This window comes from Hominimerdicola aceti, from assembly GCF_025567495.1.
In the GTDB taxonomy this organism is placed as follows: Bacteria; Bacillota; Clostridia; order Oscillospirales; family Ruminococcaceae; genus Hominimerdicola; species Hominimerdicola aceti.
The window spans coordinates 115,344-230,686 of sequence record NZ_JAOQJZ010000001.1; the positions used below are offsets into that span (position 1 = coordinate 115,344).

The window sequence follows — 115,343 nt, forward strand, 5'->3', positions numbered from 1 at the left end:
TAACAGTTGAGGCAGGCGGTTCAGTGATTTTCAAAAACAGCAATGACAACTATCACATACCAGTGCCAAGCGAAGAAGAATACATCGTCAAACTGTCAGAGATAGGAGGTACAACATGACAGAGCTACAAGAAGAAATGCTGAAAGCCGCAGGGCTGACGGAAGACAATTTTCGCAAGCCCAAAGTCACCGAGATAGACAGAATAAAGGCAAACGTTGATTTTCTGGCTATGCTGAACGGTGTTGAGTTGGAGGTGGGCGGCGATGAGTAAAAACTATGCAAAGGTCAAGAGATACTATGACAGCCGTTTGTGGTCGGTTGCTATGGTGCACGCCGCCGTCGGCAAGTGGATCACGGCTGAGGAGTATGAGATGATAACAAAGGAGGTATACCATGAAGCAGAAGTTAGCGAAACTCATTGATGTAAAGTCCATTGTAACGCTGTTCTTGACAGCGGTGTTTTGCGTGCTGGCACTTCGACGCACGATCTCAGCAGAGCAGTTCATCACGGTGTTTACGGTGGTGATCTCGTTCTACTTTGGCACGCAGAGCGCCAAAAGAAAGTCAGGTGATGACGAGTGACGGAAGCGATAATAGTTGCACTGATAACAGCTGCTTCGGCGGTAGTGTGTCAGCTCGTTATAGCATCTAACAGCCGTAAGACTATGCAGCAGGCACAGTACGACAGCCAAAAGCTGATAGAGTACAAGATAGACAAGCTGTCTGAGCGTGTGGATAAGCACAATTCCGTTATTGCTCGGACTTACAAGCTTGAACAAGATTATGCTTTGATCGACGAGAAAATCAAGGTGGCTAATCACAGGATTGATGATTTAGAAAGGAAGTAATTTTATGGCAAAGACATTCAAGGGTATTGACGTTTCACAGTATCAGCAGAACATTGACTTCAAAAAAGTAAAAGCGGCTGGTATCGACTATGTTATCATTCGTGCAGGCTTCGGCAAGTACGCACATCAGAAAGACCCATATTTTGAAAAAAACTACAAGGCGGCTAAAGCGGCAGGGCTAAAGGTCGGTGCTTACTGGTACAGCTATGCGGCAACTGTCGCTGACGCAAAGGCAGAGGCTCAAACTTGTATCAACGCTATCAAGGGCAAGACGTTTGAGTATCCGATATACTTCGATCTCGAGGAGCGTTCACAGTTCGCAAAGGGCAGAGCATTTTGCAACAGCCTTGTCAAGACTTTCTGCAATGCACTTGAACACGCAGGCTATTGGGCAGGACTGTATATCAGCCGTTCGCCTTTACAGCAGTACATATCTGCCTACGTCGCTAAGAGATATGCTCTTTGGGTCGCTGAGTACGGCTCACGTTGCAACTACGGCAGAACATATGGTATGTGGCAGTACAGCTCCACAGGCAGAGTCAGCGGTATCAGCGGCAATGTTGATATGGACATCTGCTATGTGGACTATCCTGCGAAGATCAAGGCGGCAGGGCTGAACGGCTTCAAGAAGCAGGCTATCAGACCGACTAGCAAGCCGTCTGCAAGCCACGCCAAGAAGACAGTGACTTATACTGTGAAGCGTGGTGACACACTCTCGGGCATCGCACGGCGTTACAAGACCACTGTTGCGAAGCTTGTCAAGAACAATGGTATCAAGAACCCGAACATTATTTATGCAGGGCAGAAAATAAAGATTAAGTAGGTAGTAAGACAGCCGTCTCGGACTTTTATGGGTCTGAGGCGGCTGTTTTTTTGTTCTTAAGGAATAAATGCCATTATTTTTTTCATATTATTTTAATAAAACCTATTGACAAACGATTCAACCAATGATATTATATATAATATCATATTGAGCTTTTGAGGCGGTGCTTGTAATTTGTCAAAAATTGATAAGGCAATGAAAAAGTTTTATAATAAACCTATACCTAATGATATAACGTTCGATGAAGTAGTTAGTGTAATGACGCATTTCGGTTGTATTTTAGATAGTGGTGGAAATCATCCCAAAATTGTTTATCCTAAATTAGGTTATGTAATACCCGTTCCAAAACACGGAAAATGTGTTGGCGAGGTTTACATAAAGCAGTTGAAGGATTTGCTTGATATGATAAGGGAGGAATTAACATGAGATATGGATTTGATGTTCAAAAAATGGAAGTTGAGGGGCACGAGTTCTATTGTATTAAGAGTAAATGCTTAAAAGGTTGCGTGGCTCAAGGCGAAACTGTAGATGAAGCATTAAAGCTTTTTGAAGAATTGGAGCAGGAGTGCATTAAAACTTCAAAAAAGTATGGCATACCAATTCCAGAAGAAATCGTTACTAAAAATATTGAATATAGCGGCAAAATTTTACTGAGAATACCAAAGTCTTTGCATCGTGAAATTGCTGAACTTTCAATTATTGAGGGCGTTAGCATTAACCAATGTATCAACTTGGCTCTTAGTAAATTTGTAGGAAAAGCAAGCGGATTTAGTGAGTGTTTAAAAATGTATTCTCCGGTACTTTCCGTAGGTTGTAAGGCCGCCAATATAGAAAGAGCTTTTGAAAAAGTTAACACAAGTAGATCAATGGTTGGTCATAGAACTTTTTTGTCATATAACGGAGGTGTATTTAATGGTTTTACAGGAAATTATAAGCAATCCGCAGCTGTCTCTCAAAAAAATTGAATATAAGTCCTTACCAACAGATACTGAAAATGATGAATTAAATGTTGATGTAGCAGATAATTTTCATTCTAAACTCAGTAAATCAGGTGATAAATTATTAGTTGTATTTTCCAGAAATATTTCAATGAATCCACCGCAGCTTTTTGCTATTACAGTTGAATATTTAGTTTCATGGGATATTAAAGAAGAAAATTTTCCGCAATTAGTTGAAAAAATCGATAATTGGAATAACGATGAAATTAATACTTTATGTTTTACTTCAATCGCAGAATCTGTTTTTGTTATTTCACAATTAACGAAAGCGGCATTTATGCCACCGCTACTAACACCATGTGAATTTGTTGATTCGACTGATGTTACGGATGATGAAGCTTGATCAAAGCCGACAGAGAATAATAACTCTGTCGGCTGTTTTTTTTGCTATACAATTCTTGCACGAAAAAAGCTTTGACATCATAATCTATGTTCCACTACATAGTCCCTTATCGTAAATTTTCAAGGAATATCACAGAACATCACACAAAACAAAAACAGCTATCAAACCACGCATTTACGCAATTTAATAGCTGTTTTGCTGGAGCTGCTAACCGGGCTTGAACCGGTGACCTCGTCCTTACCAAGGACGTGCTCTACCTACTGAGCCATAGCAGCAAACCAATTACAGTAATATATTATACACTATCTCTGCCGCTTTGTCAAGCCCTTTTCACAACTTTTTTACTCTATTCCCTCATCATCACCGTCATCTGCCTGAACGCTTGGGTCGTAATCATCATATGTGTCCATAAAATTGTACTTCTTGCCTTTGTATTCGTATTGTATCACAGTACGCAGATTGACGTTATAAACGCTCTTGAAGATATTGTTTTCGATGTTGGGATTGGTGGCACGAAACTTTGCTATAAGCTCCTTCATTTCCTGCCGCTTTGATACCTCACCCTTTTTCTCTGAACCCTCGTAGCTCTCAGTGAAACGGCAGGCACAGCGGATAAAATGCAGATCGTTCTGCTCCACCCAGCGGATAATGTCCGCCTCTTTCACCATGTACAGTGGTCTGATAAGCTCCATGCCTGCGTAGTTCCTCGAGTGTAGCTTCGGCATCATAGTCTGAATCTGTCCTCCGTATACCATGCTCATGAGTATGGTTTCTATAACATCATCAAAATGATGTCCCAAAGCTATCTTGTTGCACCCAAGATCCTGCGCAAATTTGTAAAGCCAGCCACGTCTCATTCTTGCACAAAGATAGCATGGGTTGCGTTTTGTGTTGTATGCAATGTCAAAAACTTTCGTCTCAAACATCTTTATGGGTATTCCCATAAGTGCCGCATTGTCGATTATTCTCTGTCTGTTGGCGTCACTGTAACCGGGGTTCATTACAATAAACTCCAGCCCTATGTCCATGCCTTGATATTTCTGCAAATGCTGCATACACTTAGCAAGAAGCATTGAGTCCTTTCCGCCTGATATGCACACCGCTATTTTGTCCCCCGGCTTTATCATATCGTAACGCTCATATCCCATTACGAATTTATTCCATATATCTCTGCGAAAATCAGTAACGATGCTCCGCTCTATCTTCTGCTGTGGAGTCAATATTCTTGACATCTCAAACTCTCCTTAAAATCATATACTTAAATTCTACTATTTTTATGGGAATTTGTCAACCATATTCATGTTGACATTGTATTGTGATATTGTTATAATATAATAAAGTATTAAAGCAGGAGGATATCATGAACGAAAATATAGAGCGTGAGATAAAAATTTCTCTCACAAAAGAACAATATAACACCGCTGAAAAGCTTTTTCAGTGGAACAAAATAATAGAGCAGACCAATTTTTATTATATTCCACAGCAGGATACGGGCATGACAAGTATCAGGGTAAGACAAATAGGGGATAAGTATTTTTTGCAGCTTAAAGCACCTATCTCCGAAAACGGTGCACTTCATGTGAAAAAAGAGTATGAACAACAGCTTGACAGCCTGCCAGAAAAGCTCACCGCACAGGAGCTTTCACAGCTTGTGGGGAGAGATTTCCCTGCCGCTGACCTTGCAGGCTCTTTGCATACTCAGCGCAAGCTCTGCACCGATTTCGACCATGTTGAGATATGCCTTGACAAAAGCGAATATCTCGGCTTGACAGACTATGAGTTGGAACTTGAATATACAGCCGACTATCCCGAAAAGCCTTTGGAGATACTGAAAAATGCAGGTATCACACAGGGAGAAGCGGTAATAGGCAAGTATGCAAGATTCATGGAAAGAGCCAAAAAGCTTGGTAAGTGCTGATTTTCGCCTATCTGCGGTCATTTTCTATGAAAAAGCACCCACAGCCTGCAAAGGTTTGGGCAATAATGATAATTGACAGTGACGTTATAATATGTTATTATATTAAAGTGTTAAAACGTATGAAATGGTATTTTGAAGATACCCGAAAGGAAGTTAATAATGAAAAGATCTATTTTTAAGACTATCGCATCACTTTCCGCTGCTGCCATGATGCTTTTGGCTGTAGGCTGCGGAAGCACATCTGATTCTTCATCAGCAGCAGGCACAAACAGCACAGCCGCTGCAACAGGCGAAGATAACTCACTTCAGAAAGTTCTTGATTCAGGCAAGCTTGTGCTTGGTCTTGACCCAACATTCAAGCCAATGGGCTACACAGACGAGAACGACAACATCGTAGGCTTTGATATCGACGTTGCAAAGGAAGTTTGCTCAAGACTTGGTGTAGAGCTTGAAACTTACTCTGTAAACTGGGATACAAAGGAGCAGGACCTTAATGCAGGCACAATAGATTGTATCTGGAATGGTCTTTCTGTCAGCGATGAGAGAAAGAAAGTAATGCTCATGAGCGAGCCTTACATGAAGAATGAAATGGTGTTCGTTGTAAACGGCTCAAGCGACGTTGCTTCACAGGCTGATCTTGCAGGCAAGAACATTGCCGTACAGAACGGCTCAACAGCACAGGAAACACTTCTTGCATCTGACGTTGTAGCAAATGGTGCGACAACAACAGAGCTTGCAACAAATGTTGAAGCCCTCCAGCAGTTGGAGCTTAACATGGTAGACGCAGCGTTCCTTGACTCAGTAGTTGCAAACTACGAGATATCCACATCAGGCAAGGATTACAAGGTGCTTCCTGACGGCCTTGACCCAGAGGAGTACGCTATCGGCTTCAGACTTGGTGATCAGGCACTTTGCGACAAGATCGAGGAGATCCTTCACGAAATGAAGCAGGACGGCAAGCTCGCTGAGATATCAACAACTTGGTTCGGAAGCGACATCACGACCATAGAATAATCACAAAAACATTCAATCGGACAGTCTTCGGGCTGTCCGATTTTTTTTGCTTATTAAGTTTTTTTCGTGTCATATCTTTAGAAAATAAAAAAGTCTCGCAAACAACGTGTTTACGAGATTTTTTGGCGGAGAAGGAGGGATTCGAACCCTCGATGAGCTATTAACCCATACACGAGTTCCAGTCGTGCGCCATAAACCGGGCTAGGCGACTTCTCCAGTTTATCATTTTTTTATATGTGTCACACTATCTAAGCGACTTTAATATTATACCATATGATCTTTTACTTGTCAAGACATTTTTGAAACTTTTTTTGTTCTTTTCTTATTCAGAAGTACTGTGTAAAAAAAGTTTTCTCTGCGATGCTTTATTAACAATATTCTGAAAAGTTTTCATTTTATTTTCTATATGAACATGTTACCGAAAGTTTTCGCAACTTCGAAAACGATTAAGCAAATTGTTTAGTTGATTTATAACAAATTTAATCAAATATATGTATTGGTAATATTGAAAACAGCTTAATAATTTTACCACTAAAATAAAAAAGTCGTTAAAAAGTTTACGAAAATTCACAAAATGCCTTTGACAACTCGTGGCAAATGTGGTATAATATTTGAATGACTGTAGGGTGCAGTGCGTCTAAATGCAACATTATAGAGAAGGTGAGACATTTTGGGAAGAAAACGCATTGGAGTGATATTGTCTGAGGCAGAAAGCTATTATCAGGAAAGATTGCTGAAAGGCGTAATGACAAAGGCTTTTCAGCTTGACTATGATGTGCTTATCTTCACAAGCTTTGTCAAAGTGTCATTCTTAAAAGCAGTGTCTGTTGGAGAAATGCAGATATATGACGCTATAAATTATGATAAGCTCGATGGCGTTATCGTTTTGGCAGATACATTAAAAATGCCTGGGCTTTTTGACAAAATATGCAGGGATATAGATGAGAAATGTCATGTTCCTGTGGTTTTTATAGATGGAAGCTATAAGGACTATGAAAGTATTTATACCCGTGACGAAATACCCTTTATGCAATTGACAGAACATCTTATCGAGGTCCATGGATGCAGGAAGATACTTTTTTTGAGCGGTGCGCTGGAGACTGCCACCACTCGTGAACGGCTTGCGGGATATAAGCGTGCCCTTGAAAAGCATGGCATAGAGTATGATCCGGACTTTGTCTGCTTTGACGGAGGCTTCTGGTATGATAAAGCGGCAGAGGTGGCAAATAATATCATCTATGGCAGACGTAAAAAGCCTGACGCTATCGTTTGCTGTGGAGATTATATGGCCATAGGCGTTGTACATGAATATCAGAAAAACGGTTTGAGCGTGCCTGAGGATATGATAGTTGCAGGTTATGACGCAATAGACGAGGCTATCCATTGCGTGCCAGCTATAACCTCTTGCTCACCGCCGATCTTTGAAACTGGCGTGAACGCAGTAATGACCATTGAAGCAAGGATCAAAGGCGTTGAACCGCAGGGACTTATGGAGGACGGCGGCAAGGTGGAGATAGGTGCTTCCTGCGGCTGTCATGAGGATTATAGCTATACAAAGCGTGATCTTTTATCATCTCAGAACAAGATGAATTATCATGACTTTTTGGACAGCAATATGACCGATATAATGGCTTGCTCTAAAGATCCCGATGATCTGATGGCCAGGATACAATATTTTCTCTATCTTATCATTGGTCATGAGAGGTATTATCTCTGCCTTAATGAGGATTGCCTCGGAGAGCATGAGATAGTCGGTGAGATCTCCACTGTTCCAAAGGAATATACAGAAAATATGGTGCTTTATATAAGAAACGTTGACGGCAAAAGCAGAACTCTTCATGATCCTTTTGAACTCAAAGAGATATTTCCTGATCTGGATGAAGAACGAGAAAGCCCTTGTGCATTCTTTATCACCCCGGTACATTTTATAGATCGGTGCTATGGCTATGCTGTATTGTCTTACGGTGACGAAATAAAATCGATAGATATCACTTATCGTAATTGGACAAATCATGTAAGCAATGCTCTGGAATCAATGCGGATACGAAACTCCATAGCTAATCTTGCAGTCCGTGACGCTATGACAGGTGTTTATTCGAGAATAGGCATTGAGAAAAATATCCAGTTTGTTGTTGACAGAATGTCAAATCCGAAAAATAAGGCTTTTATCGCTGTCTGCGATCTGGACTGCCTTAAAAAGATAAATGATAATTTTGGCCATAACTGCGGTGATATTGCAATAAAAGCGATCGCAGACGCAGTTTTGGCATCGACAAAAAATAACGAGATATGTGCAAGGGTAGGCGGCGATGAGTTTGTGGTGATAGGCTGTAACGACTATAACGACAACTATCCTGAACGATTTTCTGCAAGGGTCAACGACCGTCTTAGGGTATATAACAAGTTTGCAGGTAACGAGTTTGAGGTCAGCGTTAGTATAGGCGGTATCTGTAAACATATAACAGATGTCCACGAGCTTGAAGATATGTTTACACAGGCGGATAAGATAATGTACGCAAGTAAATTGGAAAGACATAAAAACAGGAAATAGCAATAGATAAAATATCAGTGCATTACAACGGACGGTCAGTGATCGTCCGTTTTTGCGTGTGAGAGACACATATCCACTTGACTTATAGGCTCAAATGTAGTATAATGTAAAAGTTAAGGCGGTTTTCTGCCTGTTAGTAAGACGATTTTTTCGGAAAGGAAATGGATAATAAAATGGCTAAAGCTAAAAAAATAACGGCTGCTCTTACTGCCGCATTGCTTTGTACTGCGAGCCTTACCTCTTGCTCGGACACAAGCTATGTAATGACAGTAGGTGACAGCAAGATAAACGCAGGTATCTACATTTATAATGAGCTTACAGAAATGTCATATCAAATGACGATGATGTATTATCAGAAAGGCATCAAAAAGGACTATTTCAATCAGAAGGTAGACGGAAAGGCATTTGACGAGTATCTTTCAGATTATGCTCTCACTGCAACTAAGGAGTATGCGGCTGTAGTTGACAAGTTCAACGAGCTTGGACTTACTCTTTCAGATGAAGATATAAAGTCCATTAATGACAGCATAAGCAGCACATGGGATTCTCAGGGCGAGTTTTACGAGTCAGAGGGTATCTCAAAGGAATCTGTAAAGCTTGCACTCAAAGGCTCGAAAATGAGGGAAGAGCTTTTTGATCACTACTATGCAGAGGGCGGCGAGGAAGCTGTTTCAGACGATGAAATGGTGAAGTATCTTGATGATAACTACCTGAGATATAAATCCATTTCCTTTGCAAAAACTAAAGCATCAACTGATTCTTCATCATCAGCCACCGATTCTTCTACAGACTCAGCAGACGCTGCAAATGAGGAAGCCAAGGCAAAAAGAGATGAGTTCCTTGAAAAGGCTCAGGGCGTTTCGTTTGACGATTTTGACAGCATTATAGACGAATACAATGATTATGTTGCATCAAAGAAAGCCTCAGATTCAAGCTCCGCCGCTGACAGCGATTCATCAGCCTCAGACAGTTCAACAGCGTCAGATGACACTTCTTCTGTAGCAGAGAGTGACACAAGCTCCATAGCAAGCGATGACACATCTTCAGTTTCTGACAGCACAGCAGATTCAAGCACAGTAGCGTCGGACACAGATTCTTCCACAGACAGTTCTTCTTCTGCACCTGACCCGTATGCAAATGAAAAGATGATGAATTACGGCACAATGGACGATTCACAGAAAGACACAACAAACGGCAAGATACTCAAAGAAGTAAGCGGTATGAGCACAGACGTTGCAACAGCTTATGAGGACGATAACGCATATTACATTCTTATCAAGGGCGATGTTAAGGGCAGAGATACAGAATATGCCAAGGACAATCATGAAGATCTTCTGAAAGAAATGAAGAGCGATGAATTTCAGAAGAAATTAACAAGCTGGGTAGAAAAGCTTGACATCAAGGTAAACAACAAGGCCATAAAGCGTTACACACCGAAAGTGGTCTACGATAAGCAGACAGAGTATTACAGCAAGAACAATAATTCATAGCAGATAAAATTACCGCCGCAACCGAGTTTGGTTGCGGCGGTTTTGTCATGTTGGCAAATCCTTCGGTTTCCTCCTTGCCCAATTGTAGCACATAAGGAGAAAATCCCCAAATGTGAACACATTCACATTTTATCAACAGAAGCCCATTTTATGTATTATTTTTTTGCGAGCACAATGCCCAACATATTATGACTTTATAAAACAAAGAGCTGCGCTTCTTTAATGAAACGCAGCTCTTATGCTTATATTTTTATTATAAAAACGAAATGCACTGTGAATATGCCCCAATATTTAGTCAACAACACATTCCACAACAGCACAAGGCGGAATATTCAGCTTTAACACATTGTCCTTGATGACTGCCGTATGCTCGGTAATGCTCACTCTGTCGGGACAGTCGAAGTCGTTATAGCTGTGCGCCTCGTTTGTAAGTATCCTGCAAGAAACTGATGATGCTTTAAATCCGAAAATGCTGCATTCAACAGCAGCCTCTTCCGTAAGCGAACAGTTTGCGGCGGTAACGGTCATACTCTTTTCGTTCACCGATGCGGAAACCGAGATCATCGGAGCATTTTTACCTTCCGACATATTTTCGTTCTGCGTATAGCAGTAAACTGCCTCGTTGTTTTGGTGTGTTTTAAAAAGGTCGAAAACGTGATATGTAGGCGTTTTTATCATCTTATCGCCCTCTGTAAGAATGACCGATTGGAGAACATTCACCGCCTGCGCAAGGTTTGCCATTACAACACGGTCGCTGTGTCTGTTAAAAACATTCAGCTCTATTGCAGCAACGATAGCATCACGCATTGTATTCTGCTGATATAAAAATCCCGGGTTCGTACCCTCTTCTACCTTATGCCAGCAGCCCCACTCTCCTATTACAAGTCCTATTTTCTTTTCAGGATCATAGCGGTTCATTATCTCCGAATGTCTTGTGATAAGCTCATCGGAAAAGTTCGCTGCAGCGATAGTTTTATAATAAAGCTCATCGTCAAAATCGGTGGCAGACTCCATTTCGGGCCATACTGGCATCGTATAATAATGCAGGTCGATAGCATCAACATTATTGCTGTCAAGATTTTTCATCATGACTTCTGTCCAGTTATAGTCGGCAGAGCTTGAACCGCAGGCTATTCTGTAAAGTCTGTTTCCCGAATAATTGCGGCAGAATGTCTGATACCTTTTATAAACGTCGGCGTAATATTCGGGACGCATATTTCCTCCACAGCCCCAGTTTTCATTGCCGATACCGAGGTATTCGAGTTTCCACGGCTCGGCTCTGCCGTTCTTCTTTCTCTGCTCTGTGAGAGGTGATTCCGCATCTGAGGTCATATATTCTATCCATTCGGATAATTCACGAACACTGCCGCTGCCAACATTGCCGTTTATATAAGGCTTGCAGCCAACAAGCTCACAGAAGCGCATAAATTCGTGCGTGCCAAAAGAATTATCCTCCGTAACTCCGCCCCAGTTCGTGTTCACGATCTTTCGGCGCAGAGATTTTTCGCCGATACCGTCCTGCCATTGATATTCTTCTGCAAAGCAGCCGCCGGGCCAGCGGAAAACGGGAGCTTTTATATTTCTGAGCGCCTCGATGATATCATTCCTTATTCCGTCTGTATTCGGAATAGGTGAATTTTCACCCACATATATACCATTGTAGATACATCTTCCGAGATGCTCGGAAAAATGTCCGTATATCTCGGGAGAGATATGTCCGAGCCTGTCGTCTGCATTTATTACCATTGATATTTTTTTCATGTTATACCTCCGCAGCATGCTGAATTATAATATTATAATACTAAGTCAAGAAATCCTCATATTTCAATTACAGATGATTCTATGGACAGCAAAAGCTGTGCATACAAGCTGAACGATATTTTTATCAGCCGTTTTAAGCTTGTCCTTGAAATTATCAATGCCAATGATTTTTTGACCAGCAAGACCGAAAGTGAGCTGTTTGAACTTTACAATAAGATGCTCGATCTTGATGTTCATCACTACATGACAGTCACAAAGTGCGGTTTTGTCATATCCGAAATTCACTTATGATACCTAGTATTAGCACTTATCTGAAATGCCCTGTAAACCTGCTCCAAAAGCATTATCCTTGCAAGCTGGTGTGGGAACGTCATCTCCGACATTGATAAGCGCAGGTCAGCTTTCGCCTTTATCTCAGGGGCAATGCCGAATGAAGAGCCTATTATGAAATTCACTGTGCTGAATCCGTTCAGACCGCATTCGCTGAGCTTTTTGGACAGCTTTTCACTTGAAAGCTGCTTGCCCTCAATGCACATTGCAATATTGTATGCGCCCTTGATGTCAGTGTAGCCTTTCATGGCTTTTGCCTCGTTTTCAAGCGCCGCCGCTATCTCCTTTTCGGAGGGGTTGTCAGATAACCTCGACTCGTTCAGTTCAACTATTTCAAGCTTGCAGAACGCCCCCAGCCGCTTTGAGTATTCCGCCGCAGCATCACGCCAGTATTTTTCTTTCAGCTTTCCAACTGTAATAAGATTTATCCTTATCAAAATGCCACCGCCATTCCGCTGCCCTCAGGCTTTGCTATATGTAAAATATAGTCGCTGTTGCGCTCGTAATCCCCAAGTGCTCCCACAGCCGAGTTTTCAGCCTGAAAAGGCGTGTTGTTTTCCTGACTTAAATGCCCTAAAATAAATTTATATGTACCTGCTGTCATAAGCTTTTTTAGCTGTTCTCCGCAGGCAGAGTTTGAAAGGTGTCCGTGGTCTGAAGCGATGCGCCTTTTCAGCTCGTATGGATAAGGTCCATTCTTTAGCATTGACTCATCATAATTTGACTCCAGCAAAACAAGGTCAGAACCGCTCAGGTGCATATCCACCTCATTTGTAACAGTGCCAAGGTCGGTGCATACGCACACCTGCTTGCCGTCAGGGGTCTTTATCTGATATCCACAGCTTGCAGGGGTATCATGAAATGTGGCAAAACCTTTTACGGCATAATCTCCTATGCACACTTCATTGCCGTCCACCTCGTTGACATCACAGGCTGGGTCTATTTTGCCGTCAGATACAAGTATCTCAAGATTGGTCTTTTGGGCAAATACAGGGATATGATATTTCTTCGTGAGAACTTTAAGCCCAGAAACATGGTCTGAATGTGTGTGTGTGATAAAAATTCCCTGTATCACAGCAGGGTCGATCTCGTTAGCTTTCAAAGCCTCACAAAGACGTTTGCAGGATACTCCTGCGTCAACAAGTATCCCGCCGTCACTGTTGCCGATAAAAGAGCTGTTGCCCTTGCTTGATGAAAAAAGTGGATATATCCTTGCCATAACTAATTCCTTTCAAAAGTTTTCAGAAGATACTCTGCAACGCCGTTCTCCTCATTTGTGCCTGTCACCTGGTCGCAGCCTTCAAGCACCTCTTTGCAGGCGTTTTTTACTGCCACTCTTTTATCAGCCGCCTTGAACATAGGCAGATCGTTGGTGTTGTCGCCAAAAGCCGTGACAAAGTCAAAGCCGTAATTCTCACGAAGATACCTCACGCCTTGCTCCTTAGAAGCCGCCGAAGAGAACACTTCAAGATACCAAAGCTTGGGGTCATAAACATCATAATAGTATGTGATGTTCAGCTTTTCATTTTCTTTAAGAGCGTCATACAGCGGTACAAGTTTTTCTTTTTCTGCAATAAATGTGAAGTATATCACATTGTCGATGTACTGAGAAAGGTCACTGACCTGCGTGAAAGACTTGTAATATTTCTCTCTGCGTTCGTTGTAAAAGCTCTTCATTGCAGGAGAAATAAGCCTCTCATATCTTGTGGAAAGCTGGTTATCTGAAACCGAGTACATAAAAGGCTCTAAACCAAGTCCTTTTGAAAGACTTATGATAAGACCGCAAAGCTTCCTGGAAAGGCTGTTTATCTTGACGTATTTTTTCTCCGCCATATCATAAATAAGCACGCCGTTCATAAGTATAACGGGAAGCTTCAGGTCAAGCCCCGAAAGTATTTTTCCTGCGGAAGCAAGCGTCCTTGCAGTGGCGGCAGTGAAGTTAAGTCCCTTTGCCATGAGCCTGTTCAAAGTGTCTCTTGTGAACTTCGTCACCTCTGCATTGCCGTTAAGCAGCGTTCCGTCAAGGTCGGAAATAAAAAGCTCCATATCATGTCCTCTCAAATGCTGTAAAAAACGGCGGCAAATAATATGCCGCCGCAGTGTTATCGATATTTATCAGCCGCTAAGCTCCATTTCGTTAGCGTCAGGCTTGTAAACACGCTGAATGTCAGCTCCAAGCCCTCTGAGCTTCTCATCTATCTTTTCATATCCTCTTTCGATGTAGAAAATATTGTCTATCTCAGTTGTTCCCTCAGCCGCAAGACCGGCAATGACCATTGCCGCACCTGCTCTCAGGTCAGTTGCCACAACAGGAGCACCTTTGAGCTTGCCAACGCCCTGTATAACAGCCACCTTGCCGTCAACAGAAATGTCAGCGCCCATTCTTCTAAGCTCAGCCACATATCTGAATCTGTTGTCAAAAATATCGTCTGTAACGATGCTCGTACCCTCTGCAAGCGTCAGCAGTGTTGAGAACTGCGGCTGCATATCAGTAGGGAAGCCAGGGTGCGGCATAGTTTTTATAGAAGTTTTCACGAGCGGACCGTCCACCCATACATGAACGCTCTCGTCGCTTTCCTCAACGTTTACACCTACCTTGCGTAGCTTTGCCGTGATAGACTCAAGGTGTTTAGGGATAACATTTGCGATAACAACGTCGCCCTTTGTGGCAGCCGCCGCTACCATATAAGTGCCTGCCTCTATCTGGTCAGGGATAGTCGCATAGGTAACGCCTTTGAGGTAATCAACGCCTCTTATCTTGATAACGTCTGTACCTGCGCCTCTGATATCAGCACCCATTGAGTTAAGGAAGTTCGCAAGGTCAACGATATGAGGCTCTTTCGCCGCATTTTCGATTATAGTAAGCCCCTTTGCCTTTACAGCGGCAAATATTGCATTCATAGTTGCACCAACTGTAACAAAGTCAAAGTATATCTGATTGCCCACAAGCTCGTCTGCTGTGACATGATTAGCTCCGTTCACTATCTCGTCAGACGCACCAAGCGCCTTGAAAGCTTTCAAATGCTGATCTATAGGTCTGTCGCCAAGGTCACAGCCGCCCGGCATCGGAACAAAAGCCTCGTGAAATCTTCCAAGCAGTGTTCCAAGAAAATAGCATGACGCTCTCATGGTTCTTGCAAGCTCATATGGCACTTCAGGCTTTTCAATGCCCTTTGTGTCAAAATATATAGTATTTTTATCTAAAAGTCTGACCTCTGCGCCCATTTCACGCAGGATCTTCATGCACTTAGTTATATCGCTTATCTCAGGCACGTTCTCAAGAACGCACGGCTCGTCGCACAGGATAGTTGCCGCAACCAATGCAACAGCAGCGTTTTTTGCACCGCTTATCTGCACTGTACCATGCAGCGGCTTACCTCCATGTATAACAAACTTCTCCAAGTTTACACACTCCTTAACGAGATTGTCGGCTTCTCTCTCTGCCGACGCTCAGATTATTATACCACAGCCACAGGCAAAATAAAAGCAAAAAGCAAGAATTTCAACGATTTGGTTAAAATCATTTAACATACACCCAAGCAATCGTTAAATCTGCCCATATAATGCAGGCTATGGCGGTCTATAAAAAGAACAAATGTTCACGTACTCTTAACAATAGAATATCCAACTCTTATATTTTAACACACCCCATTCAAAAAATCAATAGTGAATAAGGATATTTTGATAAATTTTCGACAATTTTTTCGGCTTTTTCGGTGAAAATTACAGCAATGTTACAACTGTACGAAATCTTGTACCTTATTGTAACCTTGCTGTAATATTTAAGTACAAAAAATCAGACACTTGCCGTTTGTCTTGACGAAAAAGAACGGCTGTGGTATACTCATAACAACAGATATACTGTAAAAAGGGGAGTGCGGCAGTGGTAAAAAGAAAGAATCTCATATGGGCGGCAGTTTTTGCGGCTGTTATCGCTGCGTGTCTGATATTTATTTTCCTCACAGGTGGAAAGAGCGGAGAAAAATCTGCCGAGATATATGAAAACGGCAAGCTCATAAAGACTATTTCTGACCTTTCCCCCGATAAGGAGTATTCCTTTGATATAAAAACAGAAAACGGCACTAATACCATAACCGTTGGAGAGGGAAGCATTTGGGTGTCTGTCGCAGATTGCTCGAACCAGACCTGTGTTCATGCAGGAAAGATATCCCACGCAGGACAGACCGTCATTTGTGCACCGCACAAGCTTGTGATAAAAATAGTCGGTGAGACATCTGCTGACGCTGTGATATAGGGGTGGAAGCATGAAGATATCAGTACAAAAAATCGCCCTTATAGGAATTTTTACCGCCTTGTCACTTATCATTTTCATGGTTGAAGCACAGTTTCCTGTTATGCCCATAGGCGGCATGAAGCTTGGGCTTGCCAATATCGTCACAATGGCAGCAATGCTTTTTGTCGGCAGAAAAGAGGCAGGCTTGGTGCTGCTTTTGAGGATAGTCCTTGCGGCAGGGCTTTACGGAACTGTGGTGAGCTTTGCGTTTTCACTCACAGGCGGAATTTTAGCGTATCTTGCCATGTGCATTGCGGTTTCGAGAGTTGGTGAAAACCAGCTTTGGGTGACATCAGCTTTTGGCGGTTTTTTTCATAACATAGGTCAACTTTGTGCGGCGGCAGTGATATCAGGCACATGGGCGGTGTTCAGCCTTTTGCCTTATCTCATAATAAGCGGCATTCTCACAGGTACGCTCAATGGTCTTATCCTCCAAAGATTGTGGAAGTCGCCACTTAGAAAATATAGCATAAAAAGATAACAGCGGCGTCAGGGGCATACCTGATGACCGCTGTTTTGTTCTATAGTCAGTTTAGCCAAAAACAGACTTTTCACAAAGTGGCATTTCTACATTTTCGCCTTGTGAGAAATAGGTGAAAACTCAGCGTTTTGCTTGCATTTGACCGAAAAATATGGTATAATTAGTTGTTATAATAGGGTCATTATAGGATAGCGTTGAAATTGAACGGAGGAGTGGATTTGAGAATACTTGGTATCGACCCGGGCTACGCCATTGTGGGATTCGGAGTGCTTGAATACAACAGCGGAAAATTCACTGTTGTTGACTACGGTGCAATAACCACTTCTTCGGATATGGATTTCAACAGACGGCTGAAAGTCATCTATGATGATATGACCGAGATAATAACTACCTATAAGCCTGATGAAATGGGAATAGAAAAGCTGTTTTTCAATACCAATGAAAAGACCGCCATTGACGTTGCACAGGCAAGGGGAGTGACCCTGCTTCCTGCCATAATAAGAAATATTCCAATCTATGAATATACGCCTTTGCAGGTGAAATGCTCCATAGTCGGCTATGGACGTGCCGAGAAAAAGCAGGTGCAGGAAATGACAAAGACCATGCTTCATCTTAAAGCTATCCCAAAGCCTGACGATACAGCGGACGCAGTGGCTATCGCTATAACTCACGGACTTTCGGTGAACACAAGGCGTGTTATGAAAAATTTTGAGGAGAAATAATATGATATATTCACTTAGCGGAAAGCTCGTTCATACCGAGAGCGACCTTGCCGTAATAGAATGTGCAGGCGTTGGCTATGCCTGCAAAACAACATTTTCTACCTTACAGCAGATAGCAGGAAAAAGCGAGGTAAAGCTTTACACTCACCTCTCCGTAAGGGAGGACGCGGTGGAGCTTTTCGGCTTTGCAACTAAGGAGGAGCTTAAAAGCTTCCGTATGCTCATATCTGTCAGCGGAGTAGGCCCGAAGGCAGGTCTTGCCATACTTTCAGCCTGCACTCCGTCACAGTTTGCGCTTGCGGTTGCAACGGGGGATTCAAAGGCTTTCACAAAGATAAAGGGTATCGGTACAAAGATAGCACAAAGGATAGTCCTCGAGCTTAAGGATAAGGTGGCAAAAGAGAATACCATATCCGTCAGAGGAAATGCGGCTCAGGGCTTTGCGGCTGTTCCAAGCGGAGCTGTCGAAGAAGCTGTCACAGCCCTTGTGGTGCTTGGATATACCGAGGGCGAAGCAATGTCAGTGATATCAAAGCTTGACCCGAATTTGAGCGTTGAAGAGCTTATAAAGAAAGCCCTTATCGGACTTGCGAAATTTTGAGAGGAGAACTCCATAAATGATCGAAAAAGGAGATTTTGATATAGACAGGATAGTCACCCCGAAAGAAACTCAGGCGGAAACAACTGACGATTTCGAGGTGAGCCTTAGACCTAAAACACTTGACGAGTATATCGGTCAGGAAAAGGTCAAGGAGAACCTGAAAATATATATACAAGCGGCAAAAAACAGGGGCGACAGCCTTGACCATGTTCTGCTTTACGGCCCGCCTGGTCTGGGCAAGACCACTCTTTCTGCCATAATCGCTCACGAAATGGGAGTGAATATCAGGATAACATCAGGACCTGCCATTGAAAAGCCGGGAGACCTTGCGGCTTTGCTCACAAACCTTGAAAAAGGCGACGTGCTTTTTATAGACGAGATACACCGCCTTTCAAGACAGGTGGAGGAAGTTCTTTATCCTGCCCTTGAAGATTATGCCTTGGATATAATCATGGGCAAAGGTCCTGCGGCAAGGTCTATAAGGATCGAGCTTAACAAGTTCACTCTTATAGGCGCGACCACCAGAGCAGGCTCGCTTTCTGCACCGCTGAGAGATCGTTTTGGCGTTATCCAGCGTTTGGAGCTTTACAATACCGAACAGCTTTCCGATATCGTAAAGCGTTCTGCAGTTTTGCTTGGCGTGGCTTGTGATGATGACGGTGCAGAGGAGATAGCGAAGCGTTCAAGAGGAACTCCGAGAATAGCAAATCGCTTTTTAAGGCGTGTGCGTGATTTTGCCGAAGTCATGGGCGACGGCAGGATAACCGCAGACATTGCTAAGATAGCCCTCAACAGAATGGACGTTGACAAGCTGGGACTTGACTCTCTCGACAAACGTCTGCTGACTATGATAATAAAAGGCTATGACGGCGGCCCAGTGGGACTTGAAACCCTTGCGGCGGCTATCGGCGAGGAGTCAGTCACCATTGAGGACGTTTGCGAGCCGTATCTTATGCAGCTAGGTTTCCTCTCAAAGACCCCCAGGGGACGTGTGGCGACACAGCTTGCTTACGATCATTTGGGCTTTCTCAAGGACGGACAAACGCACCTTTGATTTAGTGAGGAATGCTTAATGAGGAATGAGGAGTGAGGAATGAGGAATGAGGAATTATGGTATCGCCTAGCGGCGATGAATTTTTCATTCTGTAGGGGCGAACAGTGTTCGCCTGCCACTGCACTTTTTATCTTTGGAAAATTTTATTATCGGATAAATTTAATATGTGTGTTAATATAGAGTTTACATAAATAAAAAATAATATATATAGAGGTATGACCTCGAAAAGGAGCTAATTATTATGGGAAGATTATTTGGAACTGACGGCGCAAGAGGAGTAGCTATCACAGAGCTTACCTGTGAGCTTGCTATGCAGATAGGCAGAGCTGCCGCAATGGTACTCACGAAGGAAACAAACCACAAGGCTAAGATAATCATAGGCAAGGATACCCGTATCTCAGGCGACATTCTGGAGTCTGCACTGGTCGCAGGTATCTGCTCAGTTGGTGCAGACGCTCATATACTCGGTGTTGTTCCTACCCCTGCCGTTGCAATGCTTGTAAAGAAATACAACGCAGACGCAGGCGTTATGATATCCGCTTCACACAATTCTGTTGAGTTTAATGGCATAAAGCTTTTCTCTGGCACAGGCTTCAAGCTTTCTGACGAGATAGAAAACGAGATAGAAGCACTTATCCTGGACACACCTGAAAGGATAGAGCTTAAGGACGGCTGTGATATAGGTCACGTTTATTACGAAAAGGACGCAGCTTGGGATTATATCCGCTACGTTATGAAAACAGTTCAGACTGATTTCAATGGTATCCGTGTGGCGCTTGACTGTGCAAATGGCTCAGCTTCCGTGTGCGCACAGAGAATTTTCGAGGGACTTGGTGCAAAGTGCATAATGCTCAACGATAAGCCGGACGGAACGAATATAAATAAGGATTGCGGCTCAACACATATCGAGGGCCTGCAAAAGGCAGTTGTTGATAATCATTGCGATATAGGTCTTGCCTTTGACGGCGACGCCGACAGATGTCTTGCAGTTGACGAAAAGGGCGAGCTTATCGACGGTGACAAGATACTTGCTATTTTCTCAAAATATATGAAGAACATGGGTATTCTCAAAAACAACACCTGCGTTGTTACAGTTATGACAAACCTCGGCTTCTTCAAGTATGCAAAGGCAAACGGCATCGTTGCCGCTACCACAAAGGTGGGAGACAGATACGTTCTTGAAGAAATGCTCAAGGGCGGTTATAATATCGGCGGTGAGCAGTCAGGTCATATCATTCTTCTTGACTATGCAAACACAGGCGACGGTGAGCTGACAGGTACAAAGCTTCTGACAGTCCTCAAATGTACAGGCGAAAAGGCAAGCGAGCTTGCTTCCTGCATGGAGTGCTATCCGCAGGTACTTGTGAACGTTAAGATAACAGCAGACAAAAAGGGTATGTGGGATAAAGTCCTTGAGATAACAGACGCTATAAAGATGTATTCCGAAAAGCTTGGTGACGAGGGCAGGATACTTGTCCGTGAGTCAGGCACAGAGCCTCTTGTTCGTGTTATGATAGAGGGCAAGAGAACAGGCATAATCACAGAATATGCACACAAGATAGCGGAGCTTATCGAAAAAATGTAAGGTGATATTTTGAAAATAGCTTTGATAAACGGTCAAAACCATAAAGGCTCTACATATCATATAGGCAAAATGTTAGCCGATAAACTTGGCGGCGAGGTGACAGAGTTCTTCCTGCCGAGAGATTTCGGCGAGTTCTGCTGTGGCTGTACCAATTGCTTTATGAAAGGCGAAGAAAAGTGTCCTCACTATGAGAAGCTTGAGCCTATCACCAAAGCGGTGGACGAAGCAGACGTGCTGATACTTACTTCCCCTGTGTATGTCTACCACTGCACGGGCTCGATGAAAGCATGGCTCGACCATTACGGCTGGCGTTGGATAGTCCACCGCCCTGAGGAGAAAATGTTCTCAAAGCGTGCCGTTGTAATATCCACCGCCGCAGGTGCAGGCATGAACAGCACTAATAAAGATATGGCGGATAGCTTGTCATTCTGGGGAGTGCCTAAGATATATAAGATAGGCTTCGGCATACACGCAACGAGCTGGAGCATGGTTTCAGACAAAATGCTTGCAAAGATAAGGAAAAAGACCGACAGCATTGCCGCAAAGCTTAAAAGCGACAGCTTTGAGCCAAAGGTCAGCCTTAAAGGCAGAATGTATTTCACTATTTTTCACTTTGCAAACAAAAAGGGCTGGAATCCTGCTGACAGTGCATATTGGAAGGCAAAGGGCTGGACGGAAAATAAAAGGCCGTGGAAAAAGTAAATTTTATATAAGGATAAAAAATATGAGAATTGCAGAAAACTGGAAAGACTATAAGATAATAGATACTTCAAGTGGCGATAAGCTTGAAAGCTGGGGCGGAAAGGTGCTTGTAAGACCTGATCCTCAGATAATCTGGAAGTCCCCGAAGCGTTCTGACCTGTGGACAAAGGCAGACGGCATATATCACCGTTCCTCAAAGGGCGGCGGCGAATGGGAATACAGAAAGCGCCTGCCTGAAAGTTGGAACATCGGCTATAAGAATTTGAAGTTTATAATCAGACCAACGGGCTTCAAGCACACAGGTCTTTTCCCTGAACAGGCTGTGAACTGGGACTTCATGGCTGATAAAATAAGAAACGCAGACAGAGAGATAAAGGTGTTAAACCTCTTTGCATACACAGGCGGAGCTACCCTTGCCTGTGCCGAAGCAGGTGCAAGCGTTTCACACGTTGACGCATCAAAGGGCATGGTGCAGTGGGCAAGAGAGAACGCCGCTGTGTCAGGGCTTTCCGATAAGCCTATTCGCTGGCTTGTGGACGATTGCGAAAAGTTCGTTCAGCGTGAGATACGCCGTGGCAAGACCTATGACGCTATCGTTATGGATCCTCCGTCCTACGGCAGAGGACCTGGCGGAGAGATATGGAAGCTTGAAGATTGTATCTATGACCTTGTAAAGACCTGCTCAGGCGTTTTGAGCGACGAGCCGCTTTTCTTCCTGCTCAACAGCTATACCACAGGACTTTCACCCTCAGTTATGGCATATATCCTGAGAGATGTCCTCGGAACGAGGTTTGGCGGAAACGTCACGGCTGATGAGATAGGATTGCCTGTGGAGGCAACAGGCGGTGTGCTTCCATGCGGTTCAACGGCAATTTGGCAGAAATAGCTTTGCTATAGTAAGGAATGGTGTTCACATGAAATATACTGAGAATTATGTTTATATGTACGGTCAAGTGATCTCCACCTGTTCGTTCCTTCTTGACGGTGATTTTCCAAAGGCAGACGGCACGGCAGAGATAAAGGAAAAATATCACCTTGTCGGTGGTGAGACCGGAACAGCGGCGGCTGTTCTTTGCAGTCTGAATGTGCCTGTAAAGCTTGGCGGTACTCACCTTGGAAGCGGTAATGAAAAGCTTATAAAGGATTATTTTGCAGACAAGACCGCTGACCTTTCGGAGCTTGTAACAGAGGGATTCGAGGGCGTGACCGACTATGTTATCATAGATAAAAATACACGCACCTGTTTTGGTGAGTGGGATAAGCTTTATTCACGTCCAACGCCTTTTTATGAACAGCCTTCGGAGGAGTCAGTGAAAAATTCAGCTTGCGTTGCGGCTGACCCTTATTTTGGTGATAAGATAGCCGAGTATTGCGTAAAATATGGCAAGAAATACGTTACGATAGATTGTGCCTATGACAGCTATATACATAAGCATTGTGCAGTAAATTGCATATCTCATCAGCACCTTGATGAATATTATCCAGATAAAAGCTATGACGAGCTTTTCAGGCTTTATACAGATAATACAGACGGGCTTGTGATATTTACCCTTGGTGAAAAGGGTGCGATGTATGGCAGAAAGGGTGTTGAGCCAAAGATGTGCCCTGCATTTAAAGTAGACGTAGTGTCAACACTTGGCGCAGGGGACAGCTTTAAGGCGGGCGCTGTATATGGGCTTTATAAAGGTCTTGATGACGATACATTGGTGAAAACAGCCTGTGCTGTGGCAGGTGCGGCGGTGGAAAAGTTCCCTATCGCACTTTATCCGCCAACAGTAAAAGATATTGAAAAGCTTATGGGCAATATGTAGGGACGAACAGCGTTCGCATACCCATATATTATAATAAGGTATAAACCGAAATTTCAGACAGGAGGAAAGGTTATGTCTTTTGATTTTGATGAACTTAAACACAAGGCAGGAAATATGCTTGAAAAGGGTAAGGAAAAAGCCCATGAAGCCGCCGAAAGTGAAAAGGGGCAGAAGATAAAGAGCAAAGCAGGAGAGCTGTTTGAAAAGGGAAAGGAAAAAGCCCACGAGTTCGCAGAGAGCGAAACGGGCAAAAAGGTAAAGAACAAGGCTGAAAAGCTCCTTGATAAAGGAATAGACAAAGCCGAAAATGTTTACGAAAAGCATAAGGAAAGAAAGGCTGAACAGAAAGAACAGCCTGAAGATAAGGAATAAACTAAATTTGGTAAGGAAAGTAAAATGAGCAGTTTTATTGAAATAAAGGATCTGCACTTTTCCTATGTGAACGACCTTGAAGAGCCACCTGTTAAAACGGAGGTGCTTAAAGGCATAAATCTGAACATAGAAAAAGGCGAGTTTGTGGCAGTGCTTGGACATAACGGCTCAGGCAAATCTACACTTGCAAAGTGCATAAACGCTATAAATCTTCCTGAGTCGGGGGCTGTCTATGTGAACGGCATGGACACTTTGGACGAAAATAACCTCTTGCCTATAAGAGAAAAGGTGGGCATGGTATTCCAAAACCCTGATAATCAGATAGTTGCAACTATCGTGGAGGAGGACGTGGCTTTCGCCCTTGAAAATATGGGCGTTGAGCCGAATGAGATACGCAGACGTGTTGACGAGGCTCTTAAAACCGTCGGTATGTATGAATACAGACTTCATGCACCCCATAAGCTTTCAGGCGGACAGAAACAGCGTGTGGCTATTGCAGGCATAATCGCAATGAAGCCTGATTGTATACTTCTTGACGAGCCTACCGCCATGCTCGATCCTCACGGCAGGGACGAGGTAATGAAAACTGTCAAAATGCTCAACGAGCAGGGCGTTACTATCGTGCTTATCACCCATTATATGGAGGAAGCCGCACAGGCACAGCGTGTTGTTGTAATAGACGGTGGCGAGGTCATAATGGATAACGTTCCGAAGAAGATATTCTCAAATGTGGAAACCATGAAAAATCTTGGACTTGACGTGCCGCAGGTGACAGAGCTTTGCTGGGAGCTTAAAAGAGCAGGCTATGACATCTCCACCGAGATAATCCACGAGGACGAGTGCGTTCAGAAGCTTTATGAAATGCTTAAGTGATAGGGAGTAACAATGGCAGTAATTAAAACGGAAAACTTGACTTATGTTTACGGCGAGGGTACGCCCTTTCGCAAAACAGCCGTAGACAATGTTAATATAGAGATAAATGACGGCGAAATGGTGGGTATAATAGGACATACAGGCTCAGGCAAATCTACCCTTATCCAGCATTTCAACGGCCTTTTGAAGCCCACGAGCGGAAGCGTCTATATAGACGGAGAAAGGCTGTGGGACGATAAATCAAGGCTTCGCCCTATAAGATTTAAGGTGGGTCTTGTGTTTCAGTATCCTGAGTATCAGCTCTTTGAGGAGACCTGTTATAAGGATATCGCATTTGGACCTAAGAATATGGGCGTCAAAGAAGAGCTGATAGATAAGTATGTGAAAGAGGCCGCAAGAATGGTAGGGCTAAGCCCTGAGATACTTGACAAATCGCCTTTTGAACTTTCAGGCGGACAGAAAAGGCGTGTGGCTATAGCAGGAGTTATGGCAATGAACCCAAAGGTGCTTATACTTGACGAACCTGCTTCGGGTCTTGACCCAAAGGGCAGAGAGCAGATACTTGGTCTTATAAGAGAGTATCATGAGCAGATGAAAAATACTGTTTTGCTAGTATCCCACTCTATGGAAGATATCGCAAAGAACGTTTCAAAGATACTCGTCATGAACGAATCGAAGCTTTTCTGCTATGACGATACAGTAAAGGTATTCCACCGCGCTGAGGAGCTTGTGTCAATGGGACTTGCAGTGCCGCAGATAACAAGAGTTATAAACAGGCTCAAAGCTATGGGCATAGATATTAAGGACGATGTGTATACAGTTGGCTATGCGAAAAAGGTCATCCTTGAAATGCTGGAGCAGAAAAAGAACAAGTAAGCAGCGGACTGCCTTTGACCCATATGAGCAGAGAGCAGGACTGTGTAAGTTGAGATAGAAAATTGGAGGAATATACCTTGATAAAGGATATTACTATAGGACAGTATTTTCCCGGAAATTCTGTCATTCACCGAATGGACGCACGAATAAAGATAATAATGACGGCGGTTTTCATAGTAATGCTTTTCGCCGCAAACAGCGTGTGGGGACTTCTTGTGGGCATAGCTTTTACTATTCTCACTTTTATCATATCGAAAATACCCGGTAAACTAATGCTAAAAAGCTTGAAGCCTATCGTGCCGATAATAATATTCACGGCGATACTCAATCTGCTTTTTATCAGAACGGGCAAAGCCTATTTTGAGTGGAAATTTCTCAAGATAACCGATGAAGGCGTTGACACGGCAGTGTTCATGATGATAAGGATAATCTGCCTTATTGTCGGCACTTCGCTTCTTACCTACACCACCTCGCCTATCGACCTGACAGACGCTATCGAAAGATTGCTTTCACCGCTGAAAAAGATAAAAGTGCCTGTCCATGAGCTTGCAATGATGATGACTATTGCCCTGAGATTTATCCCTACCCTTATCGAGGAAACAGACAAGATAATGTCGGCACAGAAAGCAAGAGGAGCGGATATGGAAACAGGCTCGCTGATACAGAAAGCTAAAGCCCTTATCCCAGTGCTGATACCGCTTTTTGTGGCATCGTTCAGACACGCTGAGGAGCTTGCTCTCGCTATGGAGTGCCGCTGTTATCACGGCGGAGAGGGCAGAACAAGAATGAAACAGCTCCATATGAGCATAGTCGATCTCTATGGCTCTATATTCTGCGTGCTGTTCCTTGCAGGCGTTATTGTCATAAATATAGTCGTTTAGGAGGGGTATTATGAGCAGTGTTTTTAAAGATATGGACCAAGATGACAGACTTGACACTTTGGAAAGAAAAGTCAAGAAACTTGAGAGAAATGCAAATGGGGGAAGTAAAATGTCAGGCATTATAAAAGAACTTATCGGCAGAGAATGTACCATTGACGGCGACGGGATTTATGGTCATAGCTGTACTATTCTTGACGCAGACGACGAGTGGGTAAAGCTTATCGTTCACGAAAAGAAAAGCGACAGCACCATGATAGTAAGACTTGACAATATAGATTCCATAACACTCGATTAAAGAAACGGGATATACTCATGACAAATTTCAGGATAATACTTGCCTATAACGGCACAGCCTATCATGGGTGGCAAAGGCAGAACAACGCCCTTGCCGTTCAGCAGGTGCTTGAAGAAGCTATCCTCTCGCTGACGGGACAGACAGTCACAGTGAACGGCTGTTCACGAACAGATGCAGGAGTGCACGCAAGAAGATTTTGTGCAAGCTTTCTCATAGAGTCCACAATAACCTGCCGTGGCATAGTTTTCGGACTTAATTCAAAGCTGCCGGACGATATCTCAGTGCTGGAGTGCGAAAAAGTCCCCCTTGATTTTCACGCAAGATATATGTGCAGCGGCAAGGAGTATGAGTATATTATACATAACAGCGAGATAAAAAATCCTTTTTATAAAGATACAGCCTACCGCAGTTGGTTTCCAATAGACGAAAAAAAGCTTGATAAAGCCGCACAGGATTTTGTGGGAACGCACGATTTCAAAGCCATGTGTTCCACCGATTGCACAAAGGAGAATACAGTTAGGACTATATTCTCTTTCCATGTAAGACGTGAGGGCGAGCTTGTGATATTCACAGTTTCGGGAGACGGCTTTCTGTACAATATGGTAAGGATAATGGTAGGCACGCTTATTTTTATAAATGAGGGCAAGATAGGAGAAACTCAAATACCCGATATACTTGCGTCAAAGGACAGAACAAGAGGCGGAAAGACCGTTCCGCCGCAGGGATTGTATCTTAACGAAGTATATTATGATAAAGATAAAGGATCTGAACAAGGTGAATGATAAAAGATCAAAGAGCAGGCGGAGAAAGAAAAATCCGCCTACCAAAGAAGAAAAAACAATAAGAATAACCAAGCAGACGGATTTTGTTCAGCGTGACGAGTTTCACGGTGCAGAAGAGCCTATGCCGAACGTTACTTTCAGAGAGATAAAGCGTCAGAAAAAGGCGGCTCAGAAAGCGGCGGAACGTGAGCAGGAAGAACAGCTCCGAAAAGAAGCGGAAGAAGCCGAGGAGTCACGAAGCAGAATAGAGCTGACGAACACCGAGGATAAAGCTGAGGAGGAAAAGCCTGAAAAAGCTGATGAAAGCAAGATAACAGTATCATGCGGTGAAAATAAAGAGCAGGCTTCAGAAAGCAAAGAGGAAAAATCCGAGCATAAAAGCAGAAAAGAGAAAAAGGCTGAGAAAGCTGAGAAAGCAGAGAGGTCTGACGAGGAAATATCCAACGTCACCGATATAAGAGCGGCAAGAAAGAAAGAGAAAAACAAAAAGCTCTATAAAAAGATAGCCGCCATAGCAGTGGTGGTCGCTTTCGGAGTTGGCGTTTACGCTTCAAGAGGAGTGTGGGTGCCGAAGCTTGAGGGCATTTTGGACAGACCTCATGCCACTATAGTAAACGACGGCAAAAAGCAAAGCGGAAATTTCCCGCTGACCTTTGATGAAAGCTCAGTAAATGTTATAAAACAGCTTTCCGACGGTATAGTTCGAGTTGACGACAGGAACATTGCTTTTTATGACGAGTCTGGCAATAAGATATCGGATAATTCTCACAACTTTGCAAACCCTGTTGTAAGAACATCTGGAAAGCGTGTGCTTGTTTACGATAACGGTGGAAATTCTTTCAGAGTGCTGAATAAAAAGGGCGAGCTGCTTTCAAAGGATATAGACCAGTCTATACTTTTGGCGGAGATAGCCCCTGACAGCACAGTTGCAGTGGTCACCCAGACTGAGAAATATGCCGCAGTGCTGACAGTTTATGACTCCTCGGGAGCAGAGATATATCAGTGGTCAAGCTCACGAAGAATACTTGATATAAGCTTTGATAAGGACGGAAGCGGCTGTTGTATCTCAACATTTTCCAGCAGTGGCGGAGCGTTGCGCTCGGTCATCTATTATGTGACCTTTGACAGCACAGAGGAGAAGATGAAGAGCGAACAGCTTGAAACTCTCGCAGTTGCCGTTCAGCGAAACGATAACGGCGATTATTGGGTAGTGGGCGATACCTGCTTCTATAAGCTTGACAGCAATGGTAAAATACTTATGCAGTATGAATATCCTGAGGAGCTTTCAGACTATGCCCTGACAGATACCACTGCCGCAGTAGCATTCGATGGCATACAGCGTAAAACAGGAACTCTTGCGGTGTTCCGTTCGGACTCTGACGGAGATAAGCCTGATAGCGTTGTTTATACTCAAAGCGGCAAGCCTAAGAAAATGGTCGCAGAGAACAAGAAGGTGATCCTTCTCGGCGAGGATAATATAGAAGCCTATGACAGTGCAGGAAATCTACTTGCAACAGCGGCAGTGTCCTCTGAGTATCTTGACTTTGTTTACATCAACGACAGCGTTTATTTCCTAGGTCTGCATGAGATAAACAAAATAGCTTTCGAGACCTGACGAAAGGCAGGAAAATATGGCATATTTTTTTGACGGAGCAGTTATAATGATCCTTATCGTGACCGCTCTGACAGGATACTGTAAGGGCTTTGTGAGATATGTCATCACAATGCTCGGAACAGTGGCAGCCGTTCTTGTGGCTTTTCTTATAGCCAATATGTCGGCTGAAAATGTATATAACAAATATTTCAAAACGCAGCTTATAACGAGCCTTGAAAACGCTGCTGAACAGACGGATCTTTCAAAGCTTGTGAGCAATGAACTGAAAAACGAGGGCGTTGATATCGACCTTTCAGATGAGGAGATAAAAAACGTCCTGTCAGGGGCAGGCACTCTTGCGGAGAATACCGAAAAGCTGCTTGTTTCAAAGGGAACAGACCTTGATACTGCTCAGCAAAAGGGCGAGGAGCTTTCAGAGTATATCCACAGCGTTATGCCCCAAAAGCTCAGCGAAAAGCTGGAGGGTAATAAGCTTGGAAAAAGTCTGTCTAAGGCGGTGAAGTTCACTACCGAGCAGATAGACGAAGCCGTCAAGGCTCTCTCTGAGGGTGGCAGAACTGGTGCTGAGTATCTGGAAAAGAACATTTTCCGACCGATCGCCCTGACTTTTATAAGGCTTTGCGTGTTCATGACGGTGTATGTGCTTATGGAGATAGTCATAAGGCTTATCCTGCGTCTGTCGGGAGTTTTTACCCGAATGGCAGGTCTGACAGCGGCAAACCGTTTTGCAGGCATGGCGCTTGGTCTTTGCAAAGGCGGTCTGTATCTGGTGTTGATAGCCTTTATGGTCTGCACTGTGATAAATGCTACCGAGAACAAGCTTCCCAAGTTCAACAGCGCTGTTTTTGAAAATACCTATCTGTTCAGTTACTTCTTTGATATTCTGTATAAATGATTACCGTAAGGTGTATCAGTAAGGAAAGGAGCAAATAAAAATGTTAATGTGTTCAAGATGTAAAAAGCGTCCTGCTGTGGTGTTCATCTCACAGATGAACGCCAAGGACCCTCAGCACAAGAAGAACGAGGGACTTTGCCTTGTTTGTGCCAAGGAGCTTGGCATTTCGCAGGTGGACGATTATATGAAGGCAATGGGCATCTCAGACGATGACCTTGAAGCAATGTCAAATCAGCTTATGGAGGCTTCCGACGGGGACGATTTTGAGCCGGGCGGAACGAACTTCCTGAGCAATCTTTTCGGCGGTGACGCAGCCAATCTTTTCAGCAACCTCGCAGGAGGTATGCCTAAAGCCACCGATGAGGGCGGAGAGAACAAGCCAAAGGATAAAAAGAAAAAGCTTAAATTTCTCAACAACTATTGCACAAATCTTACTCAGAAAGCAAGAGAGGGCAAGCTTGATAACGTTGTGGGTAGAGATAAGGAGATATCAAGAGTTATCCATATCCTGTCAAGACGTCAGAAGAACAACCCATGCCTTATAGGCGAACCTGGCGTTGGTAAAACAGCCATTGCCGAGGGTATCGCACAGAGGATAGTTGCCGGAGATGTGCCTTTCCATATCAAGGATAAGGAGCTTTACCTCCTTGACCTTACCGCACTCGTTGCAGGCACTCAGTTCAGAGGACAGTTCGAGAGCCGTTGTAAAGGACTTGTAGAGGAAGTAAAAGAGCAGGGCAATGTTATCCTCTTTATAGACGAGGTGCATACCCTTGTTGGCACAGGCGACAATGAGGGAACGATGAACGCCGCTAATATTCTGAAACCGTCCCTTTCAAGAGGCGAGATACAGGTAATAGGCGCAACGACTTTCAAGGAGTACAGAAAGTATATCGAAAAGGACTCTGCACTTGAAAGACGTTTCCAGCCTGTAACAGTTTCCGAGCCGACAGTTGAGGACACAATCACAGTTCTCAAAGGCATAAAGCAGTATTACGAAAATTTCCATAGAGTAAAGATATCAGACGATATGCTCAGAGAGTGTGCAGTGCTTTCTGAAAGATATATCAACGACAGATTTCTCCCTGACAAGGCGATAGATCTTCTTGACGAAGCCTGCGCCTGCACAAGTATCAGAACACCTGAAATAGAAGAGTTCGACGCACTTAACGAGGAACTAAAAAAGCATGAAAAGCTCGTTGAGGATTACGAGCAGAAGTCAGACCCTGACTATGAGATAATCGCAAAGGAAAAGGGCGAGATACTGAGAATACAGAACAGGCTCAAAGAAGTTGAGGAGACCCTCAAAAACGTTCAGGTAACAGAGGAAGATATCTCAAAGGTAATAGAGCTTTGGACAGGTATCCCTGCCAATAAAATAGCTCAGACCGAGTATGACAAGATAAAGCATCTGAAAGAAGCCCTTTCAAAGCGTGTTATCGGCCAGGACGAAGCCGTTGATAAGGTCGCAAAGGCAATAAAGCGTACAAGGGTTCAGCTTTCAAAACGTCGCAGACCGGCTTCATTTATTTTCGTCGGCCCAACAGGCGTTGGAAAAACAGAGCTTGTGAAAGTCCTTGGAGAAGAGCTTTTTGACGCCACCGAACCGCTTATCAGAGTTGACATGACCGAGTATATGGAGAAGCACTCAGTATCAAAGCTTATCGGCTCACCTCCGGGATATGTTGGCTTTGACGAAGCAGGTCAGCTTACCGAAAAGGTGCGCCGCAGACCATATTCAGTGGTACTTTTTGACGAAATAGAAAAGGCTCACCCTGACGTTATGAACATACTTCTCCAGATACTTGACGAGGGACGTATCAACGATTCACAGGGCAGAAGCGTTTCATTTGAGAACACAGTTATCGTCATGACATCAAACGCAGGTTCGACTGATAGAGATACAGGTGTGGGCTTCAATAAGACCGACAGTGATATCGCCAAGGATAAAGCAATGAAAGCCCTGAGAGATTTCCTGAGACCTGAGTTTCTTGGAAGAATTGACGAGATAGTTGTGTTCAATCCGCTCACAGAGGAGAATTACGCTGGCATAGCAGGCCTTATGCTGGACGAGATGAAATCACCGCTGGAGGAGAAACATATCAGCCTGAGATATACAGATAAAGCTCTGAAAACTATTGCACATAAGGCATACGGTCAGAAGCTTGGTGCAAGAGATATCCGCCGTGTCATAAGAAACGAGGTGGAGGATAAGATAGCCGAACTGCTTATAGACAAGGGCGAGGGAGCAGTGTCCGCCGTGGCAATATCCGCTGACAACGGAGAGATAAAGGTGGACGCACTTTAAAAGCCTAAAGTTATAAAATCAGGGTAAAAATTATAAAAAAATACTTGATTTTTATGGCGGTATGTTATATAATAAAGGTAAGGTTGTTAGTTTTTTAACAACGTGAATTAAAAAATTTAATTGAGAGGTGTCTTTAAAATGGCAGGTTTAAACAAAGTTACTGTTGATGACATTAATGTAAAGGGCAAAAAGGTACTCGTAAGAGTTGACTTTAACGTTCCTCTTAAGGACGGCGTTATTACAAACGATAACAGAATAACAGCTGCTCTCCCAACTATCAAGAAGCTGGTAGCTGACGGCGGCAAGGTAGTTCTGTGTTCACATCTTGGCAAGCCAAAGAACGGCCCAGAGGCTAAGTTCTCACTTGCTCCTGCTGCTGCAAGACTTGCAGAGCTTCTTCCTGAAACAAAGGTAACATTCGCTGCTGACGATACAGTAGTTGGCGACAACGCTAAGAAGGCAGTTGCTGAAATGGCTGACGGTGATATCGTTGTTCTTGAGAACACAAGATTCAGAGGCGCAGAGGAAACAAAGAACGGTGAAGCTTTCGCTAAGGAACTTGCTGACCTCGTTGACGACGAAGTATTCGTAATGGACGCTTTCGGTTCAGCTCACAGAGCTCATGCTTCTACAGCTGGCGTTACAAAGTTCGTTAAGGAAACAGCAGTTGGTTACCTCATGCAGAAAGAGATCAACTATCTCGGAAATGCAGTTGAAACACCTGTTAGACCATTCGTTGCTATTCTCGGCGGCGCAAAGGTAGCAGATAAGCTCAACGTTATCTCAAACCTCCTCGAGAAGTGCGATACACTTATCATCGGCGGCGGTATGGCATATACATTCCTTAAGGCACAGGGCAAGGAAGTTGGTCTTTCCCTCGTTGACGATACAAAGATCGACTACTGCAAGGAAATGATGGCAAAGGCTGAAAAGCTCGGCAAGAAGCTTCTTCTTCCTATCGACACAACAGTTGCAGCAGGTTTCCCTGATCCAATCGACGCTCCTATCGATGTAGAAGTTGTTGATTCTGATAAGATCCCAGCTGACAAGGAAGGCCTTGATATAGGCACAAAGACACAGGCTCTCTTCGGCGAGGCTGTTAAGTCTGCAAAGACAGTTGTTTGGAATGGTCCTATGGGCGTGTTCGAGAACCCAACACTTGCAAAGGGTACAATCGCAGTTGCAAAGGCACTTGCTGAAACAGACGCTACAACTATCATCGGCGGCGGCGACTCAGCAGCAGCAGTTATCCAGCTTGGCTTTGCTGATAAGATGTCACACATCTCAACAGGCGGCGGAGCTTCACTTGAATACCTCGAGGGCAAGGTACTCCCAGGTATCGACGTAATCGCTGACAAGTAATATATTTTACTAAGCTATAAGCTAGGGGCAGGCAGGTTTTGCCTGTCCCTTTTTTATGCAGAAATCGAGGTAGTAAAAATGAATGAAATAACACTACTTGCAAAAAGCGGATTAGGCTGGCAGGGCATAGGTGGAATAATTCTTCTGCTCACAGGCATTGGACTTATCTATTTCGGTATAAAAGCCTTGCAGGGCTATCGCTTTTTCCCTGAGCAGGAATATAATATCCCTGAGGAGGATCACTACGAACCAACTCAGGCAAAAGCCTTGCAGAAAGTCAAGACCACAATGCCTGACTTCAACGGCGGTGAGGACAGAGTTTTTACCGAGTGGAAAATAGGCTATACCATTGACGGCGAAAAGTATACCCAGATAGTCACAGACAACGGCTATGAAAAGGGCGACATGATAGACATAAAGTATAACCCAGAAAACCCACAGGAATTTTACCTTGACGATGAAAAATCAAAGGTAGAAGTCACTGAGGAGGAAAAGGAAGCCGAGGAAAAAGAGGAGAAAACGCCTTTCGGCTATGCGGCTATCGCTATCGGTGTCCTGCTTGGCGTTTTCGGTGTCGTTATGCTTATAGATAAGCTGTAATAAACAGATAAAATAAGTCCAAGCCTTTGTTAATTAGTTGACAAATACGAGGGAATGTTGTATAATAGACTTGGAAAACTAGCAGGAGCAGTTTTTCTGTTCCCTATAAAAAATAAAGGAGTTTTTTATCATGAAAAAAGCTGTAAGAAAAGCAATTATTGCAGGAAACTGGAAAATGAACAAGACAAGACCTGAGGCTAAGGAGCTTCTCGAAGCTATCAAGCCACTTGTTGCAAACGCTGAGGGCAAGGTAGAAGTTATCGCTTGCGTACCTTTCACAAACCTTGAAACTGCTATCAACGCAACAGCAGGTTCAAACGTAAAGATCGGTGCAGAGAACGTTCACTTTGAGAAGAGCGGTGCTTTCACAGGCGAGATCTCAGCAGATATGCTCGTTGAGCTTGGCGTTGAGTACGTTGTTATCGGTCACTCTGAGAGAAGACAGTATTTCGGTGAAACAGACGAAACAGTAAACAAGAGAACAAAGGCAGCTCTTGCAGCAGGTCTTAAGCCTATCGTTTGCGTTGGCGAGCTTCTCTGGGAGCGTGAGTGCAACATCACAGAGGAAGTTATCGCAAGACAGGTAAAGCTTGATTTCTTCGGCGTATCAGCAGAGGACGTTAAGAAGTCCGTTATCGCTTACGAGCCAGTTTGGGCTATCGGCACAGGCAAGACAGCTACAGCAGATCAGGCAGAGGAAGTTTGCGCATTCATCAGAGCAACACTTGCTAAGATCTATGACGAGGCTACAGCAGAGGCAGTTACAATTCAGTACGGCGGCTCAATGAACGCTAAGAACTGCGCAGAGCTTCTTTCTAAGGAGAACGTAGACGGCGGTCTTATCGGCGGCGCTTCACTGAAGGCTGCTGACTTCAACACTATCGTTCAGGCTGCTGTTGAGGGCTAATTAACAGACGGATATCTAGGGGCAAAATATCATTCGTCACAAGAACAAACAAATAAAAAGTTCCGCAGGGGACGGCTGCGGCTGTCCTCTGCTTTTTTTGAACAGGGGGACGCAACTGTGAAAAAAATAATATTTGCAGCATTAGTATTATCCATGTGTATGTCATTTGCAGCTTGCGGAAGCGTTGACGAAAGCAGCGCACCGGCGGCAGAAAACTCTCAGACAACATCTGAAGCTAAGCTTGAAAATGTAACTATCAAAATGGACTCTAGTAAGCTCCTTAGCGGCGTTGAGTTCACAGACAGCGAGCTGCTTGACAAGATAACAGAGTTCCGCACGAAAGTCATGGAAAACGCAGAGGAGAAAGAGCCGGATTCAAAGGAGTACGTTGTTGGCGGCGATTGGCTGGATATAAAATGTTCAGAAGGTCCAGCTATCTACTATGAAGCAGGAGAGAGCAACTATGTCCGTATCGGCGCAAAGACCTATTACACAAGCGACGATACTGCCAAGGAATTTAAGGAATATGTCCTGAGCTTTCTTGAAAAGGGCGGTTATTGGGGATAATACGAATATAAATGATGTTGAAAGGACTAAGAAATATGTCAAAGAAACCCATAGCACTTATCATTATGGACGGCTTCGGCTATAATCACAAGGATTACGGCAACGCTATCAGAGCTGCCAAAACACCTAATATCGACAGACTTCTTGCCAACTATCCGCACACTCTTATCGGTGCAAGCGGCATGGACGTTGGACTTCCTGAGGGACAAATGGGTAACTCAGAGGTAGGCCATACAAATATCGGCGCAGGAAGAATAGTTTATCAGGAGCTTACAAGAATTACAAAGTCTATCAAGGACGGCGAATTCTTCTCAAACGAAGCTTTCACAGCAGCCGTTGAGAACTGCAAGAAGAATGACAGCGCACTTCACCTGTTCGGACTTCTTTCAAACGGCGGCGTTCATTCACATAATTCACACCTCTATGGTCTTTTGGAGCTTGCTAAGAAAGCAGGTCTTACAAAGGTTTACGTTCATTGCTTCATGGACGGCAGAGATGTTCCTCCTACAAGCGGTGCTGACTTCGTAGCTGAGCTTGAAGAAAAGCTCAAGGAAATTGGTGTCGGCAAGATAGCAACAGTAATGGGACGTTACTATGCAATGGACAGAGATAACCGTTGGGAGCGTGTAGGCAAGGCTTATGACGCTATGGTATACGGCGAGGGCAATAAGGCTGATAACGCAGTTGACGCTATCAAGGCTTCCTATGCCGCTGACGTTACAGACGAGTTCGTTGTTCCTACAGTTATCGATGAGAACGGCAAGATATCCGCAAACGACAGCGTTATCTTCTTCAACTTCCGTCCTGACAGAGCAAGAGAGATAACAAGAACTCTCGTTGACGATGATTTCACAGGCTTTGAGAGAAGAAATGGCAGATTCCCACTTTACTATGTATGCATGACACAGTATGACGCAACAATGCCAAACGTTGACGTTGCATTCAAGCCAGCAAGCCTTGAAAATACTTTCGGCGAGTATATCGCAAAGAAGGGTCTTTCACAGCTTAGAATCGCTGAAACAGAGAAGTATGCTCACGTTACATTCTTCTTCAACGGCGGCGTAGAAGCTCCTTTTGAGAACGAGGACAGAGCCCTCATCAATTCACCAAAGGTAGCAACTTATGACCTCCAGCCTGAAATGAGCGCATATCTTGTTTGCGACGAAGTTCTCAAGAGAATAGAGTCTGACAAGTATGACGCAATTATCCTCAACTATGCAAACTGCGATATGGTAGGTCACACAGGCGTGTTCGACGCAGCCGTAGCAGCAGTAGAAGCAGTTGACGAGTGCGTAGGCAAAACGGTTGACGCAGTTCTTGCAAAGGGCGGCATAGCACTTATCACAGCAGACCACGGCAACGCAGATAAGATGATGGAAGAGGACGGCTCTCCATTCACAGCACACACAACCAACCTTGTACCTCTTATTATCGCAGGCGCAGGCAATGTTCTTATTAGAGAGGGCGGCGTGCTTGCTGACCTTTCACCAACAATGCTCAAACTCATGGGTCTTGAGCAGCCAAAGGAAATGACAGGTAAGTCTATCATCAAGGACTAATTTCCATAAAATAATCAAGGCAGTACCGAGAAAATCGGCACTGCCTTTTTTGTATCCCATCTATTCACTTGCTCTGTATATTGCCCAAACCCTATTTCAGCGGGTCAAGCCCTTTAGCCATTATGCAGTAGGTACTGCCGTATGGGTTCGGTATGGGTGGCATTCTGCTCACATGGAACTCTTTCGGCAAACCACGGCTGTCACATGGGAAACTCATGGTCACACAAGTGCCTTTGCCGATCTCGCTGCGATAACTTAGTTCACCGTCAAAACGGTCGCAAAAGCATTTTGCCAGAGCAAGCCCCAACGCCTCGCTGCTACTGTATTTCTGGAATGTGCCAAATGGCGTGATAGCCGCCTGCCATACATCGTCTGTCATGCCGTTGCCGTTATCACTTACTGACAGTATTATCCTGTCGCCCTCAGTTTTTAGGATAAGCTCCACCTGCCGTTGTTCCTTGTCATTGTACATATATGCGTTCACAAGCAGATTTACAAGCACATTTTTAATAAGGCTTTTGTTTGTTTCAAAATAAATGCACGGGTCAATGGAGTATCTGAAAATACAGCCGTCCTCCTCAAGTAAATTGCCTTCTTCGTCGCATACCTCACCGCATATGTCTGACAGGCTCTGATATTCAGTTGTGAAATTGCCACTGAAATATTTTGCAAGTTCTGTCATGTTCACCGTTGCGGAAAATGTCTTCAGTATACGAAGCCTTGCCTCATGGTCAAAATGCTCATATTCAGTGCCGGCTTTTGAAGAGAAGGATTCCTTTTGGCTGTCAAGCATCGCTAACATTTTAGAAAGCTCCATTCTTATGTTGCCGAGAAAATTCGATTTGAAGCGTAAATATCCAGACTTGTCAGAAAGACGTTCTATGTCCATGCAAGAGTAATAGTGTATGAGATAATTCGTTATAATGCCATTATCTCTCAGTGGTTCAAACCGCATTGCCGCCGAGTCTGCAAACCTGCCCTTATATTCAAAGGTAGCTGTCTTTTCAACAGGCAGAATGAAAGCGTTTTCCGGAGTATCGCATAAAGCAGAAATATCTATAACATCAGGCAGATCGCCATGATTTTTCCAAATGACATTAAGCTCAGCGTCAGTGAGGATAATGTTTTCCTCAGACTGAGCATATATCTCTTTCACAGAAGATGTCAGTTCCACTTTGTTAGCCTGCCTTTCATAAAGATCTCATGTAAATATTATAACCTAAACTGTCGGGGTAGTCAATAAAAAATCATCAATATTTGATCATATTTTAAAGAATTTAGCAGTGCTTTGACGGATCAAGACACAGATAGCTTTACGGTGAAGTTTTAAGGCAACACCGCACAAAGCCCGCCTGACGGCTTTGCACGCCATCTGCTTGCAGATTTTCCGCCATATCACACAAAAATCCCTTGACATACGACAGTATGCCTGCGGAATTTTTATGTGACCTGACGAAAAAATCTGACTACGCATCTGACGCACAATCTTTGTGCGGTATTGCCTTAAAGAAAAAAAGTTCTAAGTTTTTTGTAAAAACACTTGCAATGTATAGAAAAATGTAGTATAATAAATACAGAAAAATTTTTAGGAGGTAAATTAATTATGGCAGTTAAAGTCGCAATTAATGGTTTTGGACGTATTGGACGTCTTGCATTCAGACAGATGTTTGGCGCAGAGGGCTACGAGGTAGTTGCAATCAACGACCTGACAAAGCCTTCAATGCTCGCTGATCTTCTTAAGTATGATACAGCTCAGGGCGGTTACTGTGGTAAGATCGGTGAGAACCTTCACACAGTATCAGCAGACGATGAGGCTAATACTATCACTGTTGACGGCAAGACTCTTCAGATTTATGCAGAAAAGGACGCTAAGGATTGTCCTTGGGGCAAGCTTGGTGTAGACGTAGTTCTCGAGTGCACAGGCTTCTATACATCAAAGGCTAAGAGCCAGGCTCACCTCGATGCTGGTGCTAAGAAGGTAGTTATCTCAGCTCCTGCTGGTAACGACCTCAAGACTATCGTTTACTCAGTAAACGAGAAGACACTTACAGCTGACGATACAATCATTTCAGCTGCATCTTGCACAACAAACTGTCTTGCTCCTATGGCTAATGCTCTTAACAAGTATGCTCCTATCCAGAGCGGTATCATGAGCACTATCCATGCTTACACAGGCGACCAGATGATCCTTGACGGTCCTCACAGAAAGGGTGACCTGAGAAGAGCAAGAGCTGGTGCTGCAAACATCGTTCCTAACTCAACAGGTGCTGCAAAGGCTATCGGCCTTGTAATCCCAGAGCTTAACGGCAAGCTCATCGGTTCTGCACAGAGAGTTCCAGTTCCAACAGGTTCAACAACAATCCTTACAGCAGTTGTAAAGGGTGCTGACGTAACAGTTGAAGGCATCAACGCTGCTATGAAGGCTGCATCTTCTGAGTCATTTGGCTACAACGAGGATCCAATCGTTTCTTCTGACGTTATCGGCATGAGATTTGGTTCACTCTTCGATGCTACTCAGACAATGGTATCTAAGATCGCTGATGACCTCTATGAGGTACAGGTAGTTTCTTGGTACGACAACGAGAACTCTTACACATCACAGATGGTAAGAACAATCAAGTACTTTGCTGAGCTTGCATAATCTGCACAGCCAAAACTAAATTGCTTACTAAAGACCGCTTCTTCGTGATGCGGTCTTTTTTTTGCGTATGTATACAACAAAGGTGAGCAAATATGGGTAAACACTGTTAGTCCCTACGATTTATATTACACAAATGTAGGGGACGGCGCCCTCGACGTCCCGCATATTATGAACGATAAACCAGCCAAATAAAAAAGGACGAACCCCGAGTTCGTCCTTTTGTCGTTCATATCAGAAACCACGTCCTCCGCCATGACCTCTGCCAAAGCTCATTCCCGTGGAATTAGAAGTAACAATGCCGTCAATAGTCACGGTTTCCGACTGCGACCCTGCCGTAATGGTGTATGTTTCGCCTTCCTTCAGGTCAGCGCTTGTGAATACAACGCTCTGCCAAGCCTTTGTAGGGGTAAAGCTTAAGATCTCCTTGCCGTCACTGTCAGTGATAGTCAGTTTTTCGTTTGCTGAAACTGTCGAACCAAGATCGTGCAGAACACTGTATTGTGTGGAGTTGTCACCGAAGCCTTCTTCCATTCCAACTGCACCACAGGCGATGAGCGTTCCACCTGTTACAGTTGCAGTGCCGTTGTAGTCAAGTGCACCGTTGCCACCGTTAGTAGGTCCGCAAACGTAAACTGTACCGCCTGCCATTGTGAAGTTGCCATTTGAGTCAAGTCCGTCGCCGTCAGCGTCAATGGTTACAGTTCCTCCGTTGATGTTAAGTTCAACACCGCCCTGTGATGAGAATTGGTCAGTACCCATTCTGTCTGTTGATCCAGTGTCGCTTCCGCCTGCGCAGTTTATTCCGTCATCGCTTGCTACCACTGATATGGTGCCACCGTCTATTGTCACAATAGATCCCTCGATACCCTCATAGCTCTTTGTGATGTCTACAGTGCCGTCGGATATGGTCAGATTTCCGTCAGCGTGCATTCCGTTGTCACCCGACGCCACAGAAATGTTTCCCCCTGTTATAACAATGTTTCCGTTGCTGTGTACTGAATCGTCTGCCGAATCTATCTTGATCTCGCCGCCGCTTATGTTCACCTCGCTGCCTGCCTTTAAAGCCTTTGCAGATGTTGAAGTGTTGTCAGATGTGTCCGTACTGTCGCTGTCTGTAGTAGTGTTAGCCGCAGTTTCTATGGTAAGCCCCGTGTCGTCAGCCGTAGGCATTGCAGGCGGGTCGCCTCCCATGCCGTTTCCGTTATCGTCAGGTCTGCCCATTCCGTTCGGACCACCACCACCGTTGCCCATGTTGTTCTGCCAATCGCTGTTTGGTGTGCCGTCAGACTTCATAGAAGCGTTTGCACTTCCACCGCCTGTGGTGATGTTAAAGCTTCCGCCCTCGATAGAAAGCACAGTTTCCGCCTCGAATGCGTCATTGTTTGCGACTACTGTGAAGCTTCCCCCTGTCACGCTTATAAAGCCTTTGTCAGAAGTCTCTGTGTTAGTGGATTTTATGCCGTTCGTGCCTGCGGAAATGTTGAATGTTCCGCCAGATATCTTAACGCTGTCCTTGCCCTCCATGGCGGTTGAAGCCGAGGTCACATTGATATTGCCGTCAGTGATAACAAGATCGTCCTTTGAAACTATGCCGTGCTTGTAGTTCGCATTCACAGTAAGTGTACCGCTGCCGTTTATAGTAAGGTCGGCTTTGGAGAAAATAGCACCGTCTGTGTTGCTGTCATCTTCTCCTAAAGAGTAGCTTGCACTGTCCGTCAAAACGTTCTCTGTGCCGTCCTCCAGCACGATATAAACTTTTTTTGCTTTGCTCACGAGCAGGGGAGCGTTGTCAGCACAAGTTATGTCAACTCCATTGAAAATAAGCTTTATTTCAGCCGTCTTGTCCGCTGAAACGATTATCCTGCCGTTGGTCGCCGTGCCTGAAAGAATGTAAGTGCCTGCCTGCGAAATGGTAACAGTTTCCCCTTCTGAGGTCGCACCCTCACCGTCTATAGCCGCACTGCCATCAGCAAATCTGATCCCTACTGAGCTTTCCTCGTCATATCCAACGTCAATGTCCTCTGCCGCAATGCTTGCGTCAATGTCAGACTTTGTCGCCTGAGAAATACTGCTTGTGGTCTGTGAAGAATTTGCACTCTCTGAACAGCCTGAAAAAGCCGTGACTGTGATAAAAAACGCCGCCGTGATAGCTGCCAGCTTTTTAGTGTCCGAAATTTTCATGAAAAATACCCCCTTGTATGGTAAAAAAGGTTGAAAAAAGCCGCACAAGACCGCTTTTGTCTTGTGCGGTTTTGCTTATGGATACTTTTGTTATTTTGTCAGAATGATTGTTCCTCAATGTCTGCTGCCACTGCACACATTATCTCAAGGTTGCCGTTTCTGCATCTAAGTTCGTCAATAAGCTTCTTTTCGTTAGCATCACCCTTTAGCTCTATGCGATATCTCAACTTGAAAAGGCTTCCCATATTTGTGGTCTTTACCGAAACAAGCTCACATTCTGAAAGATACTTTTCAAATATATCGTCAAATACCTCCGTGTAATCAAGGCTTTCAGGGATAGTGATACTAAGATCCTTGTGACCCGACTTCTTTTTGCCAATAGGCAGAAGAGTGTAAATAATGTTCAGCAGGCTCACGCACACCGCAAGCATAAGAGCAAGTGCCAAGTGATTTGTTCCCGTTGCAAGACCCACCGCCATTGAAAGGAAGATAGCACAAATGTCCATGGCACTTCCCGGTACAGAACGGAATCTTACCAAGCTGAATGCACCCATAACAGCCACACCAGTACCGATGTTTCCGTTTACAAGCATTATCACTACCTGTACTATCACAGGCAGCAAAGCAAGCGTCATCATAAAGCTCTTTGTTTTTTTCTGCCTGAAGTTGAAAGCAAACGCTATTATAAGACCAAGCACCAACGAAGCCGCAGTGCAGAAAACAAATTCGTTTGTAGTTATCGCCGCCACGGTCGTTTCAGTGGTGGTCACAGTAGTAGCCGCAAGAGTAGTTGAATTAAGCACAGCTTATCACCTTACCTTTATGTATTTTTTCAGAAAATTCGTTAAAATACGCAGTTCCGTATTTTGAGAATGACGCAGGATATATCTCCAGTTCATCAAGTATAGCCGATAACCAAAGAGGCATAGCGTTCGGTATCTTTATCTCCATTACCCTCATGCCAGCAGGCAGAAGCTCTTTTCCCCAAATGCCCTTGTCAAGCTCCTTTTGCTCCTCACGGTAAAGAATGTGCGTGTCAAAGGTCAGCCTAAGGGACGGGTCTTCCGCACCGCAGTAAGCAAGTCTGTCATAACTCAGATACATTGCAGGAGCAATGCCCTCATAGAATTTGAGAAAATATTTCAGCTCGTTCTCTATCTGTGGATTATCATGAGGCACATCTTTGCCTGCAAAGAAATCACGGGTCTGTGCAAGGGTCATTTCAATACGTCTCTTGTAGACCACACCCTTGTATTTCTTTTTAAGCTCCACAAAGACCATGTCTTCATCATTAGGTACGCCGTAGCTCCTCACTCTCAGCTTTTCCTTGTAAACAGGCTTTTCAATGGAGTTTCTCACAAGCTGATGACTTGGTGTGTCATAATATATGTTGCAGATAGTGCTTTTGTAATATCTGTCTTTGACAAAATGCCCATCGAGCTTTTTTATAAGCTTTTCATAAGTCGGTTCATCAACGATATATTTTTTCTCTATCCGTCTGAACACTTCCTGATTGCCATTCATATCCACGCCTCTTTTCGTGTTTTTTTCGTATGCTTCGTGTAAACTTTCCTTTGATTAAAAGTATATATGAATAACTTTAAATATAGCTAAACCTTATATGTATTTTGTGTGAATGTTTATGAATATTGCAAAAAGCCTTATATATATACAAAAAACGGGTGAACTTCTGTCCACCCGTGGAAATTATTTTGTACTATATTATTCCGCAATAGCCTTGTGGAAAACCTTCTTGCCCTTCTTGATAACAACAGGCTCAGAGAGATCAACAAGACCCTTAGGGTCAGTGAATTTCTCGCCATTCACCGCAATGCCGTTCTGAGTAACAAGACGTCTAGCCTCGCCATTTGAAGGACAAAGTCCGCACTTAACAAGAAGCGTAAGAATACCTATCTTGCCGTCAGTAAGATCAGCCGCCGCAATAGTCGTGCTAGGCATATCGTCGCTGTTTCCGCCGCCTGCAAAAATAGCCTTTGCCGCAGCGTCAGCCTTGTCAGCCTCTTCTTTGCCGTGAACAAGCTTTGTCAGCTCGTAAGCCAAAAGCTCCTTAGCCTTGTTGTATTCGGCACCCTCCATGTGTTTCTCCATTTCCTCTATCTCCTCGATAGGAACGAATGTGAGCATCTTCAGGCACTTGATAACATCAGCGTCACCAACGTTTCTCCAATACTGATAGAACTCGTATGGAGAAGTCTTTTCAGGGTCGAGCCATACAGCACCCTTTTCTGTCTTGCCCATTTTCTTGCCCTCAGAGTTGAGCAGGAGAGTGATAGTCATTGCATAAGCGTCCTTGCCAAGTTTCTTTCTGATAAGCTCAGTGCCGCCCAGCATATTAGCCCACTGATCGTCACCGCCGAACTGCATATTACAGCCGTAATCCTGGAAAAGTCTGTAGAAGTCGTATGACTGCATTATCATGTAGTTAAATTCAAGGAAAGTAAGACCCCTTTCCATTCTCTGCTTGTAGCACTCGAATGTAAGCATCTTGTTTACAGAGAAGCAAGCACCAACGTCACGAAGTACATCAACATAATTAAGGTCGAGAAGCCAATCGCCATTGTTTACGATAATAGCCTTGTCATCAGAAAAATCAATGAAGTGTGACATCTGCTTTTTGAAACATTCAACATTGTGGTTGATAGTTTCCTTTGTCATCATTTTTCTCATATCAGTCTTGCCTGACGGGTCGCCTATCATAGCCGTACCGCCTCCGATAAGAACGATAGGCTTGTTGCCTGCCATTTGCAAACGCTTCATAAGGCAAAGTGCCATAAAGTGACCAACGTGGAGTGAATCAGCAGTTGGGTCAAAACCAATGTAGAAAGTCGCTTTACCTGCGTTGATAAGCTCCTTTATCTCCTCCTCATCAGTAAGCTGAGCAAGAAGACCTCTTCTTTTCAGTTCTTCAAATACTGTCATTTTTCATACCTCCGTATTATTTTTTTGCGGTACATAAATAAAAAATCCCCTGACAGAATATCTGTCAGAGGACGAATTATCGTGGTACCACCTCAGTTTATCGGGAAACTCCCGACCTTACAGGCTCAGCAGAAAGCGAAGCCACAGCACTGTAACGTGTGCAAACCGTTTCGCCTTACGCAAAAGCTTTCTCAGCGAACAGCTCAGGAATGTATTCACACTTTGTAGAAATGCTTTCTCTCACCGACCGAAAGCTCTCTGAAATTTCGCAAAAGGCTACTTATTTCCGTCATAGCATTTAAACCTATTGATATGACTATAGCACACTTTCACCCTTTTGTCAACCCCCTTTTTTAGGAGTGAGGAATGAGGAGTGAGAAATGAGGAATGAAGGTATCGCCTGCGGCGATGATTATTGTAGGGGACGACGCCCTCGGCGTCCCGCTCGGAGGTGCGAGGCTTGAATCATCACAAACTATGCCGGTGTATAAAGACGTGCAAATTTTTTGCCCCTGCATTATCCCCCACTTTTTTAAAGAATTAACTTATTCGTCTACAAATGTACAAAAACATATGATATAATAAAATTTATATGATTTTATTTAGTTGGGAGAAAGAAAAATGCTGAAGCTTTTTAGGTATCTGAAAAACTATAAAAAAGAAAGCATAATCGGTCCGCTGTTTAAGCTTATCGAAGCCTGCTTCGAGCTTGCAGTGCCACTTGTTATGGCTAATATCATCGACGTGGGTATAAAAAATCAAGATAAACCCTATATCTATAAAATGGGTGGCGTGCTTGTTCTCCTCGCCTTCTGTGGTCTGGCTTGTGCGCTGACTGCTCAGTATTTCGCCGCAAAAGCGTCCCTAGGCTTTGGAACAGCCCTCCGACGTGACCTCTTCAAGCATATCAATTCACTGTCCTATGCGGAGATAGACAGCGTTGGAAGCCATACCCTCGTCACACGAATGACAGCGGATATCAATACCGCTCAGCAGGGCGTGAATATCCTCCTTCGTCTGTTTCTTCGTTCGCCTTTTATCGTTTTAGGCTCAATCATAATGGCATTCTCTATCTCAGTGAAGCTTACCCTTATCTTCCTGATAATCGCACCTTGCCTTGCCTATGTTATCTACCTTATAATGCACATCACTATCCCGCAGTATAAGAATATCCAGAAAAAGCTGGATAAAACTAACCTTATGACAAGCGAAACTCTCACAGGTGCAAGAGTTATCAGAGCATTTTCCCGTCAGAAAGACGAGGAAAAAGAGTTCGCTGATAATACCGAAGAGCTCAAACGTCAGCAGATTATCGCAGGAAGAATTTCCGCCCTTATGAACCCTGCCACCTATGTTATCGTAAACTTCGCTATCATCGCTATCATTTGGTTTGGCGGCAAAACAGTTTATTCAGGCTCTATCTCACAGGGCGAAGTGATAGCCCTTGTAAACTATATGAACCAGATACTCTTGGCACTCCTTGCTATGGCGATACTCGTTACAAATATCACCAAAATGCAGGCTTCCGCTATTAGAATAAACGACGTTTTCGCTGTGGAGCCAAGTGTATCCGATAAGGATAATAAGCCTGTCGCAACTGACGGTAATGCCCCATGCGTAGAGTTTAGGAACTGTTTCTTCTCGTACGCATCAGCAGAAGCCGACTCCCTTTCGGGTATAAGCTTCAAAGCCATGAAAGGCGAAACTATCGGTATAATCGGTGGTACAGGCTCGGGTAAAACCTCTCTTATCAACCTTATACCAAGATTTTATGACGTCCGTCAGGGCGAAGTCCTCGTTGACGGCGTTGACGTAAAAGAGTACCCATTCTCACAGCTCAGAGGTATGATAGGCATTGTTCCTCAGAAAGCTGTCCTCTTTAAGGGTACTATAAGACACAATATGCAGTGGCGTGATAAAAACGCCACGGACGAGGATATCTGGAACGCTCTTGACATTGCTCAGGCAAAAGACTTTGTAGAGAAAAAGCCTGATAAGCTTGACGAAATGATCTTGCAGGAGGGCAAAAACCTCTCAGGCGGTCAGCGTCAAAGACTTACCATTGCAAGAGCATTGGTTGGTGATCCTGAGATACTCATTCTTGACGACTCAGCCTCTGCCCTTGACCTTGCCACAGATGCAAGACTAAGAAAAGCTATCCACGAAAAAACAAGCGGTATGACCGTTTTCATAGTTTCACAGAGAATCTCATCTATAAAAAGTGCCGATAAGATAATCGTTCTTGACGATGGCAAAATAGCAGGTATCGGCACTCATTCAGAGCTTTATAAGGGCTGCGAGGTATATAAAGAAATATGCCTTTCACAGCTTTCAGAAAAGGAGGCGCAGGCAAATGGCTAAGCAAAGCACAAAAAACAAGCTTGATACCTCAGCTCTCAGACCGCTTCTCAAATACGCAAAACCGCATATGTGGCTGTTCGTCCTGTCCATGGTCTTTGCGGTCATAGCAGTTGCCACCACACTTTATGCACCTATCCTTGTCGGCAATGCTGTTGACCTTATCATAGCCAAGGGACTTGTAGATTTTGACGGAATTATCAATATCATCATCAAGCTTGGCGTAACAGTCACCGTAACAGGCATTGCCCAGTGGCTTATGTCACTTTGTACAAATAAGATAACCTATTGCGTGGTAAGAGATATCCGAAACGATGCTTTCGCAAAGCTCCAAAAGCTACCCCTTTCTTATATCGACTCCCACCCTCACGGTGATATAATCAGCCGTATAATCTCCGACTTGGAGCAGGTGTCAGACGGACTTCTCATGGGCTTTTCACAGCTTTTCACAGGCGTATGTACAATTTTTGGTACACTTGGATTCATGCTCTCCATAAACGTGAAAATAACCCTTATCGTGGTTATCCTCACTCCGCTTTCCCTATTTGTCGCAAGATTTATCGCCAAGAACACATTCAAGCTTTTCCACCAGCAATCAGTTGCAAGAGGCGACATGACCAGCCTTGTTGAGGAAATGACAGGCAATCAGAAGGTAGTAACAGCATTCGGCTATCAGGAAGAAGCTGAGGAGCAGTTTGAAGAAGTGAACCTGAAACTCCAGAAAGTTGGACTTAACGCCACATTCTTCTCCTCACTCACCAACCCATGCACACGTTTTGTAAACAACCTCGTCTACATGGCTGTCGGTATCGTGGGCGCACTCTCCGTAATAAAAGGCGTGGGCTTTACAGTTGGTAACCTTAGCTGTTTCCTCACCTATGCAAATCAGTATACAAAGCCTTTCAATGAAATATCAGGCGTTATCACCGAGCTTCAAAGTGCATTCGCTTCTGCAAAGCGTGTTTTTGAGGTCATAGACGAAACAGAGGAGATACCTGACAGCTCTAACGCTACTGTCCTTACCTCCGTTGACGGCACATTGGACGTTGACAACGTGTCATTTAGCTATGTGCCTGATGTGAAGCTTATCGAGAATTTTAACCTCCATGTAAAGAGCGGTCAGCGTACAGCTATCGTAGGACCAACAGGCTGCGGCAAGACCACCATGATAAACCTCCTTATGAGGTTCTATGATACCGACAGCGGCGAGATACGCATAAGCGGCGAGCCTATAAAGGATTGTACACGTGATTCCATGAGAAGTATGTACGGCATGGTCCTGCAGGAAACGTGGCTGAAAACAGGCACCATAAGAGAGAACCTCTGCTACGGCAAGCCTGACGCCACCGAGGAAGAAATGATAGCCGCCGCCAAGTCAGCCCATTGTCATGGCTTTATAAAGCGTCTGCCAAAGGGCTATGATACCGTTATTTCAGACAGCTACAGCACTATCTCCGCAGGACAGAAACAGCTTCTCTGTATCGCACGAGTAATGCTCTCGTTGCCGCCAATGCTCATTCTGGACGAAGCTACATCGTCTATAGATACCCGTACGGAGATATTGGTACAGCGTGCCTTTGAGAAAATGATGCAGGGCAGAACGAGCTTTATAATCGCCCATAGACTTTCTACTATCAAGAACGCAGATACTATCATAGTAATGGATTCGGGACACATAGTAGAGCAGGGAAGTCATGATGAGCTTATGGCAAAGAACGGCTTCTATGCCGATCTCTATAACTCACAGTTTGCTGTGACGTGACGTAGGGGCGAACAGCGTTCGCCCGTCTTGTTACCGCACAAATTAATTGATTTACGTTTTACAATGTAACATTATAAAATTGTAAGGGCGACCCAAGGTCGCCCTTTTGTACTCTGCCACCCTTATTTTTATCATAAAAATTATTGACTTTTATCTTAAAATTGTTGTATAATGTTATATATTTCACGGGATATACACAATCGTGTTTTATAATGTATAGTAACGAAAACCTAAGGAGTGCCTATGTTCGGATATGTCCGCCCTTTCAAACCCTATATGCGAATGTTTGAATATGATATCTATAAAGCTGTCTACTGCGGACTTTGTAAGGATATGGGCAGACGCTATGGCTTTGTGACACGCTTTACCCTTAGCTACGATTTCGCATTTCTCTCCCTTATGGATCTCTCTGTGAGGGGAGTGAAGCTTGACGCAGAAAAGCAACGCTGTATCGCACACCCTCTTAAAAAGACCATGTGCGCAAAGTGTACCTGCAATCTTAAATATACGTCCTCAGCCGCCGTGATACTCACATATCATAAGCTCCGTGACGATATAGCCGATAAAGGGCTAAAAGGCAAGCTTGCCGCATTTGCACTTCTGCCTTTTTTCAAAAAGCCCTATAAGAAAGCGGCTCGCCTTTATCCGGATCTTGCACCTGCCGTTGAAAACGCAATGGAATTGCAAAATAAAATAGAGCGTGAAAAAACAGCAGGCATAGACCTTGCCTGCGAGCCTACCGCACTTATGATGCAAGCCGTTGCAGGCGGACTTACAAGCAAGCATGACCAACGCCGACCGCTCCTTGAACGATTCGGCTACCTTCTCGGCAGATTTATCTATATCTGCGACGCTCTTGACGACCTGCCCGACGACCACGAGAGTGAAAGCTACAATCCGCTCCTTGCAAAATTTCCACCCACCGAGGGCATAAATGCTGACTATCTGAAACAAGTCCACGCCTTTTGCGATGACAGCATAAACTTCACACTGGGCGAAATGGCAGATATCTATGTGAAGCTCAATCTTAAAAGATATCGTGATATACTTGATAATATCGTGTATCTTGGACTTAAGAATGTCTATACTCAAATAAGAAGCGGAAAATTCCGCAATAACAGGAAAGGAAATAACGATCAATGATCTCCAAAGACCCTTATAAAATTTTAGGCGTATCCCCAACAGCTTCAGACGCTGAAATAAAATCAGCTTATAAAGAGCTTGTGAAAAAATATCACCCCGATCAGTATCAGGATAACCCCCTAGCTGACGTAGCTGAGGAGAAAATGTCCGAGATAAACGCCGCCTACGATCAGATCATGACTTCAAGACGTGGGGGAGGATACCAGTCCGCAGAAAGCGGCTATGACGGCTATGCCTCTTCGCAGGGCTTTGACTCAGGCTATATCAGAAGCCTTATCCAAAGCGGAAGCTATACTCAGGCAGATCAGATACTTGATAATGTGTCCTCCTCGGAAAGAAATGCCGAGTGGTATTTCCTTAAAGGCACTATCTGCCACCGCAGAGGCTGGCTCAATGAGGCTTATAACAACTTCACAAGAGCCGTCCAGCTCGACCCTAATAACATGGAGTATCAAAGCGTGTTAGCCCAGATGAACAGACAGCGAAGCGGCTATATGAGCGGCAACCCAACTCAGGGCTACCAAGCAGGCGGCATGAGCGGCCCTGACTGCTGTTCCTCCCTTTGCTGTGCAGACTGCTGCTGTGAAATGATGGGCGGCGACCTTATACCGTGCTGCTAAATAATCATGAGAAATAAAATAGCTTTTCGAGTGGCACTTGGCGGCATATGCTCTGCTGTCTGCCTGCTTTTGATGTTTTCAAGCAGCTTTTTGCCCATGCTCGATTATACTATCCCGACCTTCGCCGGCTTCATGATGGTTGTGATGATAGTGGAGGTGGATAAAAACTGGGCGATAGCCACCTATTGTGCAGTGAGCCTGCTGAGCATTTTCGTAACCCCAAATTATGAAGCAACCCTGCTTTTCATATTGTTCATGGGGTATTATCCAATACTTAAATATTATCTCGACCAAAAGAAAAACCGCCTATTGGTGTGGGCAATAAAGCTTGCAGTGTTCAATGTGGCGATAGTCATCTTCTTTTTGGCATTTCAGTATATCTTTACTTCGGTGGATATGCTCGAGGGCATGGAGATGTTTGGCAAGTATGCCGTGCTTGTTCTGTGGGCGGCGGCGAACCTGTTTTTCTTTATTTATGACTATGCCCTCACACAGTTGACAGATATGTACATAAATTGGTTTAGGAAAAAAATACTCAGAAGAAAATGACGGTGACGTTTTTATGAACGAAGAACAAGAGAAAGAAATATTAAACGAGGCGAAAATACAAACTGCAAGGCACAAGAAAAAAATACAGATAATAAGCCTTGTTGCAATAATAGCGGTCATAGCAATGGCTGCAGTGGCGTGTATACCTCTTATAAAAGCGCTTCACAGCAAGGCAGGCATTGCAGCCTTGGAGCGTAAGCTTGATAACTACAGTGGCATTGTGGGAGTGCTTATCTTTACTTTTATACAAGCTCTTCAAGTGGTCATAGCGGTCATACCGCCTATACAAGTGGTGGGTGGAGTGCTGTTCGGCTGGTTCTGGGGCGGGTTGCTATCATTCATAGGTACGCTCCTTGGCACAATGGCAATATTCGTGCTTGTGAAAAAATTTGGCAGACCGATAGTGGAAGCCTTTGTTGACGAGAAACAGCTAAAAAAATTCAAATTCCTGCAAAATGAGAAAAAGCTAACCGTTATCCTTATAATCCTCTATCTCATACCGGGAATACCCAAGGACGTTATCTCATATATCGTCCCACTGACTCCCATAAGCAAGAAGGATTTTTTCTATTATGTCATGCCTTGCAGACTTCCAGCAATAATGCTCTCCACGATTTTGGGGAGCAATGTAAAAAGCGGCAACTTCACAGTTGCACTTGTGGTGCTTGGAGTAGCTCTCGTAGCAGGTATCGTTGGCTTTTTGTTCAAAGATGTTATAGTGAATAAAATGAAACAACATAAGAAGAACAAATAAGTAAAGTTGCACAAAGTTGAGTTTAGATGAAAAAAATATAAAAAAGTGCTTGACAAAAGGCTCTTGTAGTGGTATAATAAATATCGTTGATTGAGCGGTAAGCTTGAAAGACCACCAAAAACGCCTGGTCAGGCAGTATGCGGGTGTAGTTCAGTGGTAGAACTCCAGCCTTCCAAGCTGGTCATGTGGGTTCGATTCCCATCACCCGCTCCAATATATCTTGAACTTTTATCCGAGTTTGAGATATCAATGAGTACAGTATGCGTCATTAGCTCAGTTGGATAGAGCAACCGCCTTCTAAGCGGTAGGTCACTGGTTCGAATCCAGTATGGCGTACCATTAAACTCGTTCCAGATGAAAATCTGCTGCGAGTATTTTCTTCTAATATGTATGGTGGGTATAGCGTAGCTGGCCTAACGCGTCAGTTTGTGGCACTGAAGACCGTGAGTTCGAATCTCACTACCCACCCCACTGAATACGTTCTGTGTTATGCAGAGCGTATTTTTTTGTTTACATATCGTAGGGCGACCTTTGGTCGCTCGTTTTTTATGTACCTCCGACAATGACCTATATCCTACCGACTTGGATTATTATATCCCACCTGTAAATAGACAGAAAAAGGGCGGCAACTTAAATGCTGCCGCCCCGATCCAGAGGTTATATATTTTATAAAGCGAAATTTTTGTTGTAAACAGCCTCGGCTATCCTGAATGTTTCGTCATCAAGTGCAGGAGCAGCGTCAGCAGTGATCAAGGCGGCACCTCTCTCAAAAGCGTCCTCCGCAATGCCATCGGCACCATGCTGAATAACAACGCTTCGTAACTCAGAGCAATCCACGAAAGCCTTTGCGCCAAGCTTCTTCACAGATGATGGGATAACAACTTCTCTCAAAGCCTTACAGCCACGGAAAGCCTCGCTTCCAACATAAGCGATCTTGCCTGATATCCTCACCGTCTTAACTACAGTATTCTGAGCAAACGCTCTCTTGCCTATCCTGCTAACGGAATCAGGAAGATAAACGCTCTCGAGCTTCTCACAAAGTGCAAATGCACACTCGCCTATCTTTCTTACAGATCCTGCGAACTCAACCTTTTTCAGAGCAGAGCAGCCGAAGAATGCGTAGTCGCCAACAACCTCGATCCCAAATGGTATAGAGATCGCTTCCAGACCTGAGCAAAATGTGAAAGCATTCTCTGCGATCTCGATCATTGTTGACGGTATCTCAAGCTCTCTCAGAGAAATGCAGTTCTGGAAAGCTCCGTTTCCTATGGAAACTATATTTTCATTAAGATAAATTTCTTTCATTGAAGAGCAGAAACCGAATGCAGACTCACCGATCTCTCTTACGCTCTCAGGCAGGTCAGCTCTCTCCAAACTGTCGCAATTGTAGAATGTGAAAGGCAGTATCATTTCAACACCATCAGGTATAGTCGCAAATCTCAGAGATTCACAACCGCAGAATGCCATCTCACCAATAAATCTTACGCTCTCAGGTATAGTCACATTCACCAGTGAACAGCATTTGTAAAATGCCTTTCTTCCGATGATAACAACGTCCTTTGAGATAACAGCACATTTAAGGTCGTAAAGATGTGCGAAAGCACCGCCTGCAACAGCTATGACCTTTTTGCCACGAAGCTCAAAAGGAAGCTCCAGCACTTCGATATGGCTGTCACCGCAGTATCCAGTGATAATACACATATCGTCAGCCGTAACATATTTAAAACAGCCCGAGATCTTCTCGCTGCTGATACTGCTGCTTGCAGTTACACCAACGCTCTCAAGTGCTTTTTTGAAACCATTGTCGCCCATAAAATTAATGCTTTTCATCAGCGTGACCTCCATTATACCCACTATAAATATATACCTCGTAACTGAACTTAAACGTTTTCTGTATTTTCTAATGAAATTATACTACAGTATACTATGTTTGTCAATGGTATTCGCAATATTTTATTTATAAAAAATTAATTTTCAGAACTTTTTCACTGATTGTGAACGGCTTTTTTGTCACTTTTCACAATTAATTTACGCAAAATAATTTTAGTTTTCACATATCGTTCTCAATCTATGAGAACACTGTAATTTTATGGTAGCAAACGTTTTCGCAAATGACGCAAAAGACTAATACCAATTTATAGAATTCGCTTGATTAAATCGACCAAACCATAAGATGATGTATTTCTTATATTTGTAAGATTGTCATAAATTATGTTTATATAATATTAATAAAGAATGATATACCGTTCATGATAATGCAAGAAAGCACCAGTAACTGCATTAAAATAGGAGATTAACATACTAATAATAAGCAAAAATGTATAATACTATCATAAAGGTTTACAAAATAGAAACTTAATTATTACAGATTGTAATAATTAATGATGTATAATAATATAAATGAAATCGTATAAGTACACAAATACAAAAACCGGAAAGGACTGATCCGTTATCAACATAATAAGAAAAATAACAGCAGTGATAATTTCATCAGTTATAATGATAAGCTTTGTGGCATTTGCACCGCAGGAATCCGCTAAGACTTATGTGAATGTTATAACAGCTTCTGCTGCTGACTCGATGAAAAAACCTGTTTTGATAAAAAGGCAAGCGTATTCAAACAAAATAGAAGCAGGAGTAAAAAATCTCACCAGCTTTTCATCAAAGACTACATTTGAGGTCTATGTAAACGGACGCTATGTAAGAAAATATACATGGCAGGCACTTAAAAAGGATAACTATATAAATATAACCGATGACGGCAAGCTTTATCTTAAAGCTTCCACAAAATATAAAGTCACCGTCAAAGCGGTAAACGGCAGTGCCAAGTCAGAATCATCGGTCCTCAACGTAAAGACAGCAGCAAAAACATACTATTATATAGATAAAAACGTTCAGCTTTATAGCTTTAAAAACGGTAAGTTCAAGAAATCTTCAAAAACAAAAGCCTCTGTGGCTGTGTCGGGTACTCTCACTACCGATAAAAATAAGCGTGTGGCAGGTCAGAATAAGAATATCGGCGGAGCAAATTATGTCCTTATCAATGAAGGTGATCATAAGGGTAAGTACGTCAAGGTAGGAAAAGGTGTGAAGCGTACACCTGAGAGAAAAGCAAGAATAAAAACAGCCGTTGATTATGCCGCAAGCATGAACGGCGGAAGATATGTCTGGGGCGGAACAAAGTATAAGGCAACGGATTGCTGTGGATTGACAATGCAAGCCTATAGAAAAGCCGGTGTGAATATGTATAACAGCGTATATTCGCAGGCGAAAATGGGAAAAGCAGTGTCTTTGAAGAATATAGAGGCAGGCGACCTGATAATCTGCAATAACTATGGCCACGTAGCGATGTATATAGGCGGTGGAAAAATAGTCCATGCCATGAGTACATATTATGGGATCAGAATACAGCCTCTTGCGAATATCAAGTATTGCGGAAAGATAAACACTATCAGGAGAATACTGTAAAGCGAAGCGATTTTGCGGCATAACAAACTGTCGAATAACTGTAGGGGNTTTGGTCGCCCGCTTGGTTTCATAGCACTGTATCGGCAAATTTTCAAATGTAAATGTAGGGGCTGTCGCCCTCGACAGCCCGATTTTGTTTGCTCGATAATACTTGCGATATCTGCACAATTTTTCCTTGACAATCTCGCTGACCGGTGTTATAATAAGAAAGCAGAAAACTGCGAAAAATCGAATAAAGTTTGCAGGGGGACCCAAGCAAAAAGCTGGGTTGAGAAGGTAAAACCTGACCCTTTGAACCTGTTGGTCAATACCAGTGTAGGAAGCAAGTTTTGTGTAAATTTACCTCCTGCATGGTCAGGAGGTTTTTTTGTTTCCCCTTTTCCATAAGAAAGGAATAAAGTATGTTAAAATGTTTGTCAGTGGCAGGCTCGGATTGCTCCGGCGGCGCAGGTATACAAGCCGACCTTAAAGCTTTCAGCGCTAATGAAACTTTCGGCATGAGCGTTATTACCTCTGTCGTCGCTGAAAATACTACCCGTGTGCTGTCTGTTTTCAACGTACCCGTTGAGGAGATACAAAAACAGATAGACGCTGTGTTTGAGGATATCCACGTCGATGCCGTAAAACTCGGTATGCTCCCAACTGCCGAAATTATTTCAGCAGTTGCGGATAAGCTTAATGAGTATAAACCAAGTATTATCGTCTGCGATCCCGTCATGGTCGCTACAAGCGGCGATGCTCTCTCTGAGGGCGGAACTGTTTCCACCATGAGGGAAAAGCTCTTTCCTATAGTTACGCTCCTTACACCGAATATCCCCGAAGCCGAAGCTATCTCAGGCTTGGAGATAAAGAATGAAAACCATATGGAAAAAGCCGCAAGGATAATAATGGATATGGGCGTAAAAAACGTCCTCGTCAAAGGCGGTCATCTCACTGGCGACGCTGTGGATTATCTCTGTACCCCAGAGGGCGTTCATAAGCTTGCCTGCAAGCGTGTTGATTCGCCTAATACCCATGGCACTGGCTGTACTTTGTCATCTGCCATAACTGCAAACCTTGCCCACGGTATGGATATGCTCTCCGCTGTAACAAAGGCGAAAAACTATATCACCGAGGCAATAGAAAAATCATTCACAGTGGGCAAAGGACATAGCCCCGTTAATCACTTTTATGACTATTACGATTTGAAAGGAACTGTTCTATGAGAAATTATAAAACTCAAATGGAAGCCGCTAAAAAGGGTATCGTTACCCCTGAAATGGAAACAGTGGCTAAGAAAGAAAATATGGACGTAAACGAGCTTATGGCTCTTGTTGCGGCAGGTCAGGTGGCGATCCCTGCCAACGTAAACCATACTGCTCTCTCTGCCGAGGGTATCGGTAAAGGTCTTAAAACTAAGATAAATGTAAACCTCGGTATCTCAGGGGACGCTAAGAATTATGACATTGAGATGCAGAAAGTGGATATGGCTATCAAGTTCGGCGCTGAAGCTATCATGGATCTGTCAAACTACGGCAAGACCAATACTTTCAGAAAAGAGCTAGTAGCAAAGTCGCCTGCCATGATAGGCACTGTTCCTATGTATGACGCTATCGGCTACCTCGATAAAGACCTCCTTGAGATATCAGCTCAGGACTTTCTTAAGGTAGTAAAAGCCCATGCAGAAGAGGGCGTTGACTTTATGACTATCCACGCAGGTATCAACAGACGTGCAGTAGAGGCTTTCAGACGTGAGGGAAGAAAAATGAATATCGTTTCCCGTGGCGGTTCACTGCTCTTCGCATGGATGATGATGACAGGCAATGAAAACCCATTCTTCGAGTATTATGACGAGGTGCTTGAAATACTCAGAGAGTATGACGTTACTATCTCACTTGGCGACGCACTCCGTCCGGGATGTCTTGCAGACGCTTCCGACGCCGCTCAGATCTCCGAGCTTATCGAGCTTGGCAACCTCACAAAGAGAGCGTGGGAAAAGGACGTTCAGGTAATGGTAGAGGGTCCGGGTCATATGGCAATGAACGAGATCGCCGCAAATATGATAATGGAAAAGAAGATATGCCACGGCGCACCTTTCTATGTCCTTGGACCTCTGGTAACAGATATCGCCCCTGGCTATGACCATATCACATCAGCCATCGGCGGAGCTATCGCCGCAGCAAGCGGTGCAGACTTCCTCTGCTATGTTACTCCTGCCGAGCATCTCAGACTTCCTGATGTTGACGACGTTAAGGAAGGCATAATCGCCAGCAAGATAGCAGCCCATGCCGCCGATATCGCAAAGGGCGTAAAGGGTGCAAGAGATATCGACGATAAAATGGCAGCGGCACGTCACAAAATGGATTGGGACGAAATGTTCGAAATAGCACTTGACGGTGAAAAGGCAAGAAGATTCTTTGAGCAGACCCCACCTGCCGACAGACATACCTGCTCAATGTGCGGCAAGATGTGTGCCGTTAGAACAACAAACATGATACTCGAGGGCAAAGAGGTAAAGTTCTGCTCAGAGAAGTAGAAAACTCGATGTATGGGCGAACAGCGTTCGCCCGCATGATATAAAAATTGAATGTCAGCTCGACAATTGTACGAAAAATCGGACAATTACATGAGAGCAGATATAAAAAGAATGTAATGTGCAAGAGGAGCGTCTTGCGAACTTTTTCATAAAAAGTATTCAGCGAGGGAACCCGTGTTTCGGGGTGAGAGGGTGCAATGGAGCACCGACCGAAAATAATTTACGTCAGATCGTGAGCGGATAGCATAGCCGCGGTCTGTGCGCCGCTGGATAACTTGCTCTTTTTCGTTCGGCGGTGCGATACGATATGGAGGAATAAAAATGAAAAAGACAAACATTCACAAATTGGTATTCGCAGCAGTATTGGTAGCCCTTGCAGTGGTAGGTTCGCTTGTTTCGTTCCCTATCGGCGCTTCAAAGTGCGCACCTGTTCAGCACCTTGTAAACATAATCGGTGCAGTTTTCCTTGGACCTGCATGGGCAGTGGGCGTTGGCTTCACAGCCGCACTTCTCAGAAATCTTCTGGGACTTGGCTCTCTCCTTGCGTTCCCAGGCTCAATGGTTGGCGCATTCGTTGCAGGTATGCTCTATAAGTACATAAAGAAGCTCCCTGCCGCTTATGTCGGCGAGCTTTTCGGCACGTCAGTCCTCGGCGGACTTCTTGCATACCCTGTTGCCAGATTTCTCGTTGGCGCACCAGCCGTAGCAATAACAGTTTATATCCTGCCTTTCTTTGTAAGCTGTGCAGGCGGTACAGTTCTTGCTATCGTTATCGTTACAGCTCTTAAAAAGGCAAAAGTATTTGATAATTTCCTTGGCTTCTCAAAGGAGGTAAGAGCATAATGGGCACTATAATTGAAAGCTGTGCGAAAGCAGCAGACAAGGTAAGAGATATATGCCCTTTGGTGCATTGTATCACAAATTATGTTACTGTAAATGACGTTGCAAACTGCATTCTCGCCATTGGCGCTTCACCTATCATGGCAGACGATATCGCAGAAGCAGCAGATATAACTTCTATCTCAAAGGCTCTCGTTATAAACATGGGTACTCTCAATGCAAGAACGGTCGAGTCAATGGTAGCTGCTGGAAAGAAAGCCAACGAGCTTGGCGTTCCTGTGGTTTTTGACCCGGTTGGAGCAGGCGCATCAAATTTCAGAAATGAAACTGCAAAGCGTATACTTGAAAATGTGAAAATAAGCATACTCAGAGGAAATCTTTCTGAAATGTCATATCTTGCAGGACTAGAAGTTTCCACAAAGGGTGTTGACACCTCGGAAGCTGACGAGAAAAACGACCCTGTTTCCGTTGCGAAAAAAACAGCAGCAAAGTATAACTGCGTTGCAGCTATAACAGGTGCAGTGGATACAATAACAGACGGAAAAAGAGTCGCAAGGATATCAAACGGTCACCCATATCTTTCAAAGGTAACAGGCACAGGCTGTATGACAACAGGACTTGTAGGCTCATTCGCAGGTGCTTGCGACGATATGTATACCGCCGCTGTAACAGGCATTGCAAGCATGGGCATAGCAGGCGAGTTCGCATATGAAAATGCTGGAGAGATAGGCTCAGGAAGCTTCCATATTTCTATCATTGACGCAATCAGCAAAATGAATAGTCAGGTATTTGCGGCTAAGGCTAAGATAGAAGAAGTTTAGTATTGCAATATTTCAGATTTAGTGGTATCATATCAGTGTGATGCCACTAAATTTTATGTGGTGATGTTGCTTGCGGGGGCGAACAGTGTTCGTCCGTTTGCATTGCATATTATACTTTTTCATACAAAGGAGAATGAAAAATGACCGTAAGATTTGCTTGTGAAAAGGATATACCGCAAATGAACAGCTTGCTCTATCAGGTAGAGAGAGTTCATCAGCAGGGCAGACCTGACCTTTTTAAAGAGGGTGCGAAAAAGTATACTGATAACGAGCTTAAAGATATGCTCAAGGATAAAACAAAGCCTATATTTGCCGCAGTTGATGAAAATGATGTGATGAAGGGCTACGCTTTTTGTGTGTTTCAGGAGCATAAGGGCGACAATGTTCTCACGGATATAAAGACTTTGTATATCGACGATCTGTGCGTTGATGAAAATTGCAGAGGTCAGCATATCGGCTCGGTACTTTACGAGGCGGTGAAGAAATTCGCTAAGGAGCAGGGCTGTTATAATGTTACTCTCAACGTGTGGGAGTGTAATCCATCGGCAAGAAAATTTTACGGAAAAGCAGGGCTGAAGCCATACAAGACAGGTATGGAAGTTATTTTATGATAAAAGATAAGAGGGTAAAAAAATGGACAAATTGAAAATTGACTACACGCTTTATCTCTGCACTGACCGTGGACTTATGTCCTGCGAAACTATCGAGCAGTCGGTAGAGGAGGGCGTAAAAGGCGGCTGTACAGTTATCCAGCTAAGAGAAAAGGACTGCACTTCAAGAGAGTTCTATGAGCTTGCAGTCAGAGTAAAAAAGATAACGGACAAATACAGTGTGCCGCTTATCATCAACGACAGACTTGATATCGCACAGGCTGTTGACTGTGCAGGCGTTCATCTGGGACAGAGCGATATGCCATGTGCAGTTGCAAGAAAAATCCTCGGTGAGGACAAGATAATAGGTATTTCTGCGGCAACTCTTGAAGAAGCTAAAAAAGCACAGGCAGACGGTGCAGATTACCTTGGCGTTGGTGCAATGTATGCCACCAACACAAAGACAGACGCAAGAGCTGTCACAAAGGAACAGCTTGCAGAAATAAGAGCCGCTGTGGATATCCCTATCGTAATAATAGGCGGAGTTAATCAAAAAACTGTGCCGAACTTTAAGGGTATGGGTATTGACGGCGCTGCAGTAGTTTCTGCGGTGGTTTCTCAGCCTGATATTGAAAAGGCGGCAAAGGATCTTCGTGAGCTTTGCGAGGATTGCTTCGGAAGATAAGATGTTCAACGGGCGGTTATTAAGACCGTCCGTTTTTTTGTTTTGAAAAATGTATGATTTTGTTTTTCGATTTTACACAAATTATACATTGTGCTATTGACGATTAAGTTAAAATCGGTTATAATAAATGAAAAAGCTTTGTTTTTTTGGATTAAAACGCTAATGCGTTGAAATAGTAATGTATGTTAGGAGAGTAAAAATGAAAAAAACTAAGATCGTATGCACTATCGGACCTTCCACAGATGACGAAAACATTATGCGTGAGCTTATGAAAAACGGCATGGACGTTGCGAGATTCAATTTCTCACACTCTGACCACAGTGTTCATAAGGCTCGTTTTGAAACTGTATGCAAGCTAAGGGAAGAACTTGGCGTTAATATTGCAACTCTTCTTGATACAAAAGGACCTGAGGTAAGACTTAAAAATTTTAAGGATCACAAGCCTGTTACTATCAAGGACGGTGATACGTTCACACTTACCACAAGAGAAGTGGAGGGTGATGAAACTATCTGCTCTATCACATTTCCACAGCTTCCAAAGGACGTTTCTGTAGGCACTAGAATACTTATCAATGACGGAAATATCGAGCTGAAAGCACTGAGAGTTGACAACACTGACATCGTCTGCGAAGTTATCCACGGTGGAGTTGTTTCCGACCACAAGGGTATCAACGTTCCTGACGTAAACCTTTCTATGCCTTATATCTCTGACGCTGATATGGCTGACCTTGAATTTGGCGCAAAAATGGGATTTGACTATATCGCAGCTTCATTCGTAAGAACAGGCGCTGACGTTATTTATCTTAGAAAATTTACCCAGAGCCTTGGCTGGTTCAATCCTAGAATTATCGCTAAGATAGAAAACGCTCAGGGTGTTGCCAACATCGACGAGATCCTTGACGCTGCTGACGGAATAATGGTAGCAAGAGGAGATATGGGCGTTGAGATACCTTTCGAGCAGATACCTGCTATACAGAAAGAGCTTATCAGAAAAGCCTACAACGCAGGCAAGAACGTTATCACAGCAACTCAGATGCTGGAGTCTATGATAACAAACGCACGTCCTACAAGAGCCGAGATAACCGACGTTGCAAACGCTATTTATGACGGCTCGTCTGCTATAATGCTTTCAGGGGAAACTGCCGCAGGTAAATATCCTGTTGAGGCTGTCAAGACCATGAGCCTTATCGCAGAAACGACCGAAAAGGATATCGACTATATCTCACGTTTCAAGAAAAGAGCAGACGAGAGAAATTCATCTATCACTGACGCTATCTCACACGCTACTGTTACAACTGCCCATGACCTTAATGCTGTAGCGATCCTGACAGTAACAAAGGGCGGAACAACAGCAAGAACGCTTTCAAAATTCCGTCCGAACTGTCCTATAATCGCACTTACAACTGACGATACAACATATCATCAGCTCAGCCTTTCATGGGGTATCAGAGCAGGCGTTATCGAAGAAAAAACAAACACTGACGAACTCATCAGACACGCTCTGGAGCGTTCTGTGGAGCTTGGCTATCTGAAGAAGGGCGACCTTGTCGTTATTACAGCAGGAGTACCGCTTGGAATGAGCGGAACGACAAATCTGCTCAAAGTCGAGAGAGCGTAGTTTTTAAGTGAGGAGTGAGGAGTGAGGAATGGCAGCGCCATACCGAGCAAATCACCAATACAAGGTAAAAGCACACACGAGCGAAGCGAGCAAAAGGTACAGGGGCACGCCCCTGGTCAGGGTCAAGGGGTGAAACCCATTGTGGGTACAGGGCAAAGCCCTGTCGGAGCTTGAGGCAGAGCCTCTATAGGTGCAAGCCTACTAAGCGGTGCAGAAAAGCAATAGAAGAATTGCAAAAAAAATCAATTACAAAGCGGTGTCGGAGCGGAATGCTCTGCACCGCTTTTGTTGTAAAAAATGTTTGGACTTTTTTGGAGGCGATCACTTTTTTTATTCAAATAATTTTCCGTGAATTGGGTAACCGATTCTAACATATGAAAGAAGTATGGCGTAAGAGTAATATTTCTGAATGTGACTTGACTTTGATTTTGAAGTATGTTATTATTTTAACATACGAGCGGTAGTATTATTAATAGGTATGCAATACTGAATATTGAGGTAATATGTGCTGCCCGAAATCTTATGTCAGGAGAGTATAAAATGGAAAGACAGTTTTATGACGAATGGGAAGGCTTTAAGCCCGGCAGATGGTCAAACACTTCTATCAATCTTCGTGATTTTATCCAGAAGAACTTCACACCATATGACGGTGACGACAGCTTCCTTACAGGCCCTACAGAAGCAACTACTAAGCTCTGGGAACAGGTAATGGAGCTTTCAAAGAAGGAGAGAGAAGCCGGCGGTGTTCTCGATATGGACACTAAGATCGTTTCTACTATCACCTCACACGGCCCTGGTTACCTTAACAAGGATCTTGAAAAGATCGTTGGTTTCCAGACTGACAAGCCTTTCAAGCGTTCTCTTCAGCCTTTCGGCGGTATCAGAATGGCTATGAATGCTTGCGAGCAGAACGGCTACACAGTTGATCCTGAAGTTGTAAAGATCTTTACTGAATATAGAAAAACTCACAATCAGGGCGTTTTTGACGCTTACACACCTGAGATGAAGCTTGCCAGACACGCTGCTATCATCACAGGTCTTCCAGACGCTTACGGCAGAGGAAGAATCATAGGCGACTACAGAAGAGTTGCTCTTTATGGTATAGACTATCTCGTTGAGGACAAGAAGGATCAGCTTGCTACTTCACTGGTAAGAATGACTTCTAAGAACATCAGACTCAGAGAAGAGCTTTCTGAGCAGATCAGAGCCCTTGGCGAACTCAAGAAGCTTGGCGAGATCTACGGCTACGATATCTCACGTCCTGCTAAGAACGCTAAGGAAGCTATCCAGTGGCTGTACTTCGGCTACCTTGCTGCTGTTAAGGAGCAGAATGGTGCTGCAATGTCACTTGGCAGAACTTCTACATTTATCGATATATACATCAAGAGAGATATGGACAGAGGTATCCTCACAGAGCAGGAGGCTCAGGAGCTTATCGACCACTTCATCATGAAGCTCAGACTTGTTAAGTTCGCTAGAACACCTGAGTATAACTCACTGTTCTCAGGCGACCCAACTTGGGTAACAGAGTCTATCGGCGGCGTTTCTATCGACGGCGTTCCAATGGTAACAAAGACTTCATTCAGATATCTCCACACACTTGAGAACCTTGGTCCTGCACCAGAGCCAAACATGACAGTTCTGTGGAGCACAAAGCTTCCTGCAAACTTCAAGAAGTTCTGTGCTAAGACTTCTATCAAGACTTCTGCTATCCAGTACGAGAACGACGACCTTATGAGAGTTACACACGGCGACGACTACGCTATCGCTTGCTGCGTATCTTCAATGAGGATCGGTAAGGAAATGCAGTTCTTCGGTGCAAGAGCTAACCTTGCTAAGTGCCTGCTTTATGCTATCAACGGCGGTGTTGACGAAAGACTTAAGATACAGGTAGGTCCTAAGTATCGTCCGGTTACAGGCGATTACCTCGATTATGATGATGTAATGGCTAAGTATGACGATATGATGGAGTGGCTGGCTGGTCTGTATGTAAATACACTGAACGTTATCCACTATATGCACGATAAGTATTCTTATGAGAGAGTTCAGATGGCTCTTCATGACAGAGATGTTAAGAGATACTTCGCTACAGGTATCGCTGGTCTGTCAGTTGTTGCTGACTCACTTTCTGCTATCAAGTACGCTAAGGTAAAGTGCATCAGAGATGAGGACGGAATCGTAACTGACTACGAAGTTGAGGGCGATTTCCCTAAGTATGGTAACAACGACGAGAGAGTTGACAAGATCGCTGTTGACCTCGTTAGAACATTCATGGACAAGATCAGAAAACACCACACATACAGAGATGGTGTTCCTACAATGTCTATCCTTACTATCACATCTAACGTTGTTTATGGTAAGAAGACTGGTTCTACACCTGACGGAAGAAAGATCGGTGTACCTCTTGCTCCTGGTGCTAACCCAATGCACGGCAGAGATACTCACGGCGCTTCTGCTTCACTTTCTTCAGTTGCTAAGCTGCCATTCAGACACGCTCAGGACGGTATCTCAAACACATTCTCTATCATTCCTGACGCTCTTGGCAAGGACGACAAGGTATTCATGGGCGACCTTGATATCGAAAGCATAGCTAAGGAGCTTAATGAAGATGGGGTTTAATGTTAAAAAGGACGAGGACGAGGCTCAGGTAAACGAGCTTGTTGACGTCATTGACAGACTTATGATGGGCGGTCAGGGTCATCTTACGATAGACATTGACGAAACTGAAGAAGGTCTGAACGTTAAAACTTACAGCACTTCCGATTGTGGCGGTGACGGCAAGACGGCTTGCTGTCAGCCTACAGAAGAGGACGCTGTTGACAGGGATGAAGATTAACTCCCTATTTTAGAAAACGGCGGAGGTTCGTTCTCCGCTTGTTTTCCATAAATACTAAGAAAGGAATGTAATACTATGGCAAACTTTGAACCAACAGAGGCACAGGTAGACAACCTTATCGGACTTCTTGACGGATATGCTGAAAAAGGCGGTCATCACCTTAATGTAAATGTACTTAACAGAGAAACTCTTCTGGACGCTCAGGCTCACCCTGAGAAGTATCCACAGCTCACTATCAGAGTTTCAGGCTACGCTGTAAACTTCGTAAAGCTTACTAAGGAGCAGCAGGACGACGTTATTTCAAGAACGTTCCACAAGAGCCTTTAATTTGAGCTTTGCCGCATAGAATGAGTTTCTTTGCGGATAATATGCACACGGGCGGTCGGCGTCGTCTTACATGGAACATCTTGTTTTATGTGGATGAGAGCTGCCGCTCGTTTGTTACTTTTTGTGGATAGGTGTGCGGTGATATAAATTTGTGAGCGAGCAGAAACGGGACGTCGAGGGCGCCGTCCCCTACAGAATGGTTTGTGCAGGCTGAACGGGCGTGCGTTTATGTGAAATAAAAAAGGAGGGATATCCCATGGAGGGATTTATACATTCTACGGAAAGCTTTGGTACGGTGGACGGACCGGGGATAAGGTTTGTTATTTTCTTTCAGGGCTGTCCTATGCGGTGTCTTTACTGCCACAATCCTGATACTTGGAAGATAGGCACAGGTACAAAGAGGACGGTTGAAAGTCTGCTGGCGGAATATGACTCGGTAAAAGAGTTCATGAAAAACGGCGGAATTACCTGCACGGGCGGTGAACCTTTGGTGCAGATAGACTTTGTGACGGAGCTTTTTGAAAAGGCTAAGGAAAAGGGGATACACACTTGTCTTGACAGCTCGGGCATCACTTTTACGCCTGACAGCACGGAAAAGTTTGAAAGGCTTTGCAAATGCACTGACCTTGTTATGCTGGATATCAAGCATATTGACCGTGAGGAGCACAAGAAGCTTACGGGGCATTACAATGACAACATTCTTGCGTTTGCGAAGTTTTTGTCGGAGCATGGTGTGCCTATATGGATACGTCATGTTGTTGTGCCGGGTATCACGGACAAGGAAGAATATCTTTTCAGGCTGGGTGAATTTATTTCTCAGCTAAAGACGCTGAAAGCGCTTGACGTTTTGCCTTATCACACCATGGGCAAGGTAAAGTATGAGCAGCTCGGTATAGATTATCCTCTTGGTGATACGCCGCCTCTTGACAAGGAGGACGCTGTTAAGGCGAGAGATGTTATCATGAGAGGGCTTAAAGCGGCGTTGAAAAAGAGAAAATAGTATTTTAGACGGGTGGACTTCGGTCTGCTCGTTTTTTTGTGTAAAAGTATATATTTTTTTCGACAAGTTTTTGAAAATATTCTGCATATTTGGATAATTGACGGCAGGCTTAAAATATGGTAAAATAAATGGGTAAGGAATACAGCAATAGAATATTGTTAAGACAGGTTTATATTGGAAACGCACATTCTCTGAATGATAACGAACAACACAGCGTCTGCGAAAGGGCTGTAGGTTTGATATCATAAGGAGGATTTTTTTATGCCAAAGAATTTGTTTCAGGAGATAGTTTTTACGGTGCTGATGGTGTTTGTGATGGTATACGCCATGATATGCTACAACATTGCACTCAACATGGGCGGAATGTCAAATGCCGTATTTCTCAAGGCTTTTCATGAGCTTTTGATAATGGCTCCGATAGCTTTTGTTCTTGACTTTTTTGCTGTGGGAAAGATAGCAAAGAAAAAGGCTTTCAGCATTGTTGATGTGAGAAAGGATAATCCTTTTCATCTTGTGCTTGCCATATCTGTTATCTCTGTTATTTTTATGTGCCCACTCATGAGCCTTGCGGCTACGCTGCTTTTTAAGGACGCAGGCAGGGAAGTTATTGCGGTATGGTTAGAAACAACGGCTATGAATTTTCCTATGGCTCTTTGCAGGTCCGATAGTGAGGTTTGTTTTCGGACTTATTTTCAGAGAACGTGAACAGAAAAGCGGGGCTGTATCTGCGGCTGCGGAATAAGGTTTTTACGAGTGGACTTCAGTCTGCTCGTTTTTTATTTTACACTGAAAAATAAAAACTAAAAAAAGTGTTAAAAGCCTTTACAAAGGCAGGCGGTTGTGTTATAATAGTAATCGTAAAAATTTGCGTGAAAAAGGAGGAGCTTATAGTGCAGAAGGCGTATCTGATTTTGGAGAACGGTACTATTTTCGAGGGTAAAAGTTTCGGCGCAGCTGGCGAAGCTATTGGCGAAATTGTTTTTACTACGGCCATGACAGGCTATCTCGAAACACTTACTGACCCTAGTTACTACGGACAGATAGTTGTTCAGACATTTCCGTTAATTGGTAACTATGGTGTTATTCCTGAGGATTTTGAAAGTGAATGTCCTCATGTTAAAGCTTATATTGTTAGAGATTGGTGTCAAGAGCCTAGCAACTTCCGTTGTGAGGGTGATCTTGACACTTTTTTAAAGCAGCATAACATCGTTGGTCTTTACGGTATCGACACTCGTCAGCTCACAAAAATAGTTCGTGAGTCGGGTGTTATGAACGGAAAGATCGTTCCTGAGGGTTCAAGCTTCGGACTGACAGATCTGAAGAACTACACGATAGTTGAGGCTGTAAAGAACACGACCTGCTCGGAGGAGAAAACATTCGAGCCTGAGGGAGAGGTCAAGAGAAAGGTAGTGCTTTACGATTTTGGCGCAAAGCACAACATTGGAAGAGAGCTTGTTAAGAGAGGCTGCGAGGTAACTGTTGTTCCTGCATACACAAAGGCAGAGAGGATAAAGGAGCTTGCACCTGACGGCATAATGCTTTCAAACGGCCCTGGAGATCCTGCGGAGAATGTGGAGATAATCGAGGAGCTTAAAAAGCTTTCTGAGATGAAGATACCTACTTTTGGAATTTGTTTGGGCCATCAGCTTTTGGCGCTTGCACATGGTGCGATGACACACAAGCTGAAGTATGGTCACAGAGGTGCAAACCAGCCTGCTGAGAACACAGAAACAGGCAGAGTTTACATAACATCACAGAACCATGGATATGCAGTAGAGAACGATTCGCTCCCTGAGGGTGAAGCAAAGGTGCTTTATGTAAATGCCAATGACGGCACTTGTGAGGGTATCAGATATCTCAACGAGCCTGCATTTTCTGTACAGTTCCACCCAGAGGCTTGTGGTGGTCCGCATGATACTGACTTCTTGTTTGATGAGTTTATTGAGCTCATTGACACTAACAAGAAATAAGCTCTGTTTTTTTGAAGTATAGAAATTATTGATCTCAGTTTCTGCAACAGTAGGGGCGAACAGTGTTCGCCCGTGGCTGACGGAATGTGTTTGATATGACTATTGTAGTGTTCATTATTCGAGCGGCTTTTATATGGGGCGGTCGTGATAGTGAACGGGCGAACGCTGTTCGCCCCTACATTATGTTTTACTGAGGTCGTTAAGCTTTAACACAGAGGGTTGCTGGGTGCGGTTTTCGAGAGTGTGAGAAGGGATAACTCCTCACTCCTCACTCCTCACTTTCAGCGTTTCCCTAAACTTTTCAGAAAGGATTGAATTTAAGTGCCTTTAAATAAAGATATAAAGCGAGTTCTCGTTATCGGCTCGGGTCCTATCGTTATAGGTCAGGCTGCAGAGTTTGACTATGCAGGTACACAGGCTTGCCGTGCGCTCAAGCAGGAGGGTCTGGAGGTTATTCTTATAAACTCTAACCCTGCTACTATCATGACGGACAATGCTATGGCTGACAAGATATACATTGAGCCGCTTACTCTTGAAACTGTTAAGAGAGTTATCAAAAAAGAACGCCCTGACAGCCTGCTTTCTACCCTTGGCGGTCAGACGGGTCTTACGCTTTCTATGCAGCTTGCTAAGGAGGGATTCCTTGACAAGTATAATGTTAAGCTTCTTGGTGCTAACCCTGAAACTATCGACAAGGCTGAGGACAGACAGATGTTCAAGGACACTATGGAGTCTATCGGTCAGCCATGTATCCCTTCAAAGGTCGTTAATACTGTTGAGGACGCTGTAGACTTCGCTAATCAGCCTGGTATCGGTTATCCTCTTATCATCAGACCTGCTTTTACCCTTGGCGGTACTGGCGGCGGTATAGTTAATGATGAAGAAGAACTGAAAGAGATCACAAGAAATGGTCTTTATCTTTCACCTATCACTCAGGTGCTTGTTGAGAAATGTATCGCAGGCTGGAAAGAGATAGAGTTCGAGGTAATGAGAGACGCTAAGGGCAACGTTATCACTGTTTGCTCAATGGAGAACTTTGACCCCGTTGGTGTTCACACAGGCGACTCTATCGTTATCGCTCCTGCTGTTACACTGGCCGATAAGGAATATCAGATGCTCCGTTCTGCGGCTTTGAAGATAATCGATACTCTTAAAGTAGAGGGTGGCTGTAACTGTCAGTTCGCTCTTAACCCTGACAGCTTCGAGTATGCTGTTATCGAGGTAAACCCTAGAGTTTCACGTTCTTCCGCACTTGCTTCTAAGGCGACAGGTTATCCTATCGCTAAGGTTGCAGCTCAGATAGCTATCGGATATACTCTTGACGAGATAAAGAATGCTGTAACAGGCAAGACTTATGCTTGCTTTGAGCCTGCCCTTGACTATGTTGTTGTTAAGCTCCCTAAGTGGCCTTTCGACAAGTTCGTTTATGCTAAGCGTGAGCTTGGTACACAGATGAAGGCTACTGGTGAAGTTATGGCTATCGGCTCAACTTTTGAGCAGGCTATAATGAAGGCTGTAAGAGGTGCTGAGATAGGTCATGACTGCCTTATCTCACCTAAGATGCTTGACCTTGATGACAAGACTATCCATGACAGACTTTCTGACTGCACAGACGAAAGACTTTTCGTTGTATACGAGGCTCTCAGACGTGGCGTTTCTGTTGATGAGATACACAGCATCACTAAGATAGACGAGTGGTTCCTCTACAAGCTCTGTAAGCTTATAGACATGGAAAAGACGCTCAAAAATAACTTCAACGAGGAAACTTATCTTGAAGCTAAGAAGATAGGCTATACTGATAAGGTCATCGAGAAGATAACAGGCAAGAAGATAGAAAAGCCTGTTCATGCTGTATTTAAAATGGTTGATACCTGTGCGGCTGAGTTTGCGGCTATGACACCTTACTTCTACTCAACATATGACAATGAGGACGAGGCAAGCGAGTTCATTGCAAACAGGGGTCATGACAGAAAGACTGTTATAGTATTCGGTTCAGGTCCTATCAGAATAGGTCAGGGTATCGAGTTCGACTATGCGTCAGTTCACTGCGTATGGGCTTTGAAAGAAAAGGGCTATGACGTTGTTATCGTAAACAACAACCCTGAGACAGTTTCAACTGACTTTGATACTGCTGACAGACTTTATTTCGAGCCTCTTACTGACGAGGACGTTATGAATATCATCAGAGTTGAAAAGCCTGTTGGAGTTGTTGTGGCATTCGGCGGACAGACTGCTATCAAGCTCACAAAGCATATGGCTGAGCATGGTGTAAACATTCTTGGTACTCCTCCTGACGCTATCGACGCTGCTGAGGACAGAGAGAGATTTGACGAACTGCTTGAACAGCTGAAAATAAAGAGACCGCAGGGCTTCACTGTTATGACTTGTGACGAGGCTCTCGAGGTTGCAAATAAGATACACTATCCTGTTCTTATGAGACCTTCTTACGTTCTCGGCGGACAGAACATGATAATCGCATTCAACGATGACGATATCAAGGAATACATGGCTATCATTCTCGACCAGGGAATAGAGAACCCTGTACTTATAGACAAGTATCTTATGGGCACTGAGCTTGAGATAGACGCTATCTGTGACGGCGAGGATATTCTTATCCCTGGTATCATGGAGCATATCGAGAGAACAGGTATCCACTCAGGCGACTCTATTGCGGTTTATCCTGCATGGAACGTTTCTGACAGCTTGATAAACAGAATTATCGAATGCTCAAAGAAGCTTGCTATCGCTCTTAACACTAAGGGTCTTGTAAACATTCAGTATATCGCTTACCATGACGAGATATATGTTATCGAGGTAAACCCACGTTCTTCAAGAACTATCCCTTACATTTCTAAGGTAACGGGCGTTCCTATGGTAGACCTTGCAACTAAGTGTATGCTTGGCGAGAAGCTGAAAGACATGGGCTACGGCACTGGTCTTTACAGAAATTCACCATATGTTGCCGTTAAAGTTCCTGTATTCTCATTCGAGAAGCTTATCGGCGTTGACAACCACCTTGGACCTGAGATGAAGTCAACAGGTGAGGTACTTGCAGTTTCTAATTCTCTTGAAGAGTCACTGTATAAGGGCCTTACTGCTGCTGGCTACAAGCTTGGCAAGAAGGGCGGAGTATTCATCACTGTCAGAGATTCTGACAAGGGCGAGATACCACAGACGGCTAAGATGTTCGCTGATCTTGGATTTAAGATATACGCTACAAACGGCACTGCTAAGGTGCTTCACGAGCATGGCATTGACGCTGAGGTAGTTGCTAAGATACACGAGAACGAGGACAACAACACTCTTACACTTATCGAGAGCGGAAAGATAGCTTATGTTATCTCAACTTCTTCAAAGGGCAGGATACCTACAAGAGATTCTGTTAAGATAAGAAGAAAGACAGTTGAGTGGAACATTCCTTGTCTGACTTCTATCGACACCGCAAACGCTATTGCGGCATCTATCAGAAGTAAATACACTGAGTCAACTACTGAGATAGTTGATATCAACAACATGAGAACTGAAAAGCAGACATTTGAGTTCACAAAGATGCAGGGCTGTGGCAATGACTACATCTACTTCAACTGCTTTGACCAGAGAATAGACAATCCTGAGGGTCTGGCACTCAATCTGTCTGACAGACACTTCGGTATCGGTGGTGACGGTGTTATCCTTATCTGCCGTTCAAAGGTCGCAGACGCTAAGATGAGAATGTTCAATCTTGACGGTTCTGAGGGCAAGATGTGCGGAAACGGTATCAGATGCGTTGCTAAGTTCATGAGAGATAACGGCATTGTTGACAAGGACGAAATGACTATCGAAACACTTTCGGGTATCATGACAGTTTCACTTATCCGTCACTACGGTGAGGTAAGCGGTGCTACTGTAAACATGGGCAAGGCTATTCTTGCTCCTCACCTTGTTCCTGTTGAACTTGAGCCTGACGAGAACGGCAGGGTAGTTGACAGAAAGGTGAACATTGCAGGAAATGACTACAACATCACCTGCGTTTCAATGGGCAACCCTCACGCTGTTGTATTCATGAACAATGTTGACAGCCTTGACATTGACAAGGTAGGTCCTGAGTTCGAGCATGATAAGATATTCCCTGAGAGAGTGAACGCTGAGTTCATCAAGGTGATCGACGACCACACACTCAAAATGAGAGTATGGGAGAGAGGCTCCGGCGAAACTTGGGCTTGCGGCACCGGTGCTTGTGCAGCAGCAGTTGCGGCTGTTCTTAACGGATTCTGCAAAAAGGACGAGGAAATATCTGTTATACTTAAGGGAGGCACTCTTAAGATAAGATACACAGACGAGGCTGTATATCTTACAGGCGACGCTGTAACAGTATTCTCAGGTCACATCGTAATGTAAATTTCGCAGCGGACACTGCGTTAAAAAAGCGGCAGCCGCAGAGCATTTTGAATGTGCTTTGCGGCTGTGTGCGTTTTATAAGTTTGACCCGTGAAACTTCGGGTCGCAAAAATGAAAAGGAGTTGGAATTATGCCAAGTATAAACGAAAATTTTCTCAAGCTGGAAAAGAATTATCTTTTTATAAACATTGCCAAGAAGGTAAAGGCTTTCACTGAGGCTCATCCTGAGGCTGACATTATCAGAATGGGTATCGGCGACGTTACTCAGCCTATCGCAAAGTGCGTTGTTGAGGCGATGAAAAAGGGCGCTGACGAAATGGGCGTCAAGGAAACATTCAAGGGCTATGAGGACAGCGGTGCAGGATATGACTTCCTGAAAGAGGCTGTTGCAGGCTACTACAAGAGCTTCGGTGTTGACATTCCTGCTGACGATATCAGGATAAACGACGGTGCAAAGTCTGACTGCGGAAACATTGTTGACATTTTCGGTGACGACAATGTAGTGCTTATCACAGACCCTGCATATCCTGTTTATGTTGACACGAACCTTATGAACGGCAGAAAGGTAATTTATGCTGATTCAAACGAGGAGAACAACTTTGCGGCTATGCCTGACGAGAACGTAAAGTGCGACATTATTTATCTTTGCTCACCTAACAATCCAACGGGTTCTGTTTACACTAAGGAGCAGCTTAAAGTTTGGATAGACTATGCAAAGAAGAACAACGCTATCATCATTTACGATTCTGCATACGAGGCATTCATTACAGAAAAGGACGTACCAAGAAGTATTTTTGCTGTTGAGGGTGCAAAGGAATGTGCTATCGAGATGTGCTCACTTTCAAAGACAGCAGGCTTCACAGGAATGAGATGCGGATATACAGTTATCCCACACGAGCTTGTTGTTAAGGCATCTGACGGCAGTGAAGTATCTATCGCTCAGCTTTGGGGCAGACGTGAAGGCTCAAAGTTCAACGGTGTATCATATCCTGTTCAGTGTGCTGCTGCGGCTGTATTCACTGAGGAGGGTCAGAAACAGACAAGAGCAAACATTGAATACTATCAGAACAACGCAAAGGTAATGGCTTCCACACTTGACGAGCTTGGTATCAAGTACACAGGCGGCAAGAACTCGCCATACATTTGGCTGAAATGCCCTAACAACATGGGTTCTTGGGAGTTCTTTGATTATCTTCTTGAGAACGCAAATGTTGTTGGCACACCTGGCGCAGGTTTTGGCAAGAACGGCGAGGGCTGGTTCAGACTGACTGCTTTTGGTGATAAGGACAGAACTGTTGAGGCTATGGAGAGAATAAAGAAGCTGCTTTCTAAGTAGTGAGGAGTTAGGAGTGAGGAATTATTCTTGCTTTTACTCTGATATTCTCGGATAGGTTTTATATGATTTTAAAAGGGCGGTTTTGACCGCTCTTTTTTTTGTATGCAAATTCTATCGCCGCAAAATCGCTTCGCTCTTTGCGGGGTGGGGTTGTAAAATGAGATAGTAAAAGCGGTGCAGAGTTTTTTACTCCGACACCGCTTTGTTATTTGCTTTAGTTTGTGTTTCTTATACTTTGCATTGGTGATTTGTTCGATTTGGCGTTGCCATTCCTCACTCCTCACTTAGCCTACACCTTTATTCTCCGATACTCTCCCGGAGTCATATTTTCATACCTTTTGAATACCACGGAGAAATAAGATCCGTCCTGAAAGCCCGTTTCATCTGATATCTCGCCTATGGTCTTGTTGGAATAAACAAGCAGATCCCTTGCGTGCTGTACCCTTACTTGCGCAAGATACTCCATAGGTCTGAGCTGAAAATTTTTCTTGAAAAGTCTGCATAAGTGCTGCTCGGATACTCCTGCGATTTTTGCAAGCTCGTTAAGCTTTATTTGCTCCGGATAATGCTCTTCAATATACTGCAATACGTCAGCCAAGGCAACAGATTGTGCGGTATAAAATGACGAGAGCCTGTTATCTGCTATTTTACGATATTCTATAAGAAAGTCGTAAAGCTGTGCTGAAGCGTAATGATTTCCATAAAGCTTATCACTTTTCAGAGTATAATAGATGCGTGTTATGATACGGCGTAATCTGTCCATATCTACCCCTTGAATGGCGGTGAACTTATTAAGCTTCCACTGCTCCAAGAGGGGAATGACCTGTGAGCCGGAAAAGGCTATCCAATCCAGATACCACGCATCACTTAGCGCATGATACTCATGTGGACAGAATGGGGGGATGTAGAAAACAGTATCGGGAGGTATTTTTGTGGTTTCTCCGTTTATTATGACCTCGCCCTCCCCTGAGCGTGACAAAAATATTTGTGGGTACTCGTAGCCATCTGCACGTTTTATTGGAAACTGCCAGCTTTCAAGTCCCAGACCTACCACATAAAAGGGCAGTTTTTTTTCGTCGCCTATGACGGGATATATCTGTTTGTACATTATTCTGCACCCCCAATTTACATATCTTTATAATACCACTGGGTTTGGGGTTTGTCAAGATAAAACTATTCTTTTGCTGAGCTTTTAAAGAAAAGCGAAAAGATAAAGGCGAATGTCATGGCTGCAGTTATGCCTGCGGCGGAGGCGGTAAGTCCCCCTGTGAAAATGCCTAGGAAGCCTATTTTATCTATCTGTTCACGGACACCGTTATAGAGAAGATAGCCGAAGCCCGTGAGAGGGACAGTTGCGCCACAGCCTGAGAGGTCTATAAGTGGCTTATAAAGTCCCAGCGCACCTAGAAGCACGCCGCCTGTGACGTATGCCACCAGTATTCGTGCGGGGGTCAGTTTTGTGAAGTCCATAAGCACCTGTCCTATGGCACAAAAAAGACCTCCTATAAGAAAAGCCCATAGATAGTCCATTAGTTTGCTCCTTTCATATCTTTTTCCCCTGACAGCCACACGAGATGTGAGATAGAGGGGATAGATTCCCCTTGCTGATTTACTGTTGGTGACATTAGCGCACCCGTGGCAGCAAAGAGGATATTTTTTATTTCACCTGCACGGAGCTTCGGGAGAAAATAGCCGCACAGAACGCTTCCTGCACAGCCACAGCCGCTTCCCCCTGCGTGGATATCCTGCTCGTCAAAGTCATAGAGCATCATACCGCAATCTTTATGATTGTCACGGATATTTATATTTTCACGCTCGAAAAGCTCACAGAGAATACGGCTTCCAACTTTGCCAAGGTCGCCTGTGACGATATAATCGAAGTCGGAGGGGGTCATGCCTGTGTCGGTGAAAAATGTGCTTATGGTGGAAAAGGCTGCAGGTGCCATGGCTGCACCCATGTTGTTGGCGTCGCTCACGCCCAAGTCAACTATTTTTCCGATAGTACAGCCCCTGATGTAGGGGGGCTTGTCCGAGGGGGCAACCACCAATGAGCCTGAGGCTGTGGCTGTCCACTGAGATGTGGGAGTACGCTGTCCACCGTAGTTGAGGGGAAAGCGGTACTGTCTTTCAGCGGTGCAGAAGTGGGAAGATGTGACCGCCATTGCTTTTTTTGCCAGGTCGTTGTCAACGAAAAGAGAGGCGAGGAGAAGTCCCTCCGCCATGGTGGAGCAGGCTCCGTAAATGCCGAGAAAGGGCATTTCAAAGGCTCTTACGCCATAGGTAGTGCCGACACACTGATTTAGCAGATCACCGCCGAAAAGCACGTCTATATCCTCGGGGGAGAGGGCGGCTTTATCCAAAGCGTGAAGCACTGCCTGCTTTTGAAGCTGACTTTCGCCCTTTTCAAAGCTATCTGTGGATAAATAGGGATCGTCATTTATTTTGTCAAAATAATCGCCCAAAGGTCCTTCGTTTTCTTTCTTGCCGCCTATGGCTGCGAAAGAGATGACAGAGGGTGAGGTTTTCATAAGCTTAGTGGCTTTCATTTTATCACTCCTATTGATGAATATCGTCATTTGATGTTATTTTCTACATTGCAGATGAAAATATGCAAAAAAAGTTTGGCGTTTTAAACGTAAACTTAAAACTATCTTAAAATAAACTTGTTTTGATCTCAAAATCGTTGACATATTCACAAAAAAAAGATATAATTAAATAGTCGATTTATTGTTGATTATGTAGTGTTTTGTTAAGTGGTATGTGTGAAGGGAGGATATGTCCCGTCGGGGGCATAGTTTTAGATGAAGAAAAATGAAGATAAGCCAGTGGTCATAAAGCTTGACCGAAAAAAAATAAAGCAGTCGGCTAAAGGCAGGGTGAAGCGAAATTATATCGCCTGCATAGCAGTGTGCTTCATAATGGTATTTATTGCAGGAGAATATGGCTCGACCACGCAGAATATGTCAAGCTATGATAATTCTCACGTTGCTGATCTTAAATATGACGCCGAAGATAAGGAAGAGATCATTGAGGATATGGTTAAAAATGAACTTACGGCAGAGCAGGTCAGTGACAAGTGGCAGATAGATAATCCTGACGCTGTAAAAAAGTGGCTGGACGCTTATAAAAAATACGGAGTTGACGGGCTAAATTCAAAGGAAGTCACGTTCTTTGGTTCATCAAACGACACTTCTAATCTGGAAGCACTGGCAGACGCTTTTTCTTTTAGCCGAAATGCAAAGGAAAAGGCACAGACCTATCTTAATGACAGGCTCAATAATTTTACAGCCTCTGCTTCGGTTTATTTTGACAGTGCAACAAGCTCTAATTCCTATCAGTTTTCATTGCTTACGGCGATAATGAATGTTTTAGGAAAAAAATCCACATGGGATACTATAGTTTCATTCGTGTATTTTATTTTCCAGTTGATGTTCACCATATTCATAGTAAATGTGCTTTGGGTATGTGAGAGAAGATTTTTCCTTGAAAATCACACATACAAGAAAACGAAGATAGGCAGACTAGGCTTTCTTTTCCGCGAGAGAACGCTTCACCCCGCAAGGACTATGTTTGTAACTAGCATATATCAGACCTTATGGGCGTTTACTATCGTGGGATATCCTATAAAACATTATGCCTATTCAATGGTACCGTTCATATGTGCGGAAAACCCTAACATCAAGACGAGAAAGGCAATAAAGCTTTCTATTGCCATGACTAGGGGATACAAGTGGCAGCTTTTCAAGGTGGATCTTTCTATGATAGGCTGGACACTGCTTTCGAGCATATCGTTCGGTGCGGTGGGAGTATTCTGGTCTAACCCATACACAACTGCGATAGACGCAGAGGTGTATTTACAGCTAAGGCGTGAGGCTATCAAGAACAAGATAGAGGGCTATGAGGAGCTTAATGACAAGCTGCTTGACCTTGACCTTCTGGAAGAGCTTATGGCTGAGGAAGCTGCACAAAAGGGCGAAAATCCTGACATTGTTAGAAGCATACCGATATGCACGATAAAAGTGCCTGAAAATAATGAGAATGGGGGCGGTGAATAATGGAGAGAACGCTGACGCTTGACGATCTGCGGGAATTTGAGCAATACCCCGGTCTTGCGGTAGACAGAAAGGCGCATTTCAGCCGATTTGCCAACAAGACTATAGTTCACCGTGACTATCACAGAAACTATACACTCATGACGTATATACTGCTGTTTTTCATATTCGCATTTATAGGCTGGATATGGGAAGTGGGCATACACATCGTTGAGGACGGAGTTTTCGTCAATCGAGGAACCATGTTTGGCCCATGGCTTCCTATATATGGTTTTGGCGGTGTGTGCGGTATAATACTGCTGAAGCGGTTCATAGACCACCATGTGGCGACTTTTTTCCTTGTTGTGGGGTTATGCTCGGTGGTCGAATACGCAACGAGCTGGTATCTTGAAACGTTCAAGCACATGAAATATTGGGATTATACGGGATATTTCTGCAACATCAATGGCAGGATATGTCTTGAGGGGGCGTTGATATTTGGCTTTGCAGGCTGTGCAGGAATATACATCATGGCACCGTTTTTTGATGATCTTTTGAAGAAGATACCATTCAAGGCAAGGTTTGCGGCGTGCGTGATACTTGTTGTATTATTCTGTTGTGACGCTGTTTACTCAAAGGCTAATCCTAATCAGGGCAAGGGCATAACTGATTATGCGGCTTACAATCTGCCTTTTCACAGTGTCGTGGTTAGTGAGGAGCTAGGAGTGAGGAGTGAGGAATTATTATTGCTACACTCTGATATTCTCGGATAGGTTTGATATGACTATTAGAAGGGCGGTTTTTGACCGTCCCTACGGATTTTTTTTGGATAGAAAAGCGGTGCAGAGTTTTCACTCCGACACCGCTTTATCTTTTGTTCTTTATTTAGTGCTTGTGATTTACTCGGTTTGGCTATGCCATTCCTCACTCCTCACTCCTCATTCCTCATTTAACTAGAGCTTTAATCCAAAGCTTATTGATAATGCCGAATTTACTGCGGACATGGAGCTTACGTCAAGTGTTCCCATTTTCTCCTTTAGCCTTTTCTTGTCCAATGTACGGATCTGTTCCAACAATACCACGGAATCTTTCGCTAGTCCGCAGGTGCCACCGCCAACTTCTATATGTGTCGGCAGTTTCGCTTTATCAAGGCGGCTCGTTATTGCCGCTGCTATCACTGTGGGTGAATGCTTATTGCCTATGTCATTTTGTACTATCAGCACCGGTCGCATACCGCCTTGCTCTGAGCCTACCACTGGGCTGAGATCTGCATAATATATATCGCCCCTGTGTACAGTCACTTGTAAACACTCCTATTCTATGGGCTTTCGCCTTGATTTGCAGGCTTTTGCTCCTGCTTGTTCCTATTATTGCCTTATTATCGGGGTATTATACCAAAGTATCTATTTTGTTACAAGGTGCAGGGCTGTTTTATTTTATGCGGCAGCAGTGCTTTGGGTGAAAAGTCAGTATTGGTTGACTTTTCACGGTCAAAGTGATATACTTAACATAGTAAATAAAGGCGTAAATGCCTTGAAAGGAATGATTCTATGAGCGAAGGCTGCACACATGATTGCGAAAACTGTGCTTCAAAATGCTCTGATAAAAAGAGCTTGAAAGAGGAGCTTAATGCTGCGAGCTCTGTGAAAAAGGTATATGCAGTAATGAGTGGAAAGGGTGGCGTAGGCAAGTCTTTGGTGACAAGTATGCTCGCAGTAACGGCACAAAGACGTGGTTTTAAGACCGCTGTGCTGGACGCTGACATAACAGGCCCGTCTATACCGACAGCGTTTAATATCCACGAGAGAGCTAATACCAATATGTATGGCATTATCCCTGCGGTGAGCAAGACCGGTATTGAGATAATGAGCCTTAATCTGCTTCTTGAAAATGAAACTGACCCTGTTGTATGGCGTGGCCCTGTTATCGCAGGTGCAGTGAAGCAGTTTTGGACAGATGTGGCATGGAACGACGTTGACGTGATGTTTATAGATATGCCACCTGGAACAGGCGACGTGCCTCTGACAGTTTTTCAATCTATTAAGGTTGACGGCATAGTTATCGTCACTTCGCCACAGGAATTGGTTTCCATGATAGTCGAGAAAGCGGTGCATATGGCGGATATGATGAAAGTACCGGTGCTTGGAATAGTGGAGAATATGTCATATTTTGAGTGTCCTGATTGTGGAAAGAAGCATAATATCTATGGTGAGAGCCATGTGGACGAAGTGGCAGTGAAGTTTGGCATAGACGCTGTGGCGAAAATGCCTATAGACCCGAAGTTTGCGAAAGCTTGCGATAATGGTGAGATAGAAGAAGTCGAGGGCGGCTGGCTGGATACGATCGCGGATAAACTTCTCGGTTAAAGTGAGGAGTGAGGAATGAGGAATGGCATAGCCAAACCGAACAAATCACAAGCATAAAGTAAAAGTCAACACCGAGCGAAGCGAGAGATAAAACGCAGGCTCAAGCCCGGCGTTAGAGGGCTTGCAGGGTCAAGGGACAGAGTCCCTTGCGGAGCTTGAGGCAGAGCCTCAATAGGCGTAAGCCTACCAAGCGGTGCAGAAAAAGTAAAGAAGAAATATAAAGTAGTGATTAAAACAAAGCGGTGTCGGAGCACAAAACTCTGCACCGCTTTTTCCATCCCATAGCACAACGTAAAATCCGCAAAGAGCGTAGCGATTTTGCGGCACAGCGAATTTGTCTGAACAAGATGTAGGGGCTGGCGCCCTCGACAGCCCGCTCGAAGCGGTAAGGTTTGATTATTCATGAATTTGTGTAGACGTGCCGTGTGCGGAAATGTTGTGCCGTACAGTGTTTTGAAAAAATATGCCGAACGTTGTGCGGATAACGTAGAATTGGACAGGCAAACGAGAAGCGGGACGTCGCATTTCTGCTTGCAGAAATTGCGCTGCTCCCCTACATGGTTTGTGAAATGCAAAGCATTGTGTGGATATCGCAAAAAAAGCAGGCAAGTCAAAAAACTGACTCGTCTGCTTTCATTATATTCAGTAATTATTAGAAACCAAGAATGCCCTTGAAATCTTCAATAAGCTTTTCTTCCTGTGCTTCTGCATCAGCTCTTGTGTCGCCGATAGTTGTGTAGTATGCCTTGATCTTTGGCTCTGTGCCTGAAGGTCTGATTATTACACTTGCACCCTGCTCAAGCTTGAATGCGATAACATCTGACTTTGGAAGTGTAAGAACTGTCTTTGCGCCTGTTTCAAGGTTTGTTTCCTCAGATGCAAGATAATCTGCTATGTCTACTACCTTGAGTCCGCCAATAGCCTTAGGTGGATTAGCTCTCAGATCTGTCATGATCTCCTTCATTCTCTCCATTCCGCTTGCACCCTCGCACTGGAATGACTTCTGGCTGTGGAGATAGTTGCCGTACTTCTTGTACATATCTTCTCTTGCCTGAAGCAGTGAGATGCCCTTTGTTCTGTAGAATGCTGCCATTTCACAAATGAGCATTGAGCCTACTACTGCGTCCTTATCTCTTACATATGAGCCTGCAAGATAACCATAGCTCTCTTCAAATCCGAAGATATATCTGTCGTCCTGTCCCTCTTTCTCAAGGAAACCGATCTGCTCGCCGATAAACTTGAAGCCTGTGAGAACTTCTCTAAGCTCTACATTGTACTCTGCTGCTATCTTCTTGCATATGTCTGTTGTTACGATAGTCTTAACAGCTACAGGATTCTTTGGCATTGTGCCAAGAGCTGTTCTTTCCTGACAAATGTATTTGAGAAGCATTGCGCCTACTTCATTTCCGCTGAACAGAACATAGTTGCCCTCTGGGTCAGGTACTGCGATACCAACTCTGTCACAGTCTGGGTCTGTTGCAAGAAGAAGATCAGGCTTTACTGTCTTGCAAAGCTCAAGTCCCTTTGCAAGGGCTTCCTTTATCTCAGGGTTAGGGAATGGGCAGGTAGGGAAGTTTCCGTCAGGATTTTCCTGCTCAGGTACTACTGTTACTTCCTTTATGCCTATCTTCTTAAGGATAGCTCTTACAGGCTTGTTTCCTGTGCCGTTAAGAGGAGTGTATACTACCTTCAGACCGCTGTCTGCTACGAGGTCAGTATGTACGCCCTGTTGAGCTACCTTGTCAAGATACTTGTCGATAACTTCCTGCTTGATGTATTCAATCTTGCCAGACTTGATGCCGTCCTCAAAGTCCATTACCTTTGCACCGCCAAACATCTCAACTGCGTTGATCTTGCCGATAACTGTGTTTGCAACATCGAGTGTGATCTGACAGCCGTCCTCGCCGTAAACCTTGTAACCATTGTACTTTGCAGGATTGTGTGATGCAGTTATAACGATACCTGCCTGACATTTAAGCTCTCTTACAGCCCATGAAAGCATTGGAGTCGGCATAAGCTCTGAATAGATGTATACCTTTATGCCGTTTGCAGCCAGAACTGCAGCAGCTTCCTTTGCGAACTTGTCAGACTTGATACGGCTGTCATATGCGATAGCTACGCTGCCGTTTTCAAATGCGCCGTTTACATAGTCTGCAAGACCCTGTGTTGCACGTCTGATAGTGTAAACATTAAGTCTGTATGCGCCTGCACCGATAACTCCTCTGAGTCCGCCTGTGCCAAATTCAAGATCTCTGTAAAATCTGTCCTGGATTGCAGCCTCGTCGCCCTCGATAGACTTAAGCTCTGTCTGGAGATCAGGATCGTCAACAGCCTTTTCACACCAAAGCTTGTAAAGTTCCATTTCTGTCATTGTTAAATCACCTCATATAAATATTTCGCTTATAAAATACACATTTCTATAGAATACATTATAGCACACTCCCATATTTATTTCAAGAGTTGTAACAGTTATTTAACAAATTCCTGCAACTATTTACAAATGAGTTTCCGGAAACATTTCGGGGCATAATGCTAATTTCGGGACAGGGTGAATATAAATATAAAAATAGTATATGTGAGAGGTGGAAAATGTGAAAATATTAAGGAAAATATGCTCGGCAGTGTTATGTGCGGCGGTGGCAGTGTTTATGGTGTGCTCGCTGGCGGAGGGAAAAGAAAAAGCAGGTGCGCTGTCAGCGGAGGACTTTGTGCCTGCGGACACTGTGGCGGTGAGCGATATCATAGAGGGGCTTACGGCTAGGTCTGCAGTGGTGACGGAGATGACCACAGGCAGGGTGCTTTTTGAGAAAGAGCCACAGGAGCAGTGTGAGTGCGGTCACTATGCGAAGCTCATGGTGCTTTTGCTCACAGCAGAAAAGATAGACAGCGGTGAGCTTTCCATGAGCGACACGTCAGTGGTGTCGGAGTATGCCAACTCTCAGCAGGGAAGCCAGATATGGCTTGACAAGGGAGAGAAGATATCTGTGGAGGAGCTTATAAAATCAGTGTCTGCAGGCAATGCAAACGACGGCTGTGCGGCGCTTGCGGAAAAGGTGGCAGGCTCGGCAGACAAGGCGGTGGAGCTTATGAACAGCCGTGCGAAAATGCTTGGCATGAATGGTACTGTTTACACTGATTGTACCGGCATGGGAGAGGGCAATGTTACAACAGCAAAGGACACGGCTTTGCTTTGTTCGGAACTTGCAAAATACAAAAATCTCACTCCTTACCTTACCTGCTGGCTTGACACTGTGAGAGACGGCAAGGCGGAGCTTGTAAATCTTAATAGGCTTGTGCGTACTTACAAGGGCGTAACAGGCATGAAAGCGTGGGGAAGTGAAAAGGCCGGGAGCTGTATTGCGGCAACGGCTGAAAAAGGGGATATGTCAGTATGCGTAGTGCTTAACGGCTGCGATTCGCAGGAGGATATGAATGCTGAGGCGAAGAAACTTCTGAACTTGGCGTTCGATACATATGAGATATACACCCCTGAACTTCCTGAGGATATGATAAAGGAAACTGTGGTGTGCGGAGGAGAGGAACTTTCTGTGAAGCTTGCTCCCGAGGGGCTTTATCCTATAGTTATACCGAGGGGAACATATCGTATGGTGGAGTGCAATTTTACGGCAGAGGAGAAGCTTGACGCACCTGTGAAAAATGGCGAAACTGCGGGAGAAATAAGATACACCATGGGCGGCGAGGTGATATTAGAGGGAAAGATAGTAGCCTGCAAAGAGGTGAAGAAAATGAATTTTATCTGCGGCATAAAAAAGCTTGTGTACAATTTGCTGAGTATGTAATATTATATTTGTTTAAAATGTACAAAAGATGATTTCGCTTTATAAAACTCTTGAAATGTTCACAAAAATATAGTATAATTTATCTAGTATTAGCGGAGGAACGTGTTTTATGGTATCACGCTCTCCGACAGGTAAGGAAAGGAAATGAAGGATAATGTCATTAAAGCTTAACACAAAGTATCTTGAGGGTTTTGTAAGTGAACATGAATACGAGGGTATGGCTGCGCAGGTAACTGCCGCTCATAACACTCTGGTAAACAGAAACGGTCTGGGAAATGACTTTCTCGGCTGGGTAACACTCCCTGAGGATTATGATAAGGAAGAATTTGCAAGGATCAAGGCTGCTGCCGCAAGGATCAAGGAAAAGTGCGATGTTCTCATCGTTATCGGTATCGGCGGATCTTATCTTGGTGCAAGAGCTGCTATCGAGCTGCTCAAGTCGCCATTCTACAACAATCTTAAGAAGGATACTCCTGACATCTATTTTGTCGGAAACAATATCAGTTCGGCTTACCTCAATGAGGTGCTTTCAATTTGCGAGGGCAGAGATATCTGCGTAAATGTAATTTCAAAGTCGGGCACAACAACTGAGCCTGCACTTGCTTTCAGAATTTTCAAGAAGCTTCTTGAAGATAAGTATGGCAAGGAAGAGGCTAAGACAAGAATTTTCGCTACAACAGACAAGGCTAAGGGTACTCTTAAGCAGCTTTCTGACGAAGAGGGCTATGAGACATTCGTAGTTCCTGATGACGTTGGCGGAAGATTTTCAGTTCTTACAGCAGTTGGCCTTCTCCCTATCGCAGCAGCAGGCTGTGATATCGACAAGCTCATGGCTGGTGCAAGAGAGGGTATGAAGAAGTATTCTGCTGATGATAACAACGATTGCTATAAGTATGCAGCTCTCAGAAACATTCTTTACAGAAAAGGCAAGAGCGTTGAGATGCTCGTTTCATATGACCCTTCATTCACAATGATGGGCGAGTGGTTCAAGCAGCTGTTCGGCGAGAGCGAGGGCAAGGACGATAAGGGTATATTCCCATCTGCCGCTACATTCTCTACAGACCTGCACTCACTTGGTCAGTTCATTCAGGACGGCTCAAAACTTATGTTTGAGACAGTTATGCACATCAAGACACCAAAGAGCGACCTGTTCTTGGAGCCTGACAAGGATAATCTTGACGGACTTAACTTCCTCACAAATCAGAATATGTCAGTTGTAAATGAAAAGGCATATCAGGGTACTATCCTTGCTCACACTGAGGGCGGCGTTCCTAATATCGTTATAGATGTTGACAAGCTCGATGAGGAAAACCTTGGCGAGATGATCTACTTCTTTGAGAAGGCTTGTGCTATCTCAGGTTATATGCTCGGCGTAAACCCATTCAATCAGCCGGGTGTTGAGAGCTACAAGAAGAATATGTTCGCTCTTCTCGGCAAGCCGGGTTATGAGTCACAGAAGGCTGAACTCGAGGCTAAGCTGGGCTAATATCCTAAAGGCAGAACAAAAGGAAATTTTGAGCGTTTCCCCTTCGGGGGTCTGCTCTTAAAATAAATGCTTTAATAAGCGGAACGGAGAGTTTATATGATTAATTTGATTCCAGGTAAAAAGGGCACAGGCAAGACTAAGATACTTGTTGATTCTATCAAGAAGGCTGCTGAAAATGCTACAGGCAACGTTGTTTGCATCGAAAGAGGTATGCAGCTTACCTATGACCTTCCTCATAATGTAAGATTGGCTGACGCTGAAGAATACGGTATCAACAGCTTTGACAGCTTCTATGGCTTTGTTGCAGGTCTGATGGCTGGCAACTATGACATTCAGGAAGTTTTCGTTGACGGTATCCTGAAGATCGGCGGCAGAGATTATGACGCTCTTGGCAATATGCTTGAAAAGGTAGCAGTTCTCACAAAGGACGTAAACGTTACTTTCACAGTATCTGCTGACGTTGATGAGCTGCCTGCAAAGGTAAAGGCTTTCATCAAGTAAGGCTTTGCGCTTCGTTTATTGGTATTTTGATAGCAAAAACGAAAAAATTGAAAAAAAGTATTGACAAATCACGTTTCTCAGGTTATAATGGAATTTGTGATGTTTGAGGTGCAAGTATGAATGTACAGTTGAAGGAACTTTTCGATATAATCGGAGAGCGAAAAACGATCGATTATTCCATAACAGCAGACAAGCTGTCGGAGTATGGCGGATATTCTTTTGCATCGCCCGTTGCGGTAACAGGTGAGATAGAGAACAGGGCAGGGGTGGTAACGCTCAGGTTCAAGACTGTTTTTACTATGGATCACACCTGTGACAGATGTCTAAAGGAGTTCAGCAGGGAGTATGTTTATGACTTTGAACACACTCTGGTGAGAAGTGTTCAAAGCGACAGAGACGATTATGTGGTCTGCGAGAACAATACTCTTGATCTGGACGAATTAGCTATTTCAGATTTGTTGTTACAGCTGCCTACAAAAATTCTTTGCAGGGATGACTGCAAGGGTTTGTGTTACGTTTGCGGACAGGATTTGAATGAGGGCAAATGTAACTGCTCTTGACGGGAAATAGCTGAACAGACTATAATGATTTTACTGACGAGGAGGTGCCAGAATGGCAGTACCAAAGAGAAAAGTATCCAAGGCTAGACGTGACAAGAGACGTTCAGCAGTTTGGAAGCTTGACGCACCTGCACTTTGTAAATGTTCTAACTGCGGTGAGCTTACTTCACCACACAAGGTTTGCAAGAATTGCGGTTATTATAAGGGCGTAGAGGTTATCAAGAAGGAAGCATAATTTTTGATAAGCACATAGAGCAGAATGGCTTAGGTCGTTCTGCTCTTTTTTGTTGTAGCGGTGAAAAAGGCTGGCGAACGCTGTTCGTCCCTACAGGTCAGGTGTGTATTCCTCGTATGGTTGACAAAACGTGAGAAATTGTGTTATACTATATGATGTATCAATGTGCAAATTTATATGAAATGAGGTCGATATATATGTCATTGCCGATCGTTGCGATAGTTGGCAGACCTAATGTTGGTAAGTCTACTCTTTTTAATAAGCTTATCGGTCAAAGACTTTCTATAGTTGAAGATACTCCTGGCGTCACAAGAGATAGGATATATGCAAAGTGCGAATGGCTCGGACACGAGTTCATGCTGGTTGACACGGGCGGAATCGAGCCTGAGTCTGATGATATTATCCTTGCTCAGATGCGCAGACAGGCGGAGCTTGCTATACTGAAAGCTGATGTCACCATTCTTGTGACAGACCTTAAATGCGGAGTTACTGCCACTGATTATGAGGTGGCACAGATGCTTTTGAAATCGGGCAAGCCTATCGTGCTTTGCGTGAACAAGGTGGATAATGTGGGCGAACCGCCTATGGAGCTGTATGAGTTCTATAATCTCGGTTTGGGCGAACCGTTCCCTGTTTCTTCTGTACATGGTCACGGAACGGGCGATCTCCTTGACGAGGTGCTGAAATATCTCCCTGAGGAAAATGAAGAGGACGATGACGATGATTCGATAAAGGTCGCTGTTATCGGCAAGCCTAACGTTGGAAAGTCCTCTATAATAAACAAGATATGCGGTGAGGAACGTGTTATCGTGTCAAATATTGCAGGCACTACCCGTGACGCTACTGACTCGGTTGTGGAAAATGAAAAGGGCAAGTTCGTTTTTATCGATACGGCTGGTATCAGACGTAAGTCAAAGGTGCTGGAGACTATTGAGAAATACTCTGTGTTGAGGGCTTATATGGCTGTTGACAGAGCCGATGTTGCGGTTATCGTTATTGACGCAACTGTGGGATTTACTGAGCAGGATTCAAAGGTGGCAGGCTATGCTCACGAAAAGGGCAAGGCTTGCGTTGTTGCGGTGAACAAGTGGGACGCTGTTGAAAAGGACACTAACACCATGAACGAGTTCCAGAAAAAGCTTCAGGACGATTTCAGCTTCATGAGCTATGTGCCTTTTGTGTTCATCTCTGCAAAAACAGGTCTTAGAATGGACAAGCTTTTTGATACTATCAAGTTCGTTGCAGAGCAGAACTCTATTAGAATACCGACAGGCAGACTTAACGATGTTCTTGCATATGCTACCCAGAGGGTACAGCCACCGTCTGACAAGGGCAGAAGGCTGAAGATATACTACATGACGCAGGTGTCTACCAAACCGCCTACATTCGTGTTTTTTGTAAACAGAGCCGATCTGTATCATTTTTCCTATCAGCGTTATATTGAAAATCAGATAAGAGAGACCTTCGGACTTGAAGGCACGCCTATCGTTTTCAAAATAAGAGAGCGTGACAAGGACGACGTTAAATAAAATTCTGGAGGTTATTTTGTGGACATATTTTTAAGTCTGGCATTCACTATAATTTTTTCCTATCTTTTCGGAAGTCTTAATTCTGCCATAATCGTGTGCAGAGTTTTAAAGCATAAGGATATCCGTGATTACGGAAGCAACAACGCAGGTTTGACCAATGTTCTGAGAGTATTCGGAAAAGGGCCTGCGGCGGCAACGCTGTTGTGCGATCTTGCAAAGGGCGTGCTTGCGGTAGTTATCTGCCGACTTGTGGTGACTAACGGTTTCGGCGTGACATTTTTTCATGACGATAAATTTATCGGATATCTTGCGGGCTTTTTTGTAATGCTTGGACATATTTTCCCGGTATTCTATGGTTTTCATGGTGGAAAGGGCGTTCTTATTGCGGCAACGACCCTTATCGCTATCGACCCACTGACCTGTGCTTTCTCGGTGGCTGTTTTTGCTATCGTGCTTGCGGCAACAAAATACGTGTCTGTAGGTTCTATATGCGCCGCTATCGCATATCCTGTTTTTACGCCTATCGTTCAGCTTTTTATCATCAAGGGCGACGGCGTTCTTGCAAACACTCTTATGGCAACGGCTATCGGTCTGCTTATCATTTATATGCACAGACCTAATATCAAACGCCTTATGAACGGCACCGAAAACAAATTCGGAAGCAAGAAAAAGGCGTAAGGGAGGTTTTATTATGGCAGATATTACTATACTCGGTTCAGGCGGATTTGGTCTTGCACTGGCAATAATGTGCGACAATGCAGGGCATAAAGTAACAGTATGGTCAAAGTTTCAGGACGAGATAGATGCTATCAAGAGAACAGGCGAGCTTAAAGCAAAGCTCCCTGGCGTTCAGGTGAATAAGACTATCGAGCTTACAACGGATATAAGCTGTGTTAAGGATAAAGACATGGTGATACTTGGCATACCTTCGCCTTTCCTTAGAGAGGTCTGCGAAAGCGTTGTGCCTTATCTTGAAAGCAGGACTATAGTTGTGAACACGGCAAAGGGTCTTGAGGGCGGAAGCCTTAAAACTATGTGCTGTGTGGCGAGAGAGTGCTTTCCGAACAATCATGTTGCGGTGCTTACCGGTCCGTCACACGCAGAGGAAGTGGCAAGAAAAGTTCCCACTACTGTTGTTACTGCTTCTGACGACAGGGAGGTTTCATATTATATACAGAACACTCTTTCTAACGATACGTTCAGAGTGTATGTTAATGATGACGTTATGGGCTGCGAGATAGGCGGTTCGCTGAAAAACGTCATCGCTTTGGCGGCAGGCGTTTGCGACGGCCTTGGACTTGGTGACAACACAAAGGCTGCACTTATGACAAGGGGTATCAGAGAGATATCACGTCTTGGAGTTGCAATGGGTGCAAAGCTTGAAACCTTTGGCGGACTTAGCGGCATAGGCGACCTTATCGTTACCTGCTGTTCAATGCACAGCAGAAACCGCCGTGCGGGTATTCTCATAGGCAAGGGAGTTACCCCTGAGGAGGCTGTAAGACAGGTCGGCACTGTTGAGGGCTATGTATGCACCAAGAACGCATGGGAGCTTTCAAAGAGAATGGGAATTGAAATGCCTATCACAGAACAGCTTGCAAAGGTGCTTTTTGAGGGTGAGACTGCGGCTAACGCTATCAAAAATCTTATGGGCAGACCGAACAGAAATGAAACTGAGTCAACTTTTCTGAGTTAGGAAAGCGACCGTTGAAAGGACGGATACATATGCTTAAAAGATACACTATCAAGACAGAACGCAGAGGGCTTTACAACATCACGAGCTATGTAAGGCAGGCTGTCACAGAATCAGGAGTGCAAAGCGGCATGGCGGTGGTATTTTGTCCCCACACCACGGCGGCGATAACCATAAATGAGAATGCCGACCCTGATGTAAAGACGGATCTTCTTTACGCTTTGGAGGAAACATTTCCCAACAGACCGCAGTTCCGTCACGCTGAAGGAAACTCTGACGCTCATATGAAGTCAAGCTGTGTTGGTGCTTCGGAAACTGTTATCATCGACGATAACGAGCTTCTTCTCGGCACTTGGCAGGGTATCTATTTCGCTGAGTTTGACGGACCGAGAACAAGAAACTTTTTTGTGAAGATAATAAAGGGCTGATTTTGGCGTTTTTCCTCTTTACAATCTGCTGAAAATATTGTATAATTAATATGGATAATTCCAACGAAATATGTGTTAAGGAGTGCTTTGAAATATGGAACCTAAATATAAGAGAATATTGCTCAAATTAAGCGGTGAGGCTCTCGCAGGCGATAAGAAGATAGGTCTTGATTATGACGTTATCACCTCATTCGGCAAGAGCATAAAAAAATGTGTTGACGCCGGCGTTGAGGTAGGTATCGTTGTAGGCGGTGGCAATTTCTGGAGAGGCAGATCAAGCGGTGCAATGGACAGAACAAGAGCCGACCATATCGGTATGCTGGCAACTGCTATGAACGCACTTGCTGTTGCGGACGGCCTTGAGAACTGCGGTCTTGAAGTGAGAGTACAGACAGCTATATCCATGCCACAGGTGGCTGAGCCTTACATCAGAAACAAGGCTATGCGTCATTTTGAAAAGGGCAGAGTAGTTATCTTCGGTTGCGGCACTGGTAACCCATTCTTCTCAACTGATACGGCTGCTGCACTGAGAGCGGCTGAGATAGAAGCTGACATATTCTTTAAGGCTACCATGGTAGACGGTGTTTATGATAAGGATCCTCACAAGTATCCTGACGCTGTCAAGTATGACACTCTTACATTTGCTGATATCCTTGCAAAGGGTCTGCAGGTAATGGACTCGACCGCTGCGGCAATGTGTAAGGACAACAATATCCCGATACTCGTTTTCGATCTTGCAAGACCAGACAATATCTATGACGCTTGCATGGGCGAAAATATAGGCACTCTCGTAAAATAATAAAGATAATCAAGAAAGGATCGTTTGAATATGAAACAGATCAAGGAAAATGCTAAGACAAAAATGGAGAAATCCATAAACGTTATGCTTTCGGACTTTGCAGGCATCAGAGCAGGCAGAGCTAATCCGTCCGTACTCAACAAAGTCCAGGTAGAATATTATGGCGCAATGACACCTGTCACACAGATGGCGGCAGTTTCTGTTGCTGAGGCAAGAGTGCTTGTTATACAGCCATGGGATAAGTCAACTCTCAAGCCTATCGAAAAGGCTATTCAGGCTTCTGATATCGGCATCAATCCACAGAATGACGGCACTGTTATAAGACTTACTTTCCCACAGCTCACTGAGGACAGACGTAAGGAGCTTGTTAAGGAAATCAAGAAAATGGGCGAGGAGTGCAAGGTCGCTATCCGTTCTATCAGACGTGACGCTATGGAAAAGTTCAAGGCAATGAAGAAGAACAACGAGATCACAGAGGACGATCTTAAGGACTGCGAGGACGAGATCCAGAAGCTTACTGACAGGTTCGTTAAGGAAGTTGACGGTCACGTTGCCGAAAAGGAAAAAGAGATACTCTCTATCTAAGCCATGGCGAAGAATGAGAAGATAAACCTTGGAGAGAACGTGTCTGTGCCTGTTCATGTGGGCGTTATCATGGACGGCAACGGCAGATGGGCGAAAAAGAGGGGTATGCCCCGAAAGTTCGGACACAGAGAGGGCGCAAAAACCTTTCGTGCCATAACAAGACACGCCAAGGCGCTTGGAATACAGTATATAACTTACTATGCGTTTTCTACCGAGAACTGGAAAAGGCCTAAGGACGAGGTAGACGCAATTATGGATCTTTTTGAAAAGTATCTTGACGAGGTCAGGGACTTTATCGAGGAGAATATCAGGGTGCGCTTTATAGGCGACAGAACAAGGCTCAGCGAAAATCTGCAAAGGAAAATGGCTTCCGTTGAGGAGGACTCAAAGAACTTTGACTCTATGACCCTTGTGCTTGCTATCAACTACGGCGGCAGGGACGAGATTTGCCATGCGGCTAAGACATTGGCTCAGCAGGTGAAAGAAGGCAAGTTGGAGCCTGAGGATATCACAATGGATATGATAGAGAGAAATCTCTACACTGAGGAGATACCTCCTGTTGACCTTGTTATAAGACCTAGCGGAGAGCAAAGATTGTCAAACTTCATGATATGGCAGGCGGCTTACGCGGAGTTTTATTACACAAATATCCTATGGCCTGACTTCAAAGGCAGCGACCTTGACAAGGCTGTTATCGCATACAGCGAAAGAAACAGAAGATTTGGAGGGGTGTAAAAAATGTCTACCCGTATTAAATCTGCGGCAGTTGCCATTGTTATCGCAGTGATACTGCTTATCGCACACGGAACGTTCCTGTTCAATATTGCGGTGGGCGCAATTTCTGCACTTGCAATATATGAGATATTCAGGGCGACAAAAATGACAGAGCATAAGTATCAGACCATTGCCTGCTGTGCGTTTGCCTTTGTGGACGCTTTCATGCCTGTGTTCTACAGACACGGCTGGCTGTACTTTTTCAGCTACAAGCTTTACATGGGGCTTTTCGTTATAGCAATGTGTCTGCTTTATCTTAAAGAGCATACAAGATTCCAGTATACAGAGTTTTTCTTCATGCTGGGCGTGGGCATACTTCTGCCGTATTCATTCTCAACTTTGGTCACAATGGCAGGCTTGGGCGGCAAGGGCGTGTTTATGATAGTTCTTACTCTTGCAGCGGCTTGGCTGGCTGACAGCGGTGCTTATTTTGCAGGAACTTTCTTCGGCAAAACAAAGCTTTGCCCTGAGATAAGCCCTAAGAAAACTGTGGAGGGTCTTATAGGCGGCGTTATCTCAAATGGTATTCTTATGCTTATAATAAGCCTGTTCTATCAGTTCGTACTTAAAGGAGAGCCTATCCACTATCTAGGCGTTCTAATCGCAGGTATGCTTGCGGCTCTTATCGGACTTGTGGGCGACCTTACAGCTTCGGTGATAAAAAGACAGACAGGTATAAAGGACTATGGCAACATAATGCCGGGTCACGGTGGAATAATGGATCGCTTTGACAGCGTTCTGCTCGTTGCACCTTTTATGTACTATATGTTCACACAGGGGCTTATACTTAAATAGAAAATTATGACTTTTAGGGGCAGGCTTAGGCTTACCCCTTTTAAGCGTTATTAAGGCAACACCGCTTGCAAACCATCTTTATGCGGAATTGCCTGAATTTATTTTATATGATGAGGGACAATAAATGAAAACAATGACCATACTCGGTTCAACGGGTTCTATAGGCACGCAGGCATTAGAAGTGGCTGCAAAGCATAATATTAAAGTAAAGGCGCTTGCGGCAAATTCTGACGTTGAAAAGCTTGCGGCTCAGGCTAAGGAGCTTTTGCCTGAGCGTGTGTGTATCTACCGTGAGGACAAAAAGGCGGAGCTTGAAAAGCTTCTCAGTGGCACTGGCATAAAAATATCCACAGGCATGGAGGGACTTAAAGAGATAGCAAGAATGGACGGGGTCGATATCATGCTCAACTCAGTCGTTGGCATGGTGGGTCTTGTGCCAACCCTTACGGCTATCGAAAAAGGCACTGACATTGCCCTTGCAAATAAGGAAACACTTGTGGCAGGCGGTGAGCTCGTTATAAAGGCGGCTGCTGAAAAGGGAGTGAAGATATATCCTGTTGACAGCGAACATTCGGCTATCTTTCAGTGCCTGCAGGGAAACGAGGGCAACAAGCTCAAAGGGATAATCCTTACTGCTTCGGGAGGACCATTCTTTGGCAAAACAAAGTCTGACCTAGAGGGCGTGACAGTTGAGCAGGCTCTTAATCACCCTAATTGGTCAATGGGCAGAAAGATAACCATTGACTCTGCTACGCTTATGAACAAGGGTCTTGAATTTATCGAAGCAATGTGGCTTTTCAAGCTCAGACCTGAGCAGATCGAGATAGTTGTCCATAGACAGAGCGTTGTACATTCAGCGGTGGAGTATGAGGATAATTCTGTTATCGCACAGCTTGGCGTGCCTGATATGAAAATACCTATACAGTATGCTCTGCTTTATCCTGAGAGAGTGGAATGTGATGTGAAAAAGCTGTCCCTTACAGACTATGGAAAGCTCACTTTCGAGAAGCCTGACTATGATACGTTCGATTGTCTTAGGGCTTGTATAAAGGCTGTCACTATTGGTGGAAATCTTCCTGCGGCAGTGAATGGAGCGAATGAGGAAGCCGTTGCGGCTTTTCTTGACGGCAGGATAGATTTTCTTGATATTGGTAGAATAGTAATGAGCGTTTGCGACAGCACCCCACGAAAAGAGATAAAATGTGTGGAAGATGTGCTGGAAGCTGACAGACTGGCTAGGGAAGAGGCTCGCAGACTGGCTTTGGCAATGAAAAATTAAGAGATAGTTTGCGGTGCTGAACCTATTGTCTTTTTGTGTTTGAAAGGAAAGAAATGAGTATATTATTTGCAATATTGATTTTTGAAGCTATCATAATAATACACGAGCTTGGTCACTTTATTGCGGCGAAAGCCAGCGGAGTAAAGGTCAACGAGTTCGCTATTGGCATGGGTCCTGCCATTATCAAAAAGAAAAAGGGCGATACCCTTTACGCTTGGCGTGTGTTTCCCATAGGTGGCTATTGTGCCATGGAGGGCGAGGATAACGGAAGCGAGGACGGCGGTGCGTTTTGTAATAAAAGCCTGCCAAAAAGAATGCTTATAGTGGTGGCAGGCGTTATAATGAATCTTGTGCTTGGATATATTATCCTTTGTATCAGCACCGCAAGGTCTGACGGCATCGCAACCACCACTATATCGTGGTTTGAGGATAACGCTATGTCCCAATCGACCGGCTTGCAGGTGGGTGACGAGATAATCGAGGTCAACGGCATGAGGATTTTCACTACTATGGATATGTCCTATCAGTTTGGAAACGATGAGGACGGCAAGTTCAATATGGTGGTGAAGCGTGACGGAAAAAAGGTGGAGCTTAAAGACGTCACTTTTGCAACGGACGATAATACCATGCACATTGATTTCAAGGTCGCACCAAAAGCTGTGACCGTCGGCTCTGTGATAACTCAGTCTTTTAAGCAGGGCTGTACTGACGGCAGACTTATCTATATCTCCTTTGCCGACCTTATAAGAGGAAAGTATTCCATAAAAGACCTCAGTGGTCCTGTTGGCATCGTTGATACTATCGACAATGTTATCGACAGCGAAAGGGACAGCCAGTCAGGTAAAATAGATTGGTCGTCACTTATTGACACAATGTTGTCGCTGGGTGCGTTCATGACCATAAATATCGGCATTTTCAATCTCTTGCCATTGCCTGCACTTGACGGCGGAAGACTTTTGTTTCTTATTATCGAAGCGGTACGCCGTAAGCCTGTCAAGCCTGAGCATGAGGGAATGGTACACGCTATCGGTATGGCGGCTCTGTTGCTTCTTATGGTAGTGGTAACGGTGAGCGATATTATCAAGCTTGTTTAAAGGAGGAACTGTTTATGTCAGGTGAAAATAAGAGAAACGTAAGACCTGTCAAGGTGGGAGGACTTGTCCTTGACGGCAAAAAAATATATATCCAATCAATGCTCAATGTGCCGTCTACGGACATAGAAGGCTCTGTTAAGCAGGCTGTGGAGCTTGAAAAAGCTGGCTGTGAAATAGTAAGAGCGGCTATACCAAACATAGAAGCCGTTAAGCTTATCCCTGCTATAAAAGAGAAGATCTCTATCCCTCTTGTGGCGGATATCCACTTTGACTATCGCCTTGCCATTGCGGCGGCGGAAGCAGGTATTGATAAGATAAGGATAAATCCCGGAAATATCGGCTCTATGGATAGGGTAAAAGCGGTGGTTAAAGCCTGCCGTGAAAGAAATATCCCTATCAGGATAGGCGTGAACGGCGGTTCTCTGGAAAAAGAGTTGCTTGCGAAATACGGTTCGCCAACTGCGGAGGCTCTTGTGGAAAGCGCAATGGGTCATGTGAGAATTTTGGAGCAGTGCGACTTTGAGGATATCGTTATTTCTATAAAGTCATCAGACGTGCCGACTATGATAAAGGCATACAGACTGTGTGCACAGACCTGTAATTATCCTCTGCACCTTGGAGTAACTGAGGCTGGCACCGAGAGAATGGGTCTTATAAAATCATCTATCGGTATAGGTTCGCTTCTGTGCGACGGCATAGGCGAAACTATAAGAGTTTCACTTACCGACGAGCCAGTAAAAGAGATATACGCCGCAAAGGATATTTTAAAGGCTATCGGCAAAAGTGGCGGAGTAAGGATAGTTTCCTGCCCTACCTGCGGAAGAACTAGGATAGACCTTATAGGTCTTGCAAAAAAGGTCGAGGAAGCCACCAAGGATATAGACAAGGATATCAAGATAGCCGTTATGGGCTGTGTTGTGAACGGCATAGGCGAGTCGGGCAACGCTGATATAGGCATTGCAGGCGGTGACGGCTGTGCGGTGATATTCAGCCACGGTGAAAAGCTCAGAAAGGTATCAGAGGAGGAGGCTTTGCCTGCGCTTCTGGCGGAAATAGAAAAACTTTAAAAGGATATACCATAAATGAATACATACACCATTGAAAGCTTCTTTGAGAACTATAAGGAGCTTATACCCTCTGTGATAGAAAAGGGCAGGATATTAAGGCTGGGCTATAACGAAGAAAACGGCACTTTTACCTGTCAGGCGGCTTTTGACAAGCTGGTGCCTTTTGACAGCACAGTGGAATTTGAAATGAAAATGAGGGCGGCTCTCGGAGCAGGAAAGTTTATTTTGCAGCTCAAATATACCCCTGATATGCTTTGTGCAGAGTATTTTCCTGAGCTTTGCAAGTTTCTTAAAAGCAGATTTCCTCTTGTGAACGGCTTTTTTGACAACGCTGAGGCTGTTTATGAAAACGGCATTTTCACCGTGGATATAAAACACGGAGGCGAAGCGTTGCTGAAAAAGGCGGGCATAGAAACGGCTTTTCCTGCGCTCACCATGGAGCTTTTTTCCGTAAGGGCGGATATAAGGCTCACAGGTGTGCTTGAAACCGATATGGAAGAGCATCAGCGTGAGCAGGAGGAGTTTTTGAATTCCCTCCCTGTGCCGAAAATAGACCCTGCACAGCCTGAGAAAAAGGCGGCTGTTACCACTAATACTGCAAGCGGTGCTTCTGTGGATTTCCGAACTGCAAATGTGGACTTCACAAGGTTCTCGCTATTGTGCGATGACGCTCTTGTGCTTATGGGTGCGCCAATATCAGGAAACGAGCAGGTGATGCAGATGAAAGATATCCCTGCGGATTACCGTGGACGTGTGGTGGTCTGGGGCGATATTTTCGGACCTGTGGAAACAAAGGAAACAAAGTCGGGTATGCTTATAGCACACCTTAATTTTACCGACTATACTTCCTCAAACTCTATAAAGTTCATAGGCTCAAACAAGAATTTCAGAAACATGAAAGGCTTGAAAAGGGCAGTGCTTGAGGCAATGCTGGAACACCTTAAGGCAGGCAAGACCATACTTGTGGCAGGTGAGATAGAGGAGGACGATTTTGACCACTCTATAAACATCAAGCCTGACAGCATTATGGTCGTAAAGCGTGAAAAGGAAAAGGATACCTGCGAGCATAAGCGTGTGGAGCTTCATTGCCATACCAATATGTCTATGATGGACGCTCTCACTCCTGCGGGCAAGCTTGTGGAAAGAGCCTATTCATGGGGACACAAAGCACTTGCCATAACAGACCACGGTGTCGTTCAGGGCTATCCTGACGCCGGAAATACCTGTATCGGCATACGCAAGGGCGGCGGTGACTTCAAGGTGCTTTACGGCATAGAGTCATACGAGGTCAATAATGACGAAAAGATATTCCGTGGAACGGACAAGCGTGAGCTTACAGACGAGATAATCTGCTTTGACCTTGAAACTACGGGTACAAATCCTAATGAAGATAGGATCATCGAGATAGGCGCTGTCAAGCTGAGAGATCTTGAAGTTGTGGACAAGCTCGATATTTTCGTGAACCCTGAAAGACCTATCCCTGAGTTTATCTCAAACCTCACCCACATCACTGACGATATGGTAAAGGACGGTGCGAGCGAAAGGGAAGCTCTCCTTAAATTCAAGGAGTTTATCGGCGACGACCCTGTTCTTGTGGCGCACAATTCTCAGTTCGATACGGGCTTTATATCCGCCTGCGCAAAAAGACAGGGCATCGAGATAAAATATTCTTCTATAGACACTGTGCCAATGTCGCAGATAATGCTTCCTGAGCTTGAAAAGCATAAACTCAACTATGTGGCGGAGCATTTCGGACTTGGGGATTTTCAGCACCACCGTGGCTGTGATGACGCAGAGGTGCTTGCAGGGATATTCATAAGTCTGTCGAAAATGCTCATGGAGCAGTATCCTCTGATTCTTATAACAGTGGATATGATAAACAGCTTGCTTGCAAATGAAAATCAGGTGCTTGCAAAGCCGACTTATCACCAAATTATTATCGTAAGAAATAACACGGGTCTGAAAAATCTGTATAGGCTTATATCAGACTCCAATCTTAAATATTTCAAAAGACGTGCGAGAATACCAAAATCTGAGCTTGTAAGACACCGTGAGGGTCTTATCCTCGGCAGTGCCTGCGAGCGTGGCGAGGTCATTCAGGCTTATCTCGAGGGCAGAAACTATGATGAGATCAAGCAGATAGCAAGCTTTTATGACTATCTGGAGATCCAGCCTGACGGAAACAACAAATTTATGCTCACCACCGAAAAGCCTCCTTATGACAGGATACACACAGCGGAGGATATAAAGGATATAAACCGCTTTATTGTAAAACTTGGGGAGGACTTGGGCATACCAGTATGCGCAACAGGCGACGTGCATTTTATGGACAAGACCGACGCACAGTTCAGGTCGGTGATACAGGCTTCAATGGGCTTTCCTGACGCCGATACTCAGCCTCCTTTGTATCTTAAGACCACAAACCAAATGCTTGACGAGCTGAGCTATCTTGGCGAGGAAAAGGCGTTTGAGGTCGTTGTAACGAATACAAACAACGTAGCTGATATGGTAGACCCTGACCTGAAAGCGTTTCCGAACGGTACTTATACGCCTTTTATCGAAGGCTCGGTTTATCAGCTTCAGTATATATGCTGGAAGAAATGCTGTTCCATTTACGGTGACTGCGACCCTGAAACTATAGAAGTTCCTGAGGGCGAGGACGTTGACGTATCAAAATATTTTGAGGGACACATTCCAGACCTTGTTTTCAAAAGACTTAAAAGAGAGCTTGACTCTATTATCAAGCACGGATTTGCAGTGCTTTACATGATATCTCAGAAACTTGTTGCCAACTCTAACGAGAATGGCTATCAGGTAGGTTCAAGAGGCTCGGTAGGTTCGTCCTTCGTGGCGTCTATGTCGGGTATCTCTGAGGTAAATCCTCTTGTGCCACACTATGTCTGTCTTAACTGCCACCACAGCGAGTTCATTACAGACGGCTCGGTAGGCTCAGGCTTTGACCTGCCTCCGAAAAACTGTCCTGTGTGCGGAGAAAATATGCACCGTGACGGACACGATATCCCATTTGAAACGTTCCTTGGCTTTGACGGCGATAAAGCCCCTGATATCGACCTTAACTTCTCAGGTGACTATCAGGCAAAGGCGCATAAATATACGGAAGTTCTTTTCGGTGAGGACCATGTGTTCAAAGCCGGTACTATCGGCATGATACAGGAAAAGACCGCTTTCGGATATGTTATGAAATATCTTGACGAGCGTGGAAAAACAGTGCCAAAGGCTGAGATAGAGCGTCTTAAGCTTGGCTGCTGCGGCATAAAGAGAACGACCTCTCAGCACCCGGGTGGAATGGTCGTTATCCCTAGCGACTATGAGGTCTATGACTTCACACCTGTTCAGCACCCTGCGGAAAAAGTGGACTCTGACATGGTAACCACCCACTTCGACTTCCATTCTCTCCACGATACTATCTTGAAGCTTGACGAGCTTGGTCACGATAACCCGACAATGTATAAGTATCTGGAAATGTTCACAGGACGAGATATCCTCGATTGCCCCATGTCTGACCCTGCGGTCTATTCGCTGTTCACTTCCCCTGAGTCACTTGGAGTGACGGAGGAGGATATAATGTGTCAGACGGGAACGCTCGGTATACCTGAAATGGGTACGCCGTTCGTAAGACAAATGCTTCTTGACTGTCAGCCGAAAAACTTCTCTGACCTTTTGCAGATATCAGGACTTTCACACGGCACTGACGTATGGCTCGGCAACGCACAGGAGCTTATCAAAAATGGAACCTGCGATATCTCAAATGTTATCGGTACTCGTGACAGTATCATGACATATCTGCTTTATCATGGCGTTGAGCCAAAGCTGTCATTTAAGATAATGGAGATAACCCGTAAGGGTAAAGCTCCGAAACTGCTCACAGAGGAAATGAAAGAGAATATGCGTCAGCATGACGTTCCGGAGTGGTATATCGACAGTTGTTTGAAGATAAAATATATGTTCCCGAAAGCCCATGCGGCGGCATATGTTACGGCAGCTATAAGACTTTGTTGGTTCAAGGTGCATGAGCCGCTTGCGTTCTATGCAACTTATTTTACGGTCAAGGGCGAGGATTTTGACGCAGAGATCGCTCTCAAGGGAAAATATATCGTCAGAAGCAAGATAGAAGAAATAAAGAATAAACCAAAAGACGAGGTGTCGGGCAAGGACAGCGGTGTGCTTGAAATTCTCATGCTTGTGAATGAAATGCTCAGCCGTGGATATGACTTTTTGCCTGTAAACATCAAAAAATCTCACGCAACTATCTATCAGATAGAGGACGGCAAGATAAGGCTTCCGTTCTGTTCACTTAACGGAGTGGGCGAGTCTGCGGCGATAAGCATTTACGAAAAGGCGCAGAACGGCGAGTTTATCTCTATCGAGGAGTTCCAGCAGCAGAGCGGAGTGTCCAAATCTGTTATCGAAACTTTGGAGAAAAACGGAGCTTTCGGCGATATGCCTAAATCTAACCAGATATCGTTGTTCTGATAGTTACTATGCACAATTTCATACTTTGCCCTTGTAACACTATTGACAAACAAGGGCGGGTGTGATAAAATTATTTGTGTTGATACTATGCTATCACTTTACTACGATAAAGTAAGTGATAGCGTTACATAACAACATAGAAAGGGGGACGTCGAGGGCGCCGTCCCCTACAATTCACTTAAATGCGTGTTTATGCGGATATTTATTCAAGCGTCAACATAAAAAGTACAATCTATAATTTATATACAGGAAGGGAAAGTGTATGAAAAGATATGATCTTATAACCCCTGAGGGTACGAGAGATCTGCTGTTTGAGGGCTGTCTGGCACGAAGAATGGTGGAGGACAGGCTGTCAAAGCTGTTTGAGGGCTTTGGCTACAGCGAGGTGGTAACACCGGGAATAGAGTTTTACGATCTGTTTATGGGAAGTTCGAGAAACTTCCAGCAGGAGAGCCTTTATAAACTTACAGACTCAAAGGGCAGACTTATCGTCATGCGTCCTGATTCCACGATACCCATAGCAAGACTTGCTTCCACAAGACTAAAGGGAGCAAAGCTTCCCCTTAGACTATACTACAATCAGAGCATTTTTGAAAATAACTCCCTGCTCAAAGGACGTTCAGACGAGGTAGTTCAGGCAGGTATCGAGCTTATTGGCGGAGAAAATTCCAAGAGAGCGGATTACGAGGTGCTATGCACTGCTGTTGAAGCCCTTTCAAGCTTTGATAAGGAGAACTTCAGACTTGAGATAGGTCATATCGGATATTTCAAGGAGCTTGTGGCTCAGCTTGACGTTGACGACGCAGTAAGAGAGGAGATAAGACTTCTTATCTCTGCAAAGAACTATCCTGCACTTAACGATATCCTTGACGAGGTGGGCGACAATCAGGTGACTAATGCGCTCAGACAGCTCCCAAGACTTTTCGGAGGTGTTGAGGTGTTCGACAAGGCTGCTGATATTTATACTGACGATAAGATAACAGGCATACTTTATAACCTTAAAGAGGTCTACACCAGACTTTCAAGCCTTGGTTATGAGGGCAAGATATCTGTTGACCTTGGTATCGTGAGTCATGCGGATTACTACACAGGCATTGTGTTCAAGGGCTATCTTTCAGAGGTCGGTCAATCGGTGCTTAAAGGCGGAAGATATGACAGACTTCTAGCGGAGTTTGGCAACGATTGCCCGGCGGTGGGCTTCGGCATAAGCGTTGACTCTGTTGCAAGACATATCGAAAAGCTAGGCGGAGCACCAAAACTCAGAACTCCTGACGCAGTTGTGTTTGGCGAAAAGGGCTACGTGGTGGAAGCCATGGAATATGCTCAGACGCTCGTAAGAGAGGGTCTGACAGTTGAAAACTCGCTTTTCAACACCCTCGATGAAACAAAGTCTTACGCAAAGTCAAAGGGAATCAAAAAGCTTGTGGTCGTTGGCAGCGAGATAACAGAGCTTGATATATAGTTTGGAGGATAAGTTAAAATGAACAGACCCCTTAGGATAGCTCTTACAAAGGGCAGACTTGAAAAGGATACAGTCGGTCTTTTAGAGAAGATAGGTTATGACTGTACCGCAATAAGAGAAAAGGGAAGAAAGCTTATTCTTCCTGTACCTGACGGAAACCTTGAAGTTGTGCTTGCAAAGGCGAATGACGTTATCACATACGTTGAACATGGCGTGTGCGATATGGGCGTTGTTGGCAAGGACACTATCATGGAAATGCAGGGCAAGTTCTTTGAGCTTGTTGATATCGGCTTCGGCAGATGTAAATTTGCACTTGCCACAAAGAAAGGCTCAAAGTTCTACGGCGGATTTGATGTCAAGACAGTTGCAACAAAATACCCTAACATCACAAGAAGATTTTTTGAAGCAAAGGGAATGGACGTTGACATCATCAAGATAGAAGGCTCAGTTGAGCTTGCACCGCTCCTTGAGCTTGCAGACGGTATCGTTGATATCGTTGAAACAGGCACGACACTTAAAGAAAACGGTCTTGAAGTCATCGAGGACGTTTGCCCTATCTCTGCAAGGCTTATCGTAAATATGGTAAGCATGAAAATGCGCCAGCAGGAGATCGAGAATTTTGTAAAGCTTGTTGAAGAAAATATCGACAAGTAGTTTATATAAACGGAAAGGACAGTATTGAAATGGCTGAAATAAAGAAGATTTTTGTCAACGGCAAAGACGAGGTAGAGTTTTTCAAGCAGCTTGAAAAGAGAAGCGGCGAAACAAACAAGAAGGTCACAGCTGTTGTTAATGAAATAATCGAAACTGTCAGAGAGGGTGGCGACAACGCTGTAAAGGCTTATACAGAAAAGTTTGACGGCAAGCTCCCGGAGTATTATGAAGTTCCAAGAGATGTTATAAATGACGCTCTCACTGAAGCCGATCAGGACTTTGTTGACGCAATGCTCAACGCAGTTGCGAACATCACAGATTTTCACCAAAGACAGAAGTCACAGAGCTTTATAAACGCTAAGGATAATGGTTGTATTCTCGGTCAGAAGGTAAGAGGACTTAACAGAGTTGGTCTTTATGTTCCGGGCGGCACAGCAGCTTATCCATCAAGCGTGCTTATGAATGCAGTTCCTGCAAAGATAGCAGGCGTTAAGGAGATAATCATGGTGACACCTCCTCTCAAAGACGGCACACCAAATAAGGATATTCTTGTGGCAGCAGCTCTCTGCGGAGTTGACAGAGTGTTCATGAGCGGCGGCGCACAGGCTATCGCTGCCCTTGCCTACGGCACAGAGGAGATACCAAAGGTCGATAAGATAGTAGGCCCTGGAAATATCTATGTTGCAACAGCTAAGAAGCTTCTTTATGGTGTCGTTGATATCGACATGGTGGCAGGTCCGAGCGAGATACTTGTTATGGCTGACGAAAAGTCTAACCCTAAGTTCATTGCCGCAGACCTTATGTCACAGGCTGAGCATGACAAGCTTGCTTCCGCTATCCTTGTTACAACAAGCGAGAGCATTGCAGACAGAACTATCGAAGAGATAAACAGACAGGTGCAGAGCCTTTCAAGAAAAGAGATAATCGAAAGCTCTCTTGAAAATTACGGTGCTATCCTTATCTGCAATACAAAGGACGAAGCTTGCGACCTTGCAAACAGATTTGCTCCTGAGCATCTTGAAGTGCTTTTCGAGAACCCTATGGAGTATCTTGGCAGACTTGACAACGCAGGTTCAATATTCCTTGGTCAGTATGCTTCAGAGCCGCTTGGCGACTACTATGCAGGTCCTAACCACGTTCTTCCAACAAGCGGCACAGCTAGATTCTTCTCGCCACTCTCAGTAAACAGCTTTGAAAAGCGTTCAAGCTTTACATATTACACAGAGGACGCTCTCAGAGAAGCAAAGGACGATATCGTTCTTATTGCAGAAAAAGAGGGTCTGACGGCTCACGCAAATGCAATAAAGGTAAGATTTTAAGCGGTAAAGGTGATGAAAATGCGTACAGCGGAGATAAAAAGAAAAACTAAGGAAACTGATATAGAGGTGTTCGTGAAGCTTGACGGTGAGGGCAAGGTAAGTGTAAACACAGGCATAGGCTTTTTTGACCATATGCTCACAGCCCTTGGCGTTCACAGCGGAATAGACATGGACGTTGAGTGCACAGGCGACCTTTATGTTGACGGACACCACACAGTTGAGGACGTTGGCATATGCTTGGGCAAAGCCTTTGCAGAAGCATTGGGCGACAAAGCAGGCATTGCAAGATATGGCTCGGCTTTCGTGCCAATGGACGAAGCGCTGGCATTCTGTTCGTTGGATATAAGCGGCAGACCTTTCCTTGCGTTCAATGCTGAGTTCCATGACGACAGGATAGGTCAGTATGATACCTGCCTGACGGAGGAATTTTTCAGAGCCTTTGCTTTCAACTCAGGCATAACACTGCATATCCGTGAGGAGTACGGCAAGAACGACCACCATATTGCAGAAGCAATGTACAAGGCAGTGGCTCACGCTTTGAAGGACGCTGTAAAAATAACAGGAACAGGAGTTTTATCCACCAAAGGAGTGCTTTAAATGATAGCAATAATCGACTACGGTGCAGGCAATATATTCTCTGTAAAAAACGCTCTGGACTATCTTGGTTTTGAGAACAAGCTCACAGACAAAAAAGAAGATATCGAAAAAGCCGACGCAATTATCCTCCCCGGCGTGGGAGCGTTCCCATGGGCAATGAATATGCTCGGTCTTAGCGGTCTTATCGATACTATCAAGGAGCAGGCTAAAATAAAGCCTTTCCTTGGCATATGCCTTGGAATGCAGCTTCTTTTCGATAAAAGCTATGAGTTTGAGGAATGTAAGGGTCTTGGCCTTATCGGTGGCTATGTTGACAAGATAAACGAGCCTGACCTAGTTATCCCACACATGGGCTGGAACAAGCTTGTGTATAATCATGACTGCCCGCTTTTTGACGGACTGGGTAATGACGAGTATGTTTATTTCGTACACTCATACAAGGCTTTCTGCGATAATAAAAATCTGTATGCCTATTGCGAATACGGCTCAAAAGTCCCTGCGGTGGTATCAGACGGAAGATATATCTTCGGCTGTCAGTTCCACCCTGAGAAGAGCGGAAAGACTGGTCTTAAAATACTTGAAAACTTTGCGAAAATGTCACAGGAGGTAAAATAATATGCTTGCAAAAAGAATTATACCATGCCTTGATGTGCGTGACGGAAAGGTAGTAAAGGGAGTAAATTTCGAGGGCATAAAAGAAGTCGGTGACCCTGTTGAATGCGCATATGAATACAATCTTCAGGGTGCAGACGAGATAGTTTTCTATGACATAACAGCCTCCCACGAGGGCAGAGGAGTTATGCTGGACGTTGTTCGTGAAACAGCAAAAAAGGTATTTGTACCGCTCACTGTTGGAGGCGGTATCAAAACTGTTGACGATATAAGAGATACTCTCCGTGCAGGCGCAGACAAGGTGTCTGTGAACTCTCAGGCAGTGCAGAATCCTCAGCTTATAAAAGACGGAGCGGATATTTTCGGCTGTCAGTGCATCTGCGTTGGCGTTGACGCAAAGAAGGTCGGCGATAACAAGTGGACGGTCTACATCAACGGCGGCAGAGTGGATATGCGAATGGATCTTATCGACTGGGTGAAAAAGTGTGAACAGCTTGGTGCAGGTGAGATATGCCTTAATTCTATCGACACAGACGGTGTAAGGGGCGGCTTTGATCTGCCTATGCTGAAAGCTGTGTGCAGTGCTGTAAAGATACCTGTTATCGCCAGCGGCGGAGCAGGAAAGCTTTCAGACTTTGCTGACGCTTTCCTTGAAACTGATTGCTCAGCGGCTCTTGCGGCAAGTCTTTTCCATTTCAAAGAGCTGACAGTACAGCAGGTAAAGGACGATTGCAGGAGCAAGGGAATTATCGTGAGGTGAGCATAATGATCGTTTTCAATATCGTATTTACTTTGTTTATACCAGTGCTTATGATATTGTGCGGCTATCTGATGTATAAGCATACACCGAAAGATATCAACGGCTTGGTGGGCTATCGCACTGCTATGTCAATGAAAAATCAGGAAACGTGGGATTTTGCCAACAATTATTGCGGACGTCTGTGGGTAAAGGTCGGAGTGGTCATGACGATAATTTCGGCATTGGTCTGTGTTCCATATTTCTTTATGAGCAGCGGCAAGGCGACTGTGATAATGTGCATAGCTGAAGTGATACAGGTGGTAGTTTTGTGCTGGACGATAGTACCAACAGAACGATCACTCAAAGATAATTTCGACCAAGACGGCAACAGAAAGGACAAATAATGAACCCAATAAAAGTTGATATAAACGATCTGGACAAATACTTCGTAAAAAGCGAGCTTACCCCTGCTATCGCATTTGATGTGGATACAAAAACTGTGCTTATGCTTGCTTATATGAATAAGGAGAGCCTGAAAAAAACACTTGAAACAGGCTATACATGGTATTGGAGCAGATCAAGACAGGAATATTGGAACAAGGGTGCGACCAGCGGTCATCTGCAAAAGGTAGTTTCTATCTATGCGGACTGCGATAACGATACCCTGCTTCTTAACGTAAAGCAGACAGGTGCAGCCTGCCATACAGGCTCATATAGCTGCTTTTTCAATGAGATATATAATACGGAGGAAGAATAAAATGACAGTTTATCAGGAGATTTTCGAGGTAATAAAACAGCGTAAAGCTGACTATGAAGCAGGCAAGGCGCAGGAGAACAGCTACACAGCTTATCTTTTTGACAAGGGCGTTGACAAGATATGCAAAAAGGTGGGCGAAGAGGCTACAGAAACAGTTATCGCTGCTAAAAACGGTGACAATGACGAGCTGAAAAACGAGATAAACGACCTTCTCTATCACGTTATGGTGCTTGCGGCAAATCAGGGACTTGAGTGGTCTGACGTGGAAAAGGTCCTTGACGAGAGAAACGAAAAAATAGGCAATCTGAAGAAATTTCATCAGGTAGACAAGAACACCTGATTATATGTATCCAAAGGCTCTGCGTTCATGCGCAGGGCTTTTTTTGATTTATGAGAGGATTTTCAGAAATTTAAGCACACAAAAGCCTTTTGCCGAATAGAATATAGCGAAGTAAAAAAACTTCCATGATTTGATTTATAGGAGGACTTACTATGAGCGATTTTAACGGCAAACCTTTCAAGGAAGCAATGTGTATCGAGGCAATGCGTGTGTTTGATTCATGCTCGTCACAGGATTGTCTGGAGGATCTTGCATTTACATTCAGCCAGGCAGACCAGACCGTGATAAACGCTGCGGCGTATATCAAAAGCACTTGTATCGACGTGACAGACGTAAGCTTTGCAATATCTCCGGTGGCATTCAACCACGGCTTTTACGCAGTTGACGTTACTTACACATTCAGGGCGCAGATAGAAGCATATGAAGCGGCAGGCGCAGCTCCAACAGTAATTTACGGCACCTCATCATTCACAAAAAAAGTTATTCTTTTCGGTAGCGACGGCGGCACACAGAGATTTTCTACCTGCGAAGCCGATCAGGTCGTCACCACCTCGCCTACAAGCGGCTGTTCATGCTGTTGCTGCACAGCGGCAATGCCTTGCGCTTCTGTGAGCGTAGCAGCGCCAATGTGTCTTGACGCAAAGCTTGTCGCAGAGCCTGCACCAAGCGAGGAAAAGAACGTTCTTATCACTATCGGACTTTTCGCTATCATTCAGTTGTCAAGACCTGTGCCTATAATGGTGCCTGTATATGATTACTGCGTACCTGGCAAGGAGTGTTCCACAAACAGTGACAGCCCATGTGAGATGTTTGAAAAGATAGCATTCCCGACAGTAGAATTTTTCCCAAGAGGACTTGAAGAACCCCACTGCAAGGAAGAAAATGATACAGGGGGTCAGGGCGAAGCTCAGGGATAATATGTGATCTATGGGGGCGGAGTTTTCTGCCCCTTTTTGTTTTGCAAAGCAACCTGTTTGGCTCTTCGCTCCCAAAACGCTTGACAAGAAGCCTTAAAAGATTTATAATTAAAAGGAATGTACGAAATGAAATGAGGATATCAATGACTGAGAATTTTTCGGAAATAATAAATGAGGAAACCGCTTCGCAGAAGCTGCTCCAATGGTCTGGTGAATACGAAAGAACTTGCGGTCACAAGCCGCTTGCCCTTATCCATTCATACGGCTGTCAGCAAAACGTCAGCGACGGTGAGAAAATAAAAGGTATGCTCTCAAAGGTGGGCTATGACTTCACATCCGATGTGAACGAGGCTCAGCTTATATTGTATAACACCTGCGCTGTAAGAGAAAATGCCGAGGACAAGGTGTTCGGCAAGCTTGGCGACCTTAAACATCTCAAAGAAAACGATCCAGAGCTTATTATAGGTATCTGCGGCTGTATGGCTCAGCAGAAACACGTTGCCGAGAAAATAAAAAAGACCTACCGTCAGGTGGACTTGGTTTTCGGAACATTTGCATACAACGATATGTATAATATGCTGTGGGAGATAATATCAAAGCATGACAGGATATTCAATCTGTCAGAAAATCATGTTGACATAAACGAGGACTTTTTACAGCTCCGTGACGATAAGATAAGAGCGTTCGTGCCTATCATGTATGGCTGCAACAATTTCTGCACCTATTGCATAGTGCCTTATGTCAGAGGCAGAGAACGCAGCAGAAAGCCTGAGTCTGTTATCGCAGAGGTAAAAGCACTTGTGAAAAACGGCTATAAGGAAATAACCCTGCTTGGTCAGAACGTTAATTCATACAGTTATGGTTTTCCTGAGCTTTTAAGAGAGCTTGACAAGATAGAGGGCGATTTCCGCATAAGATTTATGTCAAGCCACCCAAAGGACGCAAGCCATGAGCTTATTGACGCTATACTTGAATGCAAAAAGGTGTGCAAGCATTTGCATCTTCCTGTGCAGGCAGGCTCAGACAGGATACTAAAGCTTATGAATCGCCGCTATACCACGGCGGATTATCTGAAAATAATCGACTATGCCAGAAGCAAGGACCCTGAGTTTTCATTCACAACAGACCTTATCGTTGGCTTCCCAAGTGAAACATACGAGGAGTTCTGCGAAACCAAGGAGCTTATCAAAAAGGTAAAGTACGATAATATCTATTCTTTTGTGTATTCAAGACGAAGCGGCACAAAGGCTGCCGAAATGGAGGATCACATCTCAGATAAGCAGAAGGGTCTGTGGCTGAGAGAACTGCTTTTGGAGCAGAGAGAGGTGTCAACAGCGTGGCTTTCAAGATTTGTGGGAAGAACTGTAACCGTGCTGCCAACAGGCGAGGGCAGAACTGGCGCTGATTATCTCACAGGCAAGAGCGACGAGGATATGATCGTCGAGGTGAAAGCGGATAAAAAATATATCGGTAAATTCATTCAGGTTCGCATAACAAAAGCAATGAACTGGGCTTTGAAAGGCGAGCTTGTTGAAGATAAATAACAGCGAAAGCTGAATAATATTTAAAGGAGAATTACCATGGATGTAATTGAAATGACAAGAAAGCTTGGACAGGCTATTCAGGAAGACGAGAGATACAAGGCTTATATGGAGGCTTGTTCTATCAATGATACAGATGTTGAGATACAGAACAAAATAGGCGAGTTCAATCAGCTCCGTTCACAGCTCAGCGTTGAAATGCAGAAGCCTGATAAGGACGGCGAGAAGATGACAGCACTTGACACTCAGATCAGAGAGCTTTATGACGAGATCATGGCTATGCCTAAGATGATCGCATTTAACGAAGCTAAAGAAGTTATGGATAAGCTTCTCGGCTCTGTAAACTATATCATCTCAATGGCTGCAAACGGCGAAGACCCAATGACTTGCCCAGAGGAAGCTCCTCATAGCTGTTCAGGAAGCTGCGCATCATGCGGCGGCTGTCACTAAGACAGTATCAAAAAACGAATAACAGTCAGGGGGAGCTTATCCCCCGTCTGCCCGAATCTGAAGACCACTTCAGACTGGGGCGGATAATTTCTATGGCGATATGACACCAAAAGTGTTCGTATCGAAAAAACAAGTAGGGGCGAACAGTGTTCGCCCGCATTTTGAAAGCATGAGAATATTGCGGTATGATAAATTTATGAAACGGAGTGAGTTTGAGTGGAAACCAAAGATATAGATTTTTCAAAGCTGTCACCTATGATGAAGCAGTATTTTGAAGTAAAGAACAAATATAAAAACCATATACTGTTCTACAGACTGGGAGATTTTTATGAAATGTTCTTTGATGACGCTATCATTGCGTCAAGAGAGCTTGAACTTACTTTGACAGGTCGTGACTGCGGACTTGAGGAAAGAGCGCCTATGTGCGGCGTTCCACACCATGCCTGCGACGTTTATCTGAAAAAGCTTATTGAAAAAGGCTACAATGTGGCTATCTGCGAGCAGACCATGGACCCTGCCATGTGCAAGGGCATAGTGCCGAGAGAGGTCATAAGAGTAGTCACCCCCGGTACTCTCATCGAAAGCAGTATGCTTGATGAAACGTCCAACAACTATATCTGTGCATTTTATATGAGAGCCAAGGAAAGCGCATTGTGCCTTGCGGATATTTCCACAGGCGAGGTGCATCTGTTTGAGTTTGAGGGCAAGGAAATGACAAGCTCGGCTATAAATGAGCTGTCGAGATTTTCACCTGCGGAGATTCTTATAAATGACGCTTTTCTTTCAAATAAAGAGCTTTCAAGCTTCATAAGAGAAAAGCTCAAGACCAGCGTTCAGCTTTTGGAGGAGAACGATTTTTCCCCTGAGATACATACAGAAGAGGTGCTGAAACAGTTTTCCACAAACAGCCTTGAATCTATTGGCGTTAAGCCTGACACAGTTGCAGCATTTGCAGTGTGCGGACTTTTTGCATACATACACGATACACAGAAAGCACTGGTGGGCAGATTTTCCGAGATAATAAAGCATGACGCCGACCCTATCATGACTATCGGCTTTACTGCAAGAAGAAATCTGGAGCTTACAGAAACTCTCAGAAATAAAGAGAAAAAAGGCTCGCTCCTGTGGGTGCTTGACCATACCAAAACTTCAATGGGCAAGCGTATGCTAAAATCCTTCCTGGAACAGCCCCTTGTCAATCCTGCAAAGATAATCGACAGACTTGACGCTGTTGAACAGCTCACAATGAAGCCTGTTGAACTTGGAGAGTTAAAAGAGATACTGGGAGGAGTCTATGACCTTGAAAGACTCATGACAAGGGTCATGTATAAGACCGCTACCCCTAGAGATCTTAAATCACTGTCGCTGACAGCACTTAAACTCCCTGATATAAAGGAGCTTCTCAAAGGTTTTGATTCAAAGCTTCTTGCAAACTGCAACAATAAAATATCCACCCTTGAAGCTATTTCAAACCTTGTTGAGAACGCCATTGTTGACGAACCGCCTGTTAATGTCAAGGACGGCAACGTTATCAAAGACGGCTTCAACGAACAGCTTGACGGACTGAGAAATATAATCTCAGGAGGCAAGGGTATAATTGATGATATTGCGGAGCGTGAAAGAGAAAAAACGGGTATCAAAAATCTGAAAATAGGCTATAACCGAGTTTTCGGATATTATATCGAGGTAACAAAGTCTTACTATGACCTTGTGCCTGACAACTATATAAGAAAACAGACACTTGCCAACTGCGAGCGTTTTATCACGGACGAGCTTAAAGTCGCAGAGAACACTATCCTCGGTGCAAGCGATAAGATAGTTACTCTTGAGCAGGAAATATTTGCGGAGATAAGAGATTTTGCAGCCACACAGCTTAGACTTGTGCAGGAAACTGCCACAGCAGTGGCGCAGATAGACGTGCTTTGCTCGTTTGCAACTGCGGCGGTGAACAATAACTATACAAAGCCTGAAATAGCCATTGACGGCATTATTGATATCAAAAACGGCAGACACCCCGTTGTTGAGCTTATGCAGAAAGACGAGGTGTTCGTGCCTAACGATACATATCTTGATCTTACAAGCAACAGAATGGCTGTCATCACAGGTCCGAATATGTCAGGTAAATCAACTTATATGCGTCAGGTTGCTCTTATCACACTTATGGCGCAGATAGGCTGTTTTGTGCCTGCAGACTATGCAAAAATATCTGTGGTCGACCAGATTTTCACAAGAATAGGTGCGTCTGATGATCTCACCGCAGGTCAGTCTACCTTCATGGTGGAAATGAGCGAGGTTGCAGATATCGTAAAGCACGCCACCAAGAACAGCCTTGTTATCCTCGACGAGGTGGGCAGAGGTACTTCAACCTTTGACGGAATCTCCATTGCAAGGGCAGTGTCGGAGTATATCTCCACCAACAGATCAATGGGTTGCAAGACCCTGTTTGCAACACACTATCATGAGCTTATAAGCCTTGAAAAAGAGCTTGACGGCGTGAGAAATTTCTCTGTTGCAGTAAAGCGTCAGGGGGATAGTATCAAGTTTCTTAGAAAGATAGTTCCCGGTGGAGTTGACGAAAGCTACGGCATAGAAGTTGCAAAGCTTGCGGGACTGCCGAACAAGATAATAAATAGAGCCAAAGAGCTTCTCGAACAGCTTGAAGCGGAAAACAAAAAGGCAAGAATTGCCGCTCAGCAGATAGAAAGCGACCAGATATCCTTTGACAAAATAAGCGACAGCATCGTTACCGATAGGCTTAGAAAGACTAACATAGACGAAATGACCGACAGCGAGCTTAGAGATTTTGTGAAAGACTTGCTGAGATATGTTTAGGTGAGCGTCATGAAAAAGTGGTATGACGAGGAGTACGAGTTTGAAATAGAGGTCACGGACTTTCTCCGTGGCGACCATACTGAAAGATATTGCCGAAACGGCGAGGAGATAGGGGATAAATATTTCTGCACCTATGGCTGTCCTGTGAATAAGAACGGCTATGGCATTTGCAGTAAAACAATGATGATGCTTTATCCCATTATGGAAGCTGTCCGCAGCGGCGGCGATATGACAAAGATAGGCGGCGACAGCAAATATACAAAAACTATCGTCTGTCCTGACGGCTGTGTCATGTTCCGCTTGACAGCAAAGCCGACAGGCAAGGAGAATTTTCATACAGGCGGCTTTTGGAAAGAGCCATAGAAAAGGATAGAAAAATGTCAGAAATAAAAGTTCTGAGCAAGGAAGTTTCCGAGCTTATTGCGGCAGGCGAGGTAATAGACAGACCTGCTTCAATAATAAAGGAGCTTCTTGAAAACGCAATAGATGCAGGTGCGAACGTCATAACAGTTGAGATAAAAAACGGTGGCCGCACCTATATAAGAGTGACGGATAACGGCAAGGGTATCTCAAAAGAAGATCTCCCAACAGCCTTTCTTCGTCACGCAACAAGCAAGATATCAGTAAAAAACGACCTTGACAGCATTATGACCCTTGGTTTCAGAGGCGAGGCTCTGGCGTCAATATGTGCAGTTTCAAAGGTGGACGTGCTCACAAAACGTCCTGAAGAGGACTACGGCACGCATTACGTTATCGAGGGTGCAGTGGAAAAGACCTGCGAGGAGTGCGGCTGTCCTGACGGCACGACTTTCGTTGTCAGGGATATTTTCTATAATGTTCCTGCAAGACTAAAGTTTCTGAAAAAGGACGTTTCAGAGGGCAATTTTGCCGCAGACCTTGTTACAAAGCTTACCCTTTCACACCCTGAGATATCATTCAAGTTCATCAGGGATAATAAAGTTGAGATATTGACAGCAGGGGACGGCAAGATATATTCCGCAGTGTATTCAGTATACGGCAGAGATTTTGCAAACTCAATGCTTGAAGTTGACTATACA

General features: G+C 44.3%; 112 protein-coding genes, 5 tRNA genes, 1 riboswitch and 1 other annotated feature (2 of these 119 cut by a window edge). Of the genes, 97 read left to right on the top strand and 20 right to left on the bottom strand.

Annotation, left to right across the window (positions count from 1 at the left end; genetic code table 11):
* The 9 genes from OCV57_RS00670 to OCV57_RS00710 form a co-directional block, all read left to right on the top strand.
* A protein-coding gene (locus OCV57_RS00670) for a hypothetical protein (RefSeq protein ID WP_267300206.1) crosses the window boundary here: on the top strand, positions 1-119 show its 3' portion. It extends 76 nt beyond the left edge of the window; 119 of the gene's 195 nt are visible here — the last part of the coding sequence; its start codon lies beyond the left edge, outside the window; its stop codon occupies positions 117-119.
* Positions 116-271: a hypothetical protein gene (locus OCV57_RS00675; RefSeq protein WP_267300207.1), complete on the top strand. Its 156-nt coding sequence runs from the start codon at positions 116-118 to the stop codon at positions 269-271. Before OCV57_RS00670 ends, OCV57_RS00675 begins: the two co-directional genes overlap by 4 nt.
* Positions 264-422: an XkdX family protein gene (locus OCV57_RS00680; RefSeq protein ID WP_267300208.1), complete on the top strand. Its 159-nt coding sequence runs from the start codon at positions 264-266 to the stop codon at positions 420-422. Before OCV57_RS00675 ends, OCV57_RS00680 begins: the two co-directional genes overlap by 8 nt.
* On the top strand, positions 394-582 hold the full coding sequence (locus OCV57_RS00685; RefSeq protein WP_117939621.1) for a hypothetical protein: 189 nt from the start codon (positions 394-396) through the stop codon (positions 580-582). Before OCV57_RS00680 ends, OCV57_RS00685 begins: the two co-directional genes overlap by 29 nt.
* Complete coding sequence (locus tag OCV57_RS00690) at positions 579-848, top strand: hypothetical protein (protein WP_117939623.1); 270 nt, start codon at positions 579-581, stop codon at positions 846-848. The genes OCV57_RS00685 and OCV57_RS00690 overlap by 4 nt, the downstream gene beginning before the upstream one ends.
* A 4-nt stretch (positions 849-852) precedes the next feature.
* Positions 853-1,671, top strand: coding sequence for a GH25 family lysozyme (locus tag OCV57_RS00695; RefSeq protein WP_267300209.1), 819 nt, complete (start codon positions 853-855; stop codon positions 1,669-1,671).
* A gap of 174 nt (positions 1,672-1,845) precedes the next feature.
* Entirely contained in the window at positions 1,846-2,097 is a 252-nt protein-coding gene (locus tag OCV57_RS00700; protein ID WP_267300210.1) for a type II toxin-antitoxin system HicA family toxin, read from the top strand.
* The gene (locus OCV57_RS00705) at positions 2,094-2,636 is read left to right on the top strand and encodes a type II toxin-antitoxin system HicB family antitoxin (RefSeq protein ID WP_267300211.1); all 543 of its coding nucleotides are present in this window, start codon (positions 2,094-2,096) and stop codon (positions 2,634-2,636) included. Before OCV57_RS00700 ends, OCV57_RS00705 begins: the two co-directional genes overlap by 4 nt.
* Positions 2,584-3,012 carry a hypothetical protein gene (locus OCV57_RS00710; protein WP_267300212.1) on the top strand — a complete coding sequence of 143 codons (429 nt, stop codon included), beginning with the start codon at positions 2,584-2,586 and terminating at the stop codon, positions 3,010-3,012. The genes OCV57_RS00705 and OCV57_RS00710 overlap by 53 nt, the downstream gene beginning before the upstream one ends.
* Positions 3,013-3,211: 199 nt before the next feature.
* Here the strand turns inward: OCV57_RS00710 and OCV57_RS00715 are convergent.
* A tRNA-Thr gene (locus OCV57_RS00715) sits at positions 3,212-3,287 on the bottom strand.
* 66 nt (positions 3,288-3,353) lie between these two features.
* Positions 3,354-4,244, bottom strand: coding sequence for a tRNA lysidine(34) synthetase (locus tag OCV57_RS00720; RefSeq protein ID WP_267300213.1), 891 nt, complete (start codon positions 4,242-4,244; stop codon positions 3,354-3,356).
* A 128-nt stretch (positions 4,245-4,372) separates the two neighbouring features.
* Here OCV57_RS00720 and OCV57_RS00725 point away from each other — a divergent pair, with 128 nt between their 5' ends.
* Entirely contained in the window at positions 4,373-4,930 is a 558-nt protein-coding gene (locus tag OCV57_RS00725) for a CYTH domain-containing protein (protein ID WP_267300214.1), read from the top strand.
* Positions 4,931-5,089: 159 nt separating this feature from the next.
* Entirely contained in the window at positions 5,090-5,944 is an 855-nt protein-coding gene (locus tag OCV57_RS00730; RefSeq protein ID WP_022287469.1) for an amino acid ABC transporter substrate-binding protein, read from the top strand.
* Positions 5,945-6,067: 123 nt separating this feature from the next.
* On the opposite strand, the gene OCV57_RS00735 is transcribed toward OCV57_RS00730, so the two are convergent.
* Positions 6,068-6,160 (bottom strand) — tRNA-Ser (locus OCV57_RS00735).
* A gap of 454 nt (positions 6,161-6,614) precedes the next feature.
* On the opposite strand from OCV57_RS00735, the gene OCV57_RS00740 reads away from it, so the two are divergent.
* On the top strand, positions 6,615-8,495 hold the full coding sequence (locus OCV57_RS00740) for a substrate-binding and GGDEF domain-containing protein (RefSeq protein WP_267300215.1): 1,881 nt from the start codon (positions 6,615-6,617) through the stop codon (positions 8,493-8,495).
* A gap of 173 nt (positions 8,496-8,668) precedes the next feature.
* Positions 8,669-9,985 carry a hypothetical protein gene (locus OCV57_RS00745; protein WP_195551222.1) on the top strand — a complete coding sequence of 439 codons (1,317 nt, stop codon included), beginning with the start codon at positions 8,669-8,671 and terminating at the stop codon, positions 9,983-9,985.
* Positions 9,986-10,276: 291 nt separating this feature from the next.
* On the opposite strand, the gene OCV57_RS00750 is transcribed toward OCV57_RS00745, so the two are convergent.
* The 6 genes from OCV57_RS00750 to OCV57_RS00775 form a co-directional block, all read right to left on the bottom strand.
* Complete coding sequence (locus OCV57_RS00750; RefSeq protein WP_195551221.1) at positions 10,277-11,746, bottom strand: alpha-N-arabinofuranosidase; 1,470 nt, start codon at positions 11,744-11,746, stop codon at positions 10,277-10,279.
* A gap of 63 nt (positions 11,747-11,809) precedes the next feature.
* Positions 11,810-12,031: a hypothetical protein gene (locus OCV57_RS00755; protein ID WP_207741355.1), complete on the bottom strand. Its 222-nt coding sequence runs from the start codon at positions 12,029-12,031 to the stop codon at positions 11,810-11,812.
* Complete coding sequence (gene rlmH, locus OCV57_RS00760; protein WP_022287465.1) at positions 12,028-12,513, bottom strand: 23S rRNA (pseudouridine(1915)-N(3))-methyltransferase RlmH; 486 nt, start codon at positions 12,511-12,513, stop codon at positions 12,028-12,030. Before rlmH ends, OCV57_RS00755 begins: the two co-directional genes overlap by 4 nt.
* Positions 12,510-13,295, bottom strand: coding sequence for an MBL fold metallo-hydrolase (locus tag OCV57_RS00765; protein ID WP_117891506.1), 786 nt, complete (start codon positions 13,293-13,295; stop codon positions 12,510-12,512). The genes rlmH and OCV57_RS00765 overlap by 4 nt, the downstream gene beginning before the upstream one ends.
* Before the next feature lie 2 nt (positions 13,296-13,297).
* On the bottom strand, positions 13,298-14,122 hold the full coding sequence (locus OCV57_RS00770; protein WP_267300216.1) for an HAD family hydrolase: 825 nt from the start codon (positions 14,120-14,122) through the stop codon (positions 13,298-13,300).
* A gap of 69 nt (positions 14,123-14,191) precedes the next feature.
* On the bottom strand, positions 14,192-15,478 hold the full coding sequence (locus OCV57_RS00775; RefSeq protein WP_117891504.1) for a UDP-N-acetylglucosamine 1-carboxyvinyltransferase: 1,287 nt from the start codon (positions 15,476-15,478) through the stop codon (positions 14,192-14,194).
* Between the two features lie 481 nt (positions 15,479-15,959).
* Between OCV57_RS00775 and OCV57_RS00780 the strand changes: the two genes are divergently transcribed.
* From OCV57_RS00780 to gpmI, 23 genes are all read left to right on the top strand, one after another.
* Positions 15,960-16,331, top strand: a complete 372-nt coding sequence (locus OCV57_RS00780; protein WP_171028859.1) for a NusG domain II-containing protein — start codon at positions 15,960-15,962, stop codon at positions 16,329-16,331.
* A 10-nt stretch (positions 16,332-16,341) separates the two neighbouring features.
* Positions 16,342-16,851: a Gx transporter family protein gene (locus tag OCV57_RS00785; protein WP_267300217.1), complete on the top strand. Its 510-nt coding sequence runs from the start codon at positions 16,342-16,344 to the stop codon at positions 16,849-16,851.
* Positions 16,852-17,069: 218 nt separating this feature from the next.
* Positions 17,070-17,573 carry a crossover junction endodeoxyribonuclease RuvC gene (gene ruvC, locus OCV57_RS00790; RefSeq protein ID WP_022287459.1) on the top strand — a complete coding sequence of 168 codons (504 nt, stop codon included), beginning with the start codon at positions 17,070-17,072 and terminating at the stop codon, positions 17,571-17,573.
* Between the two features lies 1 nt (position 17,574).
* Positions 17,575-18,174 (top strand): Holliday junction branch migration protein RuvA, encoded by a 600-nt coding sequence (gene ruvA / locus OCV57_RS00795; RefSeq protein WP_117903806.1) that lies wholly within the window; start codon positions 17,575-17,577, stop codon positions 18,172-18,174.
* A 16-nt stretch (positions 18,175-18,190) separates the two neighbouring features.
* On the top strand, positions 18,191-19,228 hold the full coding sequence (gene ruvB, locus OCV57_RS00800; protein WP_117856641.1) for a Holliday junction branch migration DNA helicase RuvB: 1,038 nt from the start codon (positions 18,191-18,193) through the stop codon (positions 19,226-19,228).
* A gap of 241 nt (positions 19,229-19,469) precedes the next feature.
* Complete coding sequence (gene glmM / locus OCV57_RS00805) at positions 19,470-20,813, top strand: phosphoglucosamine mutase (RefSeq protein WP_267300218.1); 1,344 nt, start codon at positions 19,470-19,472, stop codon at positions 20,811-20,813.
* A gap of 9 nt (positions 20,814-20,822) precedes the next feature.
* Positions 20,823-21,515, top strand: a complete 693-nt coding sequence (locus tag OCV57_RS00810) for a flavodoxin family protein (RefSeq protein ID WP_117922999.1) — start codon at positions 20,823-20,825, stop codon at positions 21,513-21,515.
* 22 nt (positions 21,516-21,537) lie between these two features.
* On the top strand, positions 21,538-22,401 hold the full coding sequence (locus tag OCV57_RS00815) for a class I SAM-dependent methyltransferase (RefSeq protein ID WP_041337609.1): 864 nt from the start codon (positions 21,538-21,540) through the stop codon (positions 22,399-22,401).
* A gap of 28 nt (positions 22,402-22,429) precedes the next feature.
* Positions 22,430-23,326 (top strand): carbohydrate kinase family protein, encoded by an 897-nt coding sequence (locus tag OCV57_RS00820; protein ID WP_267300219.1) that lies wholly within the window; start codon positions 22,430-22,432, stop codon positions 23,324-23,326.
* Positions 23,327-23,398: 72 nt separating this feature from the next.
* Positions 23,399-23,698 carry a hypothetical protein gene (locus OCV57_RS00825; protein WP_041337612.1) on the top strand — a complete coding sequence of 100 codons (300 nt, stop codon included), beginning with the start codon at positions 23,399-23,401 and terminating at the stop codon, positions 23,696-23,698.
* Between the two features lie 24 nt (positions 23,699-23,722).
* The gene (locus OCV57_RS00830) at positions 23,723-24,571 is read left to right on the top strand and encodes an energy-coupling factor transporter ATPase (RefSeq protein WP_046441643.1); all 849 of its coding nucleotides are present in this window, start codon (positions 23,723-23,725) and stop codon (positions 24,569-24,571) included.
* A 12-nt stretch (positions 24,572-24,583) separates the two neighbouring features.
* Complete coding sequence (locus OCV57_RS00835; protein WP_267300220.1) at positions 24,584-25,447, top strand: energy-coupling factor transporter ATPase; 864 nt, start codon at positions 24,584-24,586, stop codon at positions 25,445-25,447.
* A gap of 77 nt (positions 25,448-25,524) precedes the next feature.
* Positions 25,525-26,328, top strand: a complete 804-nt coding sequence (locus OCV57_RS00840; protein ID WP_041337616.1) for an energy-coupling factor transporter transmembrane component T family protein — start codon at positions 25,525-25,527, stop codon at positions 26,326-26,328.
* A gap of 10 nt (positions 26,329-26,338) precedes the next feature.
* Positions 26,339-26,623: a hypothetical protein gene (locus tag OCV57_RS00845; protein WP_046441641.1), complete on the top strand. Its 285-nt coding sequence runs from the start codon at positions 26,339-26,341 to the stop codon at positions 26,621-26,623.
* A gap of 17 nt (positions 26,624-26,640) precedes the next feature.
* Positions 26,641-27,405: a tRNA pseudouridine(38-40) synthase TruA gene (gene truA / locus OCV57_RS00850; protein WP_046441640.1), complete on the top strand. Its 765-nt coding sequence runs from the start codon at positions 26,641-26,643 to the stop codon at positions 27,403-27,405.
* On the top strand, positions 27,371-29,020 hold the full coding sequence (locus OCV57_RS00855) for a DUF5711 family protein (RefSeq protein WP_267300221.1): 1,650 nt from the start codon (positions 27,371-27,373) through the stop codon (positions 29,018-29,020). Before truA ends, OCV57_RS00855 begins: the two co-directional genes overlap by 35 nt.
* A 16-nt stretch (positions 29,021-29,036) precedes the next feature.
* Positions 29,037-29,915 carry a CvpA family protein gene (locus OCV57_RS00860; protein ID WP_195551215.1) on the top strand — a complete coding sequence of 293 codons (879 nt, stop codon included), beginning with the start codon at positions 29,037-29,039 and terminating at the stop codon, positions 29,913-29,915.
* 40 nt (positions 29,916-29,955) lie between these two features.
* Positions 29,956-32,223: an ATP-dependent Clp protease ATP-binding subunit gene (locus OCV57_RS00865; protein WP_267300222.1), complete on the top strand. Its 2,268-nt coding sequence runs from the start codon at positions 29,956-29,958 to the stop codon at positions 32,221-32,223.
* Between the two features lie 138 nt (positions 32,224-32,361).
* A complete protein-coding gene (locus tag OCV57_RS00870) occupies positions 32,362-33,585 on the top strand; it encodes a phosphoglycerate kinase (protein ID WP_022287444.1) in 1,224 nt (407 codons plus the stop codon).
* Between the two features lie 78 nt (positions 33,586-33,663).
* Complete coding sequence (locus tag OCV57_RS00875; protein ID WP_267300223.1) at positions 33,664-34,185, top strand: DUF3592 domain-containing protein; 522 nt, start codon at positions 33,664-33,666, stop codon at positions 34,183-34,185.
* A gap of 130 nt (positions 34,186-34,315) precedes the next feature.
* Positions 34,316-35,092, top strand: a complete 777-nt coding sequence (gene tpiA / locus OCV57_RS00880) for a triose-phosphate isomerase (RefSeq protein WP_022287442.1) — start codon at positions 34,316-34,318, stop codon at positions 35,090-35,092.
* Between the two features lie 117 nt (positions 35,093-35,209).
* The gene (locus OCV57_RS00885) at positions 35,210-35,659 is read left to right on the top strand and encodes a hypothetical protein (protein WP_267300224.1); all 450 of its coding nucleotides are present in this window, start codon (positions 35,210-35,212) and stop codon (positions 35,657-35,659) included.
* A 35-nt stretch (positions 35,660-35,694) separates the two neighbouring features.
* On the top strand, positions 35,695-37,218 hold the full coding sequence (gpmI, locus tag OCV57_RS00890; protein WP_117863195.1) for a 2,3-bisphosphoglycerate-independent phosphoglycerate mutase: 1,524 nt from the start codon (positions 35,695-35,697) through the stop codon (positions 37,216-37,218).
* 91 nt (positions 37,219-37,309) lie between these two features.
* On the opposite strand, the gene OCV57_RS00895 is transcribed toward gpmI, so the two are convergent.
* Complete coding sequence (locus tag OCV57_RS00895; RefSeq protein ID WP_267300225.1) at positions 37,310-38,392, bottom strand: sensor histidine kinase; 1,083 nt, start codon at positions 38,390-38,392, stop codon at positions 37,310-37,312.
* Between the two features lie 429 nt (positions 38,393-38,821).
* Between OCV57_RS00895 and gap the strand changes: the two genes are divergently transcribed.
* Complete coding sequence (gap, locus tag OCV57_RS00900) at positions 38,822-39,859, top strand: type I glyceraldehyde-3-phosphate dehydrogenase (RefSeq protein WP_022287438.1); 1,038 nt, start codon at positions 38,822-38,824, stop codon at positions 39,857-39,859.
* Positions 39,860-40,090: 231 nt separating this feature from the next.
* Here gap and OCV57_RS00905 read toward each other — a convergent pair whose 3' ends face one another.
* The 4 genes from OCV57_RS00905 to tyrS form a co-directional block, all read right to left on the bottom strand.
* The gene (locus tag OCV57_RS00905) at positions 40,091-42,040 is read right to left on the bottom strand and encodes a carbohydrate-binding domain-containing protein (protein ID WP_267300226.1); all 1,950 of its coding nucleotides are present in this window, start codon (positions 42,038-42,040) and stop codon (positions 40,091-40,093) included.
* A 98-nt stretch (positions 42,041-42,138) separates the two neighbouring features.
* On the bottom strand, positions 42,139-42,843 hold the full coding sequence (locus OCV57_RS00910; protein ID WP_353681361.1) for a DUF4956 domain-containing protein: 705 nt from the start codon (positions 42,841-42,843) through the stop codon (positions 42,139-42,141).
* Entirely contained in the window at positions 42,836-43,564 is a 729-nt protein-coding gene (locus tag OCV57_RS00915) for a polyphosphate polymerase domain-containing protein (protein ID WP_267300227.1), read from the bottom strand. The genes OCV57_RS00910 and OCV57_RS00915 overlap by 8 nt, the downstream gene beginning before the upstream one ends.
* A 198-nt stretch (positions 43,565-43,762) precedes the next feature.
* A complete protein-coding gene (gene tyrS, locus OCV57_RS00920) occupies positions 43,763-44,980 on the bottom strand; it encodes a tyrosine--tRNA ligase (RefSeq protein WP_117856625.1) in 1,218 nt (405 codons plus the stop codon).
* 64 nt (positions 44,981-45,044) lie between these two features.
* Positions 45,045-45,282, bottom strand: a binding site (T-box leader).
* A 319-nt stretch (positions 45,283-45,601) separates the two neighbouring features.
* Between tyrS and OCV57_RS00925 the strand changes: the two genes are divergently transcribed.
* The 9 genes from OCV57_RS00925 to OCV57_RS00965 all read left to right on the top strand — a co-directional run bounded on the left by OCV57_RS00925 (position 45,602) and on the right by OCV57_RS00965 (position 52,637).
* Positions 45,602-47,341 (top strand): ABC transporter ATP-binding protein, encoded by a 1,740-nt coding sequence (locus tag OCV57_RS00925; protein WP_267300228.1) that lies wholly within the window; start codon positions 45,602-45,604, stop codon positions 47,339-47,341.
* Positions 47,334-49,100, top strand: a complete 1,767-nt coding sequence (locus OCV57_RS00930; protein WP_267300229.1) for an ABC transporter ATP-binding protein — start codon at positions 47,334-47,336, stop codon at positions 49,098-49,100. Before OCV57_RS00925 ends, OCV57_RS00930 begins: the two co-directional genes overlap by 8 nt.
* A gap of 243 nt (positions 49,101-49,343) precedes the next feature.
* On the top strand, positions 49,344-50,243 hold the full coding sequence (locus OCV57_RS00935; protein ID WP_022287431.1) for a DUF5685 family protein: 900 nt from the start codon (positions 49,344-49,346) through the stop codon (positions 50,241-50,243).
* A complete protein-coding gene (locus OCV57_RS00940) occupies positions 50,240-50,863 on the top strand; it encodes a J domain-containing protein (protein WP_022287430.1) in 624 nt (207 codons plus the stop codon). The genes OCV57_RS00935 and OCV57_RS00940 overlap by 4 nt, the downstream gene beginning before the upstream one ends.
* 6 nt (positions 50,864-50,869) lie before the next feature.
* On the top strand, positions 50,870-51,412 hold the full coding sequence (locus tag OCV57_RS00945; protein WP_046439958.1) for a hypothetical protein: 543 nt from the start codon (positions 50,870-50,872) through the stop codon (positions 51,410-51,412).
* 13 nt (positions 51,413-51,425) lie between these two features.
* Positions 51,426-52,166, top strand: coding sequence for a TVP38/TMEM64 family protein (locus tag OCV57_RS00950; protein WP_267300230.1), 741 nt, complete (start codon positions 51,426-51,428; stop codon positions 52,164-52,166).
* A gap of 139 nt (positions 52,167-52,305) precedes the next feature.
* Positions 52,306-52,379: transfer RNA gene (locus OCV57_RS00955), tRNA-Gly, on the top strand.
* 49 nt (positions 52,380-52,428) lie between these two features.
* A tRNA-Arg gene (locus tag OCV57_RS00960) sits at positions 52,429-52,505 on the top strand.
* Positions 52,506-52,559: 54 nt separating this feature from the next.
* A tRNA-His gene (locus tag OCV57_RS00965) sits at positions 52,560-52,637 on the top strand.
* Between the two features lie 195 nt (positions 52,638-52,832).
* Here OCV57_RS00965 and OCV57_RS00970 read toward each other — a convergent pair.
* Entirely contained in the window at positions 52,833-53,996 is a 1,164-nt protein-coding gene (locus tag OCV57_RS00970; RefSeq protein ID WP_267300231.1) for a leucine-rich repeat domain-containing protein, read from the bottom strand.
* 648 nt (positions 53,997-54,644) lie between these two features.
* Here OCV57_RS00970 and OCV57_RS00975 point away from each other — a divergent pair.
* The 16 genes from OCV57_RS00975 to OCV57_RS01050 all read left to right on the top strand — a co-directional run bounded on the left by OCV57_RS00975 (position 54,645) and on the right by OCV57_RS01050 (position 74,549).
* Positions 54,645-55,634 (top strand): C40 family peptidase, encoded by a 990-nt coding sequence (locus tag OCV57_RS00975; protein ID WP_267300232.1) that lies wholly within the window; start codon positions 54,645-54,647, stop codon positions 55,632-55,634.
* Positions 55,635-55,867: 233 nt separating this feature from the next.
* A riboswitch (TPP riboswitch) is annotated at positions 55,868-55,973 on the top strand.
* A gap of 62 nt (positions 55,974-56,035) precedes the next feature.
* Complete coding sequence (gene thiD, locus OCV57_RS00980) at positions 56,036-56,839, top strand: bifunctional hydroxymethylpyrimidine kinase/phosphomethylpyrimidine kinase (protein WP_046439964.1); 804 nt, start codon at positions 56,036-56,038, stop codon at positions 56,837-56,839.
* On the top strand, positions 56,836-58,149 hold the full coding sequence (thiC, locus tag OCV57_RS00985; RefSeq protein WP_118159186.1) for a phosphomethylpyrimidine synthase ThiC: 1,314 nt from the start codon (positions 56,836-56,838) through the stop codon (positions 58,147-58,149). Before thiD ends, thiC begins: the two co-directional genes overlap by 4 nt.
* 321 nt (positions 58,150-58,470) lie before the next feature.
* Entirely contained in the window at positions 58,471-58,992 is a 522-nt protein-coding gene (thiW, locus tag OCV57_RS00990; RefSeq protein WP_267300233.1) for an energy coupling factor transporter S component ThiW, read from the top strand.
* Complete coding sequence (thiM, locus tag OCV57_RS00995; protein WP_051706837.1) at positions 58,992-59,810, top strand: hydroxyethylthiazole kinase; 819 nt, start codon at positions 58,992-58,994, stop codon at positions 59,808-59,810. The genes thiW and thiM overlap by 1 nt, the downstream gene beginning before the upstream one ends.
* 140 nt (positions 59,811-59,950) lie before the next feature.
* Positions 59,951-60,421 carry a GNAT family N-acetyltransferase gene (locus tag OCV57_RS01000; protein ID WP_195246152.1) on the top strand — a complete coding sequence of 157 codons (471 nt, stop codon included), beginning with the start codon at positions 59,951-59,953 and terminating at the stop codon, positions 60,419-60,421.
* 22 nt (positions 60,422-60,443) lie between these two features.
* The gene (gene thiE / locus OCV57_RS01005; protein ID WP_195246155.1) at positions 60,444-61,085 is read left to right on the top strand and encodes a thiamine phosphate synthase; all 642 of its coding nucleotides are present in this window, start codon (positions 60,444-60,446) and stop codon (positions 61,083-61,085) included.
* 199 nt (positions 61,086-61,284) lie between these two features.
* Positions 61,285-62,703, top strand: coding sequence for a pyruvate kinase (gene pyk, locus OCV57_RS01010; RefSeq protein ID WP_046439974.1), 1,419 nt, complete (start codon positions 61,285-61,287; stop codon positions 62,701-62,703).
* Between the two features lie 540 nt (positions 62,704-63,243).
* Positions 63,244-65,322: a formate C-acetyltransferase gene (pflB, locus tag OCV57_RS01015; RefSeq protein ID WP_256322392.1), complete on the top strand. Its 2,079-nt coding sequence runs from the start codon at positions 63,244-63,246 to the stop codon at positions 65,320-65,322.
* Positions 65,312-65,539 (top strand): hypothetical protein, encoded by a 228-nt coding sequence (locus OCV57_RS01020; RefSeq protein WP_022287417.1) that lies wholly within the window; start codon positions 65,312-65,314, stop codon positions 65,537-65,539. The genes pflB and OCV57_RS01020 overlap by 11 nt, the downstream gene beginning before the upstream one ends.
* A 75-nt stretch (positions 65,540-65,614) precedes the next feature.
* A complete protein-coding gene (gene grcA3, locus OCV57_RS01025) occupies positions 65,615-65,866 on the top strand; it encodes an autonomous glycyl radical cofactor GrcA3 (RefSeq protein ID WP_022287416.1) in 252 nt (83 codons plus the stop codon).
* A gap of 256 nt (positions 65,867-66,122) precedes the next feature.
* Positions 66,123-66,866: a pyruvate formate-lyase-activating protein gene (pflA, locus tag OCV57_RS01030; protein WP_117878014.1), complete on the top strand. Its 744-nt coding sequence runs from the start codon at positions 66,123-66,125 to the stop codon at positions 66,864-66,866.
* Positions 66,867-67,127: 261 nt separating this feature from the next.
* Complete coding sequence (locus OCV57_RS01035; RefSeq protein ID WP_394804258.1) at positions 67,128-67,571, top strand: DUF2798 domain-containing protein; 444 nt, start codon at positions 67,128-67,130, stop codon at positions 67,569-67,571.
* Between the two features lie 185 nt (positions 67,572-67,756).
* Positions 67,757-68,836 carry a carbamoyl phosphate synthase small subunit gene (locus OCV57_RS01040; protein ID WP_370817497.1) on the top strand — a complete coding sequence of 360 codons (1,080 nt, stop codon included), beginning with the start codon at positions 67,757-67,759 and terminating at the stop codon, positions 68,834-68,836.
* Between the two features lie 321 nt (positions 68,837-69,157).
* Positions 69,158-73,213: a carbamoyl-phosphate synthase large subunit gene (carB, locus tag OCV57_RS01045; RefSeq protein ID WP_117939577.1), complete on the top strand. Its 4,056-nt coding sequence runs from the start codon at positions 69,158-69,160 to the stop codon at positions 73,211-73,213.
* A gap of 130 nt (positions 73,214-73,343) precedes the next feature.
* Positions 73,344-74,549, top strand: a complete 1,206-nt coding sequence (locus OCV57_RS01050) for an LL-diaminopimelate aminotransferase (protein ID WP_041337153.1) — start codon at positions 73,344-73,346, stop codon at positions 74,547-74,549.
* A gap of 289 nt (positions 74,550-74,838) precedes the next feature.
* On the opposite strand, the gene OCV57_RS01055 is transcribed toward OCV57_RS01050, so the two are convergent.
* The 3 genes from OCV57_RS01055 to OCV57_RS01065 all read right to left on the bottom strand — a co-directional run bounded on the left by OCV57_RS01055 (position 74,839) and on the right by OCV57_RS01065 (position 77,095).
* A complete protein-coding gene (locus OCV57_RS01055; protein WP_267300234.1) occupies positions 74,839-75,657 on the bottom strand; it encodes an AraC family transcriptional regulator in 819 nt (272 codons plus the stop codon).
* 65 nt (positions 75,658-75,722) lie between these two features.
* Positions 75,723-76,079 carry a stage V sporulation protein AE gene (spoVAE, locus tag OCV57_RS01060; protein WP_041337154.1) on the bottom strand — a complete coding sequence of 119 codons (357 nt, stop codon included), beginning with the start codon at positions 76,077-76,079 and terminating at the stop codon, positions 75,723-75,725.
* Positions 76,079-77,095, bottom strand: coding sequence for a stage V sporulation protein AD (locus OCV57_RS01065; RefSeq protein ID WP_041337155.1), 1,017 nt, complete (start codon positions 77,093-77,095; stop codon positions 76,079-76,081). Before OCV57_RS01065 ends, spoVAE begins: the two co-directional genes overlap by 1 nt.
* A gap of 255 nt (positions 77,096-77,350) precedes the next feature.
* On the opposite strand from OCV57_RS01065, the gene OCV57_RS01070 reads away from it, so the two are divergent.
* Complete coding sequence (locus tag OCV57_RS01070) at positions 77,351-78,604, top strand: DUF975 family protein (protein WP_195246157.1); 1,254 nt, start codon at positions 77,351-77,353, stop codon at positions 78,602-78,604.
* Positions 78,604-79,353: a putative ABC transporter permease gene (locus tag OCV57_RS01075; protein WP_267300235.1), complete on the top strand. Its 750-nt coding sequence runs from the start codon at positions 78,604-78,606 to the stop codon at positions 79,351-79,353. Before OCV57_RS01070 ends, OCV57_RS01075 begins: the two co-directional genes overlap by 1 nt.
* A gap of 180 nt (positions 79,354-79,533) precedes the next feature.
* Here the strand turns inward: OCV57_RS01075 and OCV57_RS01080 are convergent, their stop codons facing one another.
* Positions 79,534-79,881, bottom strand: a complete 348-nt coding sequence (locus OCV57_RS01080; protein ID WP_022287405.1) for a type II toxin-antitoxin system PemK/MazF family toxin — start codon at positions 79,879-79,881, stop codon at positions 79,534-79,536.
* A gap of 249 nt (positions 79,882-80,130) precedes the next feature.
* On the opposite strand from OCV57_RS01080, the gene OCV57_RS01085 reads away from it, so the two are divergent.
* Positions 80,131-80,946 (top strand): Mrp/NBP35 family ATP-binding protein, encoded by an 816-nt coding sequence (locus OCV57_RS01085; protein WP_267300236.1) that lies wholly within the window; start codon positions 80,131-80,133, stop codon positions 80,944-80,946.
* 652 nt (positions 80,947-81,598) lie between these two features.
* Here OCV57_RS01085 and OCV57_RS01090 read toward each other — a convergent pair.
* The gene (locus OCV57_RS01090; RefSeq protein ID WP_022287403.1) at positions 81,599-83,317 is read right to left on the bottom strand and encodes a phospho-sugar mutase; all 1,719 of its coding nucleotides are present in this window, start codon (positions 83,315-83,317) and stop codon (positions 81,599-81,601) included.
* Positions 83,318-83,537: 220 nt separating this feature from the next.
* Here OCV57_RS01090 and OCV57_RS01095 point away from each other — a divergent pair, with 220 nt between their 5' ends.
* From OCV57_RS01095 to mutL, 32 genes are all read left to right on the top strand, one after another.
* Positions 83,538-84,746 (top strand): D-alanyl-D-alanine carboxypeptidase family protein, encoded by a 1,209-nt coding sequence (locus OCV57_RS01095; protein ID WP_267300237.1) that lies wholly within the window; start codon positions 83,538-83,540, stop codon positions 84,744-84,746.
* Between the two features lie 154 nt (positions 84,747-84,900).
* Positions 84,901-86,232, top strand: coding sequence for a glucose-6-phosphate isomerase (locus tag OCV57_RS01100; RefSeq protein WP_041337158.1), 1,332 nt, complete (start codon positions 84,901-84,903; stop codon positions 86,230-86,232).
* A 96-nt stretch (positions 86,233-86,328) separates the two neighbouring features.
* Positions 86,329-86,733, top strand: a complete 405-nt coding sequence (locus OCV57_RS01105; protein ID WP_022287400.1) for a hypothetical protein — start codon at positions 86,329-86,331, stop codon at positions 86,731-86,733.
* 116 nt (positions 86,734-86,849) lie between these two features.
* A complete protein-coding gene (locus OCV57_RS01110; RefSeq protein ID WP_022287399.1) occupies positions 86,850-87,293 on the top strand; it encodes a YceD family protein in 444 nt (147 codons plus the stop codon).
* A gap of 52 nt (positions 87,294-87,345) precedes the next feature.
* Entirely contained in the window at positions 87,346-87,528 is a 183-nt protein-coding gene (rpmF, locus tag OCV57_RS01115) for a 50S ribosomal protein L32 (protein ID WP_022287398.1), read from the top strand.
* Between the two features lie 197 nt (positions 87,529-87,725).
* Positions 87,726-89,057: a ribosome biogenesis GTPase Der gene (gene der / locus OCV57_RS01120; protein ID WP_046439994.1), complete on the top strand. Its 1,332-nt coding sequence runs from the start codon at positions 87,726-87,728 to the stop codon at positions 89,055-89,057.
* A gap of 18 nt (positions 89,058-89,075) precedes the next feature.
* A complete protein-coding gene (gene plsY, locus OCV57_RS01125) occupies positions 89,076-89,735 on the top strand; it encodes a glycerol-3-phosphate 1-O-acyltransferase PlsY (RefSeq protein WP_022287396.1) in 660 nt (219 codons plus the stop codon).
* 13 nt (positions 89,736-89,748) lie between these two features.
* Positions 89,749-90,753, top strand: a complete 1,005-nt coding sequence (locus OCV57_RS01130; RefSeq protein ID WP_267300238.1) for an NAD(P)H-dependent glycerol-3-phosphate dehydrogenase — start codon at positions 89,749-89,751, stop codon at positions 90,751-90,753.
* 29 nt (positions 90,754-90,782) lie between these two features.
* A complete protein-coding gene (locus tag OCV57_RS01135; protein ID WP_138338698.1) occupies positions 90,783-91,178 on the top strand; it encodes a secondary thiamine-phosphate synthase enzyme YjbQ in 396 nt (131 codons plus the stop codon).
* A gap of 94 nt (positions 91,179-91,272) precedes the next feature.
* The gene (gene pyrH / locus OCV57_RS01140; RefSeq protein ID WP_022287393.1) at positions 91,273-91,977 is read left to right on the top strand and encodes a UMP kinase; all 705 of its coding nucleotides are present in this window, start codon (positions 91,273-91,275) and stop codon (positions 91,975-91,977) included.
* Positions 91,978-92,007: 30 nt separating this feature from the next.
* Positions 92,008-92,562, top strand: a complete 555-nt coding sequence (gene frr, locus OCV57_RS01145) for a ribosome recycling factor (protein ID WP_195248963.1) — start codon at positions 92,008-92,010, stop codon at positions 92,560-92,562.
* 3 nt (positions 92,563-92,565) lie between these two features.
* The gene (locus tag OCV57_RS01150; protein WP_256320270.1) at positions 92,566-93,297 is read left to right on the top strand and encodes an undecaprenyl pyrophosphate synthase; all 732 of its coding nucleotides are present in this window, start codon (positions 92,566-92,568) and stop codon (positions 93,295-93,297) included.
* 3 nt (positions 93,298-93,300) lie between these two features.
* Positions 93,301-94,131, top strand: a complete 831-nt coding sequence (locus tag OCV57_RS01155) for a phosphatidate cytidylyltransferase (protein ID WP_022287390.1) — start codon at positions 93,301-93,303, stop codon at positions 94,129-94,131.
* Positions 94,132-94,255: 124 nt separating this feature from the next.
* A complete protein-coding gene (locus OCV57_RS01160) occupies positions 94,256-95,410 on the top strand; it encodes a 1-deoxy-D-xylulose-5-phosphate reductoisomerase (RefSeq protein WP_256320272.1) in 1,155 nt (384 codons plus the stop codon).
* Positions 95,411-95,463: 53 nt separating this feature from the next.
* A complete protein-coding gene (locus OCV57_RS01165; RefSeq protein WP_267300239.1) occupies positions 95,464-96,504 on the top strand; it encodes a M50 family metallopeptidase in 1,041 nt (346 codons plus the stop codon).
* Between the two features lie 14 nt (positions 96,505-96,518).
* Positions 96,519-97,571 (top strand): flavodoxin-dependent (E)-4-hydroxy-3-methylbut-2-enyl-diphosphate synthase, encoded by a 1,053-nt coding sequence (ispG, locus tag OCV57_RS01170; RefSeq protein WP_267300240.1) that lies wholly within the window; start codon positions 96,519-96,521, stop codon positions 97,569-97,571.
* A 15-nt stretch (positions 97,572-97,586) separates the two neighbouring features.
* Positions 97,587-102,065, top strand: a complete 4,479-nt coding sequence (locus tag OCV57_RS01175) for a PolC-type DNA polymerase III (protein ID WP_267300241.1) — start codon at positions 97,587-97,589, stop codon at positions 102,063-102,065.
* Between the two features lie 262 nt (positions 102,066-102,327).
* Positions 102,328-103,527 (top strand): ATP phosphoribosyltransferase regulatory subunit, encoded by a 1,200-nt coding sequence (hisZ, locus tag OCV57_RS01180; RefSeq protein ID WP_022287385.1) that lies wholly within the window; start codon positions 102,328-102,330, stop codon positions 103,525-103,527.
* 18 nt (positions 103,528-103,545) lie between these two features.
* Positions 103,546-104,181: an ATP phosphoribosyltransferase gene (hisG, locus tag OCV57_RS01185; RefSeq protein WP_022287384.1), complete on the top strand. Its 636-nt coding sequence runs from the start codon at positions 103,546-103,548 to the stop codon at positions 104,179-104,181.
* A 29-nt stretch (positions 104,182-104,210) separates the two neighbouring features.
* A complete protein-coding gene (gene hisD / locus OCV57_RS01190) occupies positions 104,211-105,500 on the top strand; it encodes a histidinol dehydrogenase (RefSeq protein ID WP_267300242.1) in 1,290 nt (429 codons plus the stop codon).
* A gap of 18 nt (positions 105,501-105,518) precedes the next feature.
* Positions 105,519-106,097, top strand: coding sequence for an imidazoleglycerol-phosphate dehydratase HisB (hisB, locus tag OCV57_RS01195; RefSeq protein WP_022287382.1), 579 nt, complete (start codon positions 105,519-105,521; stop codon positions 106,095-106,097).
* Positions 106,098-106,712 (top strand): imidazole glycerol phosphate synthase subunit HisH, encoded by a 615-nt coding sequence (hisH, locus tag OCV57_RS01200; RefSeq protein WP_267300243.1) that lies wholly within the window; start codon positions 106,098-106,100, stop codon positions 106,710-106,712.
* Position 106,713: 1 nt separating this feature from the next.
* Positions 106,714-107,469: an imidazole glycerol phosphate synthase subunit HisF gene (gene hisF / locus OCV57_RS01205; RefSeq protein WP_022287380.1), complete on the top strand. Its 756-nt coding sequence runs from the start codon at positions 106,714-106,716 to the stop codon at positions 107,467-107,469.
* Between the two features lie 5 nt (positions 107,470-107,474).
* The gene (locus OCV57_RS01210; RefSeq protein ID WP_267300337.1) at positions 107,475-107,852 is read left to right on the top strand and encodes an SdpI family protein; all 378 of its coding nucleotides are present in this window, start codon (positions 107,475-107,477) and stop codon (positions 107,850-107,852) included.
* Positions 107,852-108,205 (top strand): phosphoribosyl-AMP cyclohydrolase, encoded by a 354-nt coding sequence (hisI, locus tag OCV57_RS01215; protein ID WP_117863226.1) that lies wholly within the window; start codon positions 107,852-107,854, stop codon positions 108,203-108,205. The genes OCV57_RS01210 and hisI overlap by 1 nt, the downstream gene beginning before the upstream one ends.
* Before the next feature lies 1 nt (position 108,206).
* Positions 108,207-108,545, top strand: coding sequence for a phosphoribosyl-ATP diphosphatase (gene hisE, locus OCV57_RS01220; RefSeq protein WP_022287377.1), 339 nt, complete (start codon positions 108,207-108,209; stop codon positions 108,543-108,545).
* Positions 108,546-108,697: 152 nt separating this feature from the next.
* Positions 108,698-109,462, top strand: a complete 765-nt coding sequence (locus tag OCV57_RS01225) for a hypothetical protein (RefSeq protein ID WP_267300244.1) — start codon at positions 108,698-108,700, stop codon at positions 109,460-109,462.
* A 143-nt stretch (positions 109,463-109,605) separates the two neighbouring features.
* Entirely contained in the window at positions 109,606-111,006 is a 1,401-nt protein-coding gene (gene miaB / locus OCV57_RS01230) for a tRNA (N6-isopentenyl adenosine(37)-C2)-methylthiotransferase MiaB (protein WP_267300245.1), read from the top strand.
* A 36-nt stretch (positions 111,007-111,042) separates the two neighbouring features.
* Positions 111,043-111,453, top strand: a complete 411-nt coding sequence (locus tag OCV57_RS01235) for a YlbF/YmcA family competence regulator (RefSeq protein ID WP_022287374.1) — start codon at positions 111,043-111,045, stop codon at positions 111,451-111,453.
* A 216-nt stretch (positions 111,454-111,669) separates the two neighbouring features.
* Positions 111,670-114,285 (top strand): DNA mismatch repair protein MutS, encoded by a 2,616-nt coding sequence (gene mutS / locus OCV57_RS01240; protein ID WP_267300246.1) that lies wholly within the window; start codon positions 111,670-111,672, stop codon positions 114,283-114,285.
* 9 nt (positions 114,286-114,294) lie between these two features.
* Positions 114,295-114,648 carry a TIGR04076 family protein gene (locus OCV57_RS01245; RefSeq protein ID WP_117923038.1) on the top strand — a complete coding sequence of 118 codons (354 nt, stop codon included), beginning with the start codon at positions 114,295-114,297 and terminating at the stop codon, positions 114,646-114,648.
* Positions 114,649-114,662: 14 nt separating this feature from the next.
* A protein-coding gene (gene mutL / locus OCV57_RS01250; protein WP_267300247.1) for a DNA mismatch repair endonuclease MutL crosses the window boundary here: on the top strand, positions 114,663-115,343 show its start. It continues 1,398 nt past the right edge of the window; the window shows 681 of its 2,079 coding nt (coding positions 1-681); it begins with the start codon at positions 114,663-114,665; its stop codon lies beyond the right edge, outside the window.

What these genes read in the sequence shown, in the direction of transcription:
- OCV57_RS00675 (WP_267300207.1), top strand. Translation starts at nt 116, where the DNA reads ATGACAGAGCTACAAGAAGAAATGCTGAAAGCCGCAGGGCTGACGGAA.
- OCV57_RS00680 (WP_267300208.1), top strand. Translation starts at nt 264, where the DNA reads ATGAGTAAAAACTATGCAAAGGTCAAGAGATACTATGACAGCCGTTTG.
- OCV57_RS00685 (WP_117939621.1), top strand. Translation starts at nt 394, where the DNA reads ATGAAGCAGAAGTTAGCGAAACTCATTGATGTAAAGTCCATTGTAACG.
- OCV57_RS00695 (WP_267300209.1), top strand. Translation starts at nt 853, where the DNA reads ATGGCAAAGACATTCAAGGGTATTGACGTTTCACAGTATCAGCAGAAC.
- OCV57_RS00705 (WP_267300211.1), top strand. Translation starts at nt 2,094, where the DNA reads ATGAGATATGGATTTGATGTTCAAAAAATGGAAGTTGAGGGGCACGAG.
- OCV57_RS00710 (WP_267300212.1), top strand. Translation starts at nt 2,584, where the DNA reads ATGGTTTTACAGGAAATTATAAGCAATCCGCAGCTGTCTCTCAAAAAA.
- OCV57_RS00720 (WP_267300213.1), bottom strand. Translation starts at nt 4,244, where the DNA reads ATGTCAAGAATATTGACTCCACAGCAGAAGATAGAGCGGAGCATCGTT.
- OCV57_RS00725 (WP_267300214.1), top strand. Translation starts at nt 4,373, where the DNA reads ATGAACGAAAATATAGAGCGTGAGATAAAAATTTCTCTCACAAAAGAA.
- OCV57_RS00730 (WP_022287469.1), top strand. Translation starts at nt 5,090, where the DNA reads ATGAAAAGATCTATTTTTAAGACTATCGCATCACTTTCCGCTGCTGCC.
- OCV57_RS00745 (WP_195551222.1), top strand. Translation starts at nt 8,669, where the DNA reads ATGGCTAAAGCTAAAAAAATAACGGCTGCTCTTACTGCCGCATTGCTT.
- OCV57_RS00750 (WP_195551221.1), bottom strand. Translation starts at nt 11,746, where the DNA reads ATGAAAAAAATATCAATGGTAATAAATGCAGACGACAGGCTCGGACAT.
- OCV57_RS00765 (WP_117891506.1), bottom strand. Translation starts at nt 13,295, where the DNA reads ATGGCAAGGATATATCCACTTTTTTCATCAAGCAAGGGCAACAGCTCT.
- OCV57_RS00770 (WP_267300216.1), bottom strand. Translation starts at nt 14,122, where the DNA reads ATGGAGCTTTTTATTTCCGACCTTGACGGAACGCTGCTTAACGGCAAT.
- OCV57_RS00785 (WP_267300217.1), top strand. Translation starts at nt 16,342, where the DNA reads ATGAAGATATCAGTACAAAAAATCGCCCTTATAGGAATTTTTACCGCC.
- ruvA (WP_117903806.1), top strand. Translation starts at nt 17,575, where the DNA reads ATGATATATTCACTTAGCGGAAAGCTCGTTCATACCGAGAGCGACCTT.
- ruvB (WP_117856641.1), top strand. Translation starts at nt 18,191, where the DNA reads ATGATCGAAAAAGGAGATTTTGATATAGACAGGATAGTCACCCCGAAA.
- glmM (WP_267300218.1), top strand. Translation starts at nt 19,470, where the DNA reads ATGGGAAGATTATTTGGAACTGACGGCGCAAGAGGAGTAGCTATCACA.
- OCV57_RS00815 (WP_041337609.1), top strand. Translation starts at nt 21,538, where the DNA reads ATGAGAATTGCAGAAAACTGGAAAGACTATAAGATAATAGATACTTCA.
- OCV57_RS00820 (WP_267300219.1), top strand. Translation starts at nt 22,430, where the DNA reads ATGAAATATACTGAGAATTATGTTTATATGTACGGTCAAGTGATCTCC.
- OCV57_RS00825 (WP_041337612.1), top strand. Translation starts at nt 23,399, where the DNA reads ATGTCTTTTGATTTTGATGAACTTAAACACAAGGCAGGAAATATGCTT.
- OCV57_RS00830 (WP_046441643.1), top strand. Translation starts at nt 23,723, where the DNA reads ATGAGCAGTTTTATTGAAATAAAGGATCTGCACTTTTCCTATGTGAAC.
- OCV57_RS00835 (WP_267300220.1), top strand. Translation starts at nt 24,584, where the DNA reads ATGGCAGTAATTAAAACGGAAAACTTGACTTATGTTTACGGCGAGGGT.
- OCV57_RS00845 (WP_046441641.1), top strand. Translation starts at nt 26,339, where the DNA reads ATGAGCAGTGTTTTTAAAGATATGGACCAAGATGACAGACTTGACACT.
- truA (WP_046441640.1), top strand. Translation starts at nt 26,641, where the DNA reads ATGACAAATTTCAGGATAATACTTGCCTATAACGGCACAGCCTATCAT.
- OCV57_RS00855 (WP_267300221.1), top strand. Translation starts at nt 27,371, where the DNA reads ATGATAAAGATAAAGGATCTGAACAAGGTGAATGATAAAAGATCAAAG.
- OCV57_RS00860 (WP_195551215.1), top strand. Translation starts at nt 29,037, where the DNA reads ATGGCATATTTTTTTGACGGAGCAGTTATAATGATCCTTATCGTGACC.
- OCV57_RS00865 (WP_267300222.1), top strand. Translation starts at nt 29,956, where the DNA reads ATGTTAATGTGTTCAAGATGTAAAAAGCGTCCTGCTGTGGTGTTCATC.
- OCV57_RS00870 (WP_022287444.1), top strand. Translation starts at nt 32,362, where the DNA reads ATGGCAGGTTTAAACAAAGTTACTGTTGATGACATTAATGTAAAGGGC.
- OCV57_RS00875 (WP_267300223.1), top strand. Translation starts at nt 33,664, where the DNA reads ATGAATGAAATAACACTACTTGCAAAAAGCGGATTAGGCTGGCAGGGC.
- tpiA (WP_022287442.1), top strand. Translation starts at nt 34,316, where the DNA reads ATGAAAAAAGCTGTAAGAAAAGCAATTATTGCAGGAAACTGGAAAATG.
- gpmI (WP_117863195.1), top strand. Translation starts at nt 35,695, where the DNA reads ATGTCAAAGAAACCCATAGCACTTATCATTATGGACGGCTTCGGCTAT.
- gap (WP_022287438.1), top strand. Translation starts at nt 38,822, where the DNA reads ATGGCAGTTAAAGTCGCAATTAATGGTTTTGGACGTATTGGACGTCTT.
- OCV57_RS00905 (WP_267300226.1), bottom strand. Translation starts at nt 42,040, where the DNA reads ATGAAAATTTCGGACACTAAAAAGCTGGCAGCTATCACGGCGGCGTTT.
- OCV57_RS00915 (WP_267300227.1), bottom strand. Translation starts at nt 43,564, where the DNA reads ATGAATGGCAATCAGGAAGTGTTCAGACGGATAGAGAAAAAATATATC.
- tyrS (WP_117856625.1), bottom strand. Translation starts at nt 44,980, where the DNA reads ATGACAGTATTTGAAGAACTGAAAAGAAGAGGTCTTCTTGCTCAGCTT.
- OCV57_RS00925 (WP_267300228.1), top strand. Translation starts at nt 45,602, where the DNA reads ATGCTGAAGCTTTTTAGGTATCTGAAAAACTATAAAAAAGAAAGCATA.
- OCV57_RS00930 (WP_267300229.1), top strand. Translation starts at nt 47,334, where the DNA reads ATGGCTAAGCAAAGCACAAAAAACAAGCTTGATACCTCAGCTCTCAGA.
- OCV57_RS00935 (WP_022287431.1), top strand. Translation starts at nt 49,344, where the DNA reads ATGTTCGGATATGTCCGCCCTTTCAAACCCTATATGCGAATGTTTGAA.
- OCV57_RS00940 (WP_022287430.1), top strand. Translation starts at nt 50,240, where the DNA reads ATGATCTCCAAAGACCCTTATAAAATTTTAGGCGTATCCCCAACAGCT.
- OCV57_RS00945 (WP_046439958.1), top strand. Translation starts at nt 50,870, where the DNA reads ATGAGAAATAAAATAGCTTTTCGAGTGGCACTTGGCGGCATATGCTCT.
- OCV57_RS00950 (WP_267300230.1), top strand. Translation starts at nt 51,426, where the DNA reads ATGAACGAAGAACAAGAGAAAGAAATATTAAACGAGGCGAAAATACAA.
- OCV57_RS00970 (WP_267300231.1), bottom strand. Translation starts at nt 53,996, where the DNA reads ATGAAAAGCATTAATTTTATGGGCGACAATGGTTTCAAAAAAGCACTT.
- thiD (WP_046439964.1), top strand. Translation starts at nt 56,036, where the DNA reads ATGTTAAAATGTTTGTCAGTGGCAGGCTCGGATTGCTCCGGCGGCGCA.
- thiC (WP_118159186.1), top strand. Translation starts at nt 56,836, where the DNA reads ATGAGAAATTATAAAACTCAAATGGAAGCCGCTAAAAAGGGTATCGTT.
- thiW (WP_267300233.1), top strand. Translation starts at nt 58,471, where the DNA reads ATGAAAAAGACAAACATTCACAAATTGGTATTCGCAGCAGTATTGGTA.
- thiM (WP_051706837.1), top strand. Translation starts at nt 58,992, where the DNA reads ATGGGCACTATAATTGAAAGCTGTGCGAAAGCAGCAGACAAGGTAAGA.
- OCV57_RS01000 (WP_195246152.1), top strand. Translation starts at nt 59,951, where the DNA reads ATGACCGTAAGATTTGCTTGTGAAAAGGATATACCGCAAATGAACAGC.
- thiE (WP_195246155.1), top strand. Translation starts at nt 60,444, where the DNA reads ATGGACAAATTGAAAATTGACTACACGCTTTATCTCTGCACTGACCGT.
- pyk (WP_046439974.1), top strand. Translation starts at nt 61,285, where the DNA reads ATGAAAAAAACTAAGATCGTATGCACTATCGGACCTTCCACAGATGAC.
- pflB (WP_256322392.1), top strand. Translation starts at nt 63,244, where the DNA reads ATGGAAAGACAGTTTTATGACGAATGGGAAGGCTTTAAGCCCGGCAGA.
- OCV57_RS01020 (WP_022287417.1), top strand. Translation starts at nt 65,312, where the DNA reads ATGGGGTTTAATGTTAAAAAGGACGAGGACGAGGCTCAGGTAAACGAG.
- grcA3 (WP_022287416.1), top strand. Translation starts at nt 65,615, where the DNA reads ATGGCAAACTTTGAACCAACAGAGGCACAGGTAGACAACCTTATCGGA.
- pflA (WP_117878014.1), top strand. Translation starts at nt 66,123, where the DNA reads ATGGAGGGATTTATACATTCTACGGAAAGCTTTGGTACGGTGGACGGA.
- OCV57_RS01035 (WP_394804258.1), top strand. Translation starts at nt 67,128, where the DNA reads ATGCCAAAGAATTTGTTTCAGGAGATAGTTTTTACGGTGCTGATGGTG.
- OCV57_RS01050 (WP_041337153.1), top strand. Translation starts at nt 73,344, where the DNA reads ATGCCAAGTATAAACGAAAATTTTCTCAAGCTGGAAAAGAATTATCTT.
- OCV57_RS01055 (WP_267300234.1), bottom strand. Translation starts at nt 75,657, where the DNA reads ATGTACAAACAGATATATCCCGTCATAGGCGACGAAAAAAAACTGCCC.
- spoVAE (WP_041337154.1), bottom strand. Translation starts at nt 76,079, where the DNA reads ATGGACTATCTATGGGCTTTTCTTATAGGAGGTCTTTTTTGTGCCATA.
- OCV57_RS01065 (WP_041337155.1), bottom strand. Translation starts at nt 77,095, where the DNA reads ATGAAAGCCACTAAGCTTATGAAAACCTCACCCTCTGTCATCTCTTTC.
- OCV57_RS01070 (WP_195246157.1), top strand. Translation starts at nt 77,351, where the DNA reads ATGAAGAAAAATGAAGATAAGCCAGTGGTCATAAAGCTTGACCGAAAA.
- OCV57_RS01075 (WP_267300235.1), top strand. Translation starts at nt 78,604, where the DNA reads ATGGAGAGAACGCTGACGCTTGACGATCTGCGGGAATTTGAGCAATAC.
- OCV57_RS01085 (WP_267300236.1), top strand. Translation starts at nt 80,131, where the DNA reads ATGAGCGAAGGCTGCACACATGATTGCGAAAACTGTGCTTCAAAATGC.
- OCV57_RS01090 (WP_022287403.1), bottom strand. Translation starts at nt 83,317, where the DNA reads ATGACAGAAATGGAACTTTACAAGCTTTGGTGTGAAAAGGCTGTTGAC.
- OCV57_RS01100 (WP_041337158.1), top strand. Translation starts at nt 84,901, where the DNA reads ATGTCATTAAAGCTTAACACAAAGTATCTTGAGGGTTTTGTAAGTGAA.
- OCV57_RS01105 (WP_022287400.1), top strand. Translation starts at nt 86,329, where the DNA reads ATGATTAATTTGATTCCAGGTAAAAAGGGCACAGGCAAGACTAAGATA.
- OCV57_RS01110 (WP_022287399.1), top strand. Translation starts at nt 86,850, where the DNA reads ATGAATGTACAGTTGAAGGAACTTTTCGATATAATCGGAGAGCGAAAA.
- rpmF (WP_022287398.1), top strand. Translation starts at nt 87,346, where the DNA reads ATGGCAGTACCAAAGAGAAAAGTATCCAAGGCTAGACGTGACAAGAGA.
- der (WP_046439994.1), top strand. Translation starts at nt 87,726, where the DNA reads ATGTCATTGCCGATCGTTGCGATAGTTGGCAGACCTAATGTTGGTAAG.
- OCV57_RS01130 (WP_267300238.1), top strand. Translation starts at nt 89,749, where the DNA reads ATGGCAGATATTACTATACTCGGTTCAGGCGGATTTGGTCTTGCACTG.
- OCV57_RS01135 (WP_138338698.1), top strand. Translation starts at nt 90,783, where the DNA reads ATGCTTAAAAGATACACTATCAAGACAGAACGCAGAGGGCTTTACAAC.
- pyrH (WP_022287393.1), top strand. Translation starts at nt 91,273, where the DNA reads ATGGAACCTAAATATAAGAGAATATTGCTCAAATTAAGCGGTGAGGCT.
- frr (WP_195248963.1), top strand. Translation starts at nt 92,008, where the DNA reads ATGAAACAGATCAAGGAAAATGCTAAGACAAAAATGGAGAAATCCATA.
- OCV57_RS01150 (WP_256320270.1), top strand. Translation starts at nt 92,566, where the DNA reads ATGGCGAAGAATGAGAAGATAAACCTTGGAGAGAACGTGTCTGTGCCT.
- OCV57_RS01155 (WP_022287390.1), top strand. Translation starts at nt 93,301, where the DNA reads ATGTCTACCCGTATTAAATCTGCGGCAGTTGCCATTGTTATCGCAGTG.
- OCV57_RS01160 (WP_256320272.1), top strand. Translation starts at nt 94,256, where the DNA reads ATGAAAACAATGACCATACTCGGTTCAACGGGTTCTATAGGCACGCAG.
- OCV57_RS01165 (WP_267300239.1), top strand. Translation starts at nt 95,464, where the DNA reads ATGAGTATATTATTTGCAATATTGATTTTTGAAGCTATCATAATAATA.
- ispG (WP_267300240.1), top strand. Translation starts at nt 96,519, where the DNA reads ATGTCAGGTGAAAATAAGAGAAACGTAAGACCTGTCAAGGTGGGAGGA.
- OCV57_RS01175 (WP_267300241.1), top strand. Translation starts at nt 97,587, where the DNA reads ATGAATACATACACCATTGAAAGCTTCTTTGAGAACTATAAGGAGCTT.
- hisZ (WP_022287385.1), top strand. Translation starts at nt 102,328, where the DNA reads ATGAAAAGATATGATCTTATAACCCCTGAGGGTACGAGAGATCTGCTG.
- hisG (WP_022287384.1), top strand. Translation starts at nt 103,546, where the DNA reads ATGAACAGACCCCTTAGGATAGCTCTTACAAAGGGCAGACTTGAAAAG.
- hisD (WP_267300242.1), top strand. Translation starts at nt 104,211, where the DNA reads ATGGCTGAAATAAAGAAGATTTTTGTCAACGGCAAAGACGAGGTAGAG.
- hisB (WP_022287382.1), top strand. Translation starts at nt 105,519, where the DNA reads ATGCGTACAGCGGAGATAAAAAGAAAAACTAAGGAAACTGATATAGAG.
- hisH (WP_267300243.1), top strand. Translation starts at nt 106,098, where the DNA reads ATGATAGCAATAATCGACTACGGTGCAGGCAATATATTCTCTGTAAAA.
- hisF (WP_022287380.1), top strand. Translation starts at nt 106,714, where the DNA reads ATGCTTGCAAAAAGAATTATACCATGCCTTGATGTGCGTGACGGAAAG.
- OCV57_RS01210 (WP_267300337.1), top strand. Translation starts at nt 107,475, where the DNA reads ATGATCGTTTTCAATATCGTATTTACTTTGTTTATACCAGTGCTTATG.
- hisI (WP_117863226.1), top strand. Translation starts at nt 107,852, where the DNA reads ATGAACCCAATAAAAGTTGATATAAACGATCTGGACAAATACTTCGTA.
- hisE (WP_022287377.1), top strand. Translation starts at nt 108,207, where the DNA reads ATGACAGTTTATCAGGAGATTTTCGAGGTAATAAAACAGCGTAAAGCT.
- OCV57_RS01225 (WP_267300244.1), top strand. Translation starts at nt 108,698, where the DNA reads ATGAGCGATTTTAACGGCAAACCTTTCAAGGAAGCAATGTGTATCGAG.
- miaB (WP_267300245.1), top strand. Translation starts at nt 109,606, where the DNA reads ATGACTGAGAATTTTTCGGAAATAATAAATGAGGAAACCGCTTCGCAG.
- OCV57_RS01235 (WP_022287374.1), top strand. Translation starts at nt 111,043, where the DNA reads ATGGATGTAATTGAAATGACAAGAAAGCTTGGACAGGCTATTCAGGAA.
- OCV57_RS01245 (WP_117923038.1), top strand. Translation starts at nt 114,295, where the DNA reads ATGAAAAAGTGGTATGACGAGGAGTACGAGTTTGAAATAGAGGTCACG.